Source organism: Anaerotignum propionicum (assembly GCF_024461735.1).
GTDB lineage: Bacteria > Bacillota > Clostridia > Lachnospirales > Anaerotignaceae > Chakrabartyella.
The window spans coordinates 288358-403700 of the sequence record NZ_JANGAD010000002.1 but is presented as its reverse complement, the minus strand read 5'-3'; the positions used below and the strand labels follow the sequence as shown (position 1 = coordinate 403700).

At 38.6% G+C, this 115343-nt stretch carries 108 protein-coding genes, 2 tRNA genes, 2 riboswitches and 2 other annotated features (1 of these 114 running past the window's edge); of the genes, 46 read left to right on the top strand and 64 right to left on the bottom strand.

The genetic code is table 11. The features are described from left to right. The 6 genes from NE558_RS04495 to NE558_RS04470 all read right to left on the bottom strand — a co-directional run. Positions 1-498 carry the 5' portion of a TrpB-like pyridoxal phosphate-dependent enzyme gene (locus tag NE558_RS04495; RefSeq protein WP_256148715.1) on the bottom strand. The gene continues 885 nt to the left of window position 1, outside the view, so 498 of the gene's 1383 nt are visible here — the first part of the coding sequence; it begins with the start codon at positions 496-498; its stop codon lies off the left edge, out of view. Positions 499-589: 91 nt separating this feature from the next. Next, positions 590-833: a binding site (T-box leader), on the bottom strand. A 323-nt stretch (positions 834-1156) separates the two neighbouring features. Then, positions 1157-3238 (bottom strand): methyl-accepting chemotaxis protein, encoded by a 2082-nt coding sequence (locus NE558_RS04490; RefSeq protein WP_256148714.1) that lies wholly within the window; start codon positions 3236-3238, stop codon positions 1157-1159. Positions 3239-3712: 474 nt separating this feature from the next. Next, positions 3713-4066 carry a CD1247 N-terminal domain-containing protein gene (locus NE558_RS04485; RefSeq protein ID WP_256148713.1) on the bottom strand — a complete coding sequence of 118 codons (354 nt, stop codon included), beginning with the start codon at positions 4064-4066 and terminating at the stop codon, positions 3713-3715. A 120-nt stretch (positions 4067-4186) separates the two neighbouring features. Next, the gene (gene efp / locus NE558_RS04480; protein WP_066046920.1) at positions 4187-4750 is read right to left on the bottom strand and encodes an elongation factor P; all 564 of its coding nucleotides are present in this window, start codon (positions 4748-4750) and stop codon (positions 4187-4189) included. Between the two features lie 270 nt (positions 4751-5020). After that, positions 5021-5572: a YqeG family HAD IIIA-type phosphatase gene (locus NE558_RS04475; protein WP_256148712.1), complete on the bottom strand. Its 552-nt coding sequence runs from the start codon at positions 5570-5572 to the stop codon at positions 5021-5023. Further along, complete coding sequence (locus NE558_RS04470; protein ID WP_256148711.1) at positions 5529-5876, bottom strand: NifB/NifX family molybdenum-iron cluster-binding protein; 348 nt, start codon at positions 5874-5876, stop codon at positions 5529-5531. The genes NE558_RS04475 and NE558_RS04470 overlap by 44 nt, the downstream gene beginning before the upstream one ends. A 315-nt stretch (positions 5877-6191) precedes the next feature. Here NE558_RS04470 and NE558_RS04465 point away from each other — a divergent pair, with 315 nt between their 5' ends. The 4 genes from NE558_RS04465 (at position 6192) to NE558_RS04450 (ending at position 11601) form a co-directional block, all read left to right on the top strand. Beyond that, complete coding sequence (locus NE558_RS04465) at positions 6192-7307, top strand: aminopeptidase (protein ID WP_256148709.1); 1116 nt, start codon at positions 6192-6194, stop codon at positions 7305-7307. Between the two features lie 78 nt (positions 7308-7385). Beyond that, positions 7386-7641, top strand: a binding site (T-box leader). A 136-nt stretch (positions 7642-7777) separates the two neighbouring features. Continuing rightward, positions 7778-9772 (top strand): methionine--tRNA ligase, encoded by a 1995-nt coding sequence (gene metG, locus NE558_RS04460; RefSeq protein ID WP_256148708.1) that lies wholly within the window; start codon positions 7778-7780, stop codon positions 9770-9772. After that, on the top strand, positions 9772-10527 hold the full coding sequence (locus tag NE558_RS04455) for a TatD family hydrolase (protein WP_256148707.1): 756 nt from the start codon (positions 9772-9774) through the stop codon (positions 10525-10527). The genes metG and NE558_RS04455 overlap by 1 nt, the downstream gene beginning before the upstream one ends. 279 nt (positions 10528-10806) lie before the next feature. Beyond that, positions 10807-11601, top strand: coding sequence for a G5 and 3D domain-containing protein (locus tag NE558_RS04450; RefSeq protein WP_256148706.1), 795 nt, complete (start codon positions 10807-10809; stop codon positions 11599-11601). Between the two features lie 97 nt (positions 11602-11698). Here NE558_RS04450 and NE558_RS04445 read toward each other — a convergent pair whose 3' ends face one another. The 22 genes from NE558_RS04445 to NE558_RS04340 form a co-directional block, all read right to left on the bottom strand. Further along, entirely contained in the window at positions 11699-11938 is a 240-nt protein-coding gene (locus NE558_RS04445; protein ID WP_256148705.1) for a helix-turn-helix transcriptional regulator, read from the bottom strand. Positions 11939-12176: 238 nt separating this feature from the next. Next, on the bottom strand, positions 12177-13352 hold the full coding sequence (thiI, locus tag NE558_RS04440) for a tRNA uracil 4-sulfurtransferase ThiI (protein ID WP_256148704.1): 1176 nt from the start codon (positions 13350-13352) through the stop codon (positions 12177-12179). A gap of 13 nt (positions 13353-13365) precedes the next feature. Next, positions 13366-14514: a cysteine desulfurase family protein gene (locus NE558_RS04435; protein ID WP_256148703.1), complete on the bottom strand. Its 1149-nt coding sequence runs from the start codon at positions 14512-14514 to the stop codon at positions 13366-13368. Between the two features lie 11 nt (positions 14515-14525). After that, positions 14526-15251 (bottom strand): 16S rRNA (uracil(1498)-N(3))-methyltransferase, encoded by a 726-nt coding sequence (locus NE558_RS04430; RefSeq protein ID WP_256148702.1) that lies wholly within the window; start codon positions 15249-15251, stop codon positions 14526-14528. Between the two features lie 3 nt (positions 15252-15254). Beyond that, on the bottom strand, positions 15255-16232 hold the full coding sequence (gene prmA, locus NE558_RS04425; RefSeq protein WP_256148700.1) for a 50S ribosomal protein L11 methyltransferase: 978 nt from the start codon (positions 16230-16232) through the stop codon (positions 15255-15257). Between the two features lie 161 nt (positions 16233-16393). After that, positions 16394-17128, bottom strand: a complete 735-nt coding sequence (locus tag NE558_RS04420; RefSeq protein ID WP_256148699.1) for a nucleotidyltransferase family protein — start codon at positions 17126-17128, stop codon at positions 16394-16396. 16 nt (positions 17129-17144) lie between these two features. Beyond that, positions 17145-18131 carry an RluA family pseudouridine synthase gene (locus NE558_RS04415; protein WP_256148698.1) on the bottom strand — a complete coding sequence of 329 codons (987 nt, stop codon included), beginning with the start codon at positions 18129-18131 and terminating at the stop codon, positions 17145-17147. 11 nt (positions 18132-18142) lie between these two features. Beyond that, positions 18143-19247 (bottom strand): peptide chain release factor 2 gene (prfB, locus tag NE558_RS04410; protein ID WP_256148697.1). Its coding sequence is split into 2 segments (ribosomal slippage): positions 18143-19171 and positions 19173-19247, totalling 1104 coding nucleotides; the frame shifts between segments, so codons are not numbered across the junction. A 232-nt stretch (positions 19248-19479) separates the two neighbouring features. Beyond that, positions 19480-20130 carry a C39 family peptidase gene (locus tag NE558_RS04405; protein ID WP_256148696.1) on the bottom strand — a complete coding sequence of 217 codons (651 nt, stop codon included), beginning with the start codon at positions 20128-20130 and terminating at the stop codon, positions 19480-19482. 24 nt (positions 20131-20154) lie between these two features. After that, positions 20155-22728 carry a preprotein translocase subunit SecA gene (gene secA / locus NE558_RS04400; RefSeq protein ID WP_305144977.1) on the bottom strand — a complete coding sequence of 858 codons (2574 nt, stop codon included), beginning with the start codon at positions 22726-22728 and terminating at the stop codon, positions 20155-20157. A gap of 391 nt (positions 22729-23119) precedes the next feature. Next, a complete protein-coding gene (locus NE558_RS04395) occupies positions 23120-23764 on the bottom strand; it encodes a potassium channel family protein (RefSeq protein ID WP_256148695.1) in 645 nt (214 codons plus the stop codon). Positions 23765-23774: 10 nt separating this feature from the next. After that, the gene (locus NE558_RS04390) at positions 23775-25124 is read right to left on the bottom strand and encodes a TrkH family potassium uptake protein (protein ID WP_256148694.1); all 1350 of its coding nucleotides are present in this window, start codon (positions 25122-25124) and stop codon (positions 23775-23777) included. 23 nt (positions 25125-25147) lie between these two features. Beyond that, positions 25148-25717 (bottom strand): HD domain-containing protein, encoded by a 570-nt coding sequence (locus tag NE558_RS04385; RefSeq protein ID WP_256148693.1) that lies wholly within the window; start codon positions 25715-25717, stop codon positions 25148-25150. Further along, positions 25714-26301 (bottom strand): thymidine kinase, encoded by a 588-nt coding sequence (locus NE558_RS04380; RefSeq protein WP_256148692.1) that lies wholly within the window; start codon positions 26299-26301, stop codon positions 25714-25716. Before NE558_RS04380 ends, NE558_RS04385 begins: the two co-directional genes overlap by 4 nt. Before the next feature lie 180 nt (positions 26302-26481). Then, positions 26482-27027, bottom strand: a complete 546-nt coding sequence (gene hpf, locus NE558_RS04375) for a ribosome hibernation-promoting factor, HPF/YfiA family (RefSeq protein WP_256148691.1) — start codon at positions 27025-27027, stop codon at positions 26482-26484. Between the two features lie 896 nt (positions 27028-27923). Next, positions 27924-28445 carry an O-acetyl-ADP-ribose deacetylase gene (locus tag NE558_RS04370; protein ID WP_256148690.1) on the bottom strand — a complete coding sequence of 174 codons (522 nt, stop codon included), beginning with the start codon at positions 28443-28445 and terminating at the stop codon, positions 27924-27926. A gap of 125 nt (positions 28446-28570) precedes the next feature. Next, the gene (locus tag NE558_RS04365) at positions 28571-29263 is read right to left on the bottom strand and encodes a peptidoglycan DD-metalloendopeptidase family protein (protein WP_256148689.1); all 693 of its coding nucleotides are present in this window, start codon (positions 29261-29263) and stop codon (positions 28571-28573) included. Between the two features lie 43 nt (positions 29264-29306). Next, a complete protein-coding gene (gene spoIID / locus NE558_RS04360; RefSeq protein WP_256148688.1) occupies positions 29307-30227 on the bottom strand; it encodes a stage II sporulation protein D in 921 nt (306 codons plus the stop codon). 239 nt (positions 30228-30466) lie between these two features. After that, complete coding sequence (locus tag NE558_RS04355) at positions 30467-31273, bottom strand: hypothetical protein (RefSeq protein ID WP_256148686.1); 807 nt, start codon at positions 31271-31273, stop codon at positions 30467-30469. Between the two features lie 24 nt (positions 31274-31297). Then, on the bottom strand, positions 31298-32173 hold the full coding sequence (locus tag NE558_RS04350; protein WP_330643379.1) for a radical SAM protein: 876 nt from the start codon (positions 32171-32173) through the stop codon (positions 31298-31300). A gap of 489 nt (positions 32174-32662) precedes the next feature. Beyond that, entirely contained in the window at positions 32663-35416 is a 2754-nt protein-coding gene (locus NE558_RS04345) for an S-layer homology domain-containing protein (RefSeq protein ID WP_256148685.1), read from the bottom strand. 312 nt (positions 35417-35728) lie between these two features. Then, positions 35729-36121, bottom strand: coding sequence for a YhcN/YlaJ family sporulation lipoprotein (locus NE558_RS04340; RefSeq protein ID WP_256148684.1), 393 nt, complete (start codon positions 36119-36121; stop codon positions 35729-35731). Between the two features lie 136 nt (positions 36122-36257). Between NE558_RS04340 and NE558_RS04335 the strand changes: the two genes are divergently transcribed. Together NE558_RS04335 and ychF are read left to right on the top strand one after the other, a co-directional pair. Next, positions 36258-36425: a hypothetical protein gene (locus NE558_RS04335; RefSeq protein WP_256148683.1), complete on the top strand. Its 168-nt coding sequence runs from the start codon at positions 36258-36260 to the stop codon at positions 36423-36425. 87 nt (positions 36426-36512) lie between these two features. Continuing rightward, a complete protein-coding gene (ychF, locus tag NE558_RS04330; RefSeq protein WP_256148682.1) occupies positions 36513-37610 on the top strand; it encodes a redox-regulated ATPase YchF in 1098 nt (365 codons plus the stop codon). 103 nt (positions 37611-37713) lie between these two features. Here the strand turns inward: ychF and NE558_RS04325 are convergent, their stop codons facing one another. Both NE558_RS04325 and NE558_RS04320 read right to left on the bottom strand, forming a co-directional pair. Beyond that, the gene (locus NE558_RS04325; protein WP_256148681.1) at positions 37714-38049 is read right to left on the bottom strand and encodes a CPCC family cysteine-rich protein; all 336 of its coding nucleotides are present in this window, start codon (positions 38047-38049) and stop codon (positions 37714-37716) included. A 112-nt stretch (positions 38050-38161) separates the two neighbouring features. After that, positions 38162-39331 carry an iron-containing alcohol dehydrogenase gene (locus NE558_RS04320; RefSeq protein WP_256148680.1) on the bottom strand — a complete coding sequence of 390 codons (1170 nt, stop codon included), beginning with the start codon at positions 39329-39331 and terminating at the stop codon, positions 38162-38164. Between the two features lie 371 nt (positions 39332-39702). On the opposite strand from NE558_RS04320, the gene NE558_RS04315 reads away from it, so the two are divergent. Continuing rightward, the gene (locus NE558_RS04315) at positions 39703-40674 is read left to right on the top strand and encodes a DMT family transporter (RefSeq protein WP_256148679.1); all 972 of its coding nucleotides are present in this window, start codon (positions 39703-39705) and stop codon (positions 40672-40674) included. 116 nt (positions 40675-40790) lie between these two features. On the opposite strand, the gene asnB is transcribed toward NE558_RS04315, so the two are convergent. Next, entirely contained in the window at positions 40791-42617 is a 1827-nt protein-coding gene (gene asnB, locus NE558_RS04310) for an asparagine synthase (glutamine-hydrolyzing) (RefSeq protein ID WP_256148678.1), read from the bottom strand. An 80-nt stretch (positions 42618-42697) separates the two neighbouring features. Further along, complete coding sequence (malQ, locus tag NE558_RS04305; RefSeq protein ID WP_256148677.1) at positions 42698-44278, bottom strand: 4-alpha-glucanotransferase; 1581 nt, start codon at positions 44276-44278, stop codon at positions 42698-42700. Positions 44279-44710: 432 nt separating this feature from the next. Here malQ and NE558_RS04300 point away from each other — a divergent pair, with 432 nt between their 5' ends. The 10 genes from NE558_RS04300 to NE558_RS04255 all read left to right on the top strand — a co-directional run bounded on the left by NE558_RS04300 (position 44711) and on the right by NE558_RS04255 (position 52567). Beyond that, a complete protein-coding gene (locus NE558_RS04300) occupies positions 44711-45094 on the top strand; it encodes a hypothetical protein (RefSeq protein WP_256148676.1) in 384 nt (127 codons plus the stop codon). A 198-nt stretch (positions 45095-45292) separates the two neighbouring features. Next, positions 45293-45646, top strand: coding sequence for a sulfite exporter TauE/SafE family protein (locus tag NE558_RS04295; protein WP_256148675.1), 354 nt, complete (start codon positions 45293-45295; stop codon positions 45644-45646). Then, positions 45643-46185, top strand: a complete 543-nt coding sequence (locus tag NE558_RS04290; protein WP_330643378.1) for a sulfite exporter TauE/SafE family protein — start codon at positions 45643-45645, stop codon at positions 46183-46185. Before NE558_RS04295 ends, NE558_RS04290 begins: the two co-directional genes overlap by 4 nt. Before the next feature lie 247 nt (positions 46186-46432). After that, on the top strand, positions 46433-46744 hold the full coding sequence (locus NE558_RS04285; RefSeq protein ID WP_256148674.1) for a hypothetical protein: 312 nt from the start codon (positions 46433-46435) through the stop codon (positions 46742-46744). After that, on the top strand, positions 46741-47424 hold the full coding sequence (locus NE558_RS04280) for a TIGR01906 family membrane protein (protein WP_256148673.1): 684 nt from the start codon (positions 46741-46743) through the stop codon (positions 47422-47424). Before NE558_RS04285 ends, NE558_RS04280 begins: the two co-directional genes overlap by 4 nt. A 1-nt stretch (position 47425) precedes the next feature. Continuing rightward, a complete protein-coding gene (locus NE558_RS04275) occupies positions 47426-48424 on the top strand; it encodes a hypothetical protein (protein WP_256148672.1) in 999 nt (332 codons plus the stop codon). After that, positions 48417-48821 (top strand): GerW family sporulation protein, encoded by a 405-nt coding sequence (locus tag NE558_RS04270; RefSeq protein ID WP_256148671.1) that lies wholly within the window; start codon positions 48417-48419, stop codon positions 48819-48821. Before NE558_RS04275 ends, NE558_RS04270 begins: the two co-directional genes overlap by 8 nt. A gap of 8 nt (positions 48822-48829) precedes the next feature. Then, entirely contained in the window at positions 48830-50059 is a 1230-nt protein-coding gene (locus NE558_RS04265; RefSeq protein WP_256148670.1) for a Card1-like endonuclease domain-containing protein, read from the top strand. Positions 50060-50072: 13 nt separating this feature from the next. Continuing rightward, positions 50073-50672 (top strand): TetR/AcrR family transcriptional regulator, encoded by a 600-nt coding sequence (locus NE558_RS04260; protein WP_256148669.1) that lies wholly within the window; start codon positions 50073-50075, stop codon positions 50670-50672. Positions 50673-51016: 344 nt separating this feature from the next. Beyond that, entirely contained in the window at positions 51017-52567 is a 1551-nt protein-coding gene (locus NE558_RS04255; protein ID WP_256148667.1) for a sodium/proline symporter, read from the top strand. A 101-nt stretch (positions 52568-52668) separates the two neighbouring features. Here the strand turns inward: NE558_RS04255 and NE558_RS04250 are convergent, their stop codons facing one another. The 4 genes from NE558_RS04250 to NE558_RS04235 form a co-directional block, all read right to left on the bottom strand. After that, complete coding sequence (locus NE558_RS04250) at positions 52669-54396, bottom strand: phospho-sugar mutase (protein WP_256148666.1); 1728 nt, start codon at positions 54394-54396, stop codon at positions 52669-52671. Positions 54397-54411: 15 nt separating this feature from the next. Further along, a complete protein-coding gene (locus NE558_RS14555) occupies positions 54412-55833 on the bottom strand; it encodes a PEGA domain-containing protein (protein ID WP_256148665.1) in 1422 nt (473 codons plus the stop codon). A gap of 425 nt (positions 55834-56258) precedes the next feature. Beyond that, positions 56259-57245, bottom strand: coding sequence for a hypothetical protein (locus NE558_RS04240; protein WP_256148664.1), 987 nt, complete (start codon positions 57243-57245; stop codon positions 56259-56261). Positions 57246-57411: 166 nt separating this feature from the next. Continuing rightward, positions 57412-57484: transfer RNA gene (locus NE558_RS04235), tRNA-Lys, on the bottom strand. Positions 57485-57768: 284 nt separating this feature from the next. Between NE558_RS04235 and NE558_RS04230 the strand changes: the two genes are divergently transcribed. Then, the gene (locus NE558_RS04230; RefSeq protein ID WP_256148663.1) at positions 57769-58974 is read left to right on the top strand and encodes a CCA tRNA nucleotidyltransferase; all 1206 of its coding nucleotides are present in this window, start codon (positions 57769-57771) and stop codon (positions 58972-58974) included. A gap of 209 nt (positions 58975-59183) precedes the next feature. Here NE558_RS04230 and NE558_RS04225 read toward each other — a convergent pair whose 3' ends face one another. Both NE558_RS04225 and thyA read right to left on the bottom strand, forming a co-directional pair. Then, positions 59184-59672, bottom strand: a complete 489-nt coding sequence (locus NE558_RS04225) for a dihydrofolate reductase (protein ID WP_256148662.1) — start codon at positions 59670-59672, stop codon at positions 59184-59186. Positions 59673-59685: 13 nt separating this feature from the next. After that, on the bottom strand, positions 59686-60516 hold the full coding sequence (gene thyA / locus NE558_RS04220) for a thymidylate synthase (RefSeq protein ID WP_256148661.1): 831 nt from the start codon (positions 60514-60516) through the stop codon (positions 59686-59688). Between the two features lie 293 nt (positions 60517-60809). On the opposite strand from thyA, the gene NE558_RS04215 reads away from it, so the two are divergent. The 6 genes from NE558_RS04215 to NE558_RS04190 all read left to right on the top strand — a co-directional run bounded on the left by NE558_RS04215 (position 60810) and on the right by NE558_RS04190 (position 66707). Further along, entirely contained in the window at positions 60810-62042 is a 1233-nt protein-coding gene (locus NE558_RS04215; protein ID WP_256148660.1) for an ABC transporter substrate-binding protein, read from the top strand. 197 nt (positions 62043-62239) lie between these two features. After that, positions 62240-63127 (top strand): branched-chain amino acid ABC transporter permease, encoded by an 888-nt coding sequence (locus NE558_RS04210; protein WP_256148659.1) that lies wholly within the window; start codon positions 62240-62242, stop codon positions 63125-63127. A gap of 5 nt (positions 63128-63132) precedes the next feature. Then, positions 63133-64221: a branched-chain amino acid ABC transporter permease gene (locus NE558_RS04205; RefSeq protein WP_256148658.1), complete on the top strand. Its 1089-nt coding sequence runs from the start codon at positions 63133-63135 to the stop codon at positions 64219-64221. Between the two features lie 28 nt (positions 64222-64249). After that, complete coding sequence (locus tag NE558_RS04200) at positions 64250-65056, top strand: ABC transporter ATP-binding protein (RefSeq protein WP_256148803.1); 807 nt, start codon at positions 64250-64252, stop codon at positions 65054-65056. A gap of 1 nt (position 65057) precedes the next feature. Then, a complete protein-coding gene (locus NE558_RS04195) occupies positions 65058-65762 on the top strand; it encodes an ABC transporter ATP-binding protein (protein ID WP_256148802.1) in 705 nt (234 codons plus the stop codon). A gap of 126 nt (positions 65763-65888) precedes the next feature. Beyond that, positions 65889-66707: a MerR family transcriptional regulator gene (locus NE558_RS04190; protein ID WP_256148657.1), complete on the top strand. Its 819-nt coding sequence runs from the start codon at positions 65889-65891 to the stop codon at positions 66705-66707. 191 nt (positions 66708-66898) lie between these two features. Here NE558_RS04190 and NE558_RS04185 read toward each other — a convergent pair whose 3' ends face one another. From NE558_RS04185 to NE558_RS04175, 3 genes are all read right to left on the bottom strand, one after another. After that, the gene (locus tag NE558_RS04185) at positions 66899-68254 is read right to left on the bottom strand and encodes an MATE family efflux transporter (RefSeq protein ID WP_256148656.1); all 1356 of its coding nucleotides are present in this window, start codon (positions 68252-68254) and stop codon (positions 66899-66901) included. Positions 68255-68333: 79 nt separating this feature from the next. Further along, on the bottom strand, positions 68334-68924 hold the full coding sequence (locus tag NE558_RS04180; protein ID WP_256148655.1) for a LysE family translocator: 591 nt from the start codon (positions 68922-68924) through the stop codon (positions 68334-68336). Between the two features lie 60 nt (positions 68925-68984). Beyond that, positions 68985-69686, bottom strand: a complete 702-nt coding sequence (locus tag NE558_RS04175) for a redox-sensing transcriptional repressor Rex (RefSeq protein WP_066046802.1) — start codon at positions 69684-69686, stop codon at positions 68985-68987. Positions 69687-69824: 138 nt separating this feature from the next. Here NE558_RS04175 and NE558_RS04170 point away from each other — a divergent pair, with 138 nt between their 5' ends. Continuing rightward, positions 69825-71741, top strand: a complete 1917-nt coding sequence (locus NE558_RS04170) for an ABC-F family ATP-binding cassette domain-containing protein (protein WP_256148653.1) — start codon at positions 69825-69827, stop codon at positions 71739-71741. Between the two features lie 172 nt (positions 71742-71913). Further along, on the top strand, positions 71914-72582 hold the full coding sequence (locus tag NE558_RS04165; RefSeq protein ID WP_256148652.1) for a tetratricopeptide repeat protein: 669 nt from the start codon (positions 71914-71916) through the stop codon (positions 72580-72582). Positions 72583-72635: 53 nt separating this feature from the next. On the opposite strand, the gene NE558_RS04160 is transcribed toward NE558_RS04165, so the two are convergent. The 6 genes from NE558_RS04160 to NE558_RS04135 all read right to left on the bottom strand — a co-directional run bounded on the left by NE558_RS04160 (position 72636) and on the right by NE558_RS04135 (position 75718). After that, positions 72636-72842 carry a DUF1858 domain-containing protein gene (locus NE558_RS04160; RefSeq protein ID WP_066046796.1) on the bottom strand — a complete coding sequence of 69 codons (207 nt, stop codon included), beginning with the start codon at positions 72840-72842 and terminating at the stop codon, positions 72636-72638. An 80-nt stretch (positions 72843-72922) separates the two neighbouring features. Further along, entirely contained in the window at positions 72923-73126 is a 204-nt protein-coding gene (locus NE558_RS04155; RefSeq protein ID WP_256148651.1) for a PF20097 family protein, read from the bottom strand. 12 nt (positions 73127-73138) lie between these two features. Continuing rightward, complete coding sequence (locus NE558_RS04150) at positions 73139-73516, bottom strand: hypothetical protein (RefSeq protein ID WP_256148650.1); 378 nt, start codon at positions 73514-73516, stop codon at positions 73139-73141. A 15-nt stretch (positions 73517-73531) separates the two neighbouring features. Continuing rightward, positions 73532-74056 (bottom strand): signal peptidase I, encoded by a 525-nt coding sequence (gene lepB / locus NE558_RS04145; RefSeq protein ID WP_256148649.1) that lies wholly within the window; start codon positions 74054-74056, stop codon positions 73532-73534. A gap of 23 nt (positions 74057-74079) precedes the next feature. Next, positions 74080-75003, bottom strand: a complete 924-nt coding sequence (locus tag NE558_RS04140; protein ID WP_256148648.1) for a SufB/SufD family protein — start codon at positions 75001-75003, stop codon at positions 74080-74082. After that, entirely contained in the window at positions 74993-75718 is a 726-nt protein-coding gene (locus NE558_RS04135) for an ABC transporter ATP-binding protein (protein WP_256148647.1), read from the bottom strand. Before NE558_RS04135 ends, NE558_RS04140 begins: the two co-directional genes overlap by 11 nt. Positions 75719-75921: 203 nt before the next feature. Here NE558_RS04135 and NE558_RS04130 point away from each other — a divergent pair, with 203 nt between their 5' ends. After that, positions 75922-76494 (top strand): hypothetical protein, encoded by a 573-nt coding sequence (locus NE558_RS04130; protein ID WP_256148646.1) that lies wholly within the window; start codon positions 75922-75924, stop codon positions 76492-76494. Positions 76495-76559: 65 nt separating this feature from the next. After that, a riboswitch (THF riboswitch) is annotated at positions 76560-76659 on the top strand. Between the two features lie 131 nt (positions 76660-76790). Then, positions 76791-77303: a folate family ECF transporter S component gene (locus NE558_RS04125; RefSeq protein WP_256148645.1), complete on the top strand. Its 513-nt coding sequence runs from the start codon at positions 76791-76793 to the stop codon at positions 77301-77303. Positions 77304-77386: 83 nt separating this feature from the next. On the opposite strand, the gene NE558_RS04120 is transcribed toward NE558_RS04125, so the two are convergent. Both NE558_RS04120 and NE558_RS04115 read right to left on the bottom strand, forming a co-directional pair. After that, complete coding sequence (locus tag NE558_RS04120; protein WP_330643376.1) at positions 77387-77992, bottom strand: methylated-DNA--[protein]-cysteine S-methyltransferase; 606 nt, start codon at positions 77990-77992, stop codon at positions 77387-77389. Positions 77993-78011: 19 nt separating this feature from the next. Further along, the gene (locus NE558_RS04115; RefSeq protein ID WP_256148644.1) at positions 78012-78848 is read right to left on the bottom strand and encodes a deoxyribonuclease IV; all 837 of its coding nucleotides are present in this window, start codon (positions 78846-78848) and stop codon (positions 78012-78014) included. A gap of 355 nt (positions 78849-79203) precedes the next feature. Here NE558_RS04115 and NE558_RS04110 point away from each other — a divergent pair, with 355 nt between their 5' ends. Next, a complete protein-coding gene (locus tag NE558_RS04110) occupies positions 79204-79608 on the top strand; it encodes a bacteriohemerythrin (protein ID WP_256148643.1) in 405 nt (134 codons plus the stop codon). A gap of 170 nt (positions 79609-79778) precedes the next feature. Here NE558_RS04110 and NE558_RS04105 read toward each other — a convergent pair whose 3' ends face one another. Next, positions 79779-81419: a Na+/H+ antiporter NhaC family protein gene (locus NE558_RS04105; RefSeq protein ID WP_256148642.1), complete on the bottom strand. Its 1641-nt coding sequence runs from the start codon at positions 81417-81419 to the stop codon at positions 79779-79781. 283 nt (positions 81420-81702) lie between these two features. Continuing rightward, positions 81703-81870: riboswitch (Lysine riboswitch) on the bottom strand. Between the two features lie 225 nt (positions 81871-82095). Between NE558_RS04105 and deoD the strand changes: the two genes are divergently transcribed. Further along, on the top strand, positions 82096-82815 hold the full coding sequence (gene deoD / locus NE558_RS04100) for a purine-nucleoside phosphorylase (protein ID WP_256148641.1): 720 nt from the start codon (positions 82096-82098) through the stop codon (positions 82813-82815). Between the two features lie 78 nt (positions 82816-82893). Continuing rightward, complete coding sequence (locus NE558_RS04095) at positions 82894-84096, top strand: class I SAM-dependent rRNA methyltransferase (protein WP_256148640.1); 1203 nt, start codon at positions 82894-82896, stop codon at positions 84094-84096. Between the two features lie 355 nt (positions 84097-84451). On the opposite strand, the gene gltX is transcribed toward NE558_RS04095, so the two are convergent. From gltX to NE558_RS04075, 4 genes are all read right to left on the bottom strand, one after another. After that, complete coding sequence (gene gltX, locus NE558_RS04090; RefSeq protein ID WP_256148639.1) at positions 84452-85900, bottom strand: glutamate--tRNA ligase; 1449 nt, start codon at positions 85898-85900, stop codon at positions 84452-84454. 320 nt (positions 85901-86220) lie between these two features. Further along, on the bottom strand, positions 86221-87654 hold the full coding sequence (locus NE558_RS04085; protein WP_256148638.1) for a carbon starvation protein A: 1434 nt from the start codon (positions 87652-87654) through the stop codon (positions 86221-86223). Positions 87655-88324: 670 nt separating this feature from the next. Then, positions 88325-89065, bottom strand: coding sequence for a LytR/AlgR family response regulator transcription factor (locus tag NE558_RS04080; protein WP_256148637.1), 741 nt, complete (start codon positions 89063-89065; stop codon positions 88325-88327). Beyond that, positions 89043-90761: a LytS/YhcK type 5TM receptor domain-containing protein gene (locus tag NE558_RS04075; protein ID WP_256148636.1), complete on the bottom strand. Its 1719-nt coding sequence runs from the start codon at positions 90759-90761 to the stop codon at positions 89043-89045. The genes NE558_RS04080 and NE558_RS04075 overlap by 23 nt, the downstream gene beginning before the upstream one ends. 377 nt (positions 90762-91138) lie before the next feature. On the opposite strand from NE558_RS04075, the gene NE558_RS04070 reads away from it, so the two are divergent. Beyond that, complete coding sequence (locus NE558_RS04070) at positions 91139-92302, top strand: AI-2E family transporter (protein WP_256148635.1); 1164 nt, start codon at positions 91139-91141, stop codon at positions 92300-92302. 89 nt (positions 92303-92391) lie between these two features. Here the strand turns inward: NE558_RS04070 and NE558_RS04065 are convergent, their stop codons facing one another. The 6 genes from NE558_RS04065 to NE558_RS04040 all read right to left on the bottom strand — a co-directional run bounded on the left by NE558_RS04065 (position 92392) and on the right by NE558_RS04040 (position 97215). Next, positions 92392-93195 (bottom strand): N-acetylmuramoyl-L-alanine amidase, encoded by an 804-nt coding sequence (locus NE558_RS04065; RefSeq protein WP_256148634.1) that lies wholly within the window; start codon positions 93193-93195, stop codon positions 92392-92394. A 157-nt stretch (positions 93196-93352) separates the two neighbouring features. Then, positions 93353-94036 carry an MBL fold metallo-hydrolase gene (locus tag NE558_RS04060; protein ID WP_256148633.1) on the bottom strand — a complete coding sequence of 228 codons (684 nt, stop codon included), beginning with the start codon at positions 94034-94036 and terminating at the stop codon, positions 93353-93355. A 285-nt stretch (positions 94037-94321) separates the two neighbouring features. Continuing rightward, positions 94322-94894 carry an SOS response-associated peptidase family protein gene (locus NE558_RS04055; RefSeq protein WP_256148631.1) on the bottom strand — a complete coding sequence of 191 codons (573 nt, stop codon included), beginning with the start codon at positions 94892-94894 and terminating at the stop codon, positions 94322-94324. After that, a complete protein-coding gene (locus NE558_RS04050) occupies positions 94887-95444 on the bottom strand; it encodes a beta-class carbonic anhydrase (RefSeq protein WP_256148630.1) in 558 nt (185 codons plus the stop codon). Before NE558_RS04050 ends, NE558_RS04055 begins: the two co-directional genes overlap by 8 nt. Then, entirely contained in the window at positions 95441-95653 is a 213-nt protein-coding gene (locus NE558_RS04045; protein WP_256148629.1) for a hypothetical protein, read from the bottom strand. Before NE558_RS04045 ends, NE558_RS04050 begins: the two co-directional genes overlap by 4 nt. Positions 95654-96258: 605 nt before the next feature. Further along, positions 96259-97215 carry a copper amine oxidase N-terminal domain-containing protein gene (locus tag NE558_RS04040; RefSeq protein ID WP_256148628.1) on the bottom strand — a complete coding sequence of 319 codons (957 nt, stop codon included), beginning with the start codon at positions 97213-97215 and terminating at the stop codon, positions 96259-96261. A 540-nt stretch (positions 97216-97755) separates the two neighbouring features. Here NE558_RS04040 and NE558_RS04035 point away from each other — a divergent pair. The 9 genes from NE558_RS04035 to NE558_RS03995 all read left to right on the top strand — a co-directional run bounded on the left by NE558_RS04035 (position 97756) and on the right by NE558_RS03995 (position 107483). Next, positions 97756-98463 (top strand): LytR/AlgR family response regulator transcription factor, encoded by a 708-nt coding sequence (locus tag NE558_RS04035; RefSeq protein WP_256148627.1) that lies wholly within the window; start codon positions 97756-97758, stop codon positions 98461-98463. A 481-nt stretch (positions 98464-98944) separates the two neighbouring features. Then, entirely contained in the window at positions 98945-99748 is an 804-nt protein-coding gene (locus NE558_RS04030; protein WP_256148626.1) for a C39 family peptidase, read from the top strand. Between the two features lie 113 nt (positions 99749-99861). Beyond that, positions 99862-101052 carry a hypothetical protein gene (locus NE558_RS04025; protein ID WP_256148625.1) on the top strand — a complete coding sequence of 397 codons (1191 nt, stop codon included), beginning with the start codon at positions 99862-99864 and terminating at the stop codon, positions 101050-101052. A gap of 140 nt (positions 101053-101192) precedes the next feature. Further along, the gene (locus tag NE558_RS04020; protein ID WP_256148624.1) at positions 101193-102053 is read left to right on the top strand and encodes a stalk domain-containing protein; all 861 of its coding nucleotides are present in this window, start codon (positions 101193-101195) and stop codon (positions 102051-102053) included. 139 nt (positions 102054-102192) lie between these two features. Beyond that, positions 102193-102399, top strand: coding sequence for a hypothetical protein (locus NE558_RS04015; protein WP_256148623.1), 207 nt, complete (start codon positions 102193-102195; stop codon positions 102397-102399). Positions 102400-102779: 380 nt separating this feature from the next. Then, positions 102780-103682: a tyrosine-type recombinase/integrase gene (locus NE558_RS04010; RefSeq protein WP_256148622.1), complete on the top strand. Its 903-nt coding sequence runs from the start codon at positions 102780-102782 to the stop codon at positions 103680-103682. Positions 103683-103899: 217 nt separating this feature from the next. Beyond that, the gene (locus tag NE558_RS04005; RefSeq protein WP_256148621.1) at positions 103900-104619 is read left to right on the top strand and encodes a LytR/AlgR family response regulator transcription factor; all 720 of its coding nucleotides are present in this window, start codon (positions 103900-103902) and stop codon (positions 104617-104619) included. Then, on the top strand, positions 104616-105941 hold the full coding sequence (locus NE558_RS04000) for a sensor histidine kinase (protein ID WP_256148620.1): 1326 nt from the start codon (positions 104616-104618) through the stop codon (positions 105939-105941). Before NE558_RS04005 ends, NE558_RS04000 begins: the two co-directional genes overlap by 4 nt. Before the next feature lie 810 nt (positions 105942-106751). Continuing rightward, positions 106752-107483, top strand: coding sequence for a hypothetical protein (locus tag NE558_RS03995; RefSeq protein WP_256148619.1), 732 nt, complete (start codon positions 106752-106754; stop codon positions 107481-107483). Positions 107484-107672: 189 nt separating this feature from the next. On the opposite strand, the gene NE558_RS03990 is transcribed toward NE558_RS03995, so the two are convergent. Next, entirely contained in the window at positions 107673-108086 is a 414-nt protein-coding gene (locus tag NE558_RS03990) for a hypothetical protein (protein ID WP_256148618.1), read from the bottom strand. A gap of 312 nt (positions 108087-108398) precedes the next feature. Between NE558_RS03990 and NE558_RS03985 the strand changes: the two genes are divergently transcribed. The 4 genes from NE558_RS03985 to NE558_RS03970 all read left to right on the top strand — a co-directional run bounded on the left by NE558_RS03985 (position 108399) and on the right by NE558_RS03970 (position 110568). Beyond that, positions 108399-108569 (top strand): hypothetical protein, encoded by a 171-nt coding sequence (locus NE558_RS03985; RefSeq protein ID WP_256148616.1) that lies wholly within the window; start codon positions 108399-108401, stop codon positions 108567-108569. A gap of 210 nt (positions 108570-108779) precedes the next feature. Then, the gene (locus NE558_RS03980) at positions 108780-109442 is read left to right on the top strand and encodes a hypothetical protein (protein ID WP_256148615.1); all 663 of its coding nucleotides are present in this window, start codon (positions 108780-108782) and stop codon (positions 109440-109442) included. Positions 109443-109561: 119 nt separating this feature from the next. Then, positions 109562-109846: a hypothetical protein gene (locus NE558_RS03975; RefSeq protein WP_256148614.1), complete on the top strand. Its 285-nt coding sequence runs from the start codon at positions 109562-109564 to the stop codon at positions 109844-109846. A gap of 74 nt (positions 109847-109920) precedes the next feature. Beyond that, positions 109921-110568, top strand: coding sequence for a hypothetical protein (locus NE558_RS03970; protein ID WP_256148613.1), 648 nt, complete (start codon positions 109921-109923; stop codon positions 110566-110568). Positions 110569-110802: 234 nt separating this feature from the next. Here NE558_RS03970 and NE558_RS03965 read toward each other — a convergent pair. From NE558_RS03965 to NE558_RS03955, 3 genes are all read right to left on the bottom strand, one after another. Beyond that, positions 110803-110858 (bottom strand) — tRNA-Thr (locus tag NE558_RS03965). Between the two features lie 219 nt (positions 110859-111077). After that, positions 111078-111911, bottom strand: a complete 834-nt coding sequence (locus NE558_RS03960; protein ID WP_256148612.1) for a hypothetical protein — start codon at positions 111909-111911, stop codon at positions 111078-111080. 178 nt (positions 111912-112089) lie between these two features. Beyond that, on the bottom strand, positions 112090-113157 hold the full coding sequence (locus NE558_RS03955) for a YecA family protein (RefSeq protein ID WP_256148611.1): 1068 nt from the start codon (positions 113155-113157) through the stop codon (positions 112090-112092). Positions 113158-114212: 1055 nt separating this feature from the next. Here NE558_RS03955 and NE558_RS03950 point away from each other — a divergent pair. Then, on the top strand, positions 114213-114623 hold the full coding sequence (locus NE558_RS03950; RefSeq protein ID WP_256148610.1) for a hypothetical protein: 411 nt from the start codon (positions 114213-114215) through the stop codon (positions 114621-114623). Positions 114624-115343 lie beyond the last annotated feature (720 nt).

The window sequence follows — 115343 nt, the reverse complement described above, 5'->3', positions numbered from 1 at the left end:
CTTAACCATATATACATCACAGTCCAAACCAAAATATGCACAAGCCATAGATAAAGCTGTCCCCCACTGTCCTGCACCGGTTTCTGTTGTCACACCAGTAAGCCCCTGCTTTTTTGCATAATATGCCTGGGCAATGGCTGAGTTTAGCTTATGACTGCCGCTGGTATTATTTCCTTCAAATTTATAATAAATCTTCGCCGGTGTTTGCAGCTTTTCCTCCAAGCGATAGGCACGCACCAAGGGAGACGGACGATACATTTTATAATACTCTTGAATCTCCTCAGGGATATCAATATAAGCATTGGTGTTATCCAATTCCTGCTCTACCAGCTCTCTACAGAAAACAGGTGCCAGTTCTTCTGCTGTCATAGGTCCTAAGGTTGCAGGGTTTAAAAGAGGTGCAGGTTTTTTCTCCATATCCGCCCGCACGTTATACCATTGCTTTGGCATCTCCTGCTCATCCAGATAAATTTTGTAAGGAATCTCATTTTTTTTCATGCTGTTTTCTCCTCTCATTTTGGTGATGGTTTTTATAGTTGGGAGAAGTTGTTTTTCTGCAATAAAAAAGCCCTGTCCCAACAAATTTCTTTGCAGGGACAAGAGCAAACATTCACTCCTGCGGTGCCACCCGGCTTGGTACAAAAAAAGTACCCACTCAATGACATACAAACATATGCCCTCGTTGATAACGGAGTATCTGCTCCGGCTTGCATACTTAAGGTTCTGCGCGCCCTCAGGAGTCCATTCCTTTCAAAAATCCACGCTGCCTTTCCACCCACGGCAACTCTCTGTTGTTTCTTTTTGAAAGTACTCTTCTCCCTCATCGGTTTGTTGGATTCATATTACGACGAAAATGTATCTTTGTCAATACAAAGAAGGTTTTTCTACGGTTTTCCCCCGTCAGACATTCAAATTCCAATTTTTCTGGTCATTTTTCACTATCAATTTATACAAAAAAGGACTTTGTTCTTAGAATAACCCCTCAGAAATTTCTTGCCCATAAACTTGCTCTACCCCATGGCAAAGGGCAGACTGCAAATGTTGCTATCTGCCCTTCTTCATTGGAAGATCCTCGTTCCTCATGATGATCTTATTTTACAATTTAAGCTTCCTTTTGTATTTAGCTATCATTGATACGCAGGGGGAAAAATATGTTTTAGTATTTTTCAAATCCAGTTCGATACTCACTGTCAGAATCTTCTGCGTATTCCATTGTCATCCCATCCATATTTTCAAAGGAAGCCTGCCATGTATTTTGTGCATCTGCTAACTTAAATTTACCCACTTCACTTTGCAAGGTTTGCGCCTGAGCCGCCAATTCCTCGCTGGAGGCAGAGCTTTCTTCCGCCGTTGCGGCGTTTGTCTGTACAACTGCAGACACCTGGGTTAATCCTTGATTAATCTGAGCAATGGCAGTTGCCTGCTCCGTGGAAGCCGTTTCAATTTCTTGTATAGAGCTTGCAACCATTGCTGATTGATTGGAGACCTCAACAATACATTTTAATGTCTCATCTGCAAGCTTTTCACCCTCTGATACCTTTGCTGTTGATTTTTCAATCAGCTCGGCTGTCTGTTTTGCTGCTTCCGCAGATTTTGCCGCAAGATTTCGTACTTCATCTGCCACTACAGCAAAACCCCTACCCGCATTTCCAGCTCGTGCAGCTTCCACTGCGGCGTTTAATGCAAGGATGTTTGTCTGGAATGCAATGTCTTCCACCAGCTTTGTGATTTTAGAAATTTCTTGGGAGGAATCTCCGATTTCCATCATTGCTGAGCTTAGACGTTGCATGTACTCATTGCTATCAGATAATCCCCTCACAGATTGTTCCACATATTCTGTGGCCTTTTGAACGCTGACTGCATTTCGTTCTGCCTGATGGGCAACGCTGGTTACGGATGCCGATAACTGCTCTACTGTTGCCGCCTGCTCTGTTGTACCCGAAGATAAGGCTTGTGCCCCGGCAGATACCTGCTCTGCCCCTATATTAACCTGATCCGCAGTTTCATGAATAAGCATCATTGTTCGATTTAAGCTTCCCACAATATTCTCCATAGACTGCTTAATTGCTCCAAATTCACCGGGATATTGACTTTGAGCCTGTGCCGTTAATCTCCCATCCTCAATTTCTTTTAAGAAATGTGAAATATCGCTGATAATATCCCTGAAGGCTCTTACCATTTCATTGATTTTCATTGCGATAAGGCCTGTTTCATCCTCACGATGCACGGAAAGGTCAATGTTTAGATTGCCTTCCGACATTTTTTCAATTGCAGTAACCACCTCTTGAATGGGCTTGGTTATCTGTGTTGCAATTCGAATAGTAGCCAAAATAGAAATCAAAAGTGCAAAAATTCCTAATCCTACTGTACAGATCGCCGATGTCTTTACACCGGACATAAATTCCGATTCTAGAGCGGTTACATTGACAGACCACCCATTTGTGCCATCAATGGGTGTATAGGAACCAAACTTCTTATCTCCCTTCCAAACATAGAAACCGAAGCCGCTTTTGCCTTCTGTCATTTCTGTCTCCAATGCCGCAACCTCTTTATAAAGCTTGGGGTCTTTTTTCACTTCATCCAGATTATTTTGCTTCTTCTGAACCAAAGAAAAGTCTTTATGGGCCATTTTTACCCCTTGATTATTTAAAATATAAGTACTGCCTGTTTCTCCAATTTGCACACCTGCAATGATCTCTTCAAAAACCGAATATGGAATTTTCAGCATGACTACCGAATTTTTGTAGGAGTGCCCAAATTCAAAGTAGACTTCTTCTCCCTCAACAATTGCATCAGATAAAAAGCTTTGTCCTCCCATGGCTTTTTGAAAAACTGCATCTTGGGCATAGTTATTTTTACCATTATAAGAAATACCGCTGGCATCGGTAATATCCATATCTTGCAGATTATATTTTGATGAAATCGTCTGTAAGTAGGATGATAAATTTAGAGCACTTGAATTCTCTTTGTATAAAATTGCCGATTCTGATACAATCACATACTGGTCAAGCTGTTCTGTAATTTTATTTGCGATTAACTCTGAAGTTTCCCGCATTGTTTTCTGTAAAGATTCCTCCGTTGATTTCTTGGTAAAATAAACAGAACTCACAGACAAAGCTGTAATAAGTAATACAAGGGCAACTGATACAAATGTAACCAGCTGCGCCTTTATTCCTCTCTGTCCAACTGTCTTTTTCCTCATTCGATACATCCACCCTTGCTTTTTTAATTTCTCCATTCCCTTTCCCTCCGTCATCTTAAGTGATATAATGCTTTGTATATATAGACACCCCTTAAAGTGCTATTTTAATGAAAAAGAGCTAAACCATGGTTTAACTGCTTTTTGACAAGTTGTCCCCAAACGGAAACAAAATTGTACCGAAACACCAAAATAAAATAAATCAATCTGTCGAAAATTGTAGAATTTATATAATATATTATACCTTTATTGTAATAATTTGTCAATTGTTTGTGCAATTTACTTATATTGAACTATTAGACCTATATCGTAAAAAGAATGAAAAATCGTTTTTGCACGACCTCTTATTAAATCATTACATTGGTATACATGGTCTTTAACCAATACACAGGAAACAGGAAAAGGACAAAAAAAGCCCCACAGATTCAAGCAGAATCTGCGGGGCTTTTTAGTTACATTTTAATTTTTTAAGGGTACTGTTCCATAGTTATTTTAAAAACTGCACCCTTTCAACTAAAATTTCAGATCATCGGTATTTTCAGTTCCCATGGGAATATCACTTCCGCAAACAGGACACTGAATTTCTGTTTCTGTTTCCATGGTTTCCCCGTCCACATCGATTTCTTCTCCGCAACTGGGACAGATAAAGGAATATAGATAAATGGGCTGATTTTCGCCATCTTCATCCTCATATTTTTCTAAGTCTTCCATTTCTTCATCATCCATGAAGGTTTCCAGCATAAACGCCATATCATCTAATATTTCCAACATGCCGTGGAAAATTTTACCTTCCTTGCTGTTTTCGTCAAAGCCGCTTCCATCACACAGACCCCGAAGATAGGTAATTTTTTTTTCAAAGTATTCCATGTTAAAAAGCCCCCTTTTCCATTCATGATTATTCAAAGAACTGCTCAACCGAAAATAGTAAGCATGAAACCTACTTCTTCCTTGAAAACAGAAGAATAACATATCTAAATCAGGTGGTTTTTAGGAGTTTGCTCTACCTAAATATTCACCTGTTCTTGTATCAATTTTAACCACTTCATCCTGATTGATAAACAAAGGTACCTGAATCTGAGCACCTGTTTCCAAGATAGCAGGCTTGGTTGCACCCTGTGCTGTATTGCCAGCAAAACCGGGTTCTGTTTCTGTAATCTTTAATTCTACAAACAAAGGAGGCTCGATACCGAAAACCTGACCATCGTAAGAAAGAATCTTAACTACTTCATTTTCCTTTACAAACTCTAAAGCATCGCCAACTTCATCAGCATTAATTGCAATCTGCTCATAAGTTTCGGAATTCATAAAATGGAACAAATCTCCATCGTTGTACAGATATTCCATATCCTGTCTTTCAATATGTGCTCTGGGCATTTTTTCAGTAGGTCTGAAGGTTTTTTCCAAAACAGCCCCTGTCTTCAAATTTTTGATTTTTGTACGCACAAACGCCGCACCTTTACCGGGCTTAACATGCTGAAATTCCAAAATTACATAAGGTGCGCCTTCGTATTCCATTGTAACGCCATTTCTAAATTCACCTGCAGAAATCATTCGTATTTCCTCCTCAAAATCATTTCATTCAAAAGTCTTTCTACAATTTTTAAATTGTATTTATAACAGACAGCGTCTTTCACGCCCTGAAATCAGCTTGAGCTTATACTCCTTCTGTTTCCTCCGTAAGGCCGTTTTATCCTACACTTACCTCGTCCGTTAACCAATCATGCTTGCTTTTCTAATAAATAAGCATATCCTTTTACATTCTAATGGAAAAGCCTTTATATTTCAATAAAAACTTATTGAAAATAAAGTATTTTCTATCTTTTATTTCCCTTCCCGCTTAAAATATTCTTTTAATACTAGTTTTTCAGCACCTCTTTTTATCTTAGTAATCAGTTGATCCCGATTACAAATGGGCGCAGTTAAAATACAGGTCAGTCCAGCCCTGTGACCACACCACATATCCGTAAAAACTTGATCCCCCACAATTGCGGTATTCTCCGGTGCAAGCTTCAGCTTTTTCATGGCTTGTTTTAACTTTCTAACCCCCGGTTTTCCTGCCTTATGCACCGCCAAGGTACGCAAATTTTTGTTAAACAATCGAACACGAGCCTTATTGTTATTGGAAAGAATGCAAAGACGAAAACCTTGCTTTCTTAAAAATAGGAATAACTCAATCAAATCATTTTCCGGTTCGGCAATATCAAAGGGCGCTACTGTGTTATCAATATCAAATACCAATCCCTTAATTCCCCTTGCTTTCAGCTCCTCCAACGGCAATTCATAAATAGATTTTACAAAAATATCGGGAAAAAAACGTTCTAAAATCATCTCACTCCAACCCTTCTCCGTCGTTGCTCCAAAATGCATTTTCATCTACATTCCCCAAGCGTTCCCCGCTTAAATAGCGAATCATAATATCATCTGCATCCCCGGTAACACCGTAAAGCAGTTCCACCCGCTTTACCCGCATAATATTTCGTGTACCAGAACGAATTTTACCGCATATTACAACATTGATGGCTTCCTCCATTAAGAAGCCGCCCAATTCCCGTCCACCCAAGGGTACAGTCACTTTGGATTTCACCAGCTCAATTTCCACGTCGTATATGGTAAATTCCTCTGCCCTAGAAAAAACAGTTTCAATCCGTCCATCCCTTGTCGGTATTGCTACACGCACCAAAAACCCCCCAATCAAAGCCAACTGCATTTATTTTCTATTTTTTTACCTCAGAAAAATTCATTAAGGAAAGGCTTTCATGATTTATTCTTTTTGCTCTAAAATAGTAATCCATAAAATCCCCTTTATTTCAATATATTTTAACCCTTTCCGTCATAAATAAAGATGGCTTTCCTACGTTTTTTCTTGTACAAGGTTATTGTATCCGCTTTTTTGGCAATTTGTCAATTTTCAGTACATTTTTTTTGCATATATCTTGAAAAAAGTGTAAAATACTACCTATATATATTATTTCAATGAAGGAGCTGATTTTATATGGATGAAAGAATAAAAACTTTAGCATATAATCTGGTAAACTATTCCTGCCGACTGGAAAAGGGGGAAAAATTGCTCATCAACTGCAATGGGATTCATCCCACGCCTTTGGTAAAGCAAATCATCAAGGAAGTTTATAAGGCAGGTGGAACACCCTTTTTACAGGTCATGACAAACTCTTTAGAGAGAGAACTGCTTTTAGGCGCTACGGAAGAACAGCAAAAGATGATGGCTGAGGTAGACAGCCGCTTAATGGAACAGATGGATGCCTTCATCGGCGTTCGAGGGGAAGATAATATTACAGAGCAAGCGGATGTGCCCAATGAAAAATTGGACTTACAAAATCGTTTTTATACCGACCCTGTGCATCATGGCATTCGAGTTCCTCGCACGAAGTGGGTGGTTTTACGCTATCCTACAAACTCTATGGCACAATCAGCCCACACCAGCTTAGAAGATTTTGAGGATTTCTACTTTAACGTTTGCAATCTGGATTACAGCAAAATGAGCAAAGCTATGGATTCCTTGGTTGAACTGATGAATAAAACCGATAAAGTACACCTCATTACGAAAGATACAGATATCACTTTCTCAATTAAAGATATCCCTGCTGTAAAATGCGCAGGCCGTTGCAATATTCCCGATGGCGAGGTTTATACCGCTCCCGTGAAAAACTCCATCAATGGTGTGATTACCTATAATACCCCATCGGAATATAACAGCTTTACTTTTGAGCATGTAAAATTAACCTTTCAGGATGGTAAAATTATTGACTGTGATGGAAATGACAAAGAGCGCCTAGAAAAAATCTTTAATACTGATGAAGGCGCAAGATATGTTGGGGAGTTTGCCATCGGCGTAAATCCTTACATTACAAAGCCTATGAACAATATTCTGTTTGACGAAAAAATTGCCGGAAGCATTCATTTTACACCCGGTAATTGCTATGATGATGCCTATAATGATAACCACTCCGCAATCCACTGGGATTTGGTTTTAATTATGACACCAGAATACGGCGGCGGTGAAATATGGTTTGATGATAAGCTCATTCGCAAGGACGGCATTTTTGTTCTGCCCGAGCTAGAGGTTTTGAACCCCGAAAATCTGAAATAATGGGGAAAAAAGTAGAAAACCTAGGCTTTATTGTTGACAGAGTTCTTTGAGTTATAGTAAAATCCTATATATAATTATAAACTGGCTATGAAAAGAAGAGTAAACAAACATGCTATGTAAAAGAGAGCCTTAAAGGCATAATTTGCCTTCGCTGAAAAAAGGTACAGGAGCAGTTGTTGAATATGGTCTTGGAGCTGCGCACCGAAAGATATTTTTTCTTTAGGCCGCGACGGGTGCGCCCGTTAAAGCGTAAGGGTACGTTGTACCCAATGAGGTCTTTTTCGTAAGAAAAAGGCGAAGTAAGGTGGTAACACGGTGATTAGCCGTCCTTTGTAGTTTTATAAAGGGCGGTTTTTTGATGTATACGGGTTACTTCTGAATGAAAAAGCCCATTCATGTTTATAACTTACAAATCAAGTAAAAAATCGGACAAGTTCTGCATTTTAGATACTATAAAAGGAGAGAGAATTGTGGAAAAAGAAAAGTTTTATATCACCACCCCTATTTACTACCCCAGTGATAAACTTCACATTGGCCATTCCTATTGCACTGTAGCAACGGATACCATGGCTCGTTACAAAAGACTGCGGGGTTATGACGTTATGTTCCTTACAGGAACAGACGAGCACGGGCAGAAAATCGAACGTATTGCAAACAGCCAAGGCAAAGAGCCCAAGGAATATATCGATACTATTGTAGTAGGCATCAAAGAACTGTGGAAGACTCTGAACATTTCCTATGATAAATTTATTCGTACTACCGATGATTACCATGTAAAAGCAGTACAGCAAATCTTCAAACAGCTTTATGATCAGGGAGATATTTATAAAAGCTCCTATGAAGGCTGGTATTGCACTCCTTGTGAGTCCTTCTTTACAGAGCATCAGCTGGTAAATGGCAAGTGTCCTGACTGCGGTCGTGACGTGGAATTGGTAAAAGAAGAAAGCTATTTCTTCCGTCTTTCCAAATATCAGGATCGTATTTTAAAATATATGGAAGAGAACTCTGAGTTCTTGCAGCCAAACACCCGTCAGAATGAAATGATTAATAACTTCTTAAAGCCGGGCTTGGAAGATTTAGCGGTGTCCCGTACGTCCTTCAAATGGGGTGTTCCTGTGGAGTTTGACCCAGGTCATATTGTTTATGTTTGGATTGATGCCCTTTCCAACTATATCACAGCTTTAGGCTATGGTTCCGATGACGACAGCCTGTTCCATAAATATTGGCCTGCAGATGTCCATGTAGTTGGCAAGGAAATTGTTCGTTTCCACTCCATTATCTGGCCTGCTATGCTGATGGCATTGAATCTTCCTTTGCCTAAACAAATTTTCGGACACGGTTGGTTGGTTATTAATGGCGGTAAAATGTCAAAATCCGTTGGTAACGTGGTTGACCCTAACGTTTTAGTAGAGAAATATGGCGTGGATGCCATCCGTTACTTCCTATTAAGAGAAGTAGCTTTCGGACAAGACGGTAACTTCAATAATGAAGCGCTGATTCAGCGTATTAACTCCGACCTGGCTAATGACTTGGGTAACTTGGTTTCCAGAACCGTTGGTATGATTGAAAAATACTTTGGCGGAAAATTACCTGATGCTCGTACTGAAACTCCTTTTGATAAGGATTTAGAGACAGTTGCTTTGGGCACAGCAGAAAAAGTTGAAACTGCTATGGAAAAAATGTTCTTTAGTGACGCATTAATTGAAATTTGGAACTTAATCCGCAGAACCAATAAATATATTGATGAAACCCAACCTTGGATTCTTTGTAAAGATGAAGCAAAACAGGGTGAGTTAGCAAACGCATTGTATCATGTTGCCGAAAGCATCAGAATTACCTCTATTCTGATTCAACCCTTTATTCCCACCACACCAGAGAAAATCTGGGCACAGTACAACATTGAAAGTAACATTGTGGAATGGGAAATGGCAAAAAAATGGGGATTACTGCCCTTTGAATTAAAAGTGGAAAAAGGCGAAACCCTCTTCCCTCGTATTGATATGAAAAAGGAATTGGCAGAATTGGAAGCGGCAATTAAAGCTTCTCAGTCCACCGCTGTGGCAAATCAAGGTAAAGAAGAAAAGAAAGAAGAGAAAAAGGAAGCCCCAAAGAAGCATGAAGAACCCGAATACCCAGCAGAAATTTCCATTGATGATTTTTGCAAGGTACAGCTTAAGGTTGGCGAAGTGATTGCAAGCTCTGTGGTGGAAAACTCGAAAAAGCTTCTGCGTAATGTCATTCGCATTGGCGAAGAAGAAAGAGTTGTTTTCTCCGGTATCAAAGAATGGTACACACCCGAGGAAATGGTAGGCAAGCGGGTTGTGGTTGCCTATAATTTAAAACCGAGAAAAATGATGGGCGAAATGTCCTACGGAATGATTCTTTGCGCCGATGACGGAAACGGCAATTTGAGTCTTTTGACTACAGAAAAGAAAGACTTCCCCAGCGGAAGTGGAATTAGTTAATGTATTTTGAATCTCATGCGCATTTAGATGATAAGCGGTTCAGAGAGGATCGGGAGGAGCTTTTAGGGCTTCTCCCCTCTTGCGGTATAGACTATGTGGTTAACGTTGGGTGCGATTTGAAAAGCTCAAAGCAAAGCATTCGCCTTGCAGAACGTTATGATTACATTTTCGCCTCCGTAGGCATTCATCCTCATGAACTGTACGATATGTCATCCCAAACCATAGAGGAACTCCGTCGCCTCTCCCAGCATAAAAAAGTAGTTGCAATCGGGGAAATTGGTTTGGACTATTATTATGATACACACCCAAGAGAACTACAACAGTTTTGGTTCCGTCAACAACTTCGTCTTGCAGAATCTGTTAACAAACCTGTAATAATTCATTCACGAGATGCATCGCAGGAAACTTTTGACATTATGTCCACAAGCAATGTTCGTAAAGGTGTAATCCATTGTTATTCGGGTTCAGCGCCAATGGCGGTTGAATACGCAAAAATGGGGTTTTATATCGGAATTGGGGGAGTTGTGACATTTCCAAATGCGAAAAAAATGGTAGAAGTGGTGGATGCAGTACCCCTAGAGAAGATTTTAATTGAGACAGACAGCCCTTATTTGGCTCCCGCACCTAACCGCGGAAAGCGAAATGATCCTAGGAATTTGGAATATATTGTAACAAAAATCGCTGAAATTAAGAATATTTCCCCAAAAAACGTGGCAAATATTACTAGTAGAAATGCACAAAATTTATTTTTTTAAAAAAACGTTGCATAAATGTTACAAATATGTTAATATACTATCTGTAAAGTAAAGGTATATCAATACGATATATCTTTATTTTTGCAGTTGTTCGTGAAAAGAAAAGAAAAAGCATGCGGAAGTGACGACTCCCCATGTAAATACGACTGCGGCTCAGCCCTTCAAAAAGGCATGGGCAAAGGCATAAGAATCTATATGTCTATCATAAATACGAGAGGAGCAACCCCTCTGCTATTACCCACATAATCGGCAGGCAGGGTCGTGTTCAAGGAGGAAAAAATGAAAACGCATCTTAGAGTATTTGCTATCGTGGTATTTATATTGGTGATTGGCTGCGGCTCGGCCTCTGCTTACAGCAAACAAAATACACAGTCTGTATTCGTAAATGTGGACGGCGTACCTCGTATGGTATCCACAGACGCTCAAACCGTTGGTGACCTGCTGGAGGAGCTCTCCGCTACCATTGACACAGACTATCTTTTGAGCGATTACAAAAAAACAGACGCTGTAACAGATATGATGACCATTTCTCTCACCTCAGTAACTGAAAAAATTGTTGCTACAACAGATGTTGTACCTTATGAAACAGTGGAAAAATCTTCTTCCGATTTGAAACCGGGCGAACGCCGAGTGGTTCAGGAAGGAAAGGAAGGTCAAACCTCCATTGTAAGTAAAGAAGTATATCATGGCGACAAATTAGTAAGTACAGAGCCTGTAGAAACAAAAGTTATCACAAATGCAGTAAATAAGGTCATTGAGGTTGGTGCTTCCAACGTCATTAACGGCATGACTTATCAAAAAGCAATCAGTGCAAAAGTAACAGCTTATACGCCTTTCGACGCAGGCTGTAATGGTATCACAGCAACAGGGACCACGGCTACTAAAGGCGTTGTTGCAGTAGACCCTAGAGTAATTCCCTTAGGCAGTAAGGTTTATGTTCCCGGCTATGGAGTAGCCACTGCTGAAGATACAGGCGGAGCAATTAAGGGCAACCGTATTGACGTCTGTTATGAAACAAAAAATGAAGCATTTTCTTGGGGTGTTCAAAACGTAACCGTTTACGTTTTATCCTAATCAAAGAAAATAAAAATATAAAAAACCACGATACAAAAGACCAAGTCAATGACTTGGTCTTTTTCTCTTATCTATCTCTAAATAAAACGTATGTGTATTAATCTTCAAGATTATTTTCATCAAATAAGGGAGATGTAAAAAATTCTTCAATACCTATTTCCAGACCCAAACACATTTCATGAATTATTCGAAGTTTAACAGAATCATAGGAACAGTTTATAACATTCCCTATCGTTGAGCGAGGAACGCCGCTTTTCTTAAATAATTCATATTGGGTCATTCCTTTGGATATTAAAATCTCTTCTAATCTTTTACTAATCGCTTCGTTTAATCTCATAAGCCCCTCGTCCCTGTAGCTGCAAAACCTCGGGCACCGCCCAAACCCGCTTGCTTTTTGTAAAAAGCAAGACCAAAAACTTTTATATAAACCCAATTTTCATGGGGTTTATTACAGGTCAAGGTCGAAACCTTGTGGTTGTTCGAGGGCAATACCCTCAATGGTTTGAATTTATTCAACATTTTGAAAGATATTCGTAATAACTGCAAATACCTTTTTTCTATATAAATATCATTTCTTACAAATCAATAATCTCCGCATTCTGAACAGATTCTTCCAGCAATCTATCCAATTCCGTCAACCTACGCTCGGATTTTTCAATAAAACTCAATCTAGGCTTTGTAACAGGATGCTTTGCCACAAATACTGTACAACAATCTTCATAAGGTCTGGCGGAAATCTCAAAGGTACCTATTTTCTGAGCTAGATTTATGATTTCTTGTTTATCCATTCCTGCTAAGGGACGCAAAACAGGCATTTCGCAAACCGCGTTAATGGCATAAATACCCTGCATGGTCTGGCTGGCAACCTGACCCACGCTTTCTCCTGTAATCAATGCCATGGCTTCATCCTTTTTGGCAATCATCTCTCCTGCACGCATCATAGCACGTTTCAAGTGAATTGTGAGCTTATCATGGGCAACGTTGTCCAATAAATATAGCTGCAACTCCGTAAAAGGCACAACATACAGACGGAATTCCCCTGTGAAATCGGCAATCCTTTTCGCCAAGTCAATCACCTTCTGTTTTGCCCATTCGCTGGTGTAAGGAGGACTATGGAAATAAACGCCTTCCACCTCAACTCCACGCTTTGCCATCATCCAAGTGGCCACAGGGCTGTCAATACCACCGGAAAGAAGACTAACGCCTTTACCTGAACTGCCATAAGGCAAACCACCGTAGGTTTTAATCCCTTTAGAATGAATATAAACGCTGTTTCTGATTTCTATATTCAACATCACATCAGGTTTATGCACATCCACCTTTAGATTTGGCATTTGCTCCAATAAATACTCCCCAATCTTCATGTTCATATCCATAGAAGGTATGGTAAAGCCTTGATTCGCTCTTCTGGTCTTCACCTTAAAGGAAATCTGCTGGTCGCCATACTGCTCCTTCATGTGACGATACGCTTCCTCTAAAATGGTTTCATAGGTCATATCCGCCAAACGGACACCAGGGCAAACCTCCACCAAACCAAAAATAGGCACCACCCGAGGAATCAACAAATCGTAATCCAATTCTCCGCTTCTGTCCTCCACAATCAATCTACCTGGATCTCTAACTACATAATAGTTCCCCAATGGGTCAATATTTCTGCGAATAGCGGAAATTAGTCGATTTATAAAAATGTAGCGGTTATTGCCTCTCATTGCAATTTCACCGTATTTTATGATTAGAACCTTTTCTGCCATAATGCTCCCCTTTTTATCTGTTATATTTTCTTAAAAATGGCACAGACTTTTCCAATGCCAATAAGCAAGTTTCAATTTCTTCCATGGTATTATATCTGGAAAAGCTAAAGCGCACAGCCCCTTCTATTTCCGAAAAAGGCATGCCCATTGCCATAAGCACAGGGCTTCCCACCTTCTTTTTGCTGTCACAAGCAGAGCCTGCAGAAACAATGATCCCCTTACTTTCCAGGTCGTGAAGTAAAACCTCACTGCGCAACCCTTCAAAGGTAACATTTAAAACATAAGGACTTGCCTCATCTAACCCGTCTCCATTGATTTTGGTATTGGGCATGGCTAAGATTCCTTCTGCCAAAGCTTTCTTTAAAGCGGAAACATGGGAAATGCTTTCTTGCATATGGCCAAAGGCTTCCTCTGCGGCAACCCCTAAAGCTGCTACAGCGGGGCCATTTTCCGTACCCGCTCTTTGCCCCTTCTGCTGACCGCCGCCAAGAATAAAAGGCTTTACCTTGGTACCCTTTCGCATATACAACATACCTACGCCCTTAGGGCCATGGATTTTATGTCCGCTCATGGTAAGGAGGTCAATCTTCATCTTTTCCACATCAACGGGATACTTGCCGAAGGCTTGTACTGCATCCACATGAAATAATGTTTGGGGATTTTTTTCTTTAATCAGTTTACCAATCGCCAATCCGTCCTGCACAACCCCTGTCTCATTATTCACCAAAATGATACTCACCAAAACGGTATCAGGTCGAATTGCAGCAGCCAATTCCTCTAGAGAAATATGTCCCTTGGAATCAACGGAAAGCCAAGTTACTTCACATCCTTTTTCCTCCAAAGCCTTCATGGGATTTTTCACCGCTGGATGCTCAATCTGGGTTGTAATGAAATGTTTACCGTGCCTTTGATAACCCTCTGCAGTACCAAAAATTGCCCAGTTATCCCCTTCTGTACCACCGCTGGTGAAAAACACTTCTTCCTCCTTGCAATGAATCCCACGGGCTAATATCTGGGATGCATGGCGAATTTCCTTATCCACCTCTAAACCCATTATGCTTACTGAGGCGGGGTTTCCATACTGTTCTGTGAGCATATATGTCATTTTTTCCGCCACAGCAGGCAAAGCCCTTGTGGTAGCGGCATTATCCAAATAAATCATCTTACTCCTCCTTAACCTAACTCGTACAGCAAAATAGCAATGGCAGTCATCCCAGCTGTTTCTGTACGTAAAATCCGCTTACCAAGGGTAACGGGCAACACCCCTGCATCCTTTGCCCCTTGAATCTCCTCTTCTGTGAAGCCCCCTTCAGGGCCGATAAAAACGCCAACTTCATTCCCAGCAAAACCCTCTACAAAGCTACGTATCCCCCTGTATTCTTCTTTTTCATAGGGAATGATTGCGCCGGATAAGTTTTTTGCTTCTGCCAAAGCCTCCGAAAAACGCAGAACCTTCGGTGCTATTTCAGGTATCTTGCCTCTGCCGCTTTGCTTTGCCGCCGCCTCGGCAATTTTTTGCCATCTGTCCAGCTTTTTTTCCTCTTTTTTATCAAGCTTGACAATACAGCGTTCCGTAGAAACGGCAACAATACGATCCACGCCTAACTCTACACATTTTTGGATTATAAGCTCCATTTTATCCGCCTTAGGCAAACCTTGATAAAGGGTAATTTTTGTTTTAGGCTCAGACTGACATGGTTCACTGGAGAGTACCTCTGCCGTAACGCCTTCTTCCAAAGAAGCAATCCGACAAAAATAATCTGTCCCTAAACCATCACAAAGGGTAATTTCCTCCCCTTCCCGAGAGCGCAATACAGTTTTAATATGCTTCGCATCCTCTCCAATCACTTGGATGAGGTTATCTTTTATTTGATGAGGCTCTACAAAAAATTTTGGCATCTCTTATCCCTCATAGCGAGTCGCAATGGCTACCCAACCTTTTTTCTCTTTTACTTCTAATACCGAATATCCACCAGCAATCAAAGCAGAAAGTACATCCTCTTTCCGCTCAATAATAATGCCGCTGCAGAGGAAAATCCCCCCGTCCTTGATATAATCCGGCACTTTTTTGGTCAATGCAATAATCACATCGGCAACAATATTCGCCTCAACCATATCATACTTTTTGCCGCTATACTTTTGATGAAGAGCTTCCTCCTCTAAAATATTGCCTGCACAAACATGATACTTTTCTCTTGGAATATCATTCCGATCACTGTTTTCATAAGCAATTTCCATTGCATTGGGATCAATATCCACAGCATCTGCTTCTTTTGCTTCCAGCAAAAGCGATGCAATAGATAAAATACCACTGCCACAACCGATATCTAAAACAACATCATCTTTCTTCAAATATGTTTCGATCAGTTCCATACAAAGCTGAGTGGTTTCATGGGTACCAGTACCAAAGATATGGCCGGGGTCAATTTTCAATACCACCTTATCCGTTGCCTCTGTCAGCTCCTCCCAAGAGGGCTTAATCATGATTTTTTCTCCAACAGGAAAAGGTTTAAAGTATTTCTTCCAGTTATTCGCCCAATCCTCTTCCTGCACATTTTTCATGGTCATTTCCAATGAACCTAAATCCAGTTCTTTTTCCTGCTCCTGAATCACAGTCAAAGCACTCTTAATCTGCGCCAACTGTTCTCTGCCATAAAGGTTATCTCTCAAGAAAAAGGTAATCCCTGTTTCCAGCTTTTGTTTTTCTTCCACCAGTTCGTCAGCAACATAATCCCAATCTCTATTGGGTGCCTCTAAGAACTCCTGAAAATCCGCCTCATCACTAATCATAAGCCCTGTCAGGCCACACTCGTATAATAAACCTGCGATGGGCTCCAGCCCCGTTTGGCTTACAGCTACAAAAACTTCAATCCATTCCATGGTATTTCTCCTTTTTTTGCGTATTTTCAGCTTCTCAATGTTGTACAATAAAAAACCGCTGGGATGTCCTCTCATAAAGAAGTAATTTGTTTACTTCCTTACGGGAGAGCATCAAGCGGCTCTTTTTGCTGTCAGTCGCCGCAATTGCGTCGGACTCGGACTTAATCCTCAAACAGTTCGCATACCTCGCGGTAGCTTTCCGGCGTACCGATATCGTAGCATTCCTCCGTAAATGTATAGGCATACACTTCTTTGCGTCGATACAGCCAAGCCGGGAAATTCCCCGGTGCATCTGGCTTATTCCCCTCTGCCAAATAGGTGGCAAACAGAGGTACCGTTTCTTTTTTATATAAGTATGTGGCAAACACAACAGTATTTGACTTTGGTTGTTCCGGTTTCTCTTCAATATCAAGAACCAATCCCTTTTCATCCAAAAGGGCTATTCCAAACTGGGATAAAGACTCTTTGTCCTCCCAAACCTTTACACAAACACAATCCCGATTTTTTTCATGGAAAAAATCCACATAATCCTTTAAGGAATAGGTGAAGAAATTATCTCCCGCAATGACCATCAACTCATCGTCAATTTTCATTTCTTGAATGACAAAAGAAATATCTCCAATTGCCCCCCGTTTGTTGCTGTCATCCGTAGTTCCATCATCTAAAATAAAAACCGGTACCTTGCTATGAACCGTTTTCGCCCAGTCTAAAAACTGCTCATAAAAACGGCTGTTGGTAACCACATAAATCTCATCCAAACCTTCTACATGGTTCATTTCATCAATAATATAATCAATAATCGGCTTTTTATTAATCGGGAGCAAAGCCTTCGACTTATGCAAAGTTAAAGGATATAGCCTTGTTGCATAGCCAGCCGCCAATATAATGGCTTTCATATTTGCGCCTCCTTCGTTACTCCAACGTTACACTTTCCCCAAAAATATCTTCTACAATCTGCTGAAATACCTTCGGCAACGGTGCAATGAGGGTTTTGCCCTTCAAATAGCTTAAAGAACCGTCCGTGTTGGAAAATACAAGCCTTGCCCCATGTAAAAACTGGTTTGACAGACCAAAGTTCTGTCTAAATTCTTGATTTACCGCGGTATCTCCATATTTTCGGTCACCCACAACCGGATGCCCCATGGATTGCATATGGGCACGAATTTGATGGGTTTTTCCTGTTATTAAGTGAATTTCCAAAAGGGTATAGCCATCTTGATAAGCTAAGGGGCGGTAACGGGTAATACTTTCTTTCCCATCAATGCCTGCTTCCTTTGAAATACGCACTTGATTCTTGCCCTCTTCCTTTGAAAGAAAAGCAGAAATCTCACCTTCTTGTTTTACCTCTCCTTGAACCAGCGTAAGGTAGTACTTGTCCACCTGCTTATTACGAATGGCCTCGTTCAGGCTCTGCACCCCTTTCAAGGTTTTCCCTGCCAACACAATACCGCTGGTATTGCGATCCAAACGGTTGCATAGCGCAGGGGTAAAGGTACTTTCCATGGTAGGTGCATACTGCCCTTTTTCATAGAGGTAGAACAAAACCTGATCAATCAAGGTATCCTTATCCTCACTTTTTTCCGGGTGAGTCAAAAGACCTGCGGGCTTTGCCACCGCAACAACGTCATCATCCTCATAAATAATAGCAAAATGGCGCTTTGCTTGGGCAACAGCCTTTTCCTCCATGAAAGAGCACATGGTCTCCTCAGAAAGATACAAGGAAAGGGAGTCACCCGCTCGGAGTAACTCACTGCCTTCCGCTTTTTTTCCGTTATATTTAATGCGTTTTTTTCTAAGCATCTTATAAATAAAGGCTTTGGAAGCCTTATTCATATATTTTAGCAGGAATTTATCCAGCCTTTGGTTTTCTTCATTTTTGGTAATTCTGATCTCTTTCAATACGTTCTCCTTTAGCTATGAATCCAAGCAAGGTATGCGCTGATAAATGGATCAATTTCACCATCCATGACTGCACCAACGTTGCCTGTTTCCTCGCCTGTACGGTGATCCTTTACCATAGTATAGGGCATGAATACATAAGAGCGAATTTGACTGCCCCAGCCAATTTCCTTGATATCTCCTCTGATTTGAGCAAGCTTTTGCATCTGCTCCTCAATTTTCAAAGCAAGGAGCTTGCTTTTCAGCATTTTAAAGGCTCTATCCTTATTGCTGAACTGACTTCTTTCATCCTGACACTGCACCACAGTTCCTGTAGGGAAATGGGTGATACGGATTGCCGAAGAGGTTTTATTAACGTGCTGACCACCTGCGCCACTGGCACGATAAGTATCAATACGGATGTCATCGGGCTTTACTTCAATTTCATTATCGTTTTCAATTTCAGGCATAACATCGCAGGATGCAAAAGACGTATGACGTCTTCCTGAGCTATCAAAAGGTGATACACGAACCAAACGGTGAATGCCCTTTTCCGACTTCAAATAGCCATAAGCATTCTCACCATTAACCTGAATGGTAACGGATTTTATGCCAGCCTCATCTCCATCTAACATATCCAGAATTTCCACTTCATAACCAGCCTTTGCCGCCCATTTGCTATACATACGGAACAGCATATTGGTCCAATCACAGGCCTCTGTGCCGCCGGTGCCTGCATGCAGGGTAACAATGGCATTGTTGCGGTCATATTCCCCATCCAGCATTGTAGCGATATGCAACTCCTCGAACTCTGTTTCAAAGGTATTGCGCATTGCCTTTACTTCTTCATAAACGCTTTCGTCCTGTTCCTCAATACCCATTTCAATGAGAGTGAGTATATCCTCATAGGTGGTAACCAGTGTTTCAAACTTGCCCACCCTATTTTTCAGCGCCTTCAATTGTTGCAATGTTTTCTGGCTTTTTTCCAAGTCTCCCCAAAATTCGGGGTCTGCAGAAAGCTCTTCTAATTCGGTTATCTTCTCCTTTGCGCCTGCGACGTCAAAGTGAAGCCCCCATTTCCTCTAATTTTTCGTCGTAAGCTGTAAGCCCCAGACGGATCTGTTCTAACTCGAACATTTAAAAATCAACTCCTTTAAAAATGAAATATATAATCATGTGCAAAATACAATCCATGGTCAAGTTCTTGGGACGCCGTCCCGAACCCTACAAGCCATACAAAAATTGAATTTTTGCTATGAATATTGACAAACGAATACCCACTACCACACCTTGTATCTTTGTCATCTTAACCTTTTGCCTTTTAAACCCCATAATAATGGGGTTCAATAAAAGTTTTCGGCTTGTTTTTTCAAAAAGTAAGTGGGTGTGGGTGAAACCCACGGTTCTGGCTTTCGCCTTTTTGAAATGCAATATAATTTCCAGAAAAGGATGCATCGAATTCCCCTATAGAAACCCAATGTCTTGGCCAATTATATTCTAAGAAGCAGGATGGATGATGTATCAAAAAAGCCACAGGTTTGCCCTCTTCATCCATTTCACAGCCATAAGCAACAACCAAATGGCCGCCTTTGCCATAAAGATTTCCGTTTTCATCGGTTTTTCCCCCAGCAAATCTGGGGGAAACAGAAACGATGCAGGGCTTTCCCTTTTCAATTTCTGCGGCAACATCAAAGGCATTCTTTCCTCGATAGGCTACGCCTAAAAGTCCATATTCCTCTGCCATCTCTGCCAATCCCTGATGAATCCAACCAACACCCTGTTTATAGGCTTCTTTTTTCAGACCCTTATGAATCATGGTGCCTTGCTTTTCACAGTAAGATTCACCTGCTTGTTGTAAAAATCCATCCACGATCATACGCAAAGATGCAATGCCACACCCTCTCATTTCCCAGCTTAAGCCTTCCTCAAAATCCAAAAAACCATCGGCCTTCCAGCTCTCCTCAGTGACCCGTTGGGTATAAAAGGGTATGGAAAAGGGCATTTCTATGATTTTATTCATATCTCTCCCCCCAATTGCAAATCATTATCTGCCACAGCAGTGCTTATATTTCTTACCACTGCCGCAAGGGCATAAATCGTTACGGCCAACCTTCTCGTCACTACGCTTCTTAGGCTGTTTTACTGCGGAATCATCTTTGTTAGTGAACATAGGCTGTTCTACTTCTTCACGCTGTACCTCTGTCTGAATACGAATACGATACAAAATTCTCAGTGTATCCTCCTGAATGTTATTGCTTAAATCCTCAAACATATCGTAAGCGGCAAATTTATATTCTATCAAAGGATCTCTCTGGGCATAAGCATGCAGACCAATACCTTGGCGCATATGATCCATGGTATCAATATGATCCATCCACTTCTGGTCAATCACACGAAGCATGATAACTCTCTCAAGCTCACGCATACGTTCTGCTTCGCCGATCTCCTTTTCTTTCATTTCATATAACTGCTCGCCAAGCTTCGTTAAATTTTCCTTTAACTTATCTTTACTCATCTGGGCTAAAGCATCTTCTTTTATATTTATCTTGCCCACAGGAATAATTGAAGCAAAATGCTCACTAAATGCCGCCATATCCCATTCTTCGGGAAGCTGCTCATCAGTCATATGGGTGTCGACACTGCGTGCTACTACTTGATGAATCATAGCCATGATGCTGTCACGCAAATCCTCGCCGTATAATACACGGCGGCGTTCACCATAAATGATTTCACGCTGTTCATTCATAACCTGATCATACTCAAGCAAATGCTTACGAATGGCAAAGTTGTTACCCTCCACCTTCTTCTGGGCATTTTCAATGGCCTTTGTCAGCATGCCTGCTTCAATAGGGTCATCCTCACTCATGCCCATGGCATCCACAAGCTTCATAGTTTTTTCAGAGCCAAATAAGCGCATCAATTCATCTTCAAGGGAGATATAAAAACGGGATTCACCAGGGTCACCCTGACGACCGGAACGACCGCGCAGCTGATTATCAATACGTCTGGATTCATGTCTTTCCGTACCAATGATTTTCAGACCGCCAATCTCGGCAACACCCTCACCCAGCTTAATATCCGTACCACGGCCTGCCATATTGGTAGCAATGGTTACTGCGCCCATCTGACCTGCAAGGGAAACGATTTCCGCTTCTTGAGCGTGGTATTTGGCATTCAAAACCTGATGCTTAATGCCTTCTCTTTTCAAGTATTTGCTCAACTCTTCCGACTTATCAATGGTTATGGTACCTACCAAAACAGGCTGTCCCTTGGCATTTGCCTCCATGATATCCTTAACTACAGCACGGAATTTTCCTGCCTCAGTACGATATACAACGTCTTGCAAATCATTTCTCTGAACAGGTCTGTTAGTGGGGATTTCCACAACGTCCATGCCATAAATATTACGGAATTCATCTTCCTCAGTTTTGGCAGTACCTGTCATGCCTGCTTTTTTCTTATATTTATTGAAATAGTTCTGGAAGGTAATGGTAGCAAGGGTCTTGCTTTCCCTTCTAACCTGTACGTTTTCTTTTGCCTCAATAGCCTGATGCAAACCATCAGAATAACGTCTACCGGGCATCATACGTCCGGTAAATTCATCAACGATAACAATTTCACCCTCGGCAATAACGTAATCCTTATCCAGATGCATATTGTAATTAGCCTTCAACGCATTGTTAATGTGATGCTGTAATTCCATATTTTCAGGGTCAGAAAGGTTATCCACAGAAAAGAATTTTTCTGCTTTTTCCACACCTTCTTGCGTCAATACAACGGATTTTGCTTTTTCATCCAAAACAAAATCCCCTTCTTCCTGAAGCTCTTCTCTAAGCAGGGGGTTCATTGCTTCATCTTCGTTTAAAATACGGCCTTTTTTCAACTGTTTCACAAACAAGTCAGCAACCCGATATAAATCCGTTGATTTTGAACCACTACCAGAAATAATCAAAGGGGTTCTTGCCTCATCAATCAAAACGGAGTCAACTTCGTCGATGATTGCAAAATGCAACTCTCTTTGCACCATGCTCTCTTTTTTTACCACCATGTTGTCACGCAGGTAGTCAAAACCGAATTCGTTGTTGGTTCCATAGGTAATATCGCAGGCATAAGCCTCACGTCTTTCATCATTATCCATATTATTTAAAATACAGCCTACAGTTAAGCCAAGAAAACGAAAAACCTCGCCCATCCACTGAGAGTCACGCTGTGCCAAATAATCATTAACCGTTACAACATGAACGCCCTTGCCCTCTAAGGCATTTAAATATGCAGATAGGGTCGCCACCAACGTTTTACCTTCACCGGTTCTCATTTCGGCAATACGTCCCTGATGCATAACAATACCACCCATCAACTGCACAGGGAAATGGCGCATATTTAACACATGAGGCCGAGAAGATGCCTCACGAACAACAGCATATGCTTCCGGCAATATATCATCCAAGGTTTCGCCCTTCGCCAATCTGTCTTTAAATTCTTGGGTTTTGCCTCTCAATTCCTCATCAGTGAGGGTTTCATATTGAGGCGCCAAGCCTTCAATCTTCTTAACAATCGGCGTAATCCGCTTTATTTCCTTTTCGCTATAATTGCCAAATATTTTTTCAAAAAAACCCATTATGGTCCACCTCATTCTTTTTTTCTGCCCAAATAGGCAGACGATTACATTTTTATAGTTTAACATCAGAATACCCCCATAGGCAAGGATAAATTACCTGTTTCGGGGGTTCTTAACAAAGATTTAAGCTTTCTAACTAATTTTTCCTAAACCGGAGTAGCGTATGGTTCCCCGGTTAAAACAACCGTCCCATCAACAGTGCAACAGAATGAAACCTGTCCTATGTAGAGACACTTTCTAAAAGACACGATCAGAATTAACAAGTATATCCATCCAATTCAAATCCTTCTAAAATGCCGAAAACCAACTACCAAGCTCTATCCGTCCTCATTTTGCCCCTTTCTTGCCTCTCAAATACTTACAGAACAAAATAAAATGGAATTTTTGAAAACTATTTCGTTACATTTCTGATATCATCAATATGCCCCAGCACCATAAGGTGCTCACCTTGGGTAAATTCATAATTTAAATCAGGCATTGGAAAAAGTTCCTTTCCTTTTTTTACAGCCATAATATTCAAACGATATTTTTTGCGGAAATTGAGTTCACAAATTGTTTTTCCAAACCATTCTTGGCGAGGCTGAATCTCCATAATGTAATAGTCTTCGGAGATTTCAATAGAATCAAAAATATTGTCCGAGCTAACCCGGATGGCAATCCGCTCAGCTCCATCCTTTTCAGGATAAATCACCTCATCTGCACCGTTGCGCAACAAAAACTTCGCTTGTATATCCTCATCAGCTTTGCTGTAAACTTTTTTTGCCCCCAGCTCTTTTAATAAACTGGTAATCTGTAAACTGTTTTGAAAACTTCCTCCTACACTCACAAAGCATGCATCAAAAGCCTCCACATCAAAACTCTTTAAAACCTCAGGGTTGGTGCAGTCCCCAATTTTTGCGCTGGTGACATAAGGAAGCATGTCCTCAAGATACTCCTGCTTCTCATCAACAATCATAATTTCACAATTTTGCTTTTCAAGGCTTCGGCATAGGTGATGTCCAAAGGAGCCCATGCCAATGATTAAAAATGATTTCATATCTCTCACCCTACCCAATCATTATTTTTTCTTCCGGTGATGTCACAGGAGGCCTAGCCTTTTTCTCCAACAAGGCTGTTGCCAAGGATACACTGCCTACCCGCCCTAAAAACATCAATATTGCGATAACGTAAGCACTGGCAGGTGTTAATTCTCTGGTGATCCCTGTAGTGAGACCCACAGTACCCAAGGCTGAAAACACCTCAAACAGTACATCAATTCCAGCCAGTGGCTGCATAGCGCAGATAAACAAAGTTGCTGTTAAGGCCAGCCCCAAACTAATGGTAAAAATAGAAACCGCCTTTTCAATGGAATCCCCAGAAAGGGTTCTTCCATAAACAGTTGCTCGTCCTTCTCTCTTAATGCCACATGCAGTGTACAAAATGAATACAGCCAGGGTTGTTGTTTTAATGCCTCCCGCGGTTGATCCCGGACTGCCGCCAATGAACATCAAAAGCATAGAGAGCATCTTGCTTCCTTCGCTCATAGCCCCTGTGTCAATGGTATTATACCCAGCCGTTCGGCAGGTGACAGACTGAAACAACGCTGTTAAAACCCGTTCCTCTACACCCATACCTGCCCCTGTTGCTCTGCTTTCTAATAAAAAGAATAGCAATCCTCCGCCAATCACCAAAACAGCGGTGAATGTCAGTACAATTTTTGTATGCAAGCTATACCGCTTCCAACGAAAGCCATGAGTATTCACATCGTCCCATACAAAAAAACCAATACCCCCAATGATAATTAATAGCATCAATGTACCATTGATTAATAAATCGTTGGAATACGAAACTAGGGAATCAAAAGGTCTCTTTATTCCAATCAAATCAAACCCTGCATTGCAAAAAGCAGATACAGAATGAAAAATACTGTAAAACAGTCCTTTTTTTAGTCCAAACTCTGGGATAAAACGGATTGCCAACAATCCTGCGCCTATCCCTTCAAACAAAAGTGTCCACTTAAAAATTTTACTCGTCAAATCTACTATGCCACCTAATTTGGAGGCATTGATGCTCTCTACCATAACTTCCCGCTCACGCAAGCTAACTTTATGCCTAACCAATAGCAAAAACTGAATGCCAATTGTCATAAATCCCATTCCGCCTACCTGAATCAGCAATAATATAACAAGTTGACCAAACAACGTCCAGTGTGTGCTGGTATCAACCAAAACAAGCCCTGTTACACAGGATGCAGAAACGGCTGTAAACAGCGCCTCTAGGAGAGTGGTTTTTTCCCCAGCAGAAGAAGAAATGGGAAGCAAAAGAAGAACTGTCCCTACAATTGCCACAAAAAAATATCCCAAAGCAACAATTTGCAGATTTGAGAGGCGCAAATGTATTTTTTGTTCCTTTCCCATAAATACATTCCCCTTTCTTAAGCTCATGCACGTTCTGTCTCAATTTTCTTTTTGGTACGCTCTATTTCCGCCAAACGCAAACCCATAATAACCTCATCTGCCCTTTGAGCCTCTTCCGTCCCATATGTTTGGTTTAATTCGTATTCCAAGGGTAACCAACTGCTAAGGGGCGCCTCATTATGCTGAATGACTGCCTCAAGCTTATCCAAAGCCTTATAAATTTTGGCTTCTTTTGTTTCTAGCGCCAACATTTCCTCAAACAAAACTTTACATTTATTCCTTTGTGGTTGAGGTAGTGTATCCATCAAGCGGAAAACCACCTGATCCTCATGGGCAGAATCTGCCTCGGTTTTTAAAAATGAGGGTATATCACCTGTAATTGCCTCTCCCAAATCATGGAGAATACACATCCGTATAATTTTGTTAAAATCTGCTCCCGCAATTTCATCCTCCAGCAAAAGAGCCATTAGCGATACACGCCAGCTATGCTCTGCCACACTCTCTGGCCTGCCTTGGCTTGTAACGGAGTGACGGGTATTATTTTTTAGATTTTCCGCTGTATGAATAAAATCGAAAAACTCCTGCTCTGTCATTTTTCAGTCTCCTTTTGAATTGCCTTTTTCCAACAACGATAGCACATGGGGCGATAGCTTTCGTTTCCGCCCAAAAAAACTTGTTCCCCTTGGGTAAGCACATTACCCTCTTGGTCTAATCTGGCATTTACAGCAGCTTTTCTGCCACAAGCACAAATTGTTTTCAACTCTGAAATAGAGTCTGCCAGCTCCAGCAATCTTGCACTACCGGGAAACAGCTTTGTACGAAAATCCGTTCTAAGTCCAAAACACAGGACAGGAACGTTATAAATATCCACAATATCTCGCAGTTGCTCCACTTGATTTGGTGCTAAAAATTGAGCCTCGTCAACAATAATTACCTCATAAAATTCCTTTTCCCGCTCTTGAAATACACGAAATAAATCAGCTTCCTGCCCAAAGGCGTCTCCCTTTTCCTCCAGACCAATGCGGCTGCGAACGATTTCCATACCATCTCTGGTATCATTTGCGGGTTTAATCAGCCATACCCCCATGCCCTGCTCTTCATAATTGAATTTGGTAATCAAAGCTTGTGCTGATTTTGAGCTCCCCATCACGCCATATTTAAAATATAATTTTGCCATATCTGTCCTCCATTATGTTTCCCAATCTTACGTTCTTCATCATATCATAATCCATATATTAATTCGAGTTTTTTCTCGGTTCATAACATAAAAAATCAACACATAGCGGACTCCTTAATTTGAGAAAGGGTGTCGACAATGTCGACACCCTCCATAGGTGAAAATCACCCAAACTTCTTATTAAAATTCCGGTTCAATCAAGCCATAAGAACCATTTTTTCTTTTATAAACAACATTTAACTCGTCTGTCTCTCCATTTCTGAAAACAAAGAAACTGTGACCAATCAACTCCATTTCCATCACTGCTTCTTCAGCATCCATGGGTTTTACTTCAAAATGTTTTACCTTCTCAATTTTGAACAATGGTTCTTCATCCAAACTGGTTTCAGGAACTAGAATTGCACGATATTCCTCCATTTGGCTCTCACCGTTCTGACGTACCCTTGTGCGCATACGTTTTTTGTAACGTACAATTTGAGACTCCAGAATATCTACGGCTTTGTCCATTGCAGCCGACATATCTGAATCACTTACCTCTGCACGAATCAGTCTTTTGTTCATAGGAATCGTCACTTCTACGGTTGAAACAAGTTTTTCCAGACTTAGGGTAATCGTAGCTGCTGCATCCTGGGGAAACAGCTTTTCAATGCGATCCATCTTACGCTCAACTGATTCCTTTGTCTTGTCCCATACGTCAATGTTCTTTCCGATGATGTTATATACCATAAAAAACAACTCCCTTCGTGATCCAAAGATAGGATCTTTGTTCCTTCCTCTTTTTTGAAAGAGGAGCTTATAAAAGGCTACCCTTTTATATGTATTATAATTCGTCCTAAAAAGAAAAAGTCCTCTTTCTAAAACCAAAAAAAACAAAATTTTCTAATTTTATTTAATATATAATATTTTGTTCTATAATTTTCTAAATAATAAACAAATAGAGTAAACTTCTTGTTACTTTTTTACCTTCCCACTCATAGCTTTTATTTCAATTTATGAAAAGATAGTGCACAATCCCCTCGTTCGGTTTACAAAAAAACGTGCTTATGCTGTAAACCTTTCGAATTTTCCAACTTATTGTCAAAAAATATGGATTTTTTCCTTTTGACAAAATCAGACACAAGATGGATTTTTCTACAGGTTATACCTAGTTTTGCCTGTGGATAATGTGTATAACTTTGTGTATAACTTAGATTTAAAGGCTTTTTATTGTGGAAAAAACGATATAGATTTCCACATTGTCCACAAATCGGAGATTTGTGGGATTCAACATCGACTCAACATAACTCTTTTTTCCTCTGTTCGGGCATCATTTGCATCCTGTGACCTATGGAGCCTGAAAGACTCATCAACTCAGCAAAAATCATTTAGATGTTCTTTAAGAACATACATTTTTTGGAAATTTGAAATTATCAAAAAACAGCAATTTTCTACACGAATGATTCATAAATTCGTGCATTAAGTTATTCATGGTTTTATAACAAAATCATTACCCAAACTTGCATATAAATAATGCTTTCTGTTACTCTATAAAAAACATTGCTTTGGTTTGAAAAACAAAAAAACGGACAGCCCTATCGCTGTCCGCCAAAAAATCTAGTTTAAATATGCTGTAAAGCAAAATATCAGCTTTTTTCGCTGTATTCTTTTAGCGCATTTAAATATATCTCTTTGGTATCTTCATCAAAGCAAATCATAAGCACCTGTTGAAAGAAAGTGTCGGTCTTCAAAAAATCGCATATAGTTTTTACCGCAATTTTTGCCGCCCGCTCCACAGGAAAACAGTACACCCCTGTACTGATAGATGGAAAAGCAATGGTCTTCACACCATTCTCCTTGGCAAGTTGTAACGAGTTTTCATAGCAGTTTTTCAGCAACTGGTCCTCGTTCCATTTCCCACCTCTCCAAATAGGCCCCGCCGTATGAATCACATACTTCGCTTTGAGTTTATAGCCCTTTGTAATTTTTGCATCACCGGTTTTGCATCCGCCAAGGGTTTTGCACTCAGCTAAAAGCTCTGCACCGGCGGCTCGATGAATTGCGCCGTCTACACCACCGCCCCCCAAAAGGGACGTGTTAGCCGCATTCACAATCGCATCGGTTTTTGCCTTTACGATATCTCCTTTTAAGATAGAAAAACGTTGCATATCCATACCCCCCTATCTTTGGAAACAGCTTCCTACCGTTCATTGTAGCTGTTTTCTAAATATTCGTAAAGGCATTTTTGTAAAAAATTGTTTTTTTACATAATTTTCTTTCCAAATTAGGAATTTCATTCGTCTTGAACCGCTTTTGCAGGGTCAACGGGTTCCCCATCCTTTGCAACCGCAAATTCAACATGACTACCTAAAGCAATGGTATATTTTGTAGGTTCACCTACAGTGCCAATTGCTTGTCCCTTTTCTACAGCTTCACCGACTTTAACGGAAATATCCTCTGCCAGCTGACTGTATGTAGTCAGCCACCCGTTTTCATGCTCGATAACCAAACTTGTACCCTTTTCTTCATCCTTGATAATTTCCTTTACAGTTCCATTTTCCGCCGCCTGCACAGGGTCACCTGCCGCTGCTGAGATACTTACACTGGCATTGGTATGATACTGATTTAGCGTAGGATCATAAATTGCACTATCTACACTATAAGGCATTACAATTTCCCCTTTTACAGGATAGCTAAAAACAGGGGCGGAAGGTGATGTGGCCTTCGGTGCAGGTGTCTGCTGATCAGCAGGTGTCCCGCTCGCCTTTTTCTGATTCTTGGTCTCCTCTACAGTAGGGGTTTGTGCCATTGTAACAGGTTGTAACGCATTTTCAGGGCCTGCATTTGCCTGGTATTGTGAGGTTGGCGGTACTGCCTCTTTATAATCCATAGCTTGCCAAACTACTCCTGCACCAACCGCCAATAAGCACAGGCAACCACAAATTGTTGCGGTCCACATTGCTGTTCTTTTATTCTTATTCTTCATAATAATGCACCTCCAAGGCTATTCTTGCCAGCCTTTTTGGCTTTTATGCAATATTTTCAAATGAAATCCCCTGATAATAATGACATAATATTTCCCGATAATCCATGCCTTCCTGAGCTAAAAAAGAAGCTCCATATTGGCTCATCCCTGCACCATGTCCATAACCATGGGTTACAAAAACAAAACTATCTCCCTTGCGCTCCACCTGAAAATTGGCACTGCGCAGTCCCAGAGCCTGACGAACCTGCAAGCCCGTTAAGTTCATTCCACCAACCCTTACATTTTGAATATACCCTGCGTCTGATCTCTCTATATTGCTAAAGCTGAGTTCTGCCTCGCTTTGACTCAGCTTTCCAAATGCGGACAATTTATTCCAAACATCTTTTGCGGAAAGTGTACAGGTGTATTCATTATTTGGCGCTTTCTTATCTTCTTCGCTATCCACACTTTTTAAATAAGGCAATGCACTGGTCCATACGTTTTCTGAGGCCTCCGTTTTACCTGCACTCTGGGCATGAAAAACAGCCAATATCGGCTCTCCACCATATACCATGATTTCCCCTTGGGTTTCCTTTACTGCCGTTCTGATTTTATTTGCATTTTCAATATAATTTGCGCCCCATTTTTTCTTTTGTTCTGCAACAGAATTATAAGCTTGTCCTACATCATAAATCACTCGGTCGGTTCCTACTTCTTGCATCTTGCGCACTTGATATGTACGAGCAGCCACAGCCTGAGCCTTTAATGCCTCCTCAGGAAAGGAGGCAGGCATCTCCGCAGATACTACACCTACAATATAGTCTTCAAGCTCTGGCGAAAAAACATCTTCAATACGAACCAATTTTTTTGCTTCTTTCACTTCTTCTTTAGAGAAACCTCCCCAAAGCAAAGTTATCAGCAAGGGTAAAAGAATGACTGCCAATATAATATATCCCAATAGGATTCCCAAAAGCTTCTTTGCCATACGCTCACTTCCTCCCCTTTCAGCATATGAAAGAGAGAGAAAATCCATGCTTTTTCCTTAGAAAGAATGACAAGCAAAAAAATCTTTTTTTAGCCTTTACGAAAAATCATGAGATATGATAAACCACAAAAAAAGCCTGAATTCACGGCAGCAAGTTACTTAAGTACCGATACAATTCAGGCTTTTCTATTTTTTACTTATATTATGTTATGGAACGGGTTGATATATGACAGTTCCCTTTACATCCGAAACCAATAAAGCCAAATGCCACATATCGCAACGAGAATACATCCTGCAATGCCAAGTCTTGCATCCCGTCGGTCATTTTTTCCTATTTGCTTTAAATATTGAGCAGAATCCAATTCTGTTACATAGTGTCCGCCAAAAAGCCCCACCTTTAGTTGCAGCTTAAGCACCGCCTCATTTTTCAGCATATAATAGGTACGGCGAGTCATTCTGAAATAATAGGTCACTCCATTTTGAATGCCTTCTAAAAAATAACCTTTTCCAATTCCCTTTTCTACGCCACTTTCATTGGCAATATAAAATCGACAAGAAAGAAGGGTTAGTTCCTTTTTTTTGCAATAAAGTCTTTCAATTGTGGTAAATACCATTCTGGTGAAAAACCAATTTATGGCAAGCATCGGGGTTATGGTAAGCAGCATCGTCCATACAATGCCACGGTCACTTTTCCAGCCCTGAATATTCAACATATAACCATGAATCTGTGCCTGAGCGAAAGAATATAGAAACATGGCAAACAAAATGCAATATAACAAACCGAACAAAATATTGTGCCGTTTTCTAACCCTTGTATTCCATAGTTTTACATCCAACAAGCCATGTCTGCAGACCAGAAACATTACAATACAGATCAATACCATCAGACCATTTATTTCAGCACCACTGTTTTCATGATGAATGGTCATTGCAAAAATAGGCATCAGCCAAATACATATTACAAGCCATCTCCATCTGCCTGAAACAACGGAAAGAAAAAAACACCAATATATTGTCATCAAGGTGACAAATCCCAGCCATGCCATATTACCTACTCCTTACCTGCAAGCTCAGATTCCTCTGTAGCTGTCGGGACGGAATGTGCTCCGACGGCGACTGGTTTCAATCTGCGCCAAAATTTTATCTTTGTCACCATTTAACGTGCCTGCCAATGCAGTATAGTTTGAGGCATGATTGGATCGAAAAACGGTACCCTCAGCATCTACATTACGAATAAACAACTCCGTTTCATCCAAAACCTCTTGGGGATTCAAAAGGTCTATCTCCCCTCTTCCCACTTGGTCATACATTTCTGTCCCTGGCTCTACCATTAAAGTCAAGAAACCAACAAATTCAGGTTTGATTGCAGAAATCACTCTTGCACTACTCAAAGCATGCTCTTTCCAATATTTCTTGCCGCCTAAGCCCGAAATGATAGTCATAGAAAGAACCATGCCCGCTTCCTTCACTTTTTTCCCCGCTTCAATCATTTCTGCAGAGGTAACACCCTTTTTAACATCCTTCAAAACCTCATCAGCACCACTTTCCAGACCCATATAAACCATATCCAAGCCTGCATCCTTCAATCGGCGTAAATCCTCAGGGGTTTTATTCAAAATATCCTTAGGGGCACCATAAACGGAAATACGCTCCACCTCAGGAAAATACTCGTGGCATTTTCCAATAATGTAGAGCAGGTCATCTGTCTTAACAATCAGTGCATCTCCATCTGCTAAGAAAATGCGGCGCACCTTCACCCTGTTGTAATAATTCCTTGCCATCTCCAAATCCTGAGCAACCTCTTCTAACGGGCGGATGCGAAATTTTTTATCTTTATACATGTTGCAAAACGTACAAGTATTTCTGGCACATCCAATGGTAAACTGAATAATCAAGCTGCCTGCTTCACTGGGTGGTCTGTATACTGTTCCTTCATATCTCATCATTCATCAACTCCTATTTCCTTACTATTTCATCTATTATACAGGGATTGGTCGGAAATTATCAATACCCATTTCTTACAATTGACAGTTGGCACAAATTTAGCTATAATAAACCTTGTACTTTTGGTCTTTGTATTTTGTTTTACAATGGTTTGATTAAATGATTCCGATTGGAGATTCAGCTTTTTGGGCTGTTTTTTTATGCTGGTCTTATTGTTCTTATTACATTGTAATCCAATAAACTTAGATAAAACCGATTTTTTATCGGCACACCCATTTTTTATTTATTTTTATTGTGGCAGCAATCTACAAAGCAAAAAGAAGGATTATCTCTGATAATCAAAAAAACAAGGGGGCAAATTGCCCCCTTGTTTTTTTCATGTAAACACAAAAACTCCCTTGATACAATGTTCCAACTAATCAAGGGAGTTTTTTCATTTGGGATGCCCAAAATATTTTCGGCCACCCACTTTATTCATTTAATGTAAAGTATCAGCCCTCTACAGATTTTAATAAACCATCACTGTTGAAGGTTAATTTCACCGATTTGCCTACAGCCAAATCATTCCACTTGCCCGATGCAACACCACTAATGCTAATGGTTGGCTTAGTTACAGCGTTGAAAGTAAATCTATTTCCTGAATCTGTTATAATACGTACTGTATTTTTACTTTCATCAAATTCCTCGAATTTACCTTCTGCATCTTGTACATAAACGTTAATTCTGTCAACTTGCTCTTTTTCGGTCAAACGAACCTCTGCATAAACAGTAATGTCCTTGTCATCAATGGCATCCTTTACACGATCCAGAGAGGATGACTCCAAGCTGTAATTATGGATTTCTGTGTTGGAACGACCCAACCAAGAATATACTTTGGATTTGCCTTTAAATTTCAGACCATCTTTCGCCGACTCAGCAACTCCTTTTACACTTACCTTCCCCTTTTCATAAGCATTTTCATTTACAGCAATCTTTGTAACAATGCCATCACTATTAAAGGTTAAGGAAAGGATGGAACCTATGTAACCTGAAGTTTCCAAATCCTCATATGTATAATCATCAGTGCCGGTGCTAGGCTTTCTTGTAGTTATGAAAGTTATCTCTTTTCCATTACAATCAAGCACCAATTCTTTTTTATCCGCATCATAGGAAACCAGCTTTCCTTTGGCAGCGGTAGGCCTTGCCTCAATGGATTGAATAACGTTATTTCCATCTGCCTTTATTTCAGCATATACGGTAACATCACTGGCCTCTACCATTTTTCTGAAAAGAGTCAATGAGCTTGTTTTCCCGCCTAAAATAGACAGAGGATTTTTTACTAAAGCTCCATTTACAGTTCCGGTTATTGCATCAACATCCTTGTCCGGGTTAATCTTCACGTTGTACTGATTCAGTAAGGTGTAGGATACCGTTGAATTTTTAAATTTCAATGTATTATCCGAAATGGAATCTACTTCTGCTTTTCTTTCCGCACTGGATTCACTACCTGTAGACCATGCTGACTTTTTGGTAGATACATATATTCTATTAATCTTTCCACCGCTGTTAAATTCTATCTTGCAGAATACATTTTTACTTGCTCTGTCATTTTTATCAAAATAGCTCTCTGCATTGGAAACCTTAACAGTTACCCACTCCTTATCATCCTCATCCCAAGTATAGAAGGTAATATTGGATATGGAATTGGTTGAGCCAAATTTATATGTAATTTTATCTCCACCGGAATTTACAACCAGTTGAGATTCTGTTAAGTCCTTAACATCATAGATTTTTGCTGAGGAGTTGCTATCCGCAGTAAAGCTTTCCTCTGACAAAACAACTTTGGATGCTTTATCTTCTTTATTTATTGTAATTTTTACATAAACAGTTCCGCTATTTGCCAATGACTTAAGGTCAGACTGGGAAACAGACTTGTCACCAATATAATACTTACAATCGGAAGCAAAGTAGGTCATGTTAGTGGAGCTTGAATCTGTGGGCTTATAGGAAATATAATTGGTTTCCATTTTATCCACAACGCCTGTACGTGTATATTCATCAGCAAAGGAAACATAAATTTCTGTTACATATGTTTTTTCAACCTGTGTGGAATTTCCACTACTGTCTTTATCCTTTTCCACCGTTGTTTTTGTATTTATTCCAGCATAAGCATGTTTATCGCTGTTATCTTTTAATTTTGCTTCCAACTCTGATTTTCTCACACTCTTGTTATCTAAATAGAATACACAGCTACCATCAAAAGCTAGAACTTCAGCTAACCCTGTATTTTCGTTTTCAATTCTGATTTCTCCACTTTTTAAAGCTGTAATATAGCCCGTAATATTATATTTCTGCTGGGTGGAAGAACCATCCATAACACGGATTGATTCCAAAGAACCACCGTTATATGCAAAGCTGATTTTATCCCCTGCATTCAAACGAGACATTGCCAACTCAGAATTTCCACTGCCACTATAAACCTTCACAAGGTTTGGTACGGCATGAAAATCCAAGCTGGTCCCAGCGTCTGTTTTGATCGTTACTTTATAATAACTGCCTGAATCTTCAAACTCGGTAATGGTTCCTGTTGTCTCCACTCCGTTTTTCAACAAATTATAGGTCTTGTCCAGCATAACTGCCATTTCTGCTCTGTTAATATTATTTGTTGGGTTAAAATTATTTCCGTTATCTCCACTCACAATGCCTAGGCGAGCCAAAAGGTCGACCAAAATAGCACTGTCATCAGAGATACGATAAAAATCTTTAAACGCAACAGCTGCCTTCATGCTTCTGTCAACATCGTAGCGTATCGCAAGGGCATTCCCAAACATTTTCGCAACGTCCTGTCTTGTTGCAAAATTACTGGTTTTTCCGCTCATAAACTTAACCATGTCATTTGTGGTTATAATGTTGTTTTGCAACCCATAAGCAACAGCAGCCTGCGCCCATGTAGGTATATTATACCCCTGCAAAAAGGAAATATATTTGTAGTGATCCGCCGCATCCATCTGCTTTGCAGTACCTGATCTTTGCAACGTTGCATAAAGCATCTGGATTGCTTCACAATATGTAACACTGTTGCGGGCACGAAAGGTGTTATCTTCGTAACCACTGAGCAGACCTAAATCGGCCACCGAATTGATCACAGTTTTTGCACCATCCCAAGGCACATCATTAATATCCTTAAAATTTGCGGCATACCCTGTTACGCTCATACAGGAAGATGCCATCACCACTGACAAAGCCAGTGCCATTTTCTTCTTCATGAATTTACCCCCTTATTTTTTATGGCGATTCCATAATTTACTCTTACTGACAAGTTTAGCATATTTTTTTTTGCATGCCTAGACCTTTCAACCTTAAGGATTTATTAAGTGCTTACAAAATAGAATAAAAAGGAAATAATTTTTCTATTTCCTCTCTTAAATCCCCAAAAACATGGTATTTCTTTAAATGCTTCAGAAATCACCCAACCAATAATTGGGTTAAATTACCTCTTTTTTTGGTTTCTCAAAGAAAAAAGGGCTTGAAAACAATACAACGCTTTCATCCCTTTTTACCGTACAAAAATCACTTTTTCATTTACCTCGTTTTCGTTCCATCTCTTCAATTAAAGAAACAATATTAGCATTTGTGGTGATGGATGTGTTGTTAATAAACTCATCTGCCTCTCTAGCTACATTATCTGCCTCTTTTCGCAATCTAGTGGCGTCGCTCTCCATTCCCTCTTCTAAGCGCAACCCAATAATTGCCGTGTGCCCTTCCACAACTACAGCATTTCCGGTGATTCCGTTAATATTATGAAGCAAGGCTTTAATACTCTGGGCTCGCTCCGCCTGACTTTTTTCCCCTAACTTTTCATTCGCTTTCACTAAATGAACACCGGATAAGTTGTTTTCTGTGACTGTCCCACGGCAGCCGCTCAAAACAACAATAGCTAATAACATAATACTGCACAGTTTTTTCCACATTTTTCGCCGCCTCCCTTTTACATTAGTATGTCATGAAAAAGTTGAAATATGAAAAGCAAGATATGGCTGTTTTTTTTGAATTTTGCTTTTAAATTGGTTATACTAAATTAAGAATATGGTAAAGGAGACGGTATTAATGGAACCCAGAAAAAGAAGGCATTATCGTATAGCAGTAAAAGATGTTCACCCAACACCGGCAGATGGAATCTATATGACAAAAACCGAAGCACGGCATTTTTGCATTTTTGGCGCTATGGCATTCCTATTTTTAGCTATCTTAGCAGTTTTGCCACGAAATAATTAAGCCATATCCACTTCTTCCTTGCCAACCCTTTGCGTTTTCGCTATAATGTTTTCAGTATGAGTCAAACCCATGGAAAGGAAGAATAACATGAAACTCGGTATTGTAGGTCTGCCCAATGTTGGCAAGAGTACCTTATTTAATTCAATGACATTAGGAAAAGCAGAAGCGGCAAACTATCCCTTTTGCACCATCGATCCCAACGTGGGCATCGTAACCGTTCCCGATGCTCGCTTAACAAAATTGGCAGAAATCCATAATTCTGCAAAAATTATCCCCGCTGTCATCGAATTCGTTGATATTGCAGGTCTGGTTCGTGGCGCAAGCAAAGGCGAAGGCTTAGGAAATAAATTTCTCTCTCACATTCGCGAGGTAGATGCCATTGTCCATGTGGTACGCTGTTTTGAAGATACCAACGTAATTCACGTAGATGGCTCTGTTGACCCTATCCGTGATATTGAAACCATCAATTTGGAATTAGTATTCTCCGATTTGGAAATTATAGAACGCCGAATTGCAAAAACAGGCAAAATGGCAAAAGCTGATAAATCCCTTCAACATGAAATGGATCTTTTGCAAAAAATTAAAGATGGCTTAGAGCAGGGAATCTCCGCTAGAGCAATCGAAATGGATACTCCAGAGGATAAGGCTTTTGTGGAAACCCTCACATTGTTGACAGCCAAGCCCGTTTTATATGCCGCAAATGTCTTGGAAGACCATTTGGCAGATGACGGTGCAACAAATCCTTACGTTGCAAAAGTGAAGGAATACGCCAAAAACGAAGGCAGTGAAGTATTTGTGCTTTGCGCTAAAATTGAAGAGGAAATTTCTGATTTGGATGAGGCCGATAAAAAGGAATTTTTAGCAGAGCTAGGTGTGGAAACCAGTGGCCTAGATCGTTTGATTGCTGCAAGCTACAAGCTTTTGGGCTTAATCAGCTACTTAACCGCAGGCCCCCAGGAAACCCGTGCTTGGACCATTGCAAACGGCACTAAGGCACCTCAAGCTGCGGGCAAAATCCACAGTGACTTCGAAAGAGGCTTTATCCGTGCTGAGGTTGTGGCATTTGAAGACCTTGTGCGTGCAGGTTCTAACACTGCGGCAAAGGAGCTGGGTTTGGTTCGCTCCGAAGGCAAGGAATATGTTTTCAAAGACGGTGATGTGGTTTTATTCCGTTTTAACGTATAATTTCATAAAAAAGGGAAGCTTAAAAAGCTTCCCTTTTTTATACGTTTTTTATATTGGACTTCAACCACCCATAGCAATCTGCGCATAGTCTTTGAAATCCTTTCTATCTACCCTTCTTTTGGCAATATTCCTTTAAACTAGGTAGTACCGCCCCAAAGGTTTTAAAATTCTCTCTTGCTTGGTTTAAGGTTAAACCATGATTTTGGTCACTTGTTTCATTTTCAGAATTAATAAATAAGTCAATTTCCCAAAAACAAACAGGACAAATAAACGCCATTGCATTTCCCTGATTGGGAATGGTTTTGCATCCACAACACGGACAGGGAGAATTCCTACTGTTGTTTTCCTGTGTCTTATCCTGTGTCTTAACCTCTATCTCTTTTATATCCTCTTTCATAGTATGAGTTGCAATGGGAAGAAATAAATTTTCCCCTTTCATCAAATACTCATCTCCCTTTTTTATGAATAAGTTTTTCTTTCTATTTTGCTTTCTTTATTCATCCTGCTTCTGAATCAAAGCTTTTTGAAATCCCCATGAAACTCACCACTACTTATTGAAAGGATTTCTCGTAAATTTTCAAGCAGTCCTCAAAAGTCATCTCTCCGGGATCAGCTTTGAACAAACTACCCATAGTCTCAAAGGCCACTTCTGTATACATCTTCAAATCCTCTTTTAAAATTTGATAATCGGACATTTTCAGATCCTCTACACCACAGGAAACAATCAGGTCATGCAAAGCTCCAACAAAATCTTCAGCCTTTGTGGCATCTTGCTTTCCTAACGCTTTTGCCATATCAATCATGCGCTGATTTACCAAACCGCTCTCCGCCCAATATGCATAATAAGCCTCACAAATCATAATCAAGCCTGCGCCATGCTCCAGCTTGGGATTGTGACCACTCAAGGGATGCTCTAAGGCATGCTCGGAAATACATCCGCCAATGCTTTCTGACATTCCCGAAAGGGTATTTGCTAAGGCAACATTTTCCCGTGCTTCTATGTTTTTGCCATCCTTTACAGCAGTAGGCAAATATTTTCCTATCAGCTCAATAGCCTTTAATGCATACATATCATTTAACGGATTGGTGTATTTATTCAAATATCCCTCTGTGCTATGAAATAATGCGTCGAAACCTTGATATGCTGTGAGTTTTTCAGGAACTGTCAGCATTAACTCAGGGTCAACAATGGAGAGCACAGGAAAAGTTTTGTCATATCCAAATCCAATTTTCTCATTTCTATCCTGATGGGTAATCACCGCCCAAGGATCAGCCTCTGTGCCTGTACCTGCTGTTGTTGTAATGGCAACAATGGGCAGTGGCGCTATTTCAGGCATTTTGCTTCCACCTGTTCCACCAAAAATATAATCCCAAATATTACCTTCATTGGTAGCCATAACAGCAATAGCCTTTGCAGAATCAATGATAGAGCCGCCACCTAATCCAATCACAAAGTCACAACCCTCTTTGCGCGCCAATTCTGCCCCTTGGGTAACATGGGTCTCAATGGGGTTGGGAAGGATTTTATCAAAAATCACATGGGTTACCCCTGCCTTATCCAGCTGATCCTGCACCCTTGCCAAATATCCATATTTTTTTACTGACGTTCCGCCGGAAATTACAAGAAGTGCCTTTTTGCCTGGCAACTTCTGTTTATGGAGCTTATCCAACTGCCCACAACCAAAAAGAATCTTTGTTGGAATAAAATACTGAAATTTCATAAAAAACCCCCTTTTTATATTGTTCACTCAATCAAACATACAAAGCCTATTGGGAACCAGCTTGCAAAAGCCCCTTACCTACGGCAAGGTATGCACAAAACCAATCGCTTTGCATTTCTAAACCTGTCCTCGTTTCAAAGAGCAAGCATGAAACCAGAGGAACCCAATCCTAAAAACCATATTCCATACATTTCCTACTATTTTAGTATATCACAAAAGCATATTTTCTTCCATAAACCTTCAAAAAACAGAAAAAATCTTATATTCTATTTTTACAAAATCCCTTTTCATCCTTTTAAGAATAATGATTGCCATTCTATATTCTTGGTGATATAGTGGTGAGAGTTTGAGATAAACAGGGGGAACAAGAAATGAATGAAAAACGGAAAGTACTAATGGCGGATTTGGCTCTGCTATTGGCAGCAGTTTGTTGGGGCGGCGGCTTTATTGCTGGAGACGTTGCTGTGAAATATTTCAGCACCTTTTGCATTTTAACCATACGATTTCTTTCTGCGGCTCTAGTCACATTTGTCTTTTTCAGCAGAACCATCCGTCGCAGCACAAAAACAGAAATTAAATACGGTCTTATCTTGGGTATTTTCTATTTTTTTGTCATGCCATTACAGGTAAATGCCTTAAAATATACAACGCCATCAAAGCAAGCTTTCATTGTTGCAAGCTATGCAGCCATAACACCATTTATCTCTTGGCTGGTATTAAAAAAACGCCCTAAGCTGAAATCCTTTTTTGCAGGTATATTGGTTATGATTGGGATTGGTATGATTTCCTTAAACAGCTCTCTCACTATGGAGCTGGGTGATAGTTTATCTTTGGGGTTCGCCCTTTCTTATGCAATTTTTGTTGTCATGACAGGGATATTTGCTGTTAAGTGCAATCCTATTGCTATGTCCTTTTTCTCATATCTGGCCACAGGGGTACTTGCCATTATAGCGACACTGCTTTTTGAGGACATCCCTACAGAATTTCCAAAGTCAGGTTTGTTGTCTTTGGTATATTTGGCAACTATAAGTACAGCGGTGGCATTTACATTGCAAAATGTGGCACAGAAATATACATCAGACACCCATACGGCAATCCTTCTTTCTACAGAAAGTTTATTTGCCTTTATTTTCGGTGTGTTTCTCTATGGAGACCCTTATACACCAAGAATACTCATTGGCGGTATTGTTGTATTCTCAGCAGTCATTCTTTCTGAGGTAAAATTGAAAAAGCCATCTGCCAAGAAAGAAGAAAATTCCCAAGAGGTGACCCAACCACCTACACAAATGGAAGAAGCCCCCCAAGAGGCACTTGCACTAAAAACAAAGGGTTCAAAACTATGAGCTATTATTCGTAAAAATTCTTGAACATTTGAATTATGAACATACAAAAGCCCCGCTTGTAAGGCTACAGGATTATTCCTGCGTCCTTCCAAGCGGGGCTTTTTAACTTATGCTTATTAAACTTCTTCAAAATATTGCTTATGCCATACCAAAAACATAAAGATTGTCCAAATTTTACGGCTGTTATCCGCTTTTCCTTCTCTATGTTCCTCCAGATACTTCACAATTTCCTCTGTTTTAAAGAAATTCTGAGCAGCTTTAGAGGTAAAAGCATCCTTTACAATCTGATAATATTTATCCTCTTTCAGCCAAATGCGAATGGGTACAGGGAAGCCCAGTTTCTTCTTCTCTGCAACCATATCAGGTAAATATCGGTGAGCCGCCTGTCGCATAGCATATTTGGTATTTTCTTCATTGACCTTATATTTTGTGGGAATGGTACGGGCAATATCAAAAACGATACGATCCAAGAAGGGTACACGCACCTCTAAGGAATGAGCCATACTCATTTTGTCCGCCTTCAGCAAAATATCTCCAATCAACCAAAAGTGAATATCAATATACTGCATTTGTGTCACTTCGTCCTGATTCTTTACTTTATCATAAAAAGGTCTTGTCAAAACAGCATGATGATACTTCCCTGTTGGCTTTTTCAAAATGCGTTCCCGTTCTTCCTCCGTTAGCATAAAAGCATTTCCGATAAAACGCTCTTGCAAGTCCTTACTGCCACGAATGAGATAGTTTTTGCCCTTCATCTTTGGCAGGCATTTTGCAATGGCGCCTAATCCTTTTCGAATGGGTCTTGGTAAACGGGTCAATGGCCTTAAATCATGGGGCTCTCTGTAAATATTATATCCGCCGAAAAATTCATCTGCACCTTCTCCACTAAGGGCAACCTTTACATGTTTCGCTGCCGTCTGGCTCACAAAATATAATGCAATGGCAGAAGGGTCTGCCAAAGGCTCGTCCATATGATATTGAACCTTGCCCAAGGTATCCCAATACTCCTCAGTGGTAATCAGCTTGCTATGATTTTCGATTCCAATTTTTTCAGACAACGCTTTTGCATAATCAATTTCATTGTATTTTTCATAATCAAAGCCTACGGTAAAAGTCTTATCTCCATGGAATGAAGCGGCAACATAAGAACTGTCAACACCGCTGGAGAGGAAAGAGCCTACCTCTACATCACTGATTTTATGCTTTTTCACAGAATCCTGCATCGCGGCATCAATTTCTTCAATAAATTCATCTAAAGATTTGTTTTCATCATTCTGGAATTTGGGTTCCCAATAACGTTTGATTTTCAATTCCCCATTTTTAAAAGTAAAGCAATGGGAAGGCATTAAGCGAAATACACCTTTAAAAAAGGTTTCTGGCAAAACACTGTATTGAAAAGTCAAATAGTTTTCTAATGCTTCATTATTTACTTCTTTTTTAAAGCCAGGGTATTCTAAAATGCTTTTGATTTCAGAACCGTAAATCATTTGACCATCTTGCATTGCATAATAAAAAGGCTTGATACCAAAGAAATCCCTTGCGCCAAAAAAGGTTTTATTTTTGGCATCCCAAATAACAAAGGTAAACATCCCCCGAAGCTTTGGAAGCAAATCTTCGCCATACTCTTCATAGCCATGAAGAAGCACCTCTGTATCAGCGTTACTTCCCATTACATGGCCTTTGGCGATTAAATCTTCCCTTAGCTCCTGATAGTTATATATTTCCCCGTTAAAGGTAATAACCATATCCTTTGTTTCATTATAAATGGGCTGATGACCACCCTCTAAATCTATAATACTCAGGCGGCGAAAGCCCATGGAAACGCCGTCATCAATATAGGAACCACCGCTGTCTGGCCCACGATGAATGATTTTATTTTTCATGTTTTCCAAAACTTCTTCTGATGTAGCCAAACGGCCGGTAAACCCACAAATACCACACATAATTTATTTCCTCCTAAATAATAGGGTTTTGTATCTTGATTCAGACTTAACTTTAGCATAACTTGTCAAAGAAAGCAATTCTAACCACAGTTTCTACCGAACAAATCAGAAAGATATTTCAACCCCTCTGTACACCCAACCTGCCACATGTCCCACGTAAAGGTGAAGCACCAATTCCCCTCTACTGTCCCTGGCTGATTCATACGATATTTCTCTCCCAGACCCAATACGTCTTGCAAAGGAATGATAGCAAAACATGCAGGCGAGGCGAAGGCAAGGCGAATCATATCCCAATTTGGGGCATCACCGGTGACATTCATATATCGGCGAAAATGATCCTTTTCTTTGTCCCCTGCATTTTCATACCATCCCAAGGTGGTATTATTATCATGGGTACCTGTATAAACCACTGTATTCTTATCATAGCAATGGGGCAAATAAGGGTGATTTTTATCCTGCCCAAAGGCAAACTGCAAAATACGCATTCCGGGAAGCCCTATTTTCTTTCTTAGCTTATGCACTTCTTCGGTAATAATCCCCAAGTCTTCAGCAATTAAGGGCAATTCTCCTAATGCCTTTTCCAGCCTTCGGAACAGCTTTTTACCAGGTCCTTTTACCCATTGTCCCCCTCGGGCATCCACTGCGTCAAACGGAATCTCCCAATAGGATTCAAAGCCTCTAAAATGGTCAATGCGCAAAATATCCACATCCTGCAAAGCCTTGCAGATACGTGAAATCCACCATTGATACCCTGTTTTTTCGTGATACTTCCATTGATACAAAGGGTTTCCCCATAGCTGACCCGTTTCGCTGAAATAATCCGGCGGAACCCCCGCCACCACTGTGGGAAAGCCCAATGCATTTAATTGAAATGCTTTTTGGTTTGCCCATACATCGGCACTGTCATAGGAAACAAAAATAGGTGCATCTCCAATGATTTGAATTCCCTTTTCATTGGCATAACTCTTTAAGGCATGCCATTGCTTATGAAATAAGTATTGCAAGAAACATTCCCATTGTATGTTATGCTTTAATGCTTTCCGCCACCTCTCAAGGGCTTCCGGATGACGCTCTCTAACATCACTTGAAAAAGAGCACCAACAAGCTGAATAGAAATATCCTTTTCCCTTTTCCTCAGTTAAGAAACCCTCTGTTTCCCTTAGAAATTCCAAAAGTTCGCTATCATCTGCTTCTCTTTTTGCAATTAAAAATGACTTTATTGCCATAAAAAGCGCATAATCCTCAAGCCACTCTTTATTGTTTTCCAAAAAATCTTTATATTCTTTTGGATATTCTATTTCCTTAAAATTTTCAAACGCTCTTCCCAATAAAGGCATTTTCAGTTTTCTTGCTTTAGAATAATCTGTACAATGAAGCATTTCTTGCCGTTCTGCTTGTACCTCATTTTGTGTAAGTAATCCCTCATCAACCAATAACTCCAGACTAATGAATAAGGGTTCTCCTGCAAAAGCAGATGTACTTTGATATGGTGACCCACTGCCATCCACGGGACAAAGAGGCAATATCTGCCATAGGGTTTGCTTTGCCGCCGCCAACTCATCTATAAAATGATATGCTTCCCCACCAAAATCTCCAATACCAAAGGGCGAGGGAATGGAAGAGGGATGTAAAAGAATTCCGCTTTTTCTGCTTTCAAACATGGCGACAGCTCCTTTGGGGTTTATCAGATTCTATTTATGTCTTAAATCATGCTTCACAGCTCTACTAATTGAAAAAGTTTTACACCAAACATAATAATGTATGTAAATTTTTTTATTTCTTTAATTAAGAAAGACGAAACGTTTATACTCCTAATTTTGATTTCGATTGAATGAAAATTACCTCAATTCCTACCATATGTTTTTTTTCATTTTTCATACGCCTTTTTAATCTGTCTGAAGAAGTCCTTGCAAAACGAACAAATACAGCAATCTAAAATATTAACGTACATTTTATCAGTTTTTGTTTTCTCCATCTATCCACATTTATACCAAAAAATCCCCATAATACCAGTTAAAATGAAGGATTTTTTTCGCTTTCCGTCAGACAATATAAATGCAAAGAATTATTTTTGCTTAAGGAGGGTATTTATTATGAAAAAAATCAGTTTTATTACAGTGTTAGCACTTATGATGTTGTCCGTTGGTGGCTGTACCAAAGGCAAATCTGCTAACAACTTAGGCGGTGCAACAGATGGTTATGGTTATGGCTATAACAGCTATGGCTATAATAACTATGATAGCGACGGCAGAGCCTATAACGGATATAACGCAGGGACTTATACCTCAAGCGGCGGCGCCGCATATTGGGATGGCTATGGTATCAACAGCGGAAGACCTTTAACAGACAATACCGTTGGAACTACCTTAGGCAACGATGTACGTGATATGGGCACAGGACTGAAAAATGCAGGCCATGATGTTACAAACGGCGTAAGAAACACATTGGACAACAGCACAGCTACAGTTGCCAGCTAATAAAAACAGCATTTAAATGAACCAATCATAGGGTGCCGATTTTTATCGGTGCCCTATGAACCCATATAAAAAGTAGTATTGCAAAACTTAAATATTATAATACTGCATATTTCATGTTTTTAAGAAAATTTTTTCCAAGGCATACATATTTACTGGATTTTCCCGCCATACTAGCGAAAGAAAGGCGGTGTCATTTTCATGCACAAAAAAGGGAAACAAATAGTCATCGGCTTAATCACTGGGTTTGCCAACGGCTTATTTGGCTCTGGCGGCGGAACCATTGTTGTGCCGGCAATGGAGCGCTTTTTGGACGTTGAGGAGCATAAGGCGCATGCTACTGCAATCAGCATTATACTGCCACTATCCCTTCTGTCATTAATTATTTATTGTTGGAAAACAGATGTGGCTTGGAGCATTGCTCTTTGGGCATCAGTGGGAGGAATTGCAGGAGGCTTTGTTGGAGCACGTTTATTGTCAAAGCTCAGCGGAATCTGGCTGCATCGGATTTTTGGACTATTCATGATTGTGGCGGCAGTGAGGATGATACTATGATTTGGGTAGTGGTGATTGGTTTTGTCTCCGGTATAATCAGCGGCATGGGCATCGGCGGCGGTACGATTTTGATACCGGCATTAATCTTTCTTCTTCAACTAAATCAGCATCAGGCACAGGGTGTGAATTTAATTTACTTTATCCCAACAGCCGTTGTTGCACTCATTACCCACACAAAAAATAAAAATGTTTTGTGGAAAACAACAAAGCCATTGGCGATACTTGGTTTAGCAGGGGCGGCGGCGGGTTCTTTTTCAGCCGTTTCTATGGATGCCGACTTGCTTCGTAAAATCTTTGGTGGCTTTTTGTTTTTTATGGGACTCAGCGAAGTATTTAAAAAGAAAACAAAGAAAGAAGGCAATGAAGGTATGAACAAAGACGAATTTTCTAAATTAAAACTTAAGTTTATTCAGGCAGATTTAAATGAAAAAATTGCAATTTACACCCAAACCCCAGGATTAACAACACCACAATACAAAGAGCTTTTACAGCACTATCCCTATGACCAAATATCCAAATTGGAAACTGCCCTTCGTTAGGATCTATACACCGAAGGCTCTTGCTGAAAAAATTGGATTCTCCCCAGTTTTACAAATCTGAAAAAGCCCGATTGCTACGCATAAGATTTGCTTCGCAAAACGGGCTTTTTCACTATATAAATCATAAATTTTATCCACAGTCAAAGCATTTCTTATAAAAAAGAAGTGCTGTTTATTGTGTATTTTCTTTTCCCATTTATTCTGCTATAATATTTCTAAGAAATGGAAGGAAGGCGGCGACGGCAAATTGAGGCTAGCAGAAGAACTATTTGTATCGGAAAATATCAGCGACTTGGAAACAGTGATATATGCCCTTAAGAAAAGCATTCCAATGCCCCGCCTGTATTGCATCCTCTTTATATTTGAAAAAAATCGGTATGAAATCATTTCCTCATGGCAATTATGCAAAGGAAGGTTCCCTCAAAGGGAAAGTATCATCGTGGGTATTGCCAACGGCAGACGGGAGACTTATGAGCTTATGGCATATATTTTGGAGGAAGCGGTTAAAGAACAAAAAGATCTATCAAATCCTAAAACGTGGATAGAGGGGATTGCATGACAGCGCTTTATAAAGGAATGGGCTTTCTCGCAGGTCTGGCACTAATGATTATTTTACTAATCAGTTCCACAGAGTTTGTGGCTTATTACATGAACGGTTATTATGAAAAAGAATATGCAAAATATCAAGTTACAGAAGCAATCTCTATTGAGATGGAAGATTTGCTGACAGTAACTGATGAAATGATGGACTATTTAAAAGGCGATCGCGAAGACTTGGAGATTTATACAAAAATCGGAAATACGGAACGAGAGTTTTTTAATGCTAAGGAAAAAAAACATATGCAAGATGTGCAAAAGTTGTTCCTTGACGCCCAGAAAATACGTTTTTGGTCAGTTCTATTGGTGATTCTTATTTCAGGGTGTCTGCTGTATTTAAAAAAAGGCCGTTGTCTTCTCAAGGGAATTCAATGGGGAATTCTTGGGTTTATGACTTTGATTGGTGTATTAGCAGGGCTTATGGCTTATAATTTCAATCGGTATTTTACATTGTTTCACCTTTTACTATTTAATAATGATGATTGGATTTTAAATCCGGATACAGATTTATTGATAAATATTGTACCCGAAGGTTTTTTTCGGGATACCGCTTTCTGGATTGCAGGGCTGTTCATTGCTGGCGCCCTTCTCATCTGGATATTGACTTGGTTTTTGTTAAAGGGCATAAAGACAGGGGAATAACATGTTAGGCATACTATTGGCTGTATTAAAGTTCATAGGGATACTGCTTCTAAGCATTTTTCTGCTGCTTATTTTTCTGATTGCAGTGGTTTTACTATGCCCCATCAAATATGGCCTGGCAGCAGAAAAAAGGGAAACCCTTACGGGGGATTTTTCTGTTTCATGGCTTTTCGGTCTTATACACATCATGGGAAATTATATCTATGGAACAGAACCACAAATTAAAGTGAAAATTCTTTGGTTTACTTTGGGTGAAAAAACAAAGAAAAAAAAGGTACGAAAAAGAAAAGCCCGTCCCAGCACTCAACCAATAAAAGCCGGGGAAACTGTTGTGGCAAGAGAAGCCGTTTCCACAAAAAGCTCTTCCTCACAAGGAGTTTATATGGCTGAAACAGACCCTGTGCCAAAACCGGAAGAAGCACCAATTTTTGTAGCAGAGCAAACCCCAGATAAAGCACCTATTGAGGAAACAATAAAAAAAGAGCCCCCCTCCACTAGACCAAAGGTGAGGCGCGTAAAAGTTTCGGAGATACAGGTGAAACCCATAATTTTTGAAGATGAAGACAAAGACTTCTTTCTGGATGAGGAAGATGCTCCCGATGAGGAAACCTCTACAAGGGACAAGCTTCGTTCTTACTGGGATCAGTTCCAAAAAATAGAGGGTAAGATGGAAATTTTTCAGGCGGCAAAAAAATTGCTGAAACGGCTGATAAAAGGAATCTTACCCAATCATCTAAAAGTGAAAGCCACCATTGGGTTGGGTGAGCCCAATTATACCGGGTATTTTATGGGCTTGGTAGGCATCTTAACTGCAAAGTTTGGTAAAAATATTCAGGTAAGGGCAGATTTTACTAGACTTGTAGCTGAGGATATTGAGGTTCGTATAAAGGGTAATATCTTATTTGGTTATTTTCTTTATAGCCTGATGGCATTTATTTTGACAAAACCTGTACGCAGAATTTTAATTAAACTTTGGAAAGGAAGAAAACAAAATGGGTAAAGATTTTAAGGAATCTGTAGACGTACTTTTTAATAAAGTTGAAGTTTTGGTTTCCACAAAAACTGTAGTGGGCGAGGCAATTACCATTGGAGATTTAACCCTTCTGCCTCTGATTGAAGTAGCGGTAGGTGCTGGTGCAGGTGCAAAGGAGAATGTCAACGCTGCCGGTGGCGTAGGCGCTAGAATCACTCCCTCTGCCGTTCTGGTCATTCAAAACGGAAGTGTACAAACCATTAATGTGAAAAATCAGGATGCTGTCAGCAAGTTGATTGATATGGCTCCCGGAGTGGTAAACAAGCTAAACTTTGGGGCAGTTTTTGGAAACAGAGATAAAAAGGAGCCCCAGGAAGATGTGAAATTTGAAGAAGAGGTCATCATTGAAGAGTTTGAGAAGTAATTTTGTAAATGAAACAAATTAGAAGGGAGATGGTTCCCACGGAGCTTCTCATCGAATTTTATGATAAAGATGTATTAAAGAACATTGTCGCACCATTAACCCTGCGTCCCCAGAAAGTTCTATACCTTTTTGATAATAATATGCAAGATATGATGGTTTTTGCGGCGTTAAAAAAATGCCTATCTCGAAATATACCGGGAATCATTGTGGAACACTATCCCATTGATATTTCCTCCGTTGATAAAATCTCCCGTCAAATCAGCAGAGTACTTGACCGTTTTAACATTGGAGAATGCTCCATAGATTTAACAGGGGGCAGTGAATTAATGTTATTGGCGGGGTATCAAGCAGGAACCAAGTTCAATCTTCCCCTCTTGCATACAGATTTGGCAAATAAAAGCATTACCAATTTGTTGGATGACAGCTTAGTGGCAAAAATAGTGCCGTTGACCTTAGAGGACTTTATTGACGCAAAGGGTGCCTGCTTTATCGGTGAATCCCACCGCCCCCCTTCTGAGGACCGTTTTTCCATAATCGAGGAAATGGCTCGGTTTTTATTTGAGCGCCTGACAGATTGGAAATATACCTGTAGCTTTATGCAGACCGTTGCCGCCAGAACCCTCCCCCACGAATTGTTTATGGAAAGCAAATGGAACATACATATGAAAAACGGTAAACCCGTTTATCCAGATCGGATAATTTTGGAGAAATTTCAATGTATGGGCTTTATTCATAATCTGGTGATAGAGGGAGAATATGTTCAATTCGCATTTCACTCTGTGGAAGATAAGCAGTATTGCATCAGCTATGGTGTTTGGCTTGAGCTCTATGTATATATTGCTGCAAAAAAAGCAGGTGTGTTTCATGATGTAAAGTTAGGCACCATGATTGATTGGAACGCTTATGATAACATAACAGTGGCAGGAAACGAAATTGATGTGATTTTAATGGATGACTCTTTACCTGTTTTTATTTCTTGCAAACTGCGGGATGCAGATACAGCAGCGCTGAATGAACTTTTGATTGCAAAAAAACGATTAGGCGGGTGGTTTTCAAAAGGGATTGTCATTACCTTTGGCAAAGACAGAAAAGGCAATACCGGAACCTACAAAAGAGCCCTGGAACTGGGATTAGAGCTTTTAGATGCAACAGATATTATGGCGGAGGATTTCGGTCAGCGCTTGGTAAAAGCCATACGGGAGCATGATTTGGTAAGTTTGAAATGGAAAAAGATTTAAGGAGAGGAACCACATGGGGAAAAAAAATAGCCGCAACACAAAAGGTAAAATTATTACAGCGGCTTGGAAGCTGTTTTATGAGCAAGGTTATGATGCAACAACCATTGAAGAAATTGTTGAATTATCTGGCACTTCAAAAGGTTCTTTCTATCACTATTTCGGTGGAAAGGATGCACTGCTGGGCACCCTTTCCGAATTGTTTGATAATAAATATCAAGAATTGATTCCCCAATTGGATAGTGAATTAGACAGCTTTGATAAGCTTATGCTTTTAAATCAAGAAATGTTTCGTATGATTGACGACAGTATTTCTATGGATTTACTTGCCAGATTATACTCCTCTCAGCTTGTTACCAGCGGCCAAAAGCACCTGCTGGATCACAATCGGGTTTATTACAAGTTGTTGCGCCAAATTACAACAGAAGGACAACAGCGAGGTGATCTGCGCTCAAATGTGTCGGTAAATGAATTTGTAAAGGCCTATGCGTTGTGTGAGAGAGCCCTCATTTATGACTGGTGTATCTGCAATGGGGAATACTCCCTTTGCCAATATGCAAATCAAATGATGCCTCTTTTTTTAGCTGGTTTTCGAGGAAATAAGTCAGTAAATTAAAATGATTATTTTTGGAATTAAAAAAATAACAAAAATATTCTAGTCAAAAACACTTGATTTTATAAGCATTTTTGACTTTTTTTACTTTTGAGTACAATATAAATTCTATACTTTATTCTGTATTTTAGTCTGATTGTTATTATGATATAATGCTATATCAATTGGAGTAATTCTACAACCTTTTCAGATTTTCATCATTCTATTCGGAAAGTTCGTAAATTATAGTCAAATAAATGGGTAAATGCCCACTTTCCCAATACATTTGCAATTATAAACTAAACGGCACTTAAAATCTGAGGTTTACAAAAACGGCTCCGTAACTTAAAAAGAAAGGATATGAATTTATGACATCAGCACAAATCTGCATCATGATCTCCATTACACTCTATATGGTTGGTATGTTAGCCATTGGATTCTATTGGACAAAAAAGAACGAAAACGTAGGAGATTTTTATCTTGGAGGCAGAAAACTTGGTCCCTTTGTAACTGCTATGAGCGCTGAAGCCTCTGATATGAGCAGTTGGCTTTTGATGGGTCTACCCGGTATCGCTTACCTCTCAGGTATCGCTGATCCAGGTTGGACGGCAATCGGCTTAGGCATTGGTACATATGTTAACTGGTTGATTGTGGCAAAGCGCATTCGTATTTACACCCATGAGGCGAATAATTCTATTACCATACCTGATTTCTTTTCCACAAGATACAGAGATGATAAAAAAATCCTTATGTGTATTGCCGCAGTGGTAATTATTATTTTCTTTATCCCCTACACCGCTTCAGGCTTCGCAGCCTGCGGTAAGCTGTTTAGCAATATCTTTGATGTGGATTATCAAATGGCAATGATTGTTAGTGCCTTTGTCTTAATTGCGTACACAACAATGGGTGGCTTTTCTGCCGCAAGTACCACAGACTTAGTGCAAAGCATCATTATGACTGTTGCATTATTCGTCGTAGTCTTATTTGGCATACAGGTTTCTGGCGGTTTTGATGTGGTTATGGATAATGCAAAGGCATTGCCCGGTTACTTAAGCATGACTGCAATGTATAGTGTATCCGAAAATTCTGCAACTCCTTACGGCCTATTATCCATCATCTCCACAATGGCATGGGGGCTTGGTTATTTTGGTATGCCTCATATTTTACTGCGTTTCATGGCAATTGAGGATACCAACAAATTAACACTCTCCCGCCGTATCGCAACTGTTTGGGTTGTTATTTCCATGGTTGTGGCAATTTTTATCGGTATTGTTGGTTATAGTATGACCAAGGCTGGGGCCGTACCCGTTCTGGAAGGCTCCGCTTCTGAAACCATTATTGTTTTAGTTTCAGATTTGTTGAGCCAAAGAGGTTATATGATGGCGTTGCTTGCCGGCGTTATATTAGCAGGTATTTTGGCGGCAACCATGTCCACAGCATCTGCACAGCTTTTGGCAGCAGCCTCTAGTGTATCACACAACCTATTGCAAGAATTCTTAGGCATCAAAATGTCTGATAAAAAAGCAATGTATATAGCCAGATGTTCCGTTGTGGTCATATCAGTTATTGCTTGCTTTATCGCAAGAGATCCATCCAGCTCTGTTTTTGCCATTGTCTCCTTTGCTTGGGCGGGCTTTGGCGCCGCATTCGGCCCCGTTGTTTTAGCCGCACTATTCTGGAGACGTTCCAATAAGGAAGGCGCTTTGGCGGGCATGATTGTTGGTGGCGCAGTAGTATTTATCTGGAAATATCTCGTTAGACCTATGGGCGGAATTTGGAATATTTACGAATTGCTTCCTGCATTCCTGCTTTCCTTTGCAACAATCATTATCGTAAGCCTTTTAACAAAAGCACCTGAAAAAGAGATTACAGATGAGTTCGATCATGTTAATCAACTGTGCAAAAAAAAGGCAAAATAATTTTGTACTAGAAAAGCCTGTGCCACCAATGGCACAGGCGTTATTATTCCATTAAGTTCCCTTTCAGTATCGCCACAAAAACTACTAGCCACTCTTTTCTCTTAGATAGAAGCTAGTTTCTCATCCAAATCCTTTTCAAGCTCAGCAAGCTTCTCTTTTGCACCTTGGAGACTTTCCCCCTTCACCCCAATATAAAATTTCAGCTTGGGCTCTGTTCCCGAAGGGCGTACGCACAGCCAAGTGCCATCCTCCAGAGTATAATATAATACATCGGAAATGGGTAATGGGCTATTTTCTATTTCTCCCGTTTTTAAATTGCGGAAAATTTGGGATTTATAATCCCTTGCCCAAATCACTGACTTGCCTCCAAATTCCTTTGGTGTTGTTTCACGAAGGGATGCCATAATTTTCTGAATTCTCTCTACGCCATCCAAACCTTTGAGGGTAATCGCCTTTACACCGTCCAAATAATAACCGTATTTTTCATATAACTTTAGAACACCATCATAAAGCGTCATTCCATTTTTCTTATAGTATGCTGCCATTTCACAAAGAAGTAATGTGGCTACCACTGCATCCTTATCCCTTGCGTAAGTTCCTGCTAAATAGCCATAGCTCTCTTCAAACCCAAACAGATACTCATAGGCGCCATTTTCTTCAAATCCCTTTATTTTCTCTCCGATAAACTTAAAGCCTGTCAGCACCTCTATTTTTTTTACACCATAGAAATCACAAATAGGCTGGATCAACTCCGTACTGACAATTGTTTTAATGACAACGCCATGTCCCGGCAATGTACCCTTTGCTGCCTTTTGTGAAAGAATGTATTCTGTTAGCAATGCACCAACCATGTTTCCCGTTAGAACAACATACTCTCCCTTGTCATTCTTCACCATTGCGCCAACACGGTCACAATCCGGGTCAGTTCCCACAATGATATCACCATTTTTTTCTTCAGAAAGCTTCTTCGCCAAAGTAAATACATTGGGGTCCTCGGGGTTGGGATAGCCTACCGTTGTAAAATCAGGATCCGGCTCCTCCTGTTCAGGAACCACAAACACCTTTTTATATTTGGCTTTCTTTAAAACTCGGCGCACAGGCTCGTTGCCTGATCCGTGAATAGGTGTATAAATAATGGTAAGGTTATCTCCCATATCCTCCGTAATTTCGGGACAAATACGTTGCGATAATACCTGCTCATCAAAACAGCGGTCAATTTCTTTTGCAATCGTATGATAAAGACCCTTTTCCTCTGCCTCTTTTTGTTCCATCCTAAGAATCTGCCCATACGCTGTAACTGCATTGACTTCATCAATAATATCTGTGTCTCTGGGTGCAACCACTTGGGCACCATCTGCCCAATACACTTTATACCCATTATATTCAGGAGGATTATGGCTTGCAGTAACCACGATGCCCGCCGTACAGCCTAACCGCCTTACTGCGAAGGAAAGCATTGGTGTAGGGCGTAATGAGGGATAAACAAAAGCTGGAATTCCATTTGCAGCCAATACCAATCCGGCGATCCTTGCAAATTCAGGAGACATATGTCTGGAGTCATAGGCAATGGCTACGCCCTTGGCCTGAGTGCCTTCTTTTTTAATATAGTTGGCCAAACCTTGGGTCGCCTTGCCTACAGTGTAAAAATTCATTCGGTTACTCCCCGTACCGATAATGCCACGAAGACCCCCTGTACCAAATTCTAATTCTTTATAAAACCGTTCCTTAATCTCTTTTTCATCCTCGGCAATTCGACGAAGCTCCGCCTTTGTGTCCTCGTCAATAGAAGGGTCAGCTAACCATTGGTGATATCTTTCCATATAATCCATACTCCCGCCTCCTCTTTATTCTCTTTCCAATTCCACACTCATATGACTTGAACTACTATTCACATTAATTACTGCGGAAAAGGATTGATACCCGTATTTTTCCACCCCAAGGCTATAGCTGCCATAAGGAAGATTTAATTCCATAGGTGCCATCCCCATGTCTTTCCCATCAATATAAATCTGGGCTCCGTCCACATTGACGGAAATGCCAACAGAACCAAATTGAATATCTTTTTGCAAATTTGCATCAACAGACAGGGTATCCTTGTCCAAAACTACATGCTGGCTCCATTCCATATAGCCATTTTTTAATATCACAACGTCATACTCTCCCAAAGGTAATACAGAGGGCACGGTGCTGTCCACCAAAGTTCCATTAATATAAAGCTTGTATCCAGTTACATTGGCGTTAATGATTAAAACGCCCACCTTTTCCTGTGCCTTTGAGAGGTCATATACATAAACCTCCCCTGTCTCCACAAAAATACTGTCTGTTCTTTCTTCAATATTATCTCCGGAAACTGTAACCTTATGGGTGCCTTCCTTCAGAGGAATGCGCTCAACCTCTGCAAGAGGGACTGCTGCTTCTTCGTCCAGCTTAAACTTCCCATTAACAATATTATCTTTATTTTCTATGGAGATATAACCATGATACTCTTGCACTTCCACAGACCACACTACATCCTCATAGCTTTTCAGAACCAGCACATCACAAGCCTCCAAATCTTTAGGATTCAGCTCCTCGTGATTATACATAAAAATCGCTTGCTCGCCATAACTGAATTTTTTTCCTTCTCCAAGAAGATTATTGGAGGAAATATCCGCCTTAAGCCCTGTTTCTTCCACGGTTTTTATTTTTCCGCCTTGATTCAAGGTTAAAACAGTCTTACCATCCTCATCAAGACCCACCAAAATAAGATCCCCTACCCGAAGAGGAACATCCTTTGCCCCACGGCCTTGGGTGTCGGTAAATTCTGTATCTTGATTCACGACGATACTTTTATTTGCATTTCCCTTAATATCGTATACAATTAACTCACCACTAGCCAAAGCTCCTTGTATTAATACAGGGGTTTGTTCCATGGCCATGGCATTCTTATTTCCGGAAAAAAACAGCCCCCGCACCAAAGCAAAGCTGGCAATTGCCACAATTACCGCAACCACAGCAAGAATTGACGCAGTTTTCTTATTTAAAAAGGGCTCTTCCTTTTTTACATTGGGTGTCCCACGGGATATGTTAGAGGGACTGTTTGGGGTATTCCCTATTGGATCACGGTCAAACTTCTCAGATTCAAAGGCATCCAAAAATGCATCTTTGTCCCCCAGATCATCCTCAGGTTGATCGTTCTCAAATTTTTTCATCTCTTTATTAATATCATCTAAACGAATCGTTTCATCAAATTCGTGCTCATCTTTTTCAAAGTGATAGTCTTTCACTAACTTCTCCTCCTTTGGGGAATATTCAGACATACCTTACAGTACATTTTATACGTTTCCCCTATAAGTTGCAAGAAGAATTCGCAAAGCTCCTCTTCATAACCCCTTGAAATACACGAGAAAAAGAAAAAGCCTCTTTGGTAAATTTGGACAAAAGACAGCGCAAAAGCTATCTATCCAAGCACCCATGAGGCCTTACGGTCACTCCTTATTCACATATTTTACCCATATTTTCCAATTTAATATACTTTAAGGTTGTCCTCACTACGGGCAATCTTGAAAATCTGATGGACTTTACTTGGGAAACAAGCCGTTTCCCAAGCCAATCCATCCCTTTGAAATGGCTTTATTTATGGTTTGCGCACTCTGTTTACATGCTATCACCCATGCTATTGACAGATAAAACGCCCTGAAAAAAGCCATCTCTAAACTCCTCTAATATGATAGAACAGTTCTTTTGCCCGTCCCTCTTCCTCAGCCGCCAATGCCAAGCGTTCTTGCATAGCGGGAGAAACACAGGCTCTTCTTTTATTATAATACTCATTAATTAGACGCAAAAACTTCTCCGGATAAATAACCAGTGCTTGGAGCAGTATTTTCTCCCCCTCCTCTAGAGGATTATTTTTCTGATATGCCTCAAGCATACCCACAACTCCTTCTTGGTCACCTTCCGTTTTTTTCATATAGCGCTTTAAATATGCCGCTAAATCCAACAACGGTATGTCACTGCTACATCCCTCGAAACCACCTACAAACAGTTTTCCACCATCAGATACCCTAAGATTTTCTCCCTTAAAGCTATGATGACAAAAAGTTCCTTCTGCCCTTGCCTTTTCAAACAAGGCAGAATAATTTGCTTCCTGCAAAAGAGCCTCCGCCTGTAAGGTCTGCTCCATATATGTATCATAGTTATCAAGCACCAGCAAATCTATGGCATCATAGCCCCCTTGTTTTTGAATGCGACGCTTAATTTTGGCAAGCTCCGCCCTTCTTTTTGCGAATTGTGCAGGCAAACGTTCTTTGTCCCATAGAACAAATCTACTCTCTAAACCCTTTGCGCAAAGGTGCATTTTACCCAGTGTTTCCGCGCCCCTGATGAAGGCCTCCTTTCCATCCTCCTCTAACGCTGCGGTGGGCAAAAGCTCCTCAAGAACATACACCGCTCCCTCCTTGATAAAACAAGGCTGGCCGTCCATGGTATTATAAAACCTGCTTATCACAGTAAAGCCGTTTCCATAAAGACATTCCTTTACATCATGGGCATATCGGATGCTGTTCATTCGCTCCCTTGCCTTTTTCAATTCTCTTAGTCCTTTGTCCGTTTTGCAGACAAGACCTGTTCGGGTACGGGTTCCGCTGTAAAAACGAAGGCCATAACCCTCCCATAATATTTTTTCATATATTTCCTCCATATCCATTCCCCCTGCCGATTACGGACAAAACATTTCTGTACCATTCTATGGGGAAACAAACAAAAATATCCGTAAAAAAAAGAAAAACTCCCAAATCGGGAGTGTTTCAATGCAAAAAAGAAAAGCAGAACGACCTAGAATTACTCTAAGCCACTCTGCTTCGATATGCGCCCTCAGAGACTCGAACTCTGGACCCACTGATTAAGAGTCAGTTGCTCTACCAACTGAGCTAAGGGCGCATATTGTTGACTGCAAAAAATATATTATCACTACTTGTACTGTTTGTCAACGATTTCTGTCAAAAAAATTTTATTTTTTTTCATTTCTTATTTTAAGTTCTTATTTACCTCTAATTTTCGCTATTTTTCAGCAGTTTTGAAAAAATCCGCGAAGGCTTTTCTTTGTATTTTAGAATTTTATGGTATACTATGATAGCATATTTGTATTATAAACGCTAAATATTTAATCTTTCAATGGGATTTTTAAAATAAAACTTTTCAGACTTTTTGAAGGGAGACTGTTTATGTTTTCAGTTGCATTGCCTCAGGATGTTTTATATATCATAAAGACCCTAAACCAAGCCGGTCACCAAGCTTACATTGTTGGAGGCTGTGTCAGAGATACCATCTTACACACCCAACCAAAGGACTGGGATATTACCACCTCAGCCAAGCCCGAGGAAACAAAAAAACTGTTTTCTCATACCTTCGACACAGGCATTCAGCATGGTACCATAACCGTTGTTTTGAATCATATCAATTATGAGGTTACCACATATCGCATAGAGGGGGAATATGAGGACTGCCGTCATCCCAGTGGCGTAACCTTCACAACAATTCTCCAAGAGGATTTATTACGGCGAGACTTTACAATGAATGCCATTGCCTACCACCCGGAAGAAGGCTATCAGGACTTTTTTCATGGCATGGAGGATATACAGGCGAAAATCATCCGAGGCGTAGGTGCGCCTGCTTTGCGGTTTCAAGAGGATGCTTTACGCATGCTTCGCTGTGTAAGGTTTGCGGCGCAATTGGGTTTCAATGTGGAAGAAGAGACCTATGAAGCCCTTTGCCAGAACATAGGGTTAATCCAAAAAATTAGTGTAGAGCGCATTCATGACGAAATGGAAAAGCTATGGCTTTGCAACCATTATGAAAAAATGCCCCTGTTATGGCAAAGCGGTCTATTAGCAGAGATAGACAATCTCTTAGCAAGCCGACTGATACAACAAGAGAGCCACATATTAGAGGAACTGAGAAAAGCTCCAACAGACTCTGTATTGCGTTGGACCTTAGTTTTGCAAGCTTACTCACCACAAGAAGCAAAGGCATTCCTTAAAAAATTGAAATTTGATAATGACAGCCTGAAAAGAATCTGCCTGCTTCTTGAATATATCAATCAGGAGCTGCCCACCCAAGGGTATCCCCTAAGAGGACTTATCAGTAAGCTGGGGCTTGAAGCAGTAGGTCAGCTTATTACATTGCAAGAAATCATCCACCCTACAGCACCCTCATTGCAGACGACACAATGTCTCGATAAGATTATAGCAGACGGAGATTGCCTTACGTTAAAGGACTTGGCAGTTGATGGACAAATGCTCATGGACATTGGTGTGCCCAAAGGAAAGGAACTAGGAAAGCTGCTTTCCCTACTTCTGGACTATGTGCACCAAAATCCACAGAAAAATCATAAAAATTGCTTACTAGAAAAAGTACGAGAGTTTATGTAAGGGCAAGTTATCGGGACTATGCCCCAAACCCCGCAAGCCTCAAAGCAAGTTCTCAGGACTCCGTCCCGAACCTTGTAAACTTTGTAAAGGCTTGACCCAAACTTTATATGCATATATTCCTTTTTGCAATAGCATGGTGAATCATTTGATTTTTTAAAAAGGGGTGTCGACTTTGTCGACACCCTCACTTTTGCAAAACTCAATATTTATCATTTCTTTCTCTGATACAAAACAAACGTATATTTCACGCTGCCTTCTTCCTGTTGTTCTTCCTCAACAATTTCCCACTCGGGCATAGTGTCCAAATTAGGAAAATGGGTATCCGCGGGAAATGCCCCATGAATCTTTGTTACATATGCTTTCTCGCAAAAGGGTAAAAGCTGTTCATAAATACTTTCTCCACCTGCCACGAAAATTTCTTTCTCTTTGAATGACTCCAAAACCCTGGGTATCTCCGCTATGCTATGGCAAAGGGTAACACCCTCCGCCTGATATTCTAAATTATTGGTCAAAACAATATGTTCCCGATTTGGCAAAGGTTTTTTATTGGGAAAAGACTCTAAGGTCTTTCTTCCCAAAATCAATACATTCCCAGAGGTTATGGCACGGAAACGCTTCATGTCCCCTGAAATACGGCACAATAAATCCCCATCCTTGCCAATGCCCCATTGCTCATCTACTGCTACGATTACATTCATACCCTCACTCCTATCATATTGCCACAGGAACTTTCCCTATAGGCTTTCCATGCTGATAATCTTCCACGATAAAATCTGCCACCGTAAAATCATAAAAGCTCTTTATCTCTGGATTCAAGCGCACCTTTGGAGCAGGATACTCTTCTCTTTGCATTAATTCTTGCACCATAGGCACATGTTTATCATAAATATGCATATCGCTAATTACATGAACCAACTCTCCAGCCTGTAAACCGCTCACCTGTGCAAACATCATCAATAAGGCAGAATATTGCACTACGTTCCAGTTGTTTGCCGCCAAGGTGTCCTGAGAACGTTGGTTAAGTATTGCGTTGAGCTTGTCCCCCACCACGTTAAAGGTCATGCTGTAGGCACAAGGCTCCAGACCCATTTCCATCAAATCCCCGAAGTTATAAATATTCGTCATAATGCGGCGAGAATAAGGGGTATTTTTCAATTGCCATAACACATTGTCTACCTGGTCCATGGTGCCTTGCTTGAAGGTATAAGGTACCCCAAGCTGGTATCCATAGGCTTTGCCGATAGACCCCTTCTCATCCGCCCATGAATCCCAAATCTTACTGTTTAGGTCATTGATATTATTGGATTTTTTCTGCCAAATCCAAAGAATTTCATCAATTGCAGCTTTCCAATTTGTCGCCCTCAATGTCAAAAGGGGAAACTCTTCAGAAAGATTATAACGGTTCACAACGCCAAAGGTTTTTATGGTATATGCAGGGGTACCGTCCTCCCAATGGGGACGCACCTTTTCTTTTTCAGTAGAAAACCCATTTTCAAGGATTTCTGTGCAATTTTTAATAAAGATTTTGTCGGCTTTACTCATTTCTTCTCCTCCTATTCTGTAAATCCCTCAATCACTGAGGAGATTACCTTTTATTATAATAGAAAACCTTCTGTTTTTCTAGCGCTGTCAACAAATTAATTATATATGTATAAAACACAGCAAACCTATTTATTTTCTTGAAAAAAATATTGTAAATATTGCCTAAGAACGTAATTTGTGGTAAACTCAGGACAGCGATGCAAAACGCATATGTCCATTTGATGCGGACACGTATCGACAAAAATACATCTTTGCCCTGCTTGGGCAAAAAAACTTAGGGAGGTAGTCGTATTATGAAAAAGTTCCTTGCTTTGACTTTGTCAGCTGCACTGATGCTGTCTTTGGCAGCTTGTGGTGGCGGCACAACCGGCGGCGATGCTGCAAAAGATAACGCTGCTGCGACAGGTGTTGCAATTGAAGGCGACACAATCAAAATCGGTGTTTTCGAGCCTACAACCGGCGAAAACGGCGGTGGCGGTATGCAGGAAGTACTGGGTATGCGTTATGCAAACAAAGTAAATCCTACCGTTGATATTAATGGCACTACATACAAAATTCAATTAGTTGAGGTTGATAACCAGTCAGATAAAACAGCGGCAGTTACAGCGGCGCAGTCCTTAATCAGCTCCGGCGTTGTTGCAGTTTTGGGTTCTTACGGCTCCGGTGTTTCCATTGCCGCAGGCCAAACCTTTGCTGATGCACAGGTTCCTGCAATAGGTGCATCCTGCACAAATCCTCAGGTAACCTTGGGTAACGATTTCTATTTCCGCACTTGCTTCTTAGATCCTTTCCAAGGAACCGTAATGGCTTCTTATGCAATTGAAAATGGTTACAAAACAGCAGCTCTGGTAAGCCAGAACGGCGATGACTATTCCACAGGCCTTGCGGCATTCTTTAAGCAGGCATTTGAAGGAATGGGCGGTACGATTGTTGCAGATGAAACCTATCAGACAAACGAGTCTGATTTTAATGCAATCCTGACAACAATCAAGGGGGCAAACCCTGATTGTATCTTTGCTCCTTCCTCCATCGCTACTGCTACCTTGCTTCTGCCCCAGGCACAGGCAAACGGCATTAAAGCCCAGATTATTGCCAGCGATACATGGGAAAATGAAACCATTATCACCGCTGCAGGCTCTGCCGCAGAAGGGGTTGCTCTCTCCACATTCTTTGACGAGCATGACGAATCCAATCCTGTTGCAAAAGAATTTGTTGAAGGCTTCAAAGCTTACCTAAACGGCGATCCTCAGAATCTCACTTTAAATGGTGGTTCCGACGGCGTTGCCGCTGTTTCTGCTTTGGGCTATGATGCATATATGTCCATCTACGAAGCACTTAAGGCACTGGATGGGGCTGAGGCATTAAATTCCGTTGCATTGTGTGATGCATTAAAAGCAGTATCCTTCAACGGCGTAACCGGTGCAATCTCCTTTGATGAAAACGGCGACGCTGTAAAGAATGTAGCTTACATCAAACAGATTAAAGATGGCAAGTTTAACTTCTTAAAAACACAGTCTGCTGAATAATAATTGTAAGAGAAGAATCTCTCTCAACAATTTTATAACAGTTCGCCGGGAGGAAGTTCGCCTCCCGGCAATTTTTCTTTCCAAACGGCTTGCTAAGGTTTGCAAAGGAAACCAAGGGCTTATCCTAATGGGATACCTTCCCTTTTTAAACCTTTTCAAGCCGCACAATCAATTATTTTTGTCTGGAGGTTTTAACCATGACAGCAAATGCATTTTTACAATATTGTTTAACAGGTATTTCCATCGGCGGTATATATGCCCTCATAGCCATTGGCTATACCATGGTATATGGCATTTTACGCTTGATTAACTTCGCCCATGGGGATATCTTCATGATGGCGGCTTATTTTATGATTTTTTCCATGGTAAATTTCGCTTTACCCTGGTATATTGCAATCCTAGTGGTTATTTCAGCAACGGTGGCTCTTGGCGTATGTATTGAAAAATTGGCTTACAAGCCTTTAAGAAGCGCCCCCCGTATGTCTATTATGATTTCTGCAATTGGCGTTTCCTATTTCTTGCAAAACGTAGCCACTTATCTGTTTTCAGCTTTGCCGAAGCCTTACCCCACCATTGGTTTTCTTACAAAAACCATTTCCATTGGTGGCATTTCCACCTCGGTAGTAACTTTTATCACCCCCATATTAACTCTGGGATTTGTGTTTATACTAATGCAGTTAATCAATCATACAAAAATCGGTATGGCCATGAGAGCTGTTTCCAAGGATTTTGAAACCTCTCAGCTCATGGGCATTAAGATCAATCGTGTCATCAGCATCACCTTCGTCATTGGCTGTTTTTTGGCGGCTCTTGGCTCTATCCTTTATTTCACCCCTCGTCCCTCTGTATACCCTCTTGCCGGCTCACTGCCAGGGTTAAAATGCTTTATTGCGGCAGTATTCGGGGGCATCGGTTCTATTCCCGGGGCAGTTTTAGGTGGCTTTATCATCGGTCTATCAGAAACCTTTATTAAGGCGGCAGGCTATTCTGAATTTAGCGATGTATTTACGTTTATTTTGCTCATCGTCATATTACTGATTAAGCCAACAGGTCTGTTTGGCGAAAAAATAACTGAGAAGGTGTAAAACATATGACAGAAAAAAAGAAAACCCAATTGAAAATCCTTTTTTCCGTGATTGCCCTTTTGGCCTGTGCTAGTGTTTTGTATTATGTAAATCATTTTACAAGACCAACCTTCATGCTTCGCACTGTATTGCAATTAGGCGCAATCTATGCCCTTGTGGCAGTTTCCATGAATTTGTTAAACGGTTTTACCGGTTTATTTTCCCTAGGGCAGGCAGGCTTTATGGCAGTTGGTGCATATACCTTTGCCATCTTTACCATCCCAGCTAAAAGCCGCCCCGGTGTATACTATCTTTACGGCGTTGCCGATTGGCTTTCCAATCTTCAAGTGCCCATCTGGGCAGGACTGGTTTTGGCAGGCCTTGTGGCGGCAATCCTTGCGGCAATCATTGGTGCCCCCGTGCTTCGCCTAAAAAGCGATTATTTCGCAATTGCCACCTTAGGCTTTGCAGAAATCGTTCGTATCATTGTAGGCAGTTCCCCCATGAATCGTGTCACCAACGGCTCCTTGGGACTAAAGCTGATTCCCAAGTTTCCTAACTTTTATTTTCCATTTATCGTTGTAGGAATTTGCATTTTTGTCGTTTGCCTCCTCATTCGTTCCTCCTACGGCCGCTCCTTCAAGGCCATCCGAGAGGACGAAATTGCCGCAGAAGCAATGGGCATCAACCTTGCAAAGCATAAACAGCTTTCCTTCATCATCAGCTCCTTTTTTGCAGGGGTTGGTGGTGCGTTAATGGGTATGTATCTGGGGGCAATTACCTCTACCACCTTTAATATTACGTTAACCTATAATATTTTATTGATTGTTGTAATCGGCGGTATGGGGTCTGTTTCCGGCAGTATACTTTCTTCTCTTCTGGTTATTGCCGCAAGGGAATGGTGGCTGCGTTTCTTAGATATGGAAACCTTTATCGGCACCTTCAAGGTTCCTCTACTAAAAAACGGCTTCCGTATGGTGGTTTTCTCTGTCATTTTAATGCTTGTTGTTCTGTTCTTCCGCCGGGGCATCATGGGTATGAAAGAATTCAACTGGGATTTTATATTAAATCGGCTGGATAAAAAGAAAAAGGCAGGAGGTGAGGGCTGTGAGTGAGAAAGTTCTTTCCGTACAAGATGTTACCATGCAATTTGGTGGTGTTGTAGCTGTAAATAACCTTTCCCTAGAGGTACATAAGGGAGAAATCGTTTCTCTCATCGGCCCAAACGGTGCAGGAAAAACAACAGCCTTTAATGTCATTACCGGTGTTTATGCACCAACCAATGGCAGTGTAGACTTTGAGAATAAGCTTATCATCTCTAACTACCCCAAGGGTAAAATGGAAAAAATGTATGCAGGGGAAAATAAGGGGAAATACAAAAAAGTATTGGAGCCAACCCCTGATAAAATTACAAAACTGGGCATTGCCCGAACCTTTCAAAACATTCGTCTGTTTAAAGAGCTCACTGTTTTAGAAAATGTTTTGATTGCAAAGCATATGCGCATGAAAGCCAATGTATTTGCCGATACCTTCCTTCTGAATTGGAAGGAAGAAAAGAAGATGAAGGAGGATTCCTTGGAGCTTTTGCGCATTTTGGACTTATACGACCTAAAGGACGAAAAATCCAGCGGCCTCCCCTATGGAAAACAACGACATTTGGAGATTGCCCGTGCTTTGGCAACCAATCCTTCCCTGCTTTTATTGGATGAGCCCGCTGCAGGGTTGAATCCCCAGGAGACTGACGAACTAACTGCTTTTATCAAAAAAATCAGAGATCAATTTCATCTTACGGTTTTTATGATTGAGCACCACATGAATCTGGTTATGGATATTTCCGACCGTATCTATGTAATCGATTTTGGTAAAATGATTGCAGATGGCACACCCAATGAAATTCAAAATAATCAAAGGGTTATTGATGCATATTTGGGGGTGGCTGAAGATGAGTAATATATTAGAAATCAAAAATTTAGTGGTCTCCTATGGAGGTATTGAGGCTGTAAAAGGCATTCATATGACTGTGCCAGAAGGAGAAATTGTAACACTAATTGGCGCCAATGGTGCCGGTAAATCCACCACTCTAAAGTCCATTTCCGGCTTAGTGAAGCCAAAGCAAGCTTCCATTCTCTATAAAGGAAAGGAAATTGTGGGACAGTCTCCTGATTTTATAGTCTCTCAGGGTATTACCCTCGTTCCCGAGGGACGAAGGGTATTCCCCAACCTAACTGTAATGGAAAACCTTAAAATCGGTGCATATTTGCGTAAAGATAACCTAAAAGATGATTTAGAATATGTTTTCTCCCTATTCCCTCGCCTAAGAGAACGAGAATGGCAAATGGCAGGCACCCTTTCCGGCGGTGAACAGCAAATGCTGGCAGTGGGACGGGCGCTAATGAGTAAGCCAAAGGTGATTATGATGGATGAACCCTCCTTGGGTTTGGCACCTTTGGTGGTAAGGGATATTTTCAATATTATTCAAACAATCAATCAAGAGGGCATTACCGTTTTATTGATTGAGCAAAACGCGAACATGGCTTTAAAAATTGCACACAAGGCCTATGTTATTGAAACCGGTAACATAACCATGGAAGGAACCGGAGCCGAGCTTTTGGCAAATGATGAAATCAAGGAAGCGTATCTTGGTAAAACAAAATAAAATTTATCCCTTTGGCCTGCTTTGTTCGCCAAGGGGACTTTTTTTAAAATTACCTATTGACTCTCACATTATGTCATACCCTATACTAAATCTGAGCTCAAAAAATAACCCACGTGAGGTGATAAAATGCTTAAAATTGGTGTGTTTTCAAAATTATCAAGAATTAGCATACGAATGCTGCGCCATTATGACGAAATAGGGCTTTTGGAGCCAAAGACCATTGCCTGCGATAGCGGTTACCGCTATTACAACGAGGCACAACTCCCTATTGCAGAAAGAATTACTTCATTAAAACAAATGGGGTTTTCTTTAGCAGTTATTAAAGAAATTATAGAAAACTTTGATAATCCAGAGACCTTTGCCCAATTGCTAGCTGTAAAAAGAGCAGAGGTCATGGAAGACGCTGAGGACATTCGCCGCCGTTTGGTTCTTTTGGAAACAACCATAGCCAAACTCAGAAAGGATGAATCAATTATGACCTATAGTGTATCATTAAAAGAAATGCCAGAAAGATATGTGGCAAGCGTTAGACAAATTATCCCCGCCTATGACCAAGAAGGGATACTTTGGCATACCCTGATGGCGGAAACCGCGCCCCTTCAGATACAGGATACAGAACCCTGTTATACACTGGCTATTTTTCATGATGGTGAGCATAAAGAAACGGATGTAGATGTAGAGGTGCAAAAATCTGTGAAGGGAACTTATCCCAACACAGAGCATGTTGTTTTTAAAACTGTTCCTCCCGTTTTAATTGCTTCTGCCACCTATCAAGGCAGCTACGAAAAAATCAGTGAGGTGAATGAGGCCGTTGCAAATTGGGTTAGGGACAATGATTATGAATTCAACGGTCTCTCTTTCTCCATTTATCACATCAGCCCTCATGAAACCTCCGATAGCACTCAGTGGGTAACCGAGGTTTGCTATCCCGTGAAAAAGAAATAAGCCGAGAACAGAGATTTTTGTTTATCCTGAGGAAGAGAATTTAGAAAAAAGATTTTTCTTTTAACATTTAGGCTTATAGTATCTAGAAGATCAACCGTAACTTTTTCCATTATACAATCAAAAAACAGGGAGTTGCATGACTTTTATCATGGAAACTCCCTGTTTTATTGCAAATAACCTATATTTTTATGCTAAATGCAGTGCTGCTGCCATTTTGTTCCACGATAGCGGACAATAAAAAACATGGCTCTTACACACCAGTCAATAATCATGGCAATCCAAACACCATAAAGACCCATGTGGAAATATACCCCTAAGATATAGCTGAATACAATACGGAAAAGCCACATAGAAAAAACAGACCAAACCATACAAAATTTCACATCATTTGCGGCTCTTAGGGTATTGGCAAGGGAAAAAGCCTCCGGCCATATGATAATGGCACAAATTCCATGGAGCCACGCAATTTCCGTCGTCATTTTTGTTGCCTCCGGAGATAGATGATACAGTTTCAAAATCCATGGCAACGCCAGTAAAATAATAGCATTGAAAACAAAAATCAGCAAATGAATCAACTTTAAAATTTTTCGGGTATAATATCTGGCCATATCATAATCCCCTGCTCCAACACAGCGGGAACATACCGTCACAAGAGCCATACTGGCCGCCATCCCCGGCATCACTTGGAACATGGCAACAATATTCCCAACGGCATTTGCTGCAATGGCAGCTGTACCAAAGGAGGTTATCATACTCAAAACTAAAATCTTACCCAATTGAAACATACTGTTTTCCAAGCCATTGGGAATCCCAATAAAAGCAATCTTTTTCAATAATATCTTATTTGGGCGAAAAGAAAAAGGTCTGGAAAGGTGAAGGGTGTGTTCCTGCCCCCGCAAGAGAAGCATAATCCCCATAGCGGCAACCATACGAGAAACCAACGTAGGAATTGCAGCCCCCATAACACCCATGCCAAAACCAAAAATCAAAACTGCGTTTCCCCCAACGTTGATTGTATTCATCAATAAAGAAAGATACATAGGAACTCTAGAATTACCCATGGCACGAAAGATGCCTGCGCCTGCATTATAGAGGGCAATAAAGGGAATGGATGCAGTTACAATCATTAAATATGTTTTGGCACTTTCCATTACATTGGGCTGAATTTTACCAAAAATATTATGTAAAATCAAATCCCTTGAAAGATAAATTCCCGCTGTAATCAAAAGAGAGGAAACTGCTGTTAAAATCACAAGCTGATCTGTAGCCTGACATGCCTTTTCCTGATTATTCTGACCAAGAAATTGTCCTGCAACCACAGCACCGCCTGTGGCAAGGGCTCCAAAGAGGAAAATAACCAATACAAAAATATTATCCACCAAAGAAACACCGGAAACGGCGTGCTCACCAACGCTTGCAACCATGATTGAATCGGATAGTCCCACTAAAATCGCCAAAAATTGCTCAATGATGATAGGCACAATTAGTCTTTTTAAATCTTTATTCGTAAATATGTAGCTCTTCTTTTCTTCTGTTTCCGAAATCATTCCCATAGCTCCTCACTGCAATACTTCTTATTTTATTTTTATAACGCACTCCCTCTTAAAAAGAACAAAAATTTTTATGTTACAGGAATAAAGATGCCGCACAATAAACCAAAAGCAACGCCATAATACCATTCAATAGCTTCTTATTCTTATCAAAAAAACTACGAAATACAGAACCAAAAAGTACCCAGCAACCGCAGCTTAATATAACCACAAACCAGTTAAACACAAGCACAACCAAAAAAGCTTTTATTGACTGGTCATAAGGAAAAACAAAATTGGAAATCAAGGTTATTCCAAATAACAACCCCTTGGGATTGACAAACTGAAGCATCACCGCAGTAAAAAAACCCCGTGTATCCAACTGGCGTCTGCCCTCTTTTACTGCCTTTGGCTTATCTCTCCATATCACCCATGCCAAATAAAGTATGTAAGCCGCACCTAAAACCGTCATGATTTGAACTATTTTGGGAATATAGCGAAACAAAAAGAGATTACATAAAATACTGCAAACTAAAATCAAAGAAAAACCAGTGGCCACCCCTGCACAAAAAGGCAGACTTTTTTTCACACCATATTTTGCTCCATTGTTCATGCACATGATATTATTGGGCCCCGGTGTTATACAAGATACAAACACATATGAAATAAAAGCAAAAATATGAACCAAATCACTCACCCTTTTTATATAAAATAAAAACTGCCCGCTAGGGAGCAGTTTTTTTCATGTTTAGTCTTCCAAATCCACAATTGGCTTAATGGGTAATCCATTGGCAAGGTGGTGCAATTCGCTTTCCTCGCTATACATCTCGTTTATTTTATAAAGCAAGGTCATTAAGCTGTCTGTCAAATGCACATTTTCAACCAAAACATCCTCAGGCACCTGCAAATCAACGTGGCTGAAGTTCCACATACCCTTCACGCCCCATTTAGCTAAGTCGTTGGCAACCTTAACCGCCTTTGAACGTGGCAAAGTAAGAATTGCAACATCTATACTATTGTTTTTAATGTATTCTTCCATTTTGTCAACATCATGAACTTCTACACCACGGATGGTCATTCCGATGATGCGTGGGTTAATGTCGAACACAGCCTTGATCACAAAACCACGTTTTTCAAAATTGGTATAATTAACCAAAGCCTGACCAATATTTCCTCCACCAACCACAATCATATTGTATAACCTGTCCAACCCGAGAATCTTCTTAATTTCATTGTGCAGATACTCTACGTTGTACCCGTAGCCCTGCTGCCCAAAACCACCGAAATTATTTAAATCCTGGCGAATTTGAGATGCAGTGATGTTCATTTTTGCACTAAGCTCCTTAGACGATATTCTGGTAATATCGCTCTCCAAAAGATCGCCCAGATAGCGGTAATACCTTGGGAGCCGATTTATCACCGCCGGCGAAATTCTCTTCTCACTGTCCATTTTATCCAAATCCTCTCTTGTCAACTTAGAATCAGTATAGCACTTATGTTATTTTATTGTCAACAATAACTCTTTTATTATCAGCCTTTTTCTGTTATGATTATACCTGTATCCCCAGAAAATACGGAGGACAGAACTATGATACTAGCATGCAAAGATCTACACAAGGCTTATGGCATTGATGTAGTTTTAGACAAAATTACCTTCCATTTGGAAGAAAAGGAAAAAGCCGCAATTGTAGGGGTAAACGGCGCGGGCAAAACCACTTTGTTCCGTGTACTTACAGGAGAAACGTCCGCCGACGGCGGAGAGTATTACATGAAAAAAGATGCTTCTCTGGGGTATATGGCACAGAATCAGCAAACCGAAAGCACACGAACAATCTATGAAGAAATGCTATCGGTTTTTGAAAAAATTTTGGAAACAGAAAAGCTTCTTCGTGAAATGGAAAACAAGATGGGGACGCTTGCGGGACAGGAATTGTCCGACAAGATGGAAGAATATTCTCGTTTACAACATTTTTTTGAGCAAAACGACGGTTATAGCTATCAAAGCCGTCTGCGGGGTGTACTAAAAGGCCTAGGTTTTGGAGAGGCTGATTTTAACCGCCCTCTTTCTCAGCTTTCCGGTGGTCAAAAAACCCGCATTTTTCTTGGTAAACTTTTGCTTTCCAAGCCTGATATTCTCCTTTTGGACGAGCCCACAAACCATTTGGACATCGCTTCAATCGAATGGTTGGAGGATTTCCTTAGAAGCTATGACGGAGCTGTATTGATTATTTCTCACGACCGCTATTTCTTAGATAGAATTGTCACTAAGGTTGTGGAAATTGAACATAAAAAATCCTATATCTACAACGGAAACTATAGCTTTTATACCCAGCAAAAGGAAATCAACAGAGACATTCAGCAGAAGGCCTTTGATAATCAGCAAAAGGAAATCAAACATCAAGAAGATGTTATTCGCACCCTTCGCTCCTTTAATCGGGAAAAGTCCATTAAACGTGCGGAAAGCCGTGAGAAAACCTTAGATAAAATAGAGCGTGTAGCGAGACCTGAGTCTCTGCCCGACCAAATGCGTCTCACGCTATCTCCCCTTATTATCAGCGGAAATGACGTGCTTCATACCGAAGACCTTTCCAAGTCTTACGGGGGCAATAAAATATTCCAATCTGTGGGGTTTGATGTCAAGCGTGGAGAAAAAGCAGCAATTATTGGGCCTAATGGTGTAGGTAAATCTACTTTATTTAAAATGCTTCTGCGAGAGGTTACCGCGGATTCCGGCATTATTCGCTTGGGCACCAATGTCCACGTGGGATACTATGATCAGGAACAGCAAAAGCTGGATGAAACTAAAACTATTTTTGCAGAAATTTCTGATACCTATCCAAATCTCACAGCAGGACAAATCCGAAACGTATTGGCAGCCTTTGTTTTTACCAATGATGATGTTTTTAAACCCATTTCTGCTTTAAGTGGCGGTGAGAAAGGCCGTGTCTCCCTAGCAAAAATTATGCTTTCCAAAGCCAATCTGCTTATGCTGGATGAGCCTACTAACCATTTGGATATGTTCTCAAAGGAAGTGTTGGAAAATGCCTTAAATTGCTATGAGGGAACCGTTGTTTACATTTCCCACGACCGTTATTTTATTAACAAAACAGCAGAAAAAATCTTGGAATTATCCCCAAACGGAGTTACCCAATATACAGGCAACTATGATTATTATCTGGAAAAAAAGGCAGAGCAAGCCCGGAATGAGGCAGAACGCCTAAAAGAAGCCGGGATATCCTCCTCCACCGCACCAGTGGCAGTCAGCGAAACAAAGGTAGATTGGTTAAAGCAAAAGGAGCAACAGGCGGCAGAAAGAAAGCTTGCAGCTAAGATTTCTCGTTTAGAGCAAGAAATTGAAGAAACCGAGAGTGCCATTGCAAAAGCGGACGAAGATATGGCCAATGCCAGCACGGATTATACAAAAGCACAGCAGATTTTTGAAGAAAAAACGAAGCTTGAAGAACAGTTGGAATCGCTCTTTGCCCAATGGGAAGAGCTCCAATAAAAACGAAGGATGCACCGATTCACCAAGGATGCAGATAATGGAGAAATTTTAGTTGGTCTAATAAAGATATAAACTTATCACAACCCAATTACGGCATATAAATGCCGTTCAACGAAATTTTTGCCATTGATTGGTCAGGAAGAATCAGCGTCTACACGAAGGAGGAAAAGGAATGAGAATCTTTTATTTAGCTGCATTAGTATTATTGGTAGTGCTTTTGGGTGCAGGGAGTGTATTGGGAGCCAGTACACAAATTGTATTTTACCTGTTTATTTTTATCATGGGTGTGGGTCTTGCCTTTTACGCCCATTGGTTTAAAAAATTTGCCGAAAAAATAAATGGGTTAATGCCTCTCATCGAATCCGACCCCGATGCATATATAGCGGAAACTGAAAAGCTTCTGCAGGGCAAAAACCCAAGCAATATTCGTGCAATGCTAATCTTGAATATATCTGTTGCTTATATGGAAAAGGGCGATTTTAAGACAGCATTGGAAAAAATGAGAAGCATAAATAGCAGCGCTTTGAAAAAAGCCAATAACTCTATTTATTTCTTGAATTATGCCTATGTTTTCATACACCTTGGAGAAAATGCCCAAGCTATGGATATCATTAAAAAATACAAGAAGAAATTCCTTAGCCTTCCTATGGGTGGAAATTTACCACGCTTGATTGCTTTTGTTCAGATATTTGAATTGATGCAAGAAGGCAAATGGGATGTTGCCACAGAGCAGTTGAAAATTGCCAGAGAAAATTGGCCTGATCGCGTGACTGGTGTTGATTTCTCCTTTTTAGAAGAGAAATTGGAACAGCATAATGCCCACGCTGACACACAAGAATAAAAATTAGGCTGTAATGGAAACCTCCATTACAGCCCTTTTGTTTATTTTTTGTTTTACTCGCCCTTTGAAGCAAAATAGCCATTGATATCTGACATAAGCTTTTCAATATCCATACCATGTACCATGCTTGCCTCTTCCAAAGTTTCTGCTGCAGCAGAAGGGCAACCAACACAGTGCATGCCGTTTTCCATCAAAACAGCACCAACACTTCTATCCATCATTAAAAGTTCACCAATTGTCATATCTTTTGTCGCTTTCATATTTTTTTCCTCCTTCATTTTTAAGCATTGTATTATGTATTATTCCTCAAAAAATCCGAAATTAATTACATTTCGAATTTTTATATTTGGTTTTCTGGTATATCTAAAATCAGTTTACGGCAATAAGGGCAAATCTCTCCCGAAAGCTTTGCTCCGCCCATATAGCTTTTTACCAAAAGATATTCCTGTTTTTTTCCGTTCTCATCTTTTGTCTTCCAAGTAAAATATCTACCTGATTCCAAATGTCCTTGGGACATTTCTTCTTGACAAAAAGGACACTTCATAAAGACCATCTCCTATTCTGAATCTTGGGTAGTTACAGGGACTCTGGTCACCCCGATAGCCGTCCCATCCTGAAAGGTAAAAACAAGCTGCTCCTCTGGGCCTTCCTTGTCACCAAAGAAGCCTCTGGGTGTACCCAAGTAGTAAATCAGCTCTCCATCTTTACTATCATCAGGCTCTCCCAAATAGCCTTTTAGCTCCTCTTGGGAAATACCGTCAATAATGGTTCGGTCAAAAAAATCTTTCACAATGGCTTGACGGCTGTTTCCTTCATAGTTGACCCATTTTTCTTTGCTGAAATCCTTGTAACTGTTCCACATCTGACCGCCGATAAAAGCTACAATCACCAACAAGCCAAGAAAGGTTAAAAGCAGCTTGTCTTTATTGTTCATACCATTGCCCTCCCCTTATGATATCCACTTAAAGCCCTTATAGTAGCGCAGTACCACCTTGCCTAATATTTTATTTTTCTCCACAAACTGATGCTCCCAATAACGGGAATCTAAGGATTTGTTACGATTATCCCCCATCATAAAATAACTACCATCGGGCACCTCATAAGGACCAAAGTCCCCTTGGGTTATCACTTCCAGATAAGGCTCATTTAAAGCTTCGCCATTGACAAGCACACTTCCGTTTTGAACCTGAACCACGTCACCGCCCAAGCCAATAATACGCTTTACAAATAAGGTTTTCTGCTCAGGGTCATCAGGATAACGGAATACAACCACATCGCCTCTTTCCGGTTGGTCAAACCAATAAGAGGTACGAAGGGCCAAAATGCGATCCCCCGTCATAATGGTAGTTTCCATAGAACCTGTTGGAACCTGCGCATTTACAATTAATAGTGTATTTACCGCTCCGGCCAAAACCACCGCCAAAAGGATCGTTTTAACCCAACTGATAATTTCCTTTTTTGCTGTATTGCTCACATACCCATCTCCTTTGAGAGGTTTTATTTTAAGAACCCGTTTATAATTTGAGCTTCCGCTTCTTTTTCCGTCAATCCCAGGGTCATAAGCTTTGTCAACTGTTCCCCTGCAATTTTGCCGATAGCCGCCTCGTGAATTAAAGATGCATCCACATTGTTTGCAATAATTTCGGGCTCTGCCGCAACAATGCCTTGATCCATAATGATAGCATCACATTCAGAGTGTCCATAGCAAGCATTGTTTCCGCTTAATTTAGAACGGAACAGCTGTCTAGAATTATCTCTGGCAACAGAACGGGAAATCAACTTTGCACTGCTCCCCGCACCATCCAAGTCAACATCAAAAGAAGTTTCTGCATACTGAGAGCCATGGGTCATAATCTTCTCTTTGATTACAACCGTTGCTCCTTCTGCCAACTTAGCACTGGAAATACGTTTTGTGGAATCTACACCTTTTAGCTGTACAGTATCCATTTCCACGTAACTGTTTTCTTCTGCAATAATATGCGTTTGGGGGTTGATAATATTCTGTCCATCGCCATCCCCTTCGCCTATATGCTTTTCAATATATTTGATTTTAGCATTTTTCCCTACAAAAAAGCGATGTATTCCATCGTGCTGAGAAATTCCACTTCCACAGTTGTGGATACCGCAACCGGCAACAATGGTCACATCTGCACCTTCGCCAATATGAAAATCATTATAAACCACATCATGCAAATCAGTTTCAGTCACCAAAGCAGGAATATGCACACTTTCATTCTTGGTTCCGGGCTTCACAATAATATCAATCCCCGAGCCATCCTCTTTGGGAATAATCTGAATGGTTTCCGTAGAATTGCGTCCTGCACTCTTACCATTGCTACGGATATTAAACGCACCGGCAGTGGGAATATTTTGAATACCTGCCACCTCAGCGAGTAAATTTTTAATAATGTCACTCAACATGGTATGAAACCCCCTTAAAATACTTGCAACCCAAATCCACACCAAACAATCCGGGTAAAACCTCTTCTTTTGTCCCCACCTTGGAAACTTCACCGCCGCTGATTACCACAACCTGATCGGCAATATCCAAAATACGTTCCTGATGAGAGATAATTAAAATAGACCCTTTAATTTCTCCATGCATTTTTTCAAAGACATCAATTAGATTTTTAAAGCTCCATAAATCAATGCCTGCCTCAGGTTCATCAAACAAGGTGAGCTTTGTTTTTCTTGCCATAACCGTAGCAATCTCGATGCGCTTTAATTCTCCACCGGAAAGGCTTCCATTAATTTCACGGTCAATATAATCTTTGGCACAAAGGCCAACCTCAGACAAATATTCACAAGCCGCAGCTGTGCTTAAAGCTTTCCCACTAGCAAGGGTAATCAAATCCTTAACCGTTACCCCTTTAAAGCGAACAGGCTGTTGAAACGCAAAGCTAATGCCGGAATTTGCCCGCTTTGTAATGCTCCAATCTGTAATATCTTGTCCATCCAATAAAATTTGACCGCTGACGGGCTTTTGAATCCCTGCGATAATCTTAGCCAATGTGGATTTTCCCCCTCCATTTGGCCCTGTCATAACAACAAATTTTTCATCTTCAATTACTAAATTGATATTTTTTAATATCTCTTTCCCATCAGCCGAAAAAGATACGTTCTTTAACTCCAACATATGCTTTCCTCCATTTTAAAGGCTTTCACCTTTTCTTACGCATACTACAAAAAATGCTATCCTAAATTATAACAATTTTCCAAATAGACTGTCAATATTTTTCGATTTTTTTAGCGTTTTTCCTGTATAAAAACATTCTTTTCATTTTTGCTCCCCTATATTACAATAGTATTCATACAAAACAACACAAAGGAGGGCATCCTATGCTCGGATTTCATACAGACGGCATTCGCCTTATTGGCGCATCCGATTCTTTAATCTCTTTACTCAAACAGGAAAAATTACCACTCGTTTCGGAAATCACTGGGAATACCTTAGTGTTTGCGGTTAATGAAACGAATATACTGACAAAAAAATTATATGCAGCATCCTTCTTGGCTGGAGAAACCCCTTGGTTTGTCTGCACTGTGGGTGACTACCCCCGAACGCAAAAATATACCCTGCCCTTTCGGGCTGAGACGGATTTGGCAGATTTTATCACGGCCATTTACTACGCCTCACAAGGCTTTCTTCATTTGGACTTTGAACTAACCGAACTGAAAGAAAGGCTTTCGGAAGAAAATGGACGAAAAATCGTTTCAATTCCTGAAGAGGGCTTTGGTAGCATTCCAAAAAATGCCTTTGCCATGTGTTTTTGCTTTTCCAATGGGGGCTTTATGGAAAGTGACCGTCTTTTTATGAAATTAACCAAAGAATTTGGTATGGATATGGGCAGAGTTTTGCTGGCGGGTACTTTTGACTCAAAATACTCCTTTACTCGTGCCTTTGTTCTGTAAAATAGTCTATTTACCCAATAGATAAAGAATGTTACAATGAATTTGCATGGGAAACCATGTGCAAATACAGAGTAGGGCTTTGTGCGTTAAGTGTCTTGTGGACGGGGAGTTGCCACGAGAACGAAAAGGTTATTCCTTGCGGTACAAACCCCGCATCCCGCTGTCAAATAATGAAGAAGCGATTCCTCTTTATTATCACAGCAACCCCAATAATTTGGGGCTATTTGCGTAATGTTTTACGATAATGAAGGGGTTTTTTTTAAAGACCCCGCAGAACAAAAAGGAGGTCTTTTTTCATGCAACAAAAGTTTTCTTATACCCACCGTCTTGTCATTATGGCACTCTTAATGGCGCTCTCAATTATCTTATCTCGATTTTTATCTATCTCTGCATGGGATTTAAAAATCGGGTTCGCCTTCGCACCCATTGCCTTGGCAGGTATGCTTTTAGGCCCTATCTCCGCAGGGATTGTGGCGGCAGCTGCAGATTTTCTTGGAGCAACACTGTTCCCCATCGGGCAATTTTTTCCCGGGTTCACCCTCACAGCATTCCTTACCGGTATACTGTTTGGTGCTTTTCTACACAAAAAAGTGAATGGCAAAAATATTGTGTTGGCGTCCATAACCACTCAAGTCATTGGGTCTTTGCTTTTAAATACCCAATGGATTTCAATGCTATATGGCACACCATTCTGGGCATTAATGCCTACAAGAATCATACAAACCTGCGTGATGACTGTGATCCAAATTATTGTTATCCGTATTTTGGCAGGATATGCACCCCAAATTTTTAAAATGCAAAAAGTGTAAACTGTTGTAAATAGGACTACACTATAACAAACAATAAAAGCTGTTGGCATTGATTCTCCCCTGCCAACAGCTTTTCATATTTATTATCTATATTTTGTTTCATGGCTTAATAAGAAAATTTTATTTTCTAAGCCGCCCCCATAACCCACTAATTTCCCATCACTGCCGATGACACTATGACAGGGGATGACAATGGCCAAGGGATTCTTATTATTTGCCATGCCAACTGCCCGAAAAGCCTTTTCCGAATCAACCTGCTTTGCAATGTCACCATAGGAGGCAGTGGCGCCATAAGGAATCCTTGCCAGTGCCTGCCACACCTTTTTTTGAAAGTCTGTGCCCATAGGGCGCAAAGGAACGTCAAAAGACATTCTTTCCCCCTTAAAATATTCCTTGAGCTGCTTCTCTGTTTTTTCCAGCAAAGGTGTATTTTCTATGATGTAAGGTGTATTGATTCCCTTATGAAAAGATACACGAGTAAGGAAACCATCCTCTTCACCCAATACCAATATCCCAATCGGGCTATGATAAAAATGGATTTTCTCCAATACAAACCCTCCGTTCTTTAAAATCATACATCCAAGGTCTCGGGGCTGTGCCCCCAATCCCCCAAGCCTTTGCAAAGGCTTGACCCAAACTTTTGCATCCTTAAATTTCATTTTTGCCAGTGCATATTTTAAATCAACCAATCCCCATAAATCTTGAGAATCAGCCTTCTTTTCTCTTCGCTTTTAACAACGCAATCTCCGCTCCATATCCTTCTAACTCATTTGGCGTTTCCAAATAAAAAGGCAAATGCATCAGCTTAGGGTGATTTATGATTGTGGAAATCCCTTCTAATCCCAAAGACCCCTCACCAATTTTTTCGTGGCGATCTTTATGACTTCCCATAGGGTTTTTACTATCATTTAAATGAATGGCCTGCAACCGATCCAAACCGATAATGCCATCGAATTCAGCCAGAACACCGTCTAAATCCCCCACAATGTCATAACCCCCGTCATAAACATGGCAGGTATCCAAACAAACCCCCATCCGCTCATGTCCATCCACTTGCTGAATAATTTCATTGATTTCCTCAAAACTACGCCCTACTTCACTGCCTTTGCCCGCCATTGTTTCCAACAAAATGGGGGTTTTTCCTCCATTTTTTAAAACCTCTCTCAGCATCTGGGATATAACCTGAATTCCCACTTCTGCTCCCTGCTTTACATGACTGCCGGGATGAAAGTTATACATTACATTGGGCAAAAGCTCCAGCCGCTCTAAGTCCTCCTCCATCATCCGTCGGGCAAATGCCCTCAACCCTTCATCGGCTGAACAGGCATTCATGGTATAGGGGGCATGGGCTAACAGCGTACCAAACCCCTTCTCTTTGGCAAAAGCAACATATGCCTCCAAATCCCCTTTATCCAGCGCCTTCACATTGCCCCCTCTTGGGTTTCTTGTAAAAAACTGAAAAACATTGGCACCGATTTTCTCCGCATCCTTACCCATGGCAAGGTAACCCTTTGCCGCAGATAAATGACAACCAATCCAAAACATGGACATACCTCCTCTTGAAAAGGGAAAGATAAACGTTTCCCCTTACTTTATCTCAACTTAACCTCGCTTTGGTGCTTTTCAAAATTCCCCACCCTAATAACTAATCATAAACACTTTTCTCTGTATCCATAGGAGTTTTTCCATCTTTGCCCTAATCATACTGGAAAGATTGTTTTTTCGCAAGCCCAATCAGCACTACCCTTGCAATTGGGCCAAATCCTTATTTGTTTCTAGTAAAAAGTAATCATTCTTCTTTAATATGTTGTTGCATTTGCAATAAAATGTGTTAAAATATAACAAAAGATATTTTCGATGATTTAAAACAAAATACGCTTAAAATATAAGGAGGTATTTTATGGCTTTTACATGGACAAAAGATTTGGAAACAGGAAACACTCAAATTGATACAGAACACAAACAACTGATTCAGGCAATTAATAATCTTTTAGATGCTTGCTCCACTGGCAAAGGGCGCGCCGAGGTTATAAATACCGTAGATTTTTTGGCTCAGTACACAAGAACCCATTTTTCCCATGAACAGATATTACAGCAAAAATATAAGTATCCCGACTTCGAAAATCATAAAAAACTCCACGAGAATTTTATTAAAGTGGTAGATGGCATTGCGGCTCGTCTAAAAAAAGAAGGTGCGACCATTCAATTGGTAGGCGAAGTAAATATGCAGGTGGGCAGCTGGCTCATTAATCATATTAAACGGGAAGATGTTAAGGTTGCAAAGCACATTCTTTCCCAGCAGTAATATACATAACTTAAAAACGAAAACCCAATTACATGGTAGTAGCACTACTTGCAATTGGGTTTTTCTTTTTTTAGATTCTAAGAAAAAACTTTCATTCTAAACAAAAAAGCAGATGTTATCCATCTGCTTTTTTACTTCAATCTAGTTTTGTCAACCTATGATGAAGGCAATTATGCCCTTTTCTCTTTCGCATCATAAATACCCTTAAGGATAAAAATGGTAACAATCATACTTACGATGGCAATGGGAAGATTAATCATCCAATTCTGAATCATAGCAGCTAAAATATAATTCACTGCAGAAACAGCCGCTACCGTAAAGGCATAAGGTAACTGTGTGGAAACATGATTGATATGGTCACACTGGGCGCCTGTGGAAGCCATGATGGTGGTATCAGATATTGGTGAGCAATGATCGCCACATACAGCACCAGCCAAGGTAGCCGCTACAGTAATGACCAATATTTCGCTTGTAGGGTCTAAAATTGGCACTACTATAGGTAAAAGTATACCGAAGGTTCCCCATGAGGTACCTGTTGCAAATGCTAAGAAAACGGCAATTAAAAATACAATAACTGGCAATAACACTTGCAACATGCCTAAGTTGCTTTCTAAAATTCCTGCAACAAACTGGTCTGCACCCAATAGGCCGGTAATACCACTTAAAGTCCAAGCAAAAGTTAAAATTAAAATTGCAGGAACCATAGCCTTAAAACCATCAGGCAAGCAAGACATAAATTCGTTGAAAGTAAGTACACGACGAGGAATATAAATTAAAAATGTAATAAGCAACGCTCCAGCAGAGCCTAAAAGCAAGCCAACAGAAGCATCGCATCCAGCAAAAGCATTCACAAAGGTTTCTCCTTCGAAAAATCCGCCGGTATAAATCATACCAACAACGCAGGAGATAATCAAAACAACAACAGGCAATACCAAATCAATTACTTTCCCCTTGCCCGTTACTTCCCCATCAGAACAATCTGCATAGGGTCTTTCTGGTGTGGTATAAATATCGTCATTCATCTGGGCGTTCATCTCATGCAGACGCATAGGCCCAAAGTCGAAATTTAATACAGTTAATACTATCATAGTTATAATAGTAAGCAGTGCATAGAAATTGTAAGGTATTGCACGGATAAATAAATCCAGCCCATTCACACCGCTCACAACACCAGCAACTGCTGCTGCCCAAGAGGAAATGGGTGCTATAATACAAACAGGTGCTGCCGTTGCATCAATAATATATGCCAGCTTTGCACGGGAAATCTTATGCGTATCTGTTACAGGACGCATAACACTACCTACGGTTAAGCAGTTGAAATAATCGTCAACGAAGATTAAAACACCCAGCATAAAGGTAGATAACAAAGCACCCTTTCTGGTTTTAATTTTATTACGTGCCCATTCACCGTAAGCCGCAGAACCTCCAGCCTTGTTCATCAATGATACCATAATACCCAGAATAACTAAGAAAATGATAATACCTACATTCCAACTATTTGACAGCTTTGCCAGCAAGCCGCCATCCGTTTCATTTGTAAGAATTGTCAGATATGCCTGTTTCAAATTAAAATTATTGTAAAACAGAGCACCCACAACAATACCTACAAATAAAGAGGAGTAAACCTCTTTGGTAATCAGTGCCAAAATAATCGCTACCAATGGTGGAACCAAGGACCAAAATGTTGCATACATATTGCTAATTTCCCCCGCTTCCGCCTCCCCGGCAAAAACAGTGAACGTCATCGCCATGATCAAAAGCATAAATACAATGAGCTTATTGAGCATGGGCTTTTTCTTTGTGTTGTACATAACCCTTCCCCTTTCCGGAATCATAAAAAATGTATTATACCCTTCGCTATGGAAACTTGCTTAAGACTAAAGATTATCAGGCAATACCCTCTTACCATCTACCCCAGCTTGTTTTCCCTTCTGAAATCAATACACATTATTTTGAAACAAAGGTATTCCCGGATTCCGATGCATGTCCATTCCCTAAAAATCTATGTAGCATGGGAGAATCTGCATTTCAGAACAAAAAAACAAAGCCATGGGGCGCATGGCTTCAGAAGGATCCTATATTGGGATATTCCGAGTTTCCGATAGCGCTCCACATAAGTGACAGTACATTACATATTTTGCAATGCACCAGCCAAGGCCCCTAAGGCAGGAAAACCCGACTTCGGCAATGATCCCTTTCTCCCTACCGTCGCCTTAACGTTTTTGAAGGGTTACTCATGAGCACTGCACCTCTATCTTATATAAATGTTCCGTCGGCAAAAACCGACTTTCTTTCATAAATACCATACCCCCCAGCTAAAGTCAAGCCTTTTCCATGAAAAACACCCTATCTGGAAGTTTTTTCGTATATGAAATGTCTTTTTCTCATGGACTATTCCCTTAAAACCGAAAAAATGGTATAGTATGGTATAGAAATAGGATAAAAAGCAAAACTGTATTCTATAGAGAACAAAGGAGGTAATTTCTTATGGCAACACCACATATTTCAGCAGAAAAAGGGGAGTTTGCAAAAACCGTGTTGATGCCCGGTGATCCCTTACGCGCAAAATTTATCGCCGAAACATTTTTGCAGGACGCCGTATTAGTCAATAATGTCAGAGGTATTCAAGGCTACACAGGCACATATAAGGGAACGAGGGTCTCCGTTATGGCCAGCGGCATGGGCATGCCCTCCATGGGGATTTACAGCTATGAGCTGTTCTCCTTCTATGATGTGGAAAATATCATCCGTATCGGTTCCGCAGGGGCTTTCAATGATAAGCTTCAACTGCGAGATATTGTAGCCGGCATGGGCGCAAGCACCACGTCTAACTTTGGTGCACAGTATGAAATTGCAGGAACCCTCTGTAATTTAGCAGATTATGAACTGTTAACAGCGGCAGTGGATTCTGCAAAAGAACTAGGGCAGGAACTAAAGGTAGGCAATATTTTGTCCTCTGATACCTTCTATGATGACCGTCCAAACAACATGGAAAATTGGACAAAAATGGGCATCCTTTGCGTAGAAATGGAAGCTGCGGCCTTATACATGAACGCAGCCAGATTGGGCAAAAGAGCTTTGGCTCTTTTAACCATTTCGGACAAACCCCTTACAGGGGAAGAAACCACAGCTGAAGAAAGACAGAATACCTTCACGCAAATGATGGAAATTGCCTTAGAAACAGCACTGAAAATGGACAAAAAATAATCGTACTATTACTTGGGGGTATCGAAGCTTCGGTACCCCCCTTATTCTTTTTACCCCACACAACAGGAGGATTTTTATATGGAATTACCCATTGTCACCCTAAAAAAGGGTGAAGGCCGCATGTTAAAAGCAGGCGGGCTTTGGATTTATGATAACGAAATTGCGCAAACCGATGAAGGCATTGTCAATGGTCAGTTGGTATCTGTTTTGGATTTTGACGGCTACCCCTTGGGCACAGGCTTTTACAACAATCATTCAAAGATAATTATTCGAATGATGACACGAGATAAAAATACCGTAATTGATGAGGATTTTCTTCGTCGCCGCGTGGAAGCCGCGTGGGCTTACCGCAAAAAAACCGTAGACACCTCCTCCTGCCGCCTTATTTTTGGTGAGGCGGATTTTTTACCCGGACTAATTGTTGATAAATTCTCTGATGTGTTGGTGGTACAATCTCTAGCCTTAGGCATTGACAACATGAAGACTTATATTTTGAACCTTTTGGTTGAAATATTAGAAAAGGACGGCATATCCATTCGGGGTATTTATGAAAGAAGTGACGCAAAAGTACGTCAACAGGAAGGTATGGAACGGGTGAAAGGATTCCTAAGCCATCCCTTTGATACAAAAGTTGAGATCATCGAGAACGGCGTAAAATATATGGTTGATGTAGAAGATGGACAAAAAACAGGCTTTTTTCTTGACCAAAAATATAACCGTGCCGCCATTCACAAGCTTTGCCAAGGGGCTGACGTATTAGACTGCTTCACCCACACAGGCTCTTTTGCTTTAAATGCGGGCATTGCAGGTGCAAGAAGGGTTTTGGGCATTGATGCCTCTCAGCTTGCCGTTGACCAAGCTACAGAGAATGCCAAGTTAAACAGCTTGGAAAGCGTGGTTCATTTTCAATGCGAAGACGTTTTTGAGCTTCTTCCCCGTTTAGAAAAGGAAGGGCAGAAATTTGACGTCATAATTCTTGATCCACCCGCGTTTACAAAATCCAGAAACTCCATAAAAAATGCAATCAAGGGTTACCGTGAAATTAACTTGCGGGCAATGAAACTGGTGAAAGACGGCGGATTTTTAGCAACCTGCTCCTGCTCCCATTTCATGACCCCCGAATTGTTCACACAAACCATTGGTCAGGCCGCAAAAAATGTGCATAAGCGTCTTCGACAGGTGGAATATCGCACCCAATCTCCCGACCACCCCATTCTTTGGGCTGCAGATGAGTCCTATTATCTAAAGTTTTATATCTTTCAGGTGTGCCAAAATCCCTGATTTTTCTTGAACTACGAAGAACAGGCAATGATTATAGCCCATACTGCTATAATCATTGCCTGTTCTTTTTTTTGAGGGGAGGTATATCTATGTCAATATATTTGAAAAGCCCGGAAAGGCTTGTTTGCAATTTCATATACATAGGATACCAAATCTTTTTGAAGAAACAATGGACAAAAACCGTCATTTCCTTTAAGAATTGCCGAATAGAATCTTAACGAAAAAAACCTTCTTAAGCTAAATAACAAGGTTTGCTTACATAGATAACCAAAAAGCCCATACTGCAGGGCATATCCCCACAATACAGGCTTGGTTTTTAAAAGAATCTTAGCTTAATGTAATGCAAAACTTCCCATTAATTGCTTAAAAGAGCAATGCCCTTTTCCAAACGGCGAAGGGTTTCTTCCTTACCCAAAATGTCTGCCAATTCGATGGCACCGCCGGGGGAAGTAGGCTCACCTGACAAAGCTGTTCTTACAGGCCACAGCAACTGTCCATTTTTAATTCCCATCTCCCCAACCAATGCAATCAAGCTGTCATGGATTGTTGTCTCGCTCCACTCCGCCAATTCCTGCAAAACAGGAATTGCAGCCTTTAAGCTGGTCAATGCAATGGCATCATCAGTTTTCATTTTCTTATGGGTATACAGCTCTGTTCCATACACAGGCAATTCCTTAAAAAAGGCAACCAGAGCAGGAATATCGTTCAGGGTTTCCAAACGTTTTTGCAAAAGCACGGCTATTTTTTTGCCATCCAACTGTGTTTCTCCCAAGGCTTCCCTAAGCTTTGGCTCAGCCAGGTCATAGAATTTTTCAAATTCCATAGCCTTCATATACTCGCCATTCATCCATGTTAATTTCTTAATATCAAAAATTGCCGGAGATTTGCTTAAGCCTGCAATATCAAATTTCTCCTCAAGCTCCTGCAATGTGAAAATCTCAGTATTATCAGAAGGGCTCCAGCCTAACAATGCAATGTAATTTACAATTGCCTCAACCAAGAATCCCTCTCTCACCAAGTCTTCAAAGGATTTATCCCCATGGCGCTTAGAAAGCTTATGGTGTGCATCCCTCATAACAGCAGGCAAATGCACGTAAACCGGCGCATCCCATCCAAAGGCTTGATACAACAGATTGTACTTGGGTGTGGAGGATAAATACTCGCTACCTCTTACCACGTGGGTAATTTTCATCAAGTGGTCATCAACCACGTTGGCAAAGTTATAGGTGGGAAACCCATCTGCCTTCATGAGAATTTGGTCATCCAGCTCTTTATTTTCCACAGTGATTTCGCCATAAACCATATCCTGAAAGGTGGTTGTTCCCTCTTCCGGCATTTTTTGGCGAATAACAAAGGGCTCACCTGCATTTAACTTCTCCTGCACTTCTTCCTTGGTTAAATGGAAACAATGGCGGTCATACTTGGCAAATGCCGCCCCTTCACCATTATTTTCTTTCAAGGCCTCCAAGCGCTCCTTGGTACAGAAGCAATAATACGCTTCTCCCTTTTCCACCAATTCCTTGGCATAATCCATATACATACCCATGCGCTCACTCTGTATATAAGGGCCAAATTCACCACCAACATCAGGGCCCTCATCATGATGCAACCCTGTCATTTTCAATGTATTATATATAATATCTGTAGCGCCTTCAACCAAACGTCCCTGGTCTGTATCTTCAATACGTAGAATGAATTTCCCCCCCTGAGACTTAGCAATCAAATATTCATATAACGCCGTACGCAAATTGCCAATATGCATATATCCCGTTGGACTGGGCGCAAACCTTGTTCTGATTTCCATTTTAAATACTTCCTTTCACAAAATAATCCTGCAAGCTTTATTATGACTTATTCTAGTTTATACGCAAACCTGTCCGCTGTAAAGCCCTTTTTCCTGAGGGTTTGGTGCCATTCTTACAAAATATTTCGCAACAGGTTTTTTAATTTCTGTCCTTGATTCTTTCTATTATAGCCCTATTTTATATAGCTATTTTATAAATATTTAAAAAGCCCCATTGCAATGCAAAACTTTTGCACGCAATGGAGCCTGTTATCCTTTGTATAATCTTTATACCCCTAGGCTGTATTGCAACCTATAAGGAATTCTTTCGTAAAAATAAATCAAGCGCTTGCAGTAGTATCTTGCTCAGCTGCATAATCTTTATTCATGATTTTCACTATAAAGAGAATGAAGCAAAGGGCTGCAAAAATAATACCTGCAGGATAGGAGAACCCTGCGCTTAACTGAAAGCCTTCTGGTGCCATCAAAATATAGGTACAGCTTACAGCTGACATAAATGTTGCGGGAATAACTGCAACCCAAGGCAAAATTTTATTCTTACGCAAGTATGCTGCTGCTGCCCAAAGGGCAATCATAGCTAACGTTTGGTTACTCCAAGAGAAATATCTCCAAATAATTGTGATGTCTACCTGAGAAAGTAATGTACCAACTACTAACAACGGAATGGTAACAGCAAGTCTGGGTTTGATTTTTTTCTGGTCAATCTTAAACCAATCAGCAATAACCAATCGAGCACTTCTAAAAGCGGTATCGCCGGAAGAAATAGGACAAGCAATAACGCCAACCATTGCAATCACTGCACCGATGGATCCAAGAAGGGTATTACAAATTTCATAAACAACTCCACCCTGTCCGCCAAGTCTTGAAATTGCCTCTGCCAATCCCCCTGTGCTTTGGTAAAAGGCAACGCCTGCCGCTGCCCAAATCAGGGCAATGACACCTTCGCAAACCATGGCGCCATAGAAAATTTTTCTGCCGTCTTTTTCACTCTTCATGCAACGTGCCATCAGAGGAGACTGGGTTGCATGGAAACCGGAAATAGCACCACAAGCAACAGTAATAAACATGAAAGGCCAAATTGCCTGTCCATTAGGATGAAGGTTGCTAAATGTAATTTCAGGGATGGTATAGCCTTGCATCACAATTCCACTGGCTACACCCAGAGCCATAACAATCAAACAAATACCAAAGATAGGATAAATTTTACCAATCAATTTATCAATAGGTACTAAAGTAGCCAAGAAATAGTAAGTGATTACTACAATCAGCCAAAATTTAGCATCTAATGTTTCAGGAGTCAGCATTGCCAAAAGAGCAGAGGGGCCTGTTGCAAAAACAGTACCAACCAAAACCAGCAATACAACTGAGAAAATACGCATCACAGTTTTCATAAAGGGCCCAAGATAAATGCCTACAATTTCAGAAATACTGGTGCCTTTATGACGCATAGAAATCATACCCGAAAGATAATCATGCACACCACCCGCAAAAATTGTACCAAAGGTGATCCATAAGAATACGGATGGCCCCCACAATGCACCAGCAATTGCACCATAAATGGGTCCTAACCCCGCAATGTTTAATAACTGAATCAAAAAAATTTTACCATTACCCATTACTACGTAGTCTGTTCCATCCGCCATAGCTACAGCAGGGGTCTCTCTTTCGTCGGGCTTAAAGGTTCTTTCAATGAAAGCACCATATACTACATAACCTACGATAAGAATTGCAAGACATACGAAGAAACTAATCATAACTTTCCCCTTCCTCTCATTAAAAATATGTATTTTATAAGTTCTACTGCTCATGATGAGCAGTACTTATGCCATCTGTATTCCCCAGACAGCACAAATGGCACATCCCTTAAGATATCTGTTTCCAAGCTTGATAAAGCTGATCTGTAACCATCCAAAAAACAGTGGTCCGAAGTTTATTGCCCGTTCAAGGTTTTTTTAAAACCCAGCGATAAACTTCTAATATTGTAAAACCAAACTGCACCACTGTAATATCTTAACTTTGTCTATACCTTGTCACACATTTCTTAAGAAATATGATTCTAAGGTAAGAATAGCGCTTTTTCCCGCTTTTGTACTGTTTTTTGTTGTCACTGGTTATTATCCAAGGATAAAAAGCTGAAATCCCTGTGCAAAATGCATTTTATTTTAATGAAATTTTAACGTATCTATCCAAATTTAGTATAAAAATTTAAAGATAAATGATATTTGTTGCATTTATTCCGTAGGTATAATAATAGAATTTAATTGTTTTCCTTAGAAACAATTTCAATCATTTTGTTTATTTCTTCTCAAGCAATAAATCCTAAAATCCCTCTTACGACAAAAAAAGAGCTTTCTCTCATTTATTTCAATGAAGAAAAGCCCTTTTCATTCATAACTTTGAAATTTATTATTATCTTTTGCTAGACTACATACTGAAAAGCCGTTTCAACTCTTTTATCTGGTTTCTGCCTACCGTTAAAACTTCCTTTTCATAACCTTGCATTTTCACACAAGTAGTATTGTTAAACCAAGGATATATCTCTATCACATACTCAAGATTAATCAAATAGCTTTTATGAATACGGAAAAATCCACTTTCCCTCAGCCGTTCCTCATAGGAATTCATGGAACAGGACGCTGTATAAGACTTTCCCTTGGCATGAACAATGCATGCCCGTTTCCCCGTTTCAATGTATACAATATCTGCAATATCTAATAAAATCATTTTTTTGTCGCAGTTAATGGAAACCTTTGAAATAGCTTTTTTCTCATCTTCCCTTTGGGATGTCTTCTCACTGGCTTCTGTTCTACGCTTTTTTAGAAACCGTTGTATCGTTTGCTCAATTCTTTTGGGATCAAAGGGCTTTAGAATGTAGTTTAATGCATCAATATCAAAGGCCTTCTCAGCATAACTGTTATATGCAGTGGCAAACACAATTTCAACCTGCGGATGGGCTTTTTTAGCCATGGCGGCCAAAGTAGTACCATCCATATCCCCTAAATTAATGTCCATAAAAATCAAATCGAAATCTTCTTTCAAAAATAACTCCATGGCCTCGGCTCCGGAGCTGGCCTCCATGATTTCCCCATCCCTGATACAGTCTAAAATCAAATGCCGAAGCTCACTTCTAGATGGTCTTTCGTCATCCACGATTGCTATTTTCATCTACCTCCACCCCCTTTTCCATTGGAATTTTAATAGTCACTTCCGAGCCTTCTGACGAAGCTTGAATTTCCAAACCATAATCCTGTCCATAAATACTACGCAGTCTCTTGTCCACATTGGAAAGCCCAACCTTTGAACTATCCAAGGTATCATTATGCAATGCATTTATAATTTCCTGTGGGATACCATATCCCGAATCCTTTACTGTAATTCCCACCATTTTCTCTGTTTGCCACGCTTGAATGGAGACCCTGCCAGCACTTCTCTTCATTGCACCATGCTTCACAGCATTTTCTACAATAGGCTGTAAGATAAAGCTTGGCACCTGACAGTGCAAATCTGTAGGCACGTGGATGTCTAATGTCAACCTTTCCTCAAACCTAGCTTTCTCCAATTGCAAATAAGCGTCCACATGAGAAAATTCATCATAAATATCAATCATATATTGATTGGTATTCAAGGTATTTCTGAAATAAGTGCTAAGAACAATTAATAATTCCCTCGCCTTTTCCGGCTTCTCACGACAAAACGCGGTAATGGTATTTAAAGCATTAAACAAAAAATGGGGATTGATTTGAGATTGCAGCGCCCTAAACTCTGCCTTTTGCAACATCTCCCGTTGTTTTTGCCCCTCTGCCAATTCCAATTGGGTGGAAAAGAGCTTTGCCAAACCATCAACAAAATCTTTGTCTGTTTGTATTGAAATTTTAAATTTCTTGGTAAATACCAAAATAGCCCCCACTACATTACCTTTACTATGCAAAGGTGCTCCCACAATGGTAAAATTCTTTAAATGCTCATAAAAAATATCCCCCGCTTCTGCCCCTTCGGCAACCATTACCCGATTTTTACCGATCACCAATTGGGCAATTTGAGGTAAGGATTTTCCCTCCATATGATCTTGTAATGCCGCAACATCACATTGGTAGCTGAGTATCTTTTCTCTATCTGTTATAACCACTCCGCCATCTTTTACATTTTCCAAAATCATCTTGGTGACCTTATCCATATTTTCTTTGTTATACATCCCTTTTCGTAAAAAAGGCAGGCACTGCTCGGAAATATCAAAGGCTAGTTTAATTCTTTTGGCAGACTCATTATCCTGCTCTATGAAAATAGAATTGAAAACAGAAATGAAAATTACCATGCCCAAAGAATTAAATAATATCATTGGCACCGCAATGATTTGCACCGTCTCCAGTGCCGCAGGGTAAGGCTTTGCCACCAGTAAAATGATTATCATTTGAAATACCTCTGCCAAGGCAGAAATCAAAAAAATATCTATTTTTTTCCAGTCATTCCGTTTTAAATATTTTGATGCTAAAACACCAATAACACCCTCAACAAAAGTAGAAATTGCACAAGCCGCAGAGGTGAATCCTCCCACGTCAAAAAAATATCGATGCAATCCACCGATTATTGCCGCTCCCATCCCTACAATAGGCCCCCCAATAATCCCCCCTGACATTACGCCAATAACACGGGTATTCACAATGGCACCATTTACATCCGTTCCTGTGTAGGTGGACAAAACACTAATCAAACCAAATATTATGGCCAATGCAACATTGGATTTGATATCTGCCTTATAAGAAAACATAAATTGTTTGATGAAGGTTGTTTTTGTCAAAAGCTGGGCAATAATTACCAGCATAGATAAATTCAATATTAAATTTTTCAAAATATCCAGTGTCATATACTTCCTCCATTTATTACAATTTCTTTAGATTAAGGATACTACAACCCACCAAAACGGTCAACATAAGGGATTTTGTTCTTCTTATTATCTCACGTGAATTCCAATAAATCCTTCTATTCTTTGGTTTTTGGTACTCATATTTTTTTATAATAAAACAGGAGATTTATATCTTCCAAAATGGGCATTTATCCGTCACCAAAAGATGGAATTCATTGCTATTTTTATTTGCACATGCTATACTAATTCAAATTATAATGTTTTTTATCAGCCCAAACAGGCAAGGTTTCGGCTGTCCCACATAAATCTTTTTCATCTGCTTGGCAGTTTATATGGTGATTTGCAACTCCCAAAAAACAGAAAGAAGGTGTTCCGAAATGGAGCTGGATCAAAACAATATTCGAAAAATAAGAGGTCTGATTGTTTTTGCCATTCTAATTCTAATTGGACTTTACCGCTTTGACATTGTAATAGGCTCTATCAGTTTTATACTGCATATCCTGCTACCATTATTCTTGGGCTGCGCCATTGCATTTATTTTAAGCGTTCCCATGGATCGGATTCAAAAAATGCTGTTTACCAAGCCGTTGCTTACGGCAAAAGGAAAGAAGAAACAGCATATAGAAAAAATGGTACGCCCTATCAGCCTCGTCTTGGCTATCATTTTTGTGCTGGCACTGCTGTTTATTGTTACTGCTCTGGTTTTGCCCCAGCTGGCAACCACCGCAAGCGATTTGGCGCAATCTCTGCCCCAAAGAGTCTCTGACCTTGAAGCAAAACTTGAAAGCTTCTTTTCCGCAAACCCCGAAGCATTATCTTATCTGTCAACCATCGAGATTGATTGGCAAAAGTTGGTAACCGGTGTGGCTGACTTTTTTAAGTCAGGTATAGGCAATATCTTGGACTCCACTTTTGTGGTAGCAAAGGGTATATTAAGTGCCTTTACCTCCTTTTTCATTGGTTTTGTTTTCGCTTGCTATATCTTACTGCAAAAAGAAACCTTAGGCAGACAAATTCGAAAGCTTCTTTTTGCTTTTCTACCACAAAAATATGCGCAAAGAACAATTGAAATCTGTGATCTGACTCACAAAATTTTTGCCAGCTTCCTTGCCGGTCAATGCCTAGAGGCAGTTATCTTAGGCTTTATGTTCTTCGTAGCAATGACTATTATGCGCCTTCCTTATGCACTACTAATCGGTGTATTTATTTCTTTTACCGCACTAATCCCTATTTTTGGAGCTTTTATCGGGCTATTGCTGGGTACATTCCTGATTTTAACGGTGAATCCAGCGCAAGCACTTATCTTTATTATCCTGTTCTTCATTTTGCAACAGGTTGAAGGTAACCTGATTTATCCCCATGTAGTAGGAGGCTCTGTTGGCTTACCCTCTATCTGGGTTCTTGCGGCAGTCACCATCGGTGGAAGTTTATTTGGAATCATTGGGATGCTTGTATTTATACCAATTGTTTCCGTTCTTTATATACTCCTTCGAGAAGCAACCAATCATCGCTTAAAAGAAAAAAATCTGAAAGTAGAATAAAAAAGTCTTAGGTATATAAAAACAAAGACGGTGAAAACCAGTTTTTTATTAGACATAAAAGGAGCGCCGATAATTTCGGCACTCCTTTTTTATTTTTTCCCTTTTTCCATCGTATTCAAATATTGGCAAATTGCCTGATAATAGGCTTGTGCAGCTTTTGCACATCCTTCTTCTGTACCAAAATCCTTCACATCCTGCTCATTGGTAACAAAGCACTGCTCCACTAAAACTGCAGGACAAGTCATATTTTTTAACATCCCAAAGGTATCATAATCGTAAACCTGTGTATCAGTAGAATCTAGCAATAGCTTAGAGGCATTGCCCGTTTCGTCAGGCACATAATATCCAAACCGAACCCCATCAGGCCCTCGCAGCCTTGCTCCCGCCACTTTCATTTCCGTTGCTATGTATTGAGCAAATGCCAAACTTTTCTCATAGTTCTTTTTTCCCGGAGGAGAAGGATAGCATTCGAATCCATAGGCAGATGCATCATCACCGGAATTGGCATGGATGGAAAGCACCAAATCAGGCTTTGCCCTCTGAAAAAGCTTGTTTCTATTGGTAACAGTTTTATCCTCACCGTCTTTTCGAGAAAGAACCACCCGAAAACGCCCATCTGCCTCCAATAGCTCTGCCAGCTTGGCAGTGGTTTTCTCCGTCAGTCCAACTTCTTCGATGATACCCACCGCTCCGGTATCAACACCACCGTGACCGGCATCTAGGCCTATAACATAGGGCTTGCTAAAGTGAAAATAAATCTCGAATCCAACATAGCCCAATATAAAAAGGAAGATTAGTAAGATTAGCTTGATGGGCAATCTGCCTTTTCGGCGTCTGCGCCGCTTCTTCTTTATTCTTTGCGGCTCATATTCCCGCCAATTTTTGCCTTTCATACACTGTCACTCCTAATTTTCAAGGGATCGTTAACACTGTCCAATAACCCTTACGTTGCTTGCTCAAACTATTTTAAACAACTCTCTGAAGTCCGAATTGTGGCATTCCTCATAATCATTTTCCTGTCAAAAGAGCCAAAGAGGAAAGTAGTATTGATTAAATAGTAAATGTCTCATTTGCTTTGGAAATTTGTATGATTTTATCTCCATAAGGTTTCTCCTTCAGCATCTGACAAACCTCAAACTTTCCCCAAAAATGCATAGGGAATACAGCGTCTGCATCCACTTCCTGCATAAAGTAATCCGTCGCCCAATGGTACTTGTCCTGTAAACGTAAATCCGCAGGGATAAATGCCACCTGAAATTTTCTGCCTTTTATTTTTAGAATCTCCTCTTGATAGCTTTTTGCTATATCATCATTAAACTCCTGACTCTCTCCATTCCAATGCCACCAGTTCAAATCTCCGCCATGGTAAATTGCTTTTCCATCTGCCTGTACAGCAAAGGCCACACCCTCATCATTGGATAATAAGGTCTCAATGGCAAGCCCATGGAATTGGTAGGTTTCGTGGGGCTTCACATACAAAACCTCTCCCGAAAAGGCAGAATCCAAAATGATATCATGGGAGATGACATAGGCTGCATTATCCACCCAATCAAGTATTCTAGTGTCAAAATGGTCACTATGATTGTGGGATACAAAAAAAATAATATCCTTACCCTTATAGTCCTTGGGGTCAAAAAAATCAAAACGCTTTCCCTGGGGGTAATAGTCAAATATTAATACCTTGTTTTCTGTTTCCACTAAAAAACCGCTATGATTAAAATAAGTTACTTTCATAAGACCTCCTTGATTATTCATTAGTCAGCTTGATCTAAAAGCAAATGAATCCTTTTAATGACAGATTCAGCTCTTAAAGACCAGCGACTTACCCATTACTGTCAAACAGACTGACTGAATTTACCATATAATTGTACCACACTTTTCTTTATTTTCTACCCTTATAAAAAAGACTTAAGAATTCCTCAAGTCTTTTGGCAGAAAATGCAGTTTTATAAAATATACAGTAGTTAAATATAACTGGGTAATACTTGGAACTTGCATAGTAAAGATAATTCTTTGAACCTAATTTTCCACCATTTCTTTTTTCAATGCAATCTCCCCTTGTGCCAATAGTTGTTCTGATACACAAGTATCGTATAGCCAACTCCTTAACTCAGCTTCCTTCAAAATCAAAGGCATACGATGGTGCACCAGGGCAATCTCACCCATACTATGGGTAGTTAACACCACAACTTCTGTTCTTCCCCCCTGTTTACGATATAAAGCGGCAAAGTAAAGAAGACCTTCCCCAGCTTGAGAAAATCTAAAACATTGATGCTCATGATTCCACTCAAAAAAGCTATGGGCAGGTACGATACATCTATTTCTTTCAAAACAGGGCTGAAAAAGCCCCTTTGACAAAACCGTTTCCTGCCTTGCATTATAAATCAACTTGCCTTGATTGGTCTGAAAGCCCCAATGACCCAAGGATGCTGTAGTTTTACCAAACGCTGTGGCCTGAAGATAAGGAATTTCATTGGAGGGCCGGGCAATCTGAGGAACTTTTGTTTCTGGTGATTTTCGCCGTATCTCCCCCATTATTTTTTGTACTGCTTTACTATCATCTTCTTGATTCCAAAAAAACAGCCTACACATGCTCCACCTGACGCATTTCACCTGTTTCCGGATTCATCACAAAGCCATAAACCTCAACACCTTTGTGAATCAAAGGATGGGTCTTGATAATCTCCACTGTTTTTTCAACAGCATGACAAACATCCCCAAAGCCAGTTAACCATTCCACGGGGTTACGATGATTTCTTTCCGCCTCATCCAAAGCCTCTTGAGTGATTCCCTTTGCTTTCATTTTCTCCACAATTTTAGCACCATCTAAAATGCGGCCCCCACAATCATCATGGCCAATCACCAAAACCGTGTCTACCCCTAATTCATATATGGCAACAAGCAAGCTGAAAATAACACTACCATAAGGATGACTGATTTGTGCCCCGGCATTTTTAATCATTTTAACGTCGCCATTTTTTAATCCAAGGGCGGCAGGCAGTAGCTCTGTCATTCGAGTATCCATGCAGGATAAAATAGCTATTTTTCGGTCAGGATATTTGGACGTAGCATATTTTGAATATAACTCGCTCTCAACAAACACCCGATTATATTCTAAAATTTTTCTCATTTGGTCGTTCATTGTTTATCCTCCTCTTTTCTATTCCTCTGTTTCTCATCCCGCTTCATAACGGCATAAATCATGAAAAACCATAATACAATCAACCCCAATGCAACGGGAATCATATGTTTTACTAAGATGTCCCCTCCCAGAAAATGTATCCATAAAAAAAGCCCTAGTGAAACAATGATAAAATACGCTCCAGATATTATTTGCATATGCCCCTTCATTTTTTACACCTCTTTTCTGCTGAAAGCTCTTTTTATGAAAGAACCCTAAATTTCTACTTAACGAAAAAAGTACAAGTTTAAAAAATCATTTGCATTCTCTTGATAGACATGGCTTATTTAAATTGAATTTATAATAACATAATAATTAGTATTCAGTAAAGCTAATTGTTTATAGAGAGAAAACCTTTTAAGATAGTACCCTTCGTGTAAATGAAAAATATTATATTTATCGTGACCCTAAAAAAATATTTCTATGTCACTCTAAACATTAGTTTATCATCGCATCACTCCAATCAGAAAAAAAAACTTAAATCGATCTAATGGTGAGCAGCCTAAAAGTAGAAAGTCATTAGAAAGATGCTCCTAAAAACTTAAAGCAAAGCCTTAGAAAAAATGGGAGAAAGAACCAAGCTAACAATATCTATTTAGGGAACTATCGAACTTACAACTATTTTGTCTCAATGTGAATTTTCCGTAAAACCATTTTAATTATCGTTTATACAAAGACTAACCGAATATATATACTAAAACGCAACTATGGAATCAAAGAAAAAAGACCCTAATCATAATATGATCAGAGTCTTTTTTCCGTTGATTTTATGCAATTAGCTTAAAACTTCTGAAGATACATACATTACTCCATCTACTAAAGTCGCAGGCCTTGCTGCTTCTTTTTCTTTTCCATCCACTGCAAAAAGTGCCTCATCAATTGTAATTTTAATACTACTATCTGCTTTTTCAACTAAGATGGCTTTATCTCTACCTTGCCAAGTTACTGTAAAGCCTTTTCCTTCTGCTGTGTCACGCAAAGGTATCAAATCTATTGTTCCTTCTTCTGCCTCTTTTGTCTCTTCATCAACATTTGATTCCGTTGGCTCACTGACATCTTTATTATCTTTTTCAAGTACCATTATAAAAGAAGGTGTCGTTTGCGCCGGAATACTTCTTGTAGTTACAGTATAAAAAACCAAAGCATTCTGACCTTTTACCATATCCGGAGTCACACCAATTTTGCTCACCCCTGAGTTTGCCAAAACCGTGTCATCCCCGATATTTAGCTTCAACTTGTTATTTTCATCCGTGAAGCTCACATCAAAATGTCCTACCATGTATTCACCCTTATCAGCATTTGCTACAATTACTGTTGCGCTACCTAAGTATGGTGGCATGCTCATGCCCATGGGGCTTAATTCTGGATAAATTACAGAAACTACTATACCTTTCGTTAAACTGCTTGCCGAAGTGCTTTTCCCTGTTTCTCTATCAACAATAACACTACCAGCATTAACGCTAAATCTCAAACCACCCTGCTCATTTGAAATTGTTACAACCTGTGTTCCATCTTCTCCCGCTTCACTAATGTCAATAATCTTTCCTTCATTTACAATAAAGCCCTGTACTTTTTTCTGTTCTGCCATAATCGTCTCTGGCTCCGAAACTGATGTTACTTCCGTTTTAGCAGTTACTTTACTGTCAGTATCTGTATTTGCAAAGGCTACTGTACCACCTGTTACTGCTAATATCATACTCAATGCTAATGCATTTTTTACATTCTTTTTCATAATTCATTTCCTCCTTAAAAATAAAGTATATGTTCTAGCACATATCTTCAGACGGAAGACAATCTCAAAAGTTCCTGAGATTCTTAAATACATTAATTTATACTTCAATTTATTAATAGTGTAGGTGGATTTGTGTCTAGGAAAACAACTACAATAAAAAAATTATTAGATTTATATGGCAAGAAAAAATCACAATCGACAAAAGCAGTACTGAGACAAATGATGCAGAACATCTATAAATAATGATACCAGCATTAAAGATGGCACTGATTCAAATGCGATCATGCCAGATATGATATCCGTCCTTTTCCAAGGTGCCTTGGATGGAAAACTGAACAAAGAATATACCCTCCGTGACAAAGCACCGACAAGATGAACGGTATTCCCCCAGAATCATGCACACAAGCTATTTCACAAAGGCATTAACACCACACCCCTTATTCAATCTGTCATATGCCAAATCAACAAACCATTTTTTTATTACTATAAATGTGCATTATATGATATATTGATAGTATTAATAATGAGGAGGATATTTTTATGTTAAAAATAGCTGTATGCGACGATAATAATTATATATGTATAGAAATTGAACAAATTATTCTTGATTATAGTATACAACGTGATATAAAAATTGATATTGAAGTTTTTTATGATGGAAAAGAATTAATCAACTATATAGAGAACGAACATTGTTTTGATATAATTTTTCTTGATATAGAACTAAAAACTACGACTGGTATTGAAGTTGGAACAACTCTTAGAAATAAATTGGATGATTATATTACTAAGATTGTTTTTATATCATCAAAATTAGGATATGAGAGACAGCTATTTGATGTTCAGCCTTTGAACTTTTTGGACAAACCCATCGACAAAGAAAAGTTAATAAAATGTTTAGACTTAGTATTAAAACTGTTAGATAAAGAGAAAAAAGTTTTTAAGTATAAAGTTGGCCATGAATTTAAACAAATAGCATTTCAAGATATTTTATATTTTGAAAACAAGCTTAGAAAGGTAAAGATCGCTACGTTAGATGGAGAAGATGAATTTTATTGCTCTTTAGCAAATGTTAAATCGCAGTTACCGAATTTTTTTGTGACTTCACATATTTCATACATAGTAAACTATAATTATATTACAAAAATTTCTGGCGATAGTATTTTGATGATAAATGAAATGAATATACCGATTAGCAAAAGAAATTTGAAAGAGATACAGCAGTTTCAAATCAAATTCAATTTTTAAAAGAGTTACGAGATATCAATTGAATACTTCTTTATTTTATAACTCTTATCAATCTACTAAGTTTGTATGTGATTTGCATTAAAGAGAGCTAAAGTAGTTTTTACTTTATAAATCATATAATGATGTTCTTAATAAAAAATGGTATCCTACAGACAACACCATCTGCTAATATAAATTATTGGATATGGCTTCAAGACACAAAAAAGATTAGGAAATTATGATTCCAAATATATAATTAAACACACAAGTATTTATATCAAAATATATACTTATGTGTTTTTTATTTTAATTTATAATAAATATAAAATAATCAATTATTACATAAAAACATACCAATTATTACAACTGACCGCACTTATGGACAAAATATGATACCCTTCGTATATCAAAATAAATATAAGAAAGGAGAAAAAATTCAACGAAATACTAGTAACAATTAATTGTAGATCTGAACTAAATAATTCAAAACGGAGGTATTATTATGTTGAAAAAAAGATTCCTAACTGGTACTCTTACTGTAGTGATGATTGCGTCAATGGGAACTATGGCGTTTGCAAATGACCTAAAAGCCATTGAATCTAAATCCAAAATTGATACATCTGCCCTTTCTGTTTCTGGCGATGCTGGACAAATTTCCAAAAGTGCATTATCTGAAGCAGATATTCAAGCAATATTAAATGGTAAATCTAATAAAGTGTCAAGCCGTAGTAGCATTCAAGATAATTCCTTAATTGACAAACTGAGTGTACTTTCACAATCAAAAGTAGCACGTTCTGCTTCTTCAGGAGGAGCATTAGGTGTTAAAGTTTTTACTCAGGAGGAAGAATATTATTGTGGCCCAGCTACTGTAAAGCAAACTTTGCATTATATAAATGGATACTCAAGCTCACAAAAATCAATAGCTAATGCAATTGGCACAACTCCAGCTGGAAGTAATTTGGAGCCAATGGTTGAATATATTAATGACAATAAAGATTATGGCTCCACTTATGTTATAATATCCCAGCCAAGCAAAAGCAAAATTCTGCGTATGGTAGAGTATGCTGTAGATCACGAAACACCTGTCGTATGCAGACTAAGATTTAAAAGAACGGGAAGCTGGGAGTATAAAACAAATGGACACTTTTTGAACGCAAACGGATTTAATTCCTATGGCGATGAAATATTACTGACCGATCCTAATATTAAAAATGTTAGACCATCAGCAGGCGGAAGCTATTGGGTAACTTTAAACGAGTTATACAACGCAACTAATGACCACTTTGCACAAGAAATGGCATATTAATTTAGTTTTATAGGCTGTCATAATTTTTGATTTTAGTAAAAGGTATGGATACCAAAGTTCCTAAATTTAATTTATGATAGCCTAATTCAATTTGACAAGGAGATTTTATCACTATGAGAAAACTATTGATACTGATTCTATGCATATTAAGTCTTACTGGTTGCACAGTAAATACTCTCTCTACCTCTGCAAAAAGCGATGCAAATAAACCTGATGCTACTGCTCCTATGGGCATAATAATTAATCAATCTGATACAGAAAAAATCAATTTGCCAAATGAATCAGATATACTTTTCTTTGATGATAAGCAAATTATCTATTCCATAGAAGAATGGGATAAAAGTAATGAGTATTTAAATATACAATTCTATAAATATACCATTGCGGAAGATACCTCTGTAAAACTATTAGATCTTACAGAATATAAACTTATTACAGGACGAATTTCTATTATTGATGACAAGCTGTATATCCCTTGCTTATTAATGGATAACAAAAATAAGATCTTTGAAGTAAATTTATCTACCGGAAATTTCAAAATATTTCATGAGTGGATTGGCAATACATTTATTTGCAATACGTATACAGATAATAATACTTTATTTGTATTTGAAATCATTCCTACAGACGATGCATCAAGCGAAAGTGGCACCAATTACAAAGTCACTGCGTTTAACCTTCAAAATTCTTCTCAAAAAGAAATTATGTCTGGTAAATATCAAGACGGGACTGGTGATGTAATTTCCTGCATAACTGTAAACGACAGCGTTATGTATCTATACACATTGAAATATGATAATTACAAAGAGAGCACTCACATATTAACTTACAATATATCCTCAGAGAAGTTTGCTGAACTAACCCAAATCTCAAGTAAACTATCAAAAATTGGTGATGATCCAGTTATGGATATGTATGCACTTGGAAATAATTTAATTTTCCATACTTTAAATGGACAAATATTAGTAGAACAAATACAAACCAATAAAGATTTGGTTCCTTTGAAGATTCCGGATGAATTGGGTTCAGACATAAGTAGTCGTTATACAGTATTAGATCCTTTAGTAAATGCAGATAATTCTTTATACTTTGCAACTACAAATACTCAAGATAAAACTATTTTCAAATTCGACTATGCAAAACAAGAGTTTGTACCAATTAAGTTTAACTTTAATCAAGATAAATTGAATATTTTAAATCATTATTTTACGAATAAATCGGGGGATATCATTATGAAAAGCATGAATGACTCTAACTCAGAAGTAACTTTCCTTTTAGTAAAAAAAGAACTTCTCAAGAAATGACCCTGAAAATTATATTTCATAAACGAATTTCAATTACTTCAATTTCTTATAGTAATAAGTTTATGTCTGAGGACTGCACAGATAATAAATTCAACTAAAAATATAGATCGCATAGGGAATGTCTTTACAAGATGTTCCCTTTGTGCAATACTAACGTACGTGAGTATAGTGGAGTTTCTACAAATTCGACCAAAACTGTCAAAGGTAAACAGATCATACCAGCTACACAAACAATTTCAGTAGATGCCAAAGATAATACTTTAACCGGGTATAATATTGATGGATATTTATATTTTCCAATTAGTGATATTGCACAAGCTCTTAACTTTTCATGTAAATGGGATAAAAACACTAAAACAGTTGTGATAAGCAAAGAAAATAAATTGCCTCACGATACAGAATTACAGGTACCAGAAAACATTGATGATTTAGTAAATTTATATCTTAACGAGAGAATTAAACATCAAACAACAATTGACACAAATGATGTGACTTATATCACCGGTTCAAAAAATTATGATTCCATAGAGAAATATATGAAAGAAAATATTGATCAAAAATTTAATATGAAAGATTTTGTGGTAAAGGAATCTTCCCCATTAGAAAATGTTTCAATTGAGTCGGATAATGAAGAAACACAAGAATACATAAACCGGTTTGTAGCTCCAGTAAATATTTTAGATATACGTTTTTATGTGGACGGCTATCCCACACATTACGGTTACCGTATCTATGTATTTAGTGGCTATGCAAAAATAGTCAATTATATGGGTAAATGGAATAATGATTTTGACAAATCTAAAATCAAACCTTTTAAATATACAGACGAAGAACTAAAGCAGATGGCCATAGATAAAGATGGTTTTCAGAATAAATACACAGTTAAAGATGTAAGTATATACAAATATTTTGATATGGACACATTGGAATTTAAAGCAGAAGTTGAAATTGTATATTTACAAGACAATAAATATGCAATTGTAAAATCTAATAGATTTTAAATAATGGTTTTCGTTATTGCGTTCTAATGCCCCTATTGACTTGATAAAATACTTTATATCAGACTTAGAGAAATAACAAACAGAAATATCCTTACCTTCAATTTGGATTCTAAGTCGTGATTTTCTAAAGGAGAACGGTATGAGAAATAAACGAAACGACATAAGAACATTAACAATTATTTCAATTCTATTGAGCCCTTTGTTTGGAGGTCTTATTGGTAGATTTGTTGGATTTTTAAATATCTTAAATTTGCCTCATATATATTTAGATGCGGGATTGTGTTATTTAGGTGCTATTGCTTGGATAGTAGCATCGCTATTGTTTTATTTTACTTATGAAGAATAGCTGGGGAATTTTAGGTAAATACATACTTAATTCCGTGGAAAAACAGCCCCTCCCAATCTACATTAGAGGGACTGTTTTTGGGTTTTCCATTACGGAAGATATAAGTATGCGAGCGTTTATCCTACTTTAACGTTAACACTATAAACGCAAAAACCCCCTAAAACAAAAGGTTTCAGGGGGTAATTTTTTTAAGTATCGTGAGCAAACCTATAAGCCGGGTTATGACCACCCTTATTGAAATGCTCTTAGAATGCTGTATTTACAGGGTTTTTATGAGGTTTTTTACTGGTTATAGACACTGTTATTTTCAAAAAACAGCACTATAAGTAAAACAGTACATAACCCTGAAACTATTATACGCATTTTTAGGAGGGCTGTCAATGGACACACAAGCTAATCAGTTGCATGAGGAGTTTTTAAACTATATGCTCAGTGAAAAAAATGCCTCTAAACTTACTTTGCAAAGCTATCAAACGGATTTTAAGCATTTCACAGAGTATTTAAAAATTAGTGGACGATGTGAAAATATTTTAGAATGCCAAACGAAGGATGTTAGATTATTTATTACCTATTTAAAAATCACCAAAAGTTATGAATCTAACTCCGTCAGAAGAAAAATTCATTCATTGAGTTCATTTTATAATTATTTGTATGAAATGGAGTATATTCAAACCAACCCCATGGCCCCAATTCACGCTCCTAAGCGTGTAGAAAAATTACCGATTTATTTTTCCAAAGCCGACCTGAAAATTCTTTTAAAAGCCCCTGGGAAATTCGCTCGTTTTCCTGAACACAGAATGAGAGATAAACTATTATTAGAGTTATTTATCTATACCGGTGCGAGAAGGTCAGAGGTGCTTCAGCTTAATTGGTGTGACGTGAATTTTCAGGAAAAAACCATCTTGATAAACGGAAAAGGAAAGAAACAAAGAATAGTGCCCATCATAAACGATTTAGGCGCAGATCTGGTTGCATATTACCTAGAAACTAAGCCTTTACCAAACCAACCCCTTATAATATCCGATGCTGGAGGCAGGATGTCTGTCTCTGCCGTGCAAACGCTATTCCAACGGTATATTAAAAAATCGGGTTTAGGGAATAAAGGATATACCTTACATAAACTAAGGCACAGTTTCGCCACTCATCTACATCAGTCAGGCGTTGATGTACTGACAATACAAGCCTTGCTTGGTCATAACGACTTAAATTCCACCAAAATTTACACACATACATCAATAAGCACATTAAAAGAAAATGTAGAAAAATTCCCTGCACTAAAGTAATTAAAAAAGTTATCCCTTTATCAGCAATGCCTTCTATGAAAAAAAATTTCATAAAAGGCATTTTTTTATATTATTAAACATTAAAAACATAAATACTTTTATATAAAATAATAGTATTGTAAAAATATTTATATACTAATCATCAACCCGGATGCACTATGGTTTATTATTATAATCTATGGTACAATTTATGTAAAAAAGGAGGGAAGTTTATTTTATGTATAAAATTGCTTGCTGTGATGATCAAGAAAGTGTTAGAGAAACTCTTTTGATTTATTTAACTCGCATCGAAGAGAAGTGGAAGGAAAGCTTTGATATATTTCTTTTTGAAACCGGAAGTGCTTTAATCGAGAGCCTTATAGACCATCATTATGATATTATCCTACTGGATATTTTAATGGATAATCTAGATGGAATTGAAACTGCAAATAAAATTCGGTCCTTAGGTGAAGATAGCAAAATTATTTTTATTTCAAATTTTGATAAAAGATGGCGAGAGCTAATCCGTGTTGGAACCTCCGCTTTTATAGATAAACCAATAAAAGTTGAAGAACTAGAAGAAGTACTATGGCCAATTATCCAGCGAATAAAACAAACACATGAGTTAATTTTTATTTACTATCAAAATAAAAATAAATTTTTTATTCCAATGAAAGATATTATCTTTCTCGAAGCGAAACGAAATAATATCCTATTAAAAACAGCAAAAGATGACCTTCAATATATAGGAACTATAAAAGAGGAGTGGTCAAAACTTTTGTGCCTTGATTATTTTATTATGCCTAGTCGTTCTTTTATTGTAAATTTAAATTACGCTACATTAAAATCTCATAAAATCATTATAACGCAAAAAGAGCTCTGTAATATTGGAAGAAAGTATTACGAAGATACTATGGATAGATACGCTATTTTTTTAGAAAGGAGGAGTAAAATATGACTTTTACTTTATATTTTTTTATAAATTTATGCTTTTCTTTTATTATGCTCTATATAATATTAAGCTTTTTCGATTCTTTTTTAGGGAACAAAACATTGTCTAACAAAAGATTTTATGCTTATATACTTTATCTGTTTTTAAAGACCATTCTCTTTGTTTTTCCTAGAGATATTTTTACAAATATATTCGTTACAATTTCTTCTTTACTTTTATTAGCAACCTTATATCAAAGTTCAATTACTAAAAAAATAATAGCCATACTATATGAATTTTCCATTGTCATGATAGTAGAAGTCGTTGTAGAATTTGGATATCGCTTTTTATATCAGTATAAAGAGAAACAACTTGCAGTTAATCAAGGTTCCTTTATATTTTTGCATGCAATAACACTTTTTGCTTTACTCATTTTAGTTAAACTATACCAGCATATAAAATCAAAAGATGTAAATGACGGAATACTCAAGCCCCTTACCTTAATTGAATTGTTTTCTATGCCTTTTCTCAGCATTATAACTCTCCATATCTTTTATAGACATGCAGTATTTTACCAAAATTATTCAAACAGCCATGTTTTAATCGCCTTGCTACTATTTATAATGAATATCATATTTTATCATTTATACGAAAAAACTTTAATATTGAATAAAGTAGAGCTAAAAAACGAACTTTTATCGCAACAAATAAAGTACTACATTTTACAGTATGAAAAAGAAAAGGAAAATTTAGATGAAGTCCGAAAAATCAAGCATGACTTAAATCATCATTTACTTTTTATTCAAGAACAATTACGGACCTGCACGCCAAAAAGCCTAGCTGAGTTAAATGAAGTATTTACAAATATGTTAAAAATCACAAGCCAATCTGAAACAATTTTTTATACAAAGAATCATGCTATAAATGCAATTTTAAATTATAAAATTTCCAAAGCAGAAACCCTAAATATCCCCTTAGAAGTAAGGGTTAACTTGTCCTCTGAATATTTACCAGATGAAAATAATTTATATGTGATTATTGGAAATTTGTTAGATAATGCGATAGAATCTTTTGATTCGAAAAATTCCAACTTAAAATGTATCACTATATCCATTTATGAAGAAAAAAATAATTTATATATTAGTGTCGTCAACCCCTTTTCAAAAGATTTGCATATAGACCATAAACATCCTTTAACTTCAAAAAAAAATAAGAATTTACACGGATTTGGGCTACAAAGTGTAAGTAGCTTAGTAGCGCAACATAATGGCTATTTAAAACTAACTACTGATAATCATACTTTTGTTGTAACCATCATTTTATTTTCTTTTCTCACGAAAACAGCCTAGTAACTAATTTTGTCCCGAGTTTAATGTTTTCTGTCCTTTCTTTGGTTAATTTCGACTAATTGTGATATGCTTAGTTTGTCCATAAGTGAAAGGGGGAGTACGGCTGTTAAAGCAATTCATAAAAGGCACAGTGCAACGCTAACAGCACTCGCATTATTGGTTACTACATATAGCGCAAACTCTGCTAGCCAATACATTTTACAGATGTATTACTATTACTATTTTATGGACATTTAAAATGAATCGACAAGCCTTCATAATAAGCTTTGGATTGTTATTGATAGGAATTGGGGTGATTGTTGGTAATCACAACAACAATAAACAAGTCACAAAAAAAAATTCTGATATTACTATGTTTGGAGGGATGCCCTATTATATTTAGTTGTAACGTCTGGTAAATTAATTCCAGTGGAGTGATAAGTTGCATCGTACACTAATGCACTAATAAAAGTAAATTGAAAATATATTTTGTATCAATTGTAATTTTATTAGACGATATTAAACTTGTTGATGGCCAGAGCAAGTATAGTATAAATTAATCTAAAAAGTATTAAGTATTATTGATTTGCTAACGACAGCACCAAGTTCTTCCAAAGCTTGAGTCAGCTGAAACAGAAAGTAAGCCCATTAGCAAAGATAATTTGAGACACTACCGCAAAAGACCATTGTACATTTAGGCACTAAATTACATTTAATCCTTTTTTTGATGTGTTTAAATAATATTGCATTTGTAATTTGACAGGATATATGGTATCAGTATATTCGGTTTTTTTGCAGGAAAAACAATTGAAACTGAAAGGAGCACAAATTATGAAAAAATTTTTATCTTTAATTCTAAGCTGCGCAATGATATTTTCTGCATCGGCTACAGTTTTTGCAAGTGAAGTCACTAATGAAAAAGACATAACTGTTAATCTTGAAGACGGTCACTCTTATTATGATGACAAACTTAATACTAACGTAATAGCATTTACTATTAATAGTGACGGTTCAGTAAATTATCTTACTGAAGAAGAGGTAAATTCTATCCCAAGTATTAATGAAGCAGAAGAATTAACAGAATCTACACCCTCTGATATTGTACAAAACGATTCCAAAATTGTTACTCGTGGTTATAGAGAGTGGTATGAATTTGATCAGACAGGCGGACCCTATCATTATAAGGGTTCACTCAAAAAGGTTTCTGCTGATTTAGAAGCACCAGCAGGTGGTGGCGGAATTGATGAAGAAGTAAGTTATACATCTAGTCATTTTTTCTCCGCTAGTGTAACTACCAATGCTGAAAAGTCTGCTATTCAAGCAGGTGCTTCTATCGGCTGGGAGTCCTCTGCTACCAGTAGCACAACTTATAGAGTTAATCTACTTCCAGGACAAACAGGATATATTGGTTTTTATCCTTACTATAACCGAGTAGTAGGAGATTTAGAGTTACACTCAAATTGGGACGGCATAATTTCTACTAAAACTGGTGTTTCTGGATACTCTGTTAAATTAACCGATGACGGGGAAGCAGACGGATTATATAAGTTCATAGAAACTTGAAATAAAAAAACCAATTATAACTGAACTCCAAATGTTGGGCAGTTTAATTAAGCAACTCATTGGAACTGAATCCGGTATTGTACCGAATTCAGTTCTTTTAGTTTGAACTTATAATCTGTCTTTATTATAAAGCTCTCCAAAAAAATACACCTCCTAAATATTAGTTTTAACATTTGAGGTGTATTTAAATTATGGAGCCTCTTTTATTTCAAGTTTATTATCAATCTCTTCTATATAAAATAATACTTGTTGAGGTTTTTGGGTATTTGTTTTATCTAATAAGTTAAAATAGTATGTCTCAACATCTGCATACTCATCAGAATAAATATTAAAGAAAAAAGTTGTATTTTTATTATAACCAACTAAAAATCGAAAATCTGTGTCTTTCTGATATTTAACTGATTCTAATATATCATCTTTTCCATCAAGAGTAATACCAAAATCCACGCTTTCTATTGCTTGATTTGTTTTGTTTCTTAAAAGTATTTCTATCATATATTCCGACTCATCTAACTTTTCGCCTTTATTAAACCTTAGAAATATAAAAGCTACGAGAATAATCATAAGCAGTATTAAAATACTAATAATTAATTTTTTTCTCATCTTCAACAACTCGCTTTCTAATTATTAACAATTATTTAAAACCAAAAAACTATTATTATCTTAGAGTTTCGACGTCTTAGAATATAGATCTTACTAATATTTAATCTAACCTAAGTTTTATTATACCATATTTGTTAAACTTTGGAAACAAAATGTTATATATATCTATTAAACTTGATGAATTGTTATGTCAAGTTCGCCACTTATTGAAGAATATTGGATTTCTAGCCTGCGTATTTTCTGAGACAACAGCTTATTATAAACTTACATATATGTAAAAATTGTGTATAATATAGTCATAGGAGTGATTATATGTCAAACAGCATTTTAGAAAGCGTCAAAGGATCTCTAGAAATAGAGAACTTGAAAATAAGTGAAAAAGCAGAAAACTGCCTAAACCTTATGCTAAGCAATCAAATGACCGTTCATGAAGCAGTTAAAATAATTAGAGACGAGTACTCTGCTCGCAGTGAACCTCAATAAGTGTAGCATTACTATTATCCGCTCAGCCAATTTATTATAATGAAGTCATTACAATATTTATTAAATAATAAAAGAGTGCATCATCTCTGGTGGAATTATCTTAGATAACCCATTCCAAGGAATAGCACTCTTGATTTCAATATTTATTGTATGAATATAATAACCCAATTATGTAAAATTGTCAACTAAAAACCGAAGGGATAAACGCACATGGATAAACAACTAAGCGCACATGAGTATTTTATAGACTTCTTTAAAGGTTATATCCGGAATTACAATAAAATTTTCAGCAAAAAATATTCCCCCAGTATTCGTGAACTTTTAAATGACTATATTGAATTATATAATGATATTGCAACTTCTCCTGAAAATCAAAAGTTAAAGAATTCTCTTAAAGCTCAATTGGATGTCATGGGCTTCTTTCTTAAGGACACAGTCCTATACAAATCAGTACTCAAAACTAACTTTGATATGCTCATTAAAAAAATTCAAACTATGAATTCACATACAAAGGAAAAAAATAAGTGTGAAGATAACGACAAACATATGTCTTCTGAATATTTTGCTATTCTCAAAATATGCTCGTCTTTGTTAAAATCCTTAGACAAGCTTAATATCTATGAGATTATTATTTCAATTGTTAGCACAACTACAAATTATAAAGAAATAGATAGGTGCACAGAATGTCTCATAAATGAGTTACTGTATGATGGGTATTCTATTCGCTATCTTCAGGATTGGTTTAGAGATGTAAAGAGTATACATGGTGACAATACTAGCAATCTGATTGGGGAATTCAAAACCTTAAAAAACCTGAAAAAGAATATGATATTTTTTTTACGGTTAAAAATGATTATGAAACCCTGGATTTAAAACATATAAGCTATAAAATAGATTTACAGCACATCAAAAAAGATGACTTAGATCCAGAGGTGTCCTCACACCTTCTTTTTAATGATTTAGGTAGGGCTTTTCATGCCAAATTAAAAGCCATGGATGAATATAGCGCAACAAACCTGATAGTAAAAGCTTTTGAATCTTATTGTTTAATCGTAAATTTGATGGAAGAAAAAGATTTCAAGTTAAACCAAAAGATTGCATCCGTTTGCAATGGTACGTTAAATAAATACAACATTGAATCAAACGACTTAAAAATAATACTGCCCAATATTGATACCAGAGAAAAAAATGATTTAGATGATTTCCTAAAATACCGAAATGAAGTTTATCAAAACAAATTAGAAACTGGAGAGATTTTTCCATCGAGCGAAGCCTAAATATACTCAAAAATGGAAATTACGAAAATGATGCCAATACCCTCATTAACCTTTGGAATGCTCTGGAATACATATTGAGTTATTACAGTGGAGACTCTATTATCTCTAAAGCAAGGTATATTGTACCAAAATTAATGTGCCTTTATTACCTAAAAGATAAACTAAATGTATTTTGGAATACACTAAGTATGAGTAGATTCTACGGGAAGCCGGTAGAAGAATTTATAAAAAATAGCAAGGATGAAAACTATCCAGATAAATATGATATTACAAAATTACTGAACAATATCAAAACTTCCGGAGAAAAATTATGTGAACATTTTGGAACAAATAAGTATATTCTAAGCAGAAAATATCAAGAAATTGGAATGATTATTGAAAATAAAACTTCTTTGCAACAAGAAATTGAAGAACTCCATAAAAAAATTGAATATGATATTGTGCGCATCTATAGGACAAGAAATGTTTTAGTTCACTCAGGCAGTACAACGAAAACACATATTCTGTTGAAGAATGCACGGCTCATGCAATATATCAGCAATCTAATGGGGGTGATTCTTCACTATAAAATGAAAAATAGCAACCACTCAATTTCAGAAATCTTATATTCCATACCTGAAACTTATGATTGCTATATAAAAGATTGTAAAGATTATAAAGAAAATAAGGATCACAGTAAGCCCACTGAAGAAATATTTAAACCTACATATCTTTTTCTTTAGGATTAGGGTCTTTAAGTCCTGGCTTTAGTTATTTTAAATAAATGTAAAAAATTACCTCCAAGTCCGATAAATTCAAGAACTTGGGGGTAATTTTTGCCCCTAAATGGAGACCATAAAAACGTCATAAAACCCTTCCCTTAATCTAGTTCAAACAATAGCAAAAAACACAGCATAAATGCCATCTTGCAGATCATAAACTCTAACTTTCATAGTAGTTAATAGAACCAAACCAGTTACAGGTCCAACCCGTGACCTCCGCCTTACCAAGGCGACGCTCTACCTACTGAGCCATATCAGCATTTTATAAACTTTTCTAACCAACAAGATAATAATTATCAATTATATTTGTTGCCTTTTCTAACTTGCGTAAATGCTCGAAAGTGCTGATTTTATTGCTTTTTTTGGGGTGGGTGTTGCGTATCTTTTTGTGGTTTGTAATAGCTTGCGGTAATTTTAGTAACTAAATAGTTACTCTTTACAGTTTCCTATTAAAAAAGTACCTTCATTAATTATTGCTTATTAGTTAAAAAAAACACAATAAAGCCAGCAACTAGACTAATTATTAAGCCGACTATTATTGTCCATAAAATCTTGCTTTTGATTTCTGTTGTTTTTTCATACTCAATATTTTTTTTCCCAAATAAAAATACATTAAATGGATAAAAATATATAACTACTCTTTGAATTAATTTATTTAAAAATAGAGATGCAAATATAAAAATTAAAAATATCATTACGAATGTTGTTAAATATGTATTTACGTTAGAATAATCCTTAGCATAAGACTGATACACTAAATAATTCAATTTCTCTTGCAGGTTCTGCGTTTTTATGGCTGATTCAAAACTAATAGCACAAGACGCTTTGGAGCTAATGTTAAAAAACAATAATAAAAAAGCAACAGCCGACATAAGCATTTGAGTATAATAAATTATATTTTTAACACTTCTATTATCAACAATAATCCTCTTATTAACATCGTTGTTCAAATATGTACGTAAATCTGATAATAATAAATAAACTAAATCTCTATCTTCACCTTTTATAAATATGTAAGTACCATCATCTTGACTAAAACTTAGTTCAAAATAAAAAACCTCATCTATTTTTTCAAATATAGTAATTTTAAGTATTCTATTATAAGCACTGTTATCTTCATTAATTATATCTTTAAAATCATTTGTTATATAGGCATAAGAATCACTTCTCAGAATTTCATATTGAGGTTTTAATGAATCATCTATTTCATTAAATCTTTTTATTATTATCTCATGTATCTTACGGAGATTTTCCTCATTAAGAATAAATCCCCTTTTAAATTTGTGTTCTACATATGCACTCATGTTGATTCTCCTTTGTTATGTTGCATCATACATAAATATAAAAAAAACCACCTAATTATACTAAGTATACTTTCCCACGTATAAGACGTCAACAAAGAGTGGTGAAAATTGTAACCACTATATTTTGCAGAAATCTACATCTGTTCAATTAGATATGATAAGTTAACTAATATAATTACTATAGTTCAAATAAATTATAAATGGGTGCCTTTAACCTATCAAAAGAGATTCCTATCGACTCCCCAAAGGTTGCCATTCCCATTTCAATCGCACAAAACTCATCACGTTTATTTTTATCCCAATTGTCCCAAGCTTCAGGATTTATAACAATATTTTCACTAATCATAGGAAGCAAATTATTAATATATATCTTCTGTTCCACCAATGTAAGCTTCTCTAATTGTGCTTTATACGATGAAAAAAAATCATCATATTCTTTAATCCACGAAATAATGCAAAAAGTCTTTTCTTCTTCTGGAAATATCATAACAAAAATATGTTTTACTGAAGCATCTAATTTTGTTAAATCTTGAATCTTATTTCCCTCTAAATCAAATGTCATTGCTTCAAAGCCTGTTCCTGCAAATTTTATTACTTGGTCAAACTCCCAAACAATGCTAGTTAAAATATCATAATTTTCTGATAATAAAGCTTCATCAAATTTTTCCTTTTCAAATTGAAAATCATTGATAGCTATTTCCATACCTTTAAAAGGATTGTTATTTCCATGCATCTCAATTAATGATGGTTTTAATTTATATAAATTTTTACCCATATTAACTGCTTCCTGTTTTTTATGGTATTCAATGGCAAAACACCTATATGTATAGAGAAAAATATGCTTTATACTTTTGTCAAACACACTATCTTCTATCGGTTGAAAAATAACTTTATCATGATATCCACAAAAGCCTGTAAATACCGTTGCCTCTTTTCTTCCATATTCCGTAATTGGTAAAAAGGCATTATCGGCCTTAGGACAAGGCATATATACTAACCCATCAGAAGATATTCTTTTGATAATCTTATTATTTTGAATAGAATGGGCACCTATTATTTTTTCAGAACATTCTTTTTTATTAGGGTGTAAACATTGTTTTATCTTTGACTTTTTCCTTAGCTTCTTATATGTTTCAGCTAGATTTGTTGGATTTGTATAATATTCATCATCTTCTTTTCCTAAGCAACACATTTTATATTTCTTCCCACTTCCGCAAGGGCATAAATCATTTCTCCCGATTTTCATCTTTATCCCTCCAAAATAATATATCTATTTTCAAAACAATATAATTATCAATTTCCGTTCAATCCATCTAAAGGAAGGGCACTGGGGGAATCATGGTATTATTAAATAATATCCTCTTTAGTTGGAGAGTATCACCCTCCACGAAACCAGTTTTCATTATACCACAAAAGGCACTATTTAGGAATTAATTTCCAAATACAATGCTTTTCTTTATCCTTAGGCATTTGCTCTTAGCCATTCGCTCATCTTATCACTTGTCACCCGATTCAGTTCACCGAAAGCATGAGCATATAAATCAATCCATTGCGGTACTTGATTGGTCGTGTCCCAAAACCTTTGAAATTGTAATTATATCTACACTTAAGTAATTTAACAAAGTCGCACAGGAATGTCTTAACCCAAGCAAGGGAATTATTGGCATCAACTGCTCTTTTTACTTTTTCTCTAATAAATGCTCTGATTTTTGTATTCTCTGGTTGTGCCTTTTTATTAACTTTTTAAAATATTGATATGGAGTAGAATACCCCCATATTACAAAGTGTACCATAAATGGAATATAATTTCGTTATTTGTAAAAAATTTAAATTTATACATGCAGTTTTAATTAAATTAGATTTGATTTTAAAAGCTACCGTACAATAGCCAAGGTAATTTTATTTACCTAACAATAAGTGTGTACTTTATGTGTACTTTTCGGCCTGAATTTTATCAACAAATTTATTGTTCTCCAAATATAGTGACTTTGGTATAAAAATAGTTATTCTACGAACTCCAAGAAATTCTAATACAATTCTCACATTAGTGTTTTAAAGGTCGGTTATATTTATAACCTGCCCTTGTTTATTAAATCAAATTACACAAAACAAAACTAACTATAGGTAAATATAATTACCATTTTCATGGGGATTTTAAGAAGTTCTTTCAACATAATTCTTTCTATATTCAACTAGAAATCTAATCCTTCTGATCTGGTAGAACAGCTAACTTTTGTAACCGAAAAAAACAAAGCATATTATAATCAAAAATAAAAAATACATAATCGGAGGATGATAAAAATGAATACAATAGAGGACTATATCGAACAAATAAAAAGTTTTACTTTAGAGGAACTTCAAACACTTCAAAATCAGCTTATAAAAGAAAAAGATTCAAGGGTAACACCAAAATATGTTTATACTCATGATTGTTGTGGTTATAGCAATTATCATTTCAATAAATATAAGCATTACTCAAAAAGAATCACAGGAGTTGACGACAGCAAAACAAATGGATATGCCTTTTTAGGAGAATTTCTTAATGTACGTAAGGAAAACCTGGTTCCAGACGGAAGCTTTATATTGGAAGTATGCAATATGTCTTTAAAACTCTATAAGATCAATAAGGAGTGCACAGAACTAGTTCTAGAAGGTTATACAAATATGTTTGTGAGCTTTATAAAAGAAGCCAAGGAATTGACTAAATTGTGAAACCTAGTAGATTTTAAAGAACAAGGGCTAGGGGCAAAACGCCTATAACCCTTGTTCTTTTGATTTAAAAGCCATATGTAAAATTCATTTTAATCCCAATACTTTTTAATTTAGGATAATTAACAACTAAATATTAATGAAATTATTTCCTTAATATGGTATATTTTATAGTATCCATAGTAAGGAGTACCTTTTGTGTTCAAAATAGCTATATATGACGCTAATCATTTTAAATATATAGAAAATGAACAAATAATTTTAGTAATACAACCTAACATAAAAGTTGACATTGAAGTTTTTAATGAATTTTCAAAAGCTTTTTGCAAAGAGAGGTGCTAATTATAAATCAAATTATAGCCAAAATAAAAACCAAAATATTTATATTAATATCCATTGTAGTATATTTTCTATTGCTACAAAGTATAAACTCAGCCATTTATTTGAAAATTGAAAATAAAAGTGAGATGACTTTTTACCTTGATATTTTAAATTGTGTAATGGTTTTTTTACCTGTTATTATATTATTCTGTAAAAATGCTTTAAAAATAAATATACTTCTATCTATGTTAAAGAAATATTGTTTTCCATATCTCATTTATATTTTTATTATTTACTTTATTAGACAACAAGTCAAAGTAGGAGTTTACTTTATTGATATAGGCATCACAACTTTTTTGCTCTCGAAATCCGTCACTTCGAAGTATATTATGATGTATGTTT

Coding starts and splice junctions, on each gene's coding strand:
- NE558_RS04170 (WP_256148653.1), top strand. CDS start 69,825: ATGATACTAGCATGCAAAGATCTACACAAGGCTTATGGCATTGATGTA.
- NE558_RS04345 (WP_256148685.1), bottom strand. CDS start 35,416: ATGAAGAAGAAAATGGCACTGGCTTTGTCAGTGGTGATGGCATCTTCC.
- deoD (WP_256148641.1), top strand. CDS start 82,096: ATGGCAACACCACATATTTCAGCAGAAAAAGGGGAGTTTGCAAAAACC.
- NE558_RS04320 (WP_256148680.1), bottom strand. CDS start 39,331: ATGAAATTTCAGTATTTTATTCCAACAAAGATTCTTTTTGGTTGTGGG.
- NE558_RS04105 (WP_256148642.1), bottom strand. CDS start 81,419: ATGTACAACACAAAGAAAAAGCCCATGCTCAATAAGCTCATTGTATTT.
- NE558_RS04005 (WP_256148621.1), top strand. CDS start 103,900: ATGTATAAAATTGCTTGCTGTGATGATCAAGAAAGTGTTAGAGAAACT.
- NE558_RS04430 (WP_256148702.1), bottom strand. CDS start 15,251: ATGCCAAAATTTTTTGTAGAGCCTCATCAAATAAAAGATAACCTCATC.
- NE558_RS04395 (WP_256148695.1), bottom strand. CDS start 23,764: ATGAAATCATTTTTAATCATTGGCATGGGCTCCTTTGGACATCACCTA.
- NE558_RS04075 (WP_256148636.1), bottom strand. CDS start 90,761: ATGACACTGGATATTTTGAAAAATTTAATATTGAATTTATCTATGCTG.
- NE558_RS04255 (WP_256148667.1), top strand. CDS start 51,017: ATGACATCAGCACAAATCTGCATCATGATCTCCATTACACTCTATATG.
- NE558_RS04030 (WP_256148626.1), top strand. CDS start 98,945: ATGTTGAAAAAAAGATTCCTAACTGGTACTCTTACTGTAGTGATGATT.
- prmA (WP_256148700.1), bottom strand. CDS start 16,232: ATGGAATGGATTGAAGTTTTTGTAGCTGTAAGCCAAACGGGGCTGGAG.
- thyA (WP_256148661.1), bottom strand. CDS start 60,516: ATGAGTAAAGCCGACAAAATCTTTATTAAAAATTGCACAGAAATCCTT.
- NE558_RS04275 (WP_256148672.1), top strand. CDS start 47,426: ATGTTAGGCATACTATTGGCTGTATTAAAGTTCATAGGGATACTGCTT.
- NE558_RS04465 (WP_256148709.1), top strand. CDS start 6,192: ATGGATGAAAGAATAAAAACTTTAGCATATAATCTGGTAAACTATTCC.
- NE558_RS04065 (WP_256148634.1), bottom strand. CDS start 93,195: ATGAAAGGCAAAAATTGGCGGGAATATGAGCCGCAAAGAATAAAGAAG.
- NE558_RS04450 (WP_256148706.1), top strand. CDS start 10,807: ATGAAAACGCATCTTAGAGTATTTGCTATCGTGGTATTTATATTGGTG.
- gltX (WP_256148639.1), bottom strand. CDS start 85,900: ATGGAAATCAGAACAAGGTTTGCGCCCAGTCCAACGGGATATATGCAT.
- NE558_RS04205 (WP_256148658.1), top strand. CDS start 63,133: ATGACAGAAAAAAAGAAAACCCAATTGAAAATCCTTTTTTCCGTGATT.
- NE558_RS03990 (WP_256148618.1), bottom strand. CDS start 108,086: ATGAGAAAAAAATTAATTATTAGTATTTTAATACTGCTTATGATTATT.
- NE558_RS04350 (WP_330643379.1), bottom strand. CDS start 32,173: ATGATGAGATATGAAGGAACAGTATACAGACCACCCAGTGAAGCAGGC.
- NE558_RS04420 (WP_256148699.1), bottom strand. CDS start 17,128: ATGAAAGCCATTATATTGGCGGCTGGCTATGCAACAAGGCTATATCCT.
- NE558_RS04490 (WP_256148714.1), bottom strand. CDS start 3,238: ATGGAGAAATTAAAAAAGCAAGGGTGGATGTATCGAATGAGGAAAAAG.
- NE558_RS04055 (WP_256148631.1), bottom strand. CDS start 94,894: ATGTGTAGGCTGTTTTTTTGGAATCAAGAAGATGATAGTAAAGCAGTA.
- NE558_RS04300 (WP_256148676.1), top strand. CDS start 44,711: ATGAAAAAAATCAGTTTTATTACAGTGTTAGCACTTATGATGTTGTCC.
- NE558_RS04230 (WP_256148663.1), top strand. CDS start 57,769: ATGTTTTCAGTTGCATTGCCTCAGGATGTTTTATATATCATAAAGACC.
- NE558_RS04390 (WP_256148694.1), bottom strand. CDS start 25,124: ATGGGAAAGGAACAAAAAATACATTTGCGCCTCTCAAATCTGCAAATT.
- NE558_RS04150 (WP_256148650.1), bottom strand. CDS start 73,516: ATGAACAATAAAGACAAGCTGCTTTTAACCTTTCTTGGCTTGTTGGTG.
- NE558_RS04040 (WP_256148628.1), bottom strand. CDS start 97,215: ATGAAAAAGAATGTAAAAAATGCATTAGCATTGAGTATGATATTAGCA.
- hpf (WP_256148691.1), bottom strand. CDS start 27,027: ATGGTATATAACATCATCGGAAAGAACATTGACGTATGGGACAAGACA.
- secA (WP_305144977.1), bottom strand. CDS start 22,728: ATGGGTTTTTTTGAAAAAATATTTGGCAATTATAGCGAAAAGGAAATA.
- NE558_RS03960 (WP_256148612.1), bottom strand. CDS start 111,911: ATGAGTGCATATGTAGAACACAAATTTAAAAGGGGATTTATTCTTAAT.
- NE558_RS04140 (WP_256148648.1), bottom strand. CDS start 75,003: ATGTTGAGTGACATTATTAAAAATTTACTCGCTGAGGTGGCAGGTATT.
- NE558_RS04290 (WP_330643378.1), top strand. CDS start 45,643: ATGATTTGGGTAGTGGTGATTGGTTTTGTCTCCGGTATAATCAGCGGC.
- NE558_RS04445 (WP_256148705.1), bottom strand. CDS start 11,938: ATGAGATTAAACGAAGCGATTAGTAAAAGATTAGAAGAGATTTTAATA.
- malQ (WP_256148677.1), bottom strand. CDS start 44,278: ATGTTTGAAAGCAGAAAAAGCGGAATTCTTTTACATCCCTCTTCCATT.
- NE558_RS04240 (WP_256148664.1), bottom strand. CDS start 57,245: ATGGAGGAAATATATGAAAAAATATTATGGGAGGGTTATGGCCTTCGT.
- NE558_RS04340 (WP_256148684.1), bottom strand. CDS start 36,121: ATGTGGAAAAAACTGTGCAGTATTATGTTATTAGCTATTGTTGTTTTG.
- NE558_RS03950 (WP_256148610.1), top strand. CDS start 114,213: ATGAATACAATAGAGGACTATATCGAACAAATAAAAAGTTTTACTTTA.
- NE558_RS04185 (WP_256148656.1), bottom strand. CDS start 68,254: ATGATTTCGGAAACAGAAGAAAAGAAGAGCTACATATTTACGAATAAA.
- NE558_RS04095 (WP_256148640.1), top strand. CDS start 82,894: ATGGAATTACCCATTGTCACCCTAAAAAAGGGTGAAGGCCGCATGTTA.
- NE558_RS04110 (WP_256148643.1), top strand. CDS start 79,204: ATGGCTTTTACATGGACAAAAGATTTGGAAACAGGAAACACTCAAATT.
- NE558_RS04280 (WP_256148673.1), top strand. CDS start 46,741: ATGACAGCGCTTTATAAAGGAATGGGCTTTCTCGCAGGTCTGGCACTA.
- NE558_RS04370 (WP_256148690.1), bottom strand. CDS start 28,445: ATGCAACGTTTTTCTATCTTAAAAGGAGATATCGTAAAGGCAAAAACC.
- NE558_RS04315 (WP_256148679.1), top strand. CDS start 39,703: ATGAATGAAAAACGGAAAGTACTAATGGCGGATTTGGCTCTGCTATTG.
- NE558_RS04045 (WP_256148629.1), bottom strand. CDS start 95,653: ATGAAGGGGCATATGCAAATAATATCTGGAGCGTATTTTATCATTGTT.
- spoIID (WP_256148688.1), bottom strand. CDS start 30,227: ATGGCAAAGAAGCTTTTGGGAATCCTATTGGGATATATTATATTGGCA.
- NE558_RS04025 (WP_256148625.1), top strand. CDS start 99,862: ATGAGAAAACTATTGATACTGATTCTATGCATATTAAGTCTTACTGGT.
- NE558_RS04405 (WP_256148696.1), bottom strand. CDS start 20,130: ATGAATAAAATCATAGAAATGCCCTTTTCCATACCCTTTTATACCCAA.
- NE558_RS04295 (WP_256148675.1), top strand. CDS start 45,293: ATGCACAAAAAAGGGAAACAAATAGTCATCGGCTTAATCACTGGGTTT.
- NE558_RS04250 (WP_256148666.1), bottom strand. CDS start 54,396: ATGGATTATATGGAAAGATATCACCAATGGTTAGCTGACCCTTCTATT.
- ychF (WP_256148682.1), top strand. CDS start 36,513: ATGAAACTCGGTATTGTAGGTCTGCCCAATGTTGGCAAGAGTACCTTA.
- NE558_RS04125 (WP_256148645.1), top strand. CDS start 76,791: ATGCAACAAAAGTTTTCTTATACCCACCGTCTTGTCATTATGGCACTC.
- NE558_RS03985 (WP_256148616.1), top strand. CDS start 108,399: ATGTCAAACAGCATTTTAGAAAGCGTCAAAGGATCTCTAGAAATAGAG.
- NE558_RS04385 (WP_256148693.1), bottom strand. CDS start 25,717: ATGACAGAGCAGGAGTTTTTCGATTTTATTCATACAGCGGAAAATCTA.
- NE558_RS04365 (WP_256148689.1), bottom strand. CDS start 29,263: ATGAAGAATAAGAATAAAAGAACAGCAATGTGGACCGCAACAATTTGT.
- NE558_RS03955 (WP_256148611.1), bottom strand. CDS start 113,157: ATGAAAATCGGGAGAAATGATTTATGCCCTTGCGGAAGTGGGAAGAAA.
- NE558_RS03995 (WP_256148619.1), top strand. CDS start 106,752: ATGAAAAAATTTTTATCTTTAATTCTAAGCTGCGCAATGATATTTTCT.
- NE558_RS04225 (WP_256148662.1), bottom strand. CDS start 59,672: ATGAATGTAATCGTAGCAGTAGATGAGCAATGGGGCATTGGCAAGGAT.
- NE558_RS04070 (WP_256148635.1), top strand. CDS start 91,139: ATGGAGCTGGATCAAAACAATATTCGAAAAATAAGAGGTCTGATTGTT.
- NE558_RS04060 (WP_256148633.1), bottom strand. CDS start 94,036: ATGAAAGTAACTTATTTTAATCATAGCGGTTTTTTAGTGGAAACAGAA.
- asnB (WP_256148678.1), bottom strand. CDS start 42,617: ATGTGTGGTATTTGTGGGTTTACCGGCCGTTTGGCTACATCAGAAGAA.
- NE558_RS04010 (WP_256148622.1), top strand. CDS start 102,780: ATGGACACACAAGCTAATCAGTTGCATGAGGAGTTTTTAAACTATATG.
- NE558_RS04325 (WP_256148681.1), bottom strand. CDS start 38,049: ATGAAAGGGGAAAATTTATTTCTTCCCATTGCAACTCATACTATGAAA.
- NE558_RS04115 (WP_256148644.1), bottom strand. CDS start 78,848: ATGTTTTGGATTGGTTGTCATTTATCTGCGGCAAAGGGTTACCTTGCC.
- NE558_RS04215 (WP_256148660.1), top strand. CDS start 60,810: ATGAAAAAGTTCCTTGCTTTGACTTTGTCAGCTGCACTGATGCTGTCT.
- NE558_RS04000 (WP_256148620.1), top strand. CDS start 104,616: ATGACTTTTACTTTATATTTTTTTATAAATTTATGCTTTTCTTTTATT.
- NE558_RS04435 (WP_256148703.1), bottom strand. CDS start 14,514: ATGATTTATTTGGATAATGCCGCTACCACAAGGGCTTTGCCTGCTGTG.
- NE558_RS04135 (WP_256148647.1), bottom strand. CDS start 75,718: ATGTTGGAGTTAAAGAACGTATCTTTTTCGGCTGATGGGAAAGAGATA.
- NE558_RS04175 (WP_066046802.1), bottom strand. CDS start 69,686: ATGGACAGTGAGAAGAGAATTTCGCCGGCGGTGATAAATCGGCTCCCA.
- efp (WP_066046920.1), bottom strand. CDS start 4,750: ATGATTTCTGCAGGTGAATTTAGAAATGGCGTTACAATGGAATACGAA.
- NE558_RS04160 (WP_066046796.1), bottom strand. CDS start 72,842: ATGAAAGCGACAAAAGATATGACAATTGGTGAACTTTTAATGATGGAT.
- NE558_RS04155 (WP_256148651.1), bottom strand. CDS start 73,126: ATGAAGTGTCCTTTTTGTCAAGAAGAAATGTCCCAAGGACATTTGGAA.
- NE558_RS04260 (WP_256148669.1), top strand. CDS start 50,073: ATGGGGAAAAAAAATAGCCGCAACACAAAAGGTAAAATTATTACAGCG.
- NE558_RS04455 (WP_256148707.1), top strand. CDS start 9,772: ATGTATTTTGAATCTCATGCGCATTTAGATGATAAGCGGTTCAGAGAG.
- NE558_RS04485 (WP_256148713.1), bottom strand. CDS start 4,066: ATGGAATACTTTGAAAAAAAAATTACCTATCTTCGGGGTCTGTGTGAT.
- NE558_RS04380 (WP_256148692.1), bottom strand. CDS start 26,301: ATGGCAAAATTATATTTTAAATATGGCGTGATGGGGAGCTCAAAATCA.
- NE558_RS04200 (WP_256148803.1), top strand. CDS start 64,250: ATGCAATTTGGTGGTGTTGTAGCTGTAAATAACCTTTCCCTAGAGGTA.
- NE558_RS04085 (WP_256148638.1), bottom strand. CDS start 87,654: ATGATTAGTTTCTTCGTATGTCTTGCAATTCTTATCGTAGGTTATGTA.
- NE558_RS04050 (WP_256148630.1), bottom strand. CDS start 95,444: ATGAACGACCAAATGAGAAAAATTTTAGAATATAATCGGGTGTTTGTT.
- NE558_RS03975 (WP_256148614.1), top strand. CDS start 109,562: ATGGATGAATATAGCGCAACAAACCTGATAGTAAAAGCTTTTGAATCT.
- NE558_RS04355 (WP_256148686.1), bottom strand. CDS start 31,273: ATGGCATGGCTGGGATTTGTCACCTTGATGACAATATATTGGTGTTTT.
- NE558_RS04130 (WP_256148646.1), top strand. CDS start 75,922: ATGCTCGGATTTCATACAGACGGCATTCGCCTTATTGGCGCATCCGAT.
- NE558_RS04265 (WP_256148670.1), top strand. CDS start 48,830: ATGAAACAAATTAGAAGGGAGATGGTTCCCACGGAGCTTCTCATCGAA.
- NE558_RS04210 (WP_256148659.1), top strand. CDS start 62,240: ATGACAGCAAATGCATTTTTACAATATTGTTTAACAGGTATTTCCATC.
- NE558_RS04475 (WP_256148712.1), bottom strand. CDS start 5,572: ATGAAAATGCATTTTGGAGCAACGACGGAGAAGGGTTGGAGTGAGATG.
- NE558_RS04335 (WP_256148683.1), top strand. CDS start 36,258: ATGGAACCCAGAAAAAGAAGGCATTATCGTATAGCAGTAAAAGATGTT.
- NE558_RS04190 (WP_256148657.1), top strand. CDS start 65,889: ATGCTTAAAATTGGTGTGTTTTCAAAATTATCAAGAATTAGCATACGA.
- NE558_RS04080 (WP_256148637.1), bottom strand. CDS start 89,065: ATGAAAATAGCAATCGTGGATGACGAAAGACCATCTAGAAGTGAGCTT.
- NE558_RS04035 (WP_256148627.1), top strand. CDS start 97,756: ATGTTAAAAATAGCTGTATGCGACGATAATAATTATATATGTATAGAA.
- NE558_RS04015 (WP_256148623.1), top strand. CDS start 102,193: ATGAGAAATAAACGAAACGACATAAGAACATTAACAATTATTTCAATT.
- thiI (WP_256148704.1), bottom strand. CDS start 13,352: ATGGCAGAAAAGGTTCTAATCATAAAATACGGTGAAATTGCAATGAGA.
- NE558_RS03980 (WP_256148615.1), top strand. CDS start 108,780: ATGGATAAACAACTAAGCGCACATGAGTATTTTATAGACTTCTTTAAA.
- NE558_RS04270 (WP_256148671.1), top strand. CDS start 48,417: ATGGGTAAAGATTTTAAGGAATCTGTAGACGTACTTTTTAATAAAGTT.
- NE558_RS04165 (WP_256148652.1), top strand. CDS start 71,914: ATGAGAATCTTTTATTTAGCTGCATTAGTATTATTGGTAGTGCTTTTG.